Below are 112,695 nucleotides of genomic sequence, written 5' to 3'. Positions count from 1 at the left end.
CACCGGCTCCGGCTCCTCCAGTTGGGAGTGCTGGCCCTCGGGGCCATTGCCCTCATTACCGGAATCATCATGATCATCAGCGGCCTCTCGCGCTGACTTCAGCAATAACCACCAGGTTTTACACCACAACAAGGAGTCCCGTGACTGCATCCGATTCATCCATCACCACAGCCCGACACGCAGCGAGGGCCGCGGCGGACAAGATTGCCCAGGACATCGTTGCCCTGGACGTCAGCGAGCGCCTTGCCCTCGCAGACGTCTTCCTGATCGCTTCCGCGCCCAGCGAACGCCAGGTCAACGCCATTGTCGACGGCATCGAAGAGGAGCTTATCAAGCAGGACCTTCGCCCGGTCCGCCGCGAGGGCCGCTCGGCCGGCCGCTGGGTCCTGCTGGATTACTCCGACGTAGTGATCCACGTCCAGCACGAGGAAGACCGCGTCTTCTATGCCCTCGAGCGACTCTGGAAGGACTGCCCGGTCGTGGACCTGCAGCTCGGCGACGACACCTCCGCCAAGGCCGCCGCGACTTCCGAATCAGAGTAGGGCTGGCCCGAACAGTGGCCAATATGCCCGATTTGGAATTTTCGGAATCGCTGTTCTAAGATATTTGAGTTGCTTCGGAGAGATCCGAACAAAAGGTCGGGCCCTGAGGCGAACGCTGAAGGTGCCGGAGCAGCGAAAATTAGGGGCTGTGGCGCAGCTGGTAGCGCACCTGCATGGCATGCAGGGGGTCAGGGGTTCGAGTCCCCTCAGCTCCACCAAGAAACCGCTGGAACTCAGGGCTGCGGCCCGGTTCCGGCGGTTTTTCTTTGCCGAAATTCAGCACGGCTCTGTGTTTGCCCGTGTTTTGGAGACGCGAACACCAGCGATCGAGGGCTCGGGAAGCAGCGCAGCGTAGATTCCTGCACCAGAGGTCTTTTGTCGCTCCTTTAGCCGGCTCAGAACCGATGGTGTGTGCATCCTGGCTGGGCCTGAGGTGTCAGGGTGACGGGCCTGTGGGCGGGGCAATGCCGTTCCTGTTCCATGAGCAGCTCGGCGTTTTGAAATGAGGGCCCAGCCGCCGTCCACGATCGGCATAATCAGCGTCCGGCCTCTCGACGTGCCGGCTGGATCGGAGGACGATTAAGGGGCACCGCTTTTAGGAGGTCAGTGATGTGCGGTTCATACAGCAAGGATTTCCGTCGCGACGCCAGGAAAGACGCCACACGGGATGCTGACGAGCGCCCGGAGCGCCGGGTGGAGGCAAAGGACTTCAAGTTCTGGGCCTTCCCTTGGCGCCGCAGGGAGTTCACGGTCCAGGAACCCGAGCAGGCTCCTGACAGGACCGGGGAGAAGGTCTAATCCGAGAACGGAAAGAGGGGCAGCCGCAATGGTTGCCCCTCTTTCGTGCCTCTCTGGACTATCGGCCGAAGAGCCGCCCGAACGCCGACTCCTTCACCTGCAAACGTCCGGAACGTTGCTCACCCCCCATCGTGGGGGTCGGCGAGTACCACGTATTTGAGGGGGAGCTCCCGCTTTTTCACAAGGCCCTCGGGCGAGAGTGAACATGTCCTGGAGCGGACCAAACCGCTAGTCCGAAGCTCCGGATGGCCGGGCCCGGCGTCCCCAGCAGCGACGGGCCCGGCAACACACCCTCGGCTGGGTGGCCGTACTCTAGCGGGAAGGCAGGTAGACGGACACCCTTCTCGACCAACGGTTCCCTCAGGAGCCCTAAGCGTCGCCGCCTGCAGACGGTGGAGGCCCAGATCCCGCCCCGCTGTTTCGACCGCGAAGGCAACAGCGGCGGAGGCGAGTCGTTTGCCAGTGAATGCACTGTCGACCCAGTATCCGATGTGGGCGCTGAGAAATGGCCCGCGGACAATGCCGGTCAGTGTGAGACACCCGACGATGCGGTCACCGACTTGGAGGACCCATGGAAGTTCCGAACCTGAGGCGTGCATGTCCATCTTGGCGGAGATAACTTCGCTCTGACCGTCCGGCGTGAAGAAGTGCTCGGACCGCTCCGGTTCCCACGGGGCAAGGTGTTCCCTGTTCCGTTCGTAGGCAGCGGACATGAGTTCAGCATCTGCCTGGCGCAGCAACCTGACCTGCACATCCCCGATCAAAGTTTTAGTCCCCGCCATCACCGGGTTACTTTAGCCGAGAAGTCGTCGCAACGGTTCCTGGCCGCCAGAGTGCTCGGCGGGTTGCGCCCGCCGAGCGTCGCCGCTTGGTCTGTGGCGTCCATCGTGGCGCACTGATGTGCGGCCTCAACGGAGGCATCACCGCCTTCGCAGCAGCTTTTCCAGAAGAAGCCACTGGAACTGGTCATCAGCCCGGTCCAGCGGCTTTGTTTTATCCGGTGCCGATATGATTTCCTTCATCACTAGCGATTTTTATAGGGGAGATATGGAAGGTACCGTGCAGCCGGACCCCATGACTCGGCGAGGATGGATTTGGCTGATTGCCGCGGGGTTCTCCGTATCGATCACGGGAATCATCGTCGGCTTGCAGAAAGCCGGCCCGCTTTGCGGCAGTGCGCTGATGCCGCAAAGCCGCGCCGCTGAAATCTTCGACGCCCTTCGGAGCCGCTCCCGTGCCGCGGCAGAGTGCTATCGGAGTGTCGACTCTTCTGCGGTTCCGACCTGGATCCTTATAGTGCTGGGCATCGCCCTGGTCCTTGCAGGAGTCATCATCCGGGTGCTCAGCATCAACCGATACGCGGCCAGCGCAGCATCCCCGTCTGTGGCGTCGCAGATCCAGGAACTTGTACGCCTGCAGCGGCAGGGTCTGATCTCCGACGAGGAGCTCAACACCAGGCGGGCCGAATTACTCAACCGCCTGTAAGGCCGTTGGCGCCGCAGAGGGGAGTAGGCCTTCCCCGTGCCCAACGGTTCGAGGCATACGGAACCTCGTGGTTAGGCTGCCTGCCAGCTGACCGGAAGCTCCTTGAGCCCGTAAATGATCGTGCTTTCCACCCGCTCGAGGCGCGTTTGGGCGTCCACGACCAGTCCGGGCAGGCGGGACAGAATGGCCGCAAGTGCGATCCTCGCTTCAAGTCTGGCAAGAGGGGCACCGAGACAGAAGTGAATGCCGTGGCCGAAGGCAAGATGCCGGACAGGACCGCGGTCGATATCGAACTGGTCAGGTCGCTGGAAGTGCCGCTCGTCGCGGTTCGCCGATCCGATCCACGCCACCAGCGGGGCTCCGGCGGGGATCTGGAGACCGCCCAGGGTAGTTTCTGTAGCCGTCACCCGGTACATGGACTGGACGGGAGAACGGAATCGCAGCACTTCTTCTACCGCCTGCGGCAACAGCGACGGTTCCGCTTGGAGCCGTTCGATTGTGCCGGGCACTTCCGTGAAACAAAGCACCGCGTTGCCGATCAGGTTGGTGGTCGTTTCATTGCCGGCGACGAGCAGCAAACTGCAGAAGCCCAGCAGCTCGGCGACGCTCAGTTTTTCGCCTTCAATCTCGGCTGCGAGCAGGTTGCTGATCAAATCACTTCCAGGGCGGCGTCTACGCTGTTCGATCATGGCCAGGAAGTACTCAGTCATGTCCCAATTGGTGGTGCGGTGGTCGGCACCCTCCCCTCCCGCCCGCGTTTGGCTGACGATGACATCGGACCACTTCTTGAAGCGATCACGGTCCTCGGCGGGTATGCCCATGAGTTCCGCGATCACGATCACCGGCAGCGGGTACGCCAACTCCTTGACAAGGTCGGCCGTACCGATGGCAGCGATCCCGTCCAGCAGTTCCTCCGTGAGCGTTGAGATGCGGGGAGCAAGCCCCTCCACTGCCTTCGGCGTGAACGCCTGAGTCACCAGGGAGCGCAATTGCCGGTGCCGGGGTGGATCGGTGGTGACCAGACTCGCCGCGAACAACTGGCCCGCCTCCGACGGATCGCCCCCGCCCATCCTTGAGGAGAACGTAGCATGTTCGGAAAGCACACGCTGCACGTCGTCGTACCGGAAGGAATGCCAACTCCCTGATAGCTCGTCGTGGAGGACAGGTGCGCTTTCCCTCATCCTCTTGTAATGAGGGAAGGGGTCCATTCGATGCTCATTATCCGGTCTGAAGTCCATGGCTGGCCTCCCTGCTCAGCCCGCGGTCTTTCGGGCACAGACGAAGTGTCGGGGCCGCGCGTTGCCCGTCTCACCGGTAGACGCGGACCCAATCGACCTGCATCTGGGTTGGTTTGGTGGCCGTTCCGTTCGGGAACCAGTCGAGCTGGAGGGTCTGGTGCATCCCGACCGTCGGCAGATGGGCTGGATTCGTGTCGGTGAACCACAGGATTCCATCGATGTATCCGGTGATCCCCGTTGAGGTCCACTGCACGGCATAGTTGTGCCATTGGGTGACGTCGATCGTCCGTGCCCCCCGAGTCTGATAGCTGTATGGTCCGGCGCAAGCGTAGTGCAGGGCGAATTTGACCATGGTGGTATCGGTGAGCGCCTCGGCGTAGTCAACTTCAGCGCAGTTCGGCGAAGTGTTGCCGTTCGGCCACAGGAGCACGACAGGGTGGTATTTCGGGTCCCGCACGCTGGTCTTCATTCGTGTTTCCCAACGGCCGTACTTTTGTTGGGCGAAAATTGCCGACATCCCGCCCGTCGTGCCGGAAACGTTGCCGCTGACCGTCGCCACTCCGTTGGCCACGTTCCACGCCTTTGGGCTACGGATCCCTTTGCCGGCGTGACCCAGCCCGTCGTAGAGTTTCCATTTTTGCGGGTTGGGCGCCCCGACGTAGGAAAACTCGTCGCCTGCCACCACCCGGCCCCACCCCCGCAGGACTGCAGCCTGGACTCCGTCCGAGGCCGCCGTTGCTACGAATGCCGGGTCCGATGCCGGTACCGACAAGCGCCCATTCAGATTCGCTGCCGCCAGACTCAATGTGGCGGCAGCAATAACCGCTGCTGCCAGCTTTCGCTTCAAACGCATGGCTCTCCTCGGCTCTGCATCATCCACAGCGCCCCAGCAACACGCATGCGGGTCATTCCGCTAGGTTCAGGCTACGGGACAGACCTTGGGAAAGTCTTGGAGTCCGGGGTCCCCACTTGCGCTTAGCCACTCAAAAAGGCCGCGGCGAGAAGTCAACGTGCCGGGCGCGGGGACGGACTGATTGGCTTCCAGCCCAATTGTGCATTAGGCTATTCAGGTTGCTTCCGGGAGACACAAAAGTCCGGCAGGAACAAGGTTTGGGGCTGTGGCGCAGCTGGTAGCGCACCTGCATGGCATGCAGGGGGTCAGGGGTTCGAGTCCCCTCAGCTCCACCAAGAAACCGCTGGAACTCAGGGCTGCGGCCCGGTTCTGGCGGTTTTTCTTTGCCGAAACTCGACACATCTCTGACACGTGGGCACCTTTCGACCACTTTTCACGGAACCTTCATGCATCCTTCTGACGCCTGAGCAAATCCAGGCCAGGTCACAGAAAAGTCGCAACAGGGTAAATTTTGTCCCACGAACCGCCCTTCCGCCAGGTCGCAGCTTTAGGATGAGCTCGTTTCACTCACTCGAAAACATGGGGGTACAACTTGAGTTATCCGCAATACCCGCAGCAGCAGCAAGCGCAACCCTGGCAGGGCGAACCGCCACTCTGGGCTCCGTACTACGGCGCGCCTTTCCCTGCATCAGTCCGCCGGTTCTTCAAGAAGTACGCCACGTTCTCAGGGAGGGCCAGCCGCAGCGAATACTGGTGGTGGACCCTGGTATCCGTTGGCGTAAGCATCATCGTGAACATCATCATAGGAGCGGGAGCTTCCGCCACGCCGGCAAGTTCTAGCCTCGGCAGCACCCCGGCTCCCGGACCTGGTGCCATCGTCGGCTACGTTCTGCTCGTCATTTGGGCGCTGGCCACCATCGTTCCGTCCCTGGCGCTCACCGTACGGCGTCTGCACGACGTGAACTTGAGCGGCTGGCTGGTGCTCCTCGGGCTGGTGCCGTTCCTGGGTGCACTGGCCTTGCTGGTGTTCATGATTCTGCCCTCCAACCCGGCAGGACAGCGCTTCGACCAGCCCGGCGGCGTCTAGTCAGGACCTGGCCGCAAGGACCTCTGTTCGGAGAGCGCGAAAGGGGCTGCACTGAGGTGCGGCCCCTTTTGTGTGCCCAGGGCGGTAGTGGCCCGAAATCCGCCAACAGAGTTCGTTTGCGCCACTTCCGGGATCAGCCCATGCTGCCGGGCGAGCGGAGGAGTCAGGGGAGTGCCCGGCGGGCCGTCCCGCCGGTGAGGAGGTCCTCAACCCTGGCCGGCACGAGGTCGTTCAGGAACTGCAGCCGGTCATCAGGGGACCTGGTCGCCGCTGCAGCCTGCCCGACGGCCTCCATTGCAGATCGCGCGGTGGCCCTGGCATCATCCGCTTCCAGGCCCCAGGCCGCTCCTTCCCGGACGAGGTGTTCCAGTGTGAGGTGATTCAGCCCGATCTGCCCGCCGAGCGCGTGGCCGGCGTTGGAGCTTGGCGGGTAGAGCAACAGCGTGGGCGCCACGTCGTACAGGGGAGCGAGCAGCACTTCGCCGCCGTCCCGGATCAGGACCGAGTAGTTTTTCGAGTGGGCATCGCCGTTGCCGATGACAAGGTTGAATGTGACGGCCCGGAGCAGGTCACGTCGGAAATCGTCAGGGTCGCGGGTGTGCGGTGACGCGGCAGCAACGACTCGGGTGAGCCGGGACGGCGGGACCGTGGTTCCCTCGTACTTGGCCGTGCTCGCGAGGGCGAGAGCCTGGGTGAAGTCTTCCTGGTGCAGCCTGCCTCCGTCCGGGGTGCGGTCAAAGCGCGTCACGACGATGGCGTCCCGTTCCCCGAACGTTTCCAGGTGCGCCTGGGCTGCCGGCAGCCCCGCTGCCGCAGCGACCCGGAGGGCCCAGTCTTCGGAGGTGAGGAGCTGGGGGATCGGCGAATCGAGCGGCTCGGGCTTGATGATGTGCGTGGACACCGCGCCCCGTCCGGGCCAGGCCCACCCGCCGTCGTGCCTGCTCAGGAGGACCTTTGACTGGACGCCGCCCAGGGAGGCCGTGATGGCGAAGTTGGCGGGCAGATCCCAGGTCGGCAGTGACTCAACGACATGGCGGACCTCCTCGTCCGTCATGGCTACCGCCTGCGAGGGCCCGTCCGGTCCGGTTCCCGGCGGCAGCGCCTGCACCGCGCCGGCGCAGTCGGCCCCGAGGACGGACAGCAGGCCGAGGGCATCCGGTGCGGTGATCCGGTTCTCGGCAGCCAGGTGCGAGCGGACCTGGCCTTCGGGCAGCAGTCCGTCGAAGTAGTTAAAGACCGCGGGGCCGTCCAGTTTCTTCCGCGACACCGGGAGCGCCAGGGAGAGCAAGATGGACGATGCACCATATTCGGCGACGATGTCCCGGTCGTACTGGAAGGCCAGCCTCAGGGGCGTGCCGGAGAGAACCCCGATGTGGCGTCCGTGCAGGAAGACCTCAAGGCTGCGGCGGGTCACGGCTTGACCTGCAGCTTGGAGAACCGGGGGATCAGCGCCACATCCCGGCCGAGGGCACGGATTGCGTCCATCGCGACGATCATGGATACCGCTTCGCCGTGTTCGAGGCGGTGGATGGTGCGGCGGGTGGTGCGGATCCGGTCGGCCAGTTCCTGCTGCGTCAGGGATGCTTCCTTGCGGGCATCGCTGATGGCTAGACCGAGAGAGATGGCATCCACTGCGCGATAGAACGGTGTCAAGTCCGGCGAATGTGACATATTTTGATCATATCGGGATTTTCTGCGTTTGGGACATATCTGGCACATCCGAGCTTACTTCGCAGATGCACCATATATGTCCCATTGTTAGTGGCGTGCGGCTCCGACCCGACCCAGCCTGACCTGCGATCTCCTGGGGGGAGGGGCACTGGAATCTTATGATGGGGACGTCAAGATACATGCCAACGGGCAACGCCGTTCCGGGTAGCACGGGCACCGGTGCGCCCAAAGTAATCGACACGCCTTGGCAGGTGCGGGAACCTGCCAGCGCGCGCCGGAAGCATCATTCCAGGATCTTCTGTTTGACGATCGCCAGGTAGTCTCCGGCGGCTTCCTCGAAGCCGAAATCCAGCCAGTACGATTTCAGGGCCGTCGTCGCCGCTTCGTATTCAGGAGATTTCTCGTCTGGAAAAGCTCCGCTGGTCGCCGGAGCTGCATGAAGCACAACCAGGTCAGCGGACCTGCCGATCGTCTCGATAATTGCGTGCAAAGCCGAGTAGCCGATCCTGTCGCCCCGGTATTCAGGAAGGATTTCCAGGGACGAGACGACCATCAGGTCACCGCCGTACTGGAGATACTCGGCCACCAGGTCCGGGCGGTCACTCGTCAGCATCTCTGCGACCAGCTCCATTTCCCGGTCCGTTCCGTCGGCTGCCACGGCGAGGTTGAGCATCCCTGCCTTTGGCACAAGGTAGACGGCCGCGCTTCCGACTTGGACGTCGTCTTCGTTGTGTCCGCCGCTAATAGTGATTTCCCACCGCATCGGAAGGTCAGCCGGATCGTGCTCGGGGCCGGGGGCGCCCCGATACCGGAGCCTGTACTCGAAGGTCAGCAATTCCGGATCGATCGCGGTCATGACGCCATCCTTGAGTTAACTCCAACGATGCTTACAGGGGAAGTTTATGCCCGCAGCGGCCCAGGAATCTCGACTTCGTTCGATTGCAGCGACAGCCGCGGCCCCTGACGCGCGGATTAGGATAGGCAGCGTGAACGAGACGCTTCCTCCCTGCCCAGATTGCTCAAGCGAATACACGTATGAGATGGGTGCCCTCCTGGTCTGCCCTGAATGCGGCCACGAATGGTCAGCGGCGCCGGCTGAAGCGGACGGGCCGGGGGAGCGGGTCATCAGGGACGCCGTGGGAAACGTGCTGGCCGACGGCGACACCGTCACCGTGGTCAAGGACCTCAAGATCAAGGGCAGCTCCAGCGTCATCAAGGTTGGCACCAAGGTGCGCGGCATCCGCCTCCTGGACGGCGTGGGTGACCACGACATTGACTGCAAAGTCGACGGTGTGGGTCCCATGCAGCTGAAGTCCAGCGTGGTGAAAAAGGTTTAGGGACCGACAGCAGTACGAGCCACGGAAACGTCAGCGAGCCCTACCGGCGCCCGTCGTGTGCCGTTCCCAGCTTCCGCCCCCATGTCCTCGTGATAGGGGAAATGCCGGTGAAATGGTGTATGTTGCATTCCCGTCAGATAAGAACGTCAGAGAAGAGAACGAACCAAGTGGCAACCGATTACGACGAAGTACGATCCGACGTCAAAGAATCTCAGGACAGGTCCCTCGAGGCGCTTCAGTCCGCGAACGCCCCGGACGCCCGCAGCGTCGTCCGGGAGCTGGACGAGGCTGACGCCTTGGACGGCGCCGTCACCCCGGGCGGAGAGTTCGTCGCCGAGGAACTGGTCGTCCAGGTCGTACCCCAGGCGGAGGACGAATTCACCTGCTACTCCTGTTTCCTGGTCCGGCACCGGTCCCAAATCGCACGTGAAAAGGACGGTCACGCATACTGCACTGACTGTGAAGGCTAAGGCGGAACTACGCGCCGGGCTGCTCCCGGATCCGGAATGATGCACGGTGCCGCCGCGGCAACAGATCCGCGGCCGCATCACGAAGCTGATTGCGAAGAGAATGTGAACATTGTCTTGAACGGGTTGCAATTGAACATCTCAAGGTATGCGGTTGCGCTGAGCTTCCAGAAGCGTTCGTGCCGCCAAAACGGACGCTCATAAATCGAGCAGAAGAGGGGATGCAGCTTCCGAAAGCCCAGCGAAGCGCGCTCGATGGGCACGAAATACCCCACCGTGAACACGACCATGCCAACCACTACGGCGGAGACATCAAGCGCGTCGCTGCAACAACACGCCAGGCCAGTCCTGAGTCGAAACAGCCCCCAACCGACGCTGTCCGACGAATCAAGCTTAATTCGTTGCCGCAAGCAATCAGGTGGGGTAGCGGCTTCTGGAGGTCCCGATGCTGCATTCCGAAGAAGGGTTCATTCCCGTCCGTCAGCGACGGTGCGGGTTTTGGGCGGGCTGCCCGCACCGGATTCGCGGTAAGTTTGCTCAGTAGCCCGCCCCCTCGAGGGGGCGCGGCATATTCGGCATCGGCAGGCAGTAAAGAACAGGCGGCGGCAACAGGTGACGGAAAACAGCCTTGGGCACCTACTGGGCAGGCTGCGGAGGTACCCGGACGTTGAGGCCGCGAACCTGCAGGCATGGGACGCCACCGACACGCTGCTGCTGGAAACAGCCGCCGACTTCCTGACGCCCGAGAGCAGCGTTGCGGTCATCGGCGACCGCTACGGGGCTCTCGCGCTGGGGCTGCTCGCTGGCCGTGCGTCACCGCCTGCGCGGGTTCGGGTGCACCAGGATCTCATCACGGGGGAGCGTGCACTCCGCAACAATGCTGCTGCACTCGGCGTCGACGCCGGGTTTGTGCAGCTGCCCCTGGGGGCAGCGCTGCTGGACGGCGCGGACATCGTGCTGCTGCAGCTTCCCAAGACGCTCGCCGAGCTCGAGGAAATTTCCGACGCCGTGGCACGGTACTCGTCCGCCGGAACCGTGCTGCTTGCCGGCGGCCGGGTTAAGCACATGTCCCTTGGCATGAACGCGGTGCTGGGGCGGTATTTTGAAACCGTCCAGCCCCAGCTGGCGCGGCAGAAGTCACGGCTCCTCGTGGCATCGGGCGCAATACCCGGGCAGCCGGCGTCGCCGTACCCGGTGATGGAGCACAACGCCGAGCTCGATCTCACCGTCTGCGCGCACGGTGCAGTATTCGCCGGCACCAGGCTGGATATCGGAACGCGCTTCCTGCTGGAGTTCCTTCCGGCGATCCCTGCGGCCGGCAGCGCAGTGGATCTGGGCTGCGGCACCGGGATCCTGGCGTCCATGTATGCGCGCGCCCATCCGGGGTCGGCGGTGACGGCCACGGACCAGTCAGCGGCGGCAGTTGCGTCCGCAGCGGCCACCGCAGTGGCGAATGGCCTGGACAGGCAGATCACTGTTCTTCAGGACGACGCGATGAGCTCTGTTCCGGCCGGCAGCGCCGACCTCATCCTGCTAAATCCCCCCTTCCACCTTGGCGCGAGCGTCCACGCCGGTGCGGGGATCAAGATGTTCGAGGCCGCGGCCCGGGTGCTGGCTCCCGGGGGTGAGCTGTGGACGGTCTTCAACAGTCATCTGCCATACTTGCCGGCTCTCGAAAGGCTCGTTGGACCGACCCGCATCAAAGGCAGGAACCCGAAATTCACGGTGGCTGCCAGCACCAAACTGCACGGCAGCTAAGCGCCGCAGCCGGCACGGGCTGCCCTCCGCCTTGGTCCGCGTGTGGGGACATACCCGTATACCGGTAGGTAACGTACGATTCAGACATCGATAGTGACGCACCGACGATGCTTAGGGGATTCATTGACCGAGATCCGCCAGCCCACACCGCGGCGCGGAACCAACCTTCCCCGCATGGGTGACTTCAACCTGACAGTCATCCTGGACGCGATCCGGCGATCCTCAGGAGGCCTCAGCCGCGTTGAGCTGGCGCAGATCGTAGGCCTGTCGCCGCAGACAATCTCGAACATTTCCCGCCGGCTGCTGGACCAGAACCTCATTGTCGAGGCAGGGAAAGAGGGGAGCGGGCCAGGAAAGCCACGGACCATCCTGCGACTTAATCCGTCGGGTATGTATGCAGTGGGTGTGCACCTGGATCCCGCCGTCGCAACTTCCGTGCTGCTGGACCTCACAGGTGCAGTGGTTCAGCATTCGCAGATCAAGACTCCGGACGACGGCAATCCGGATGCCGTCATCTCCGCCATCGCCGCAGAGATCGAACAACTCGTGGACGCTTCCGGCGTGGACCGGGACAAAATTGCCGGCCTGGGGGTGGCTACTCCGGGTCCGATCAACCATGACCACGGCACCGTGGTGGAGCCGCCGTTGCTGAACGGGTGGGACAGCGTTCCGCTCCGGGACGCGCTGGCCGAAGCCACGGGGATGTCGGTGCTCATGGACAAGGACGTGACCAGCGCCGCCGTGGCGGAAACCTGGGCTGGCGGCCCCAGCGGCACGGGCAGTTTCATCTTCATGTACATGGGCACGGGTATCGGCTGCGGCATTGTCCTCAACGACGAGGTGGTCCGCGGTACGTCGGGTAACGCCGGAGAGATCGGCCACATCATCGTTGATCCGGACGGGCCGCCCTGTGACTGCGGCCTTCGTGGCTGCGTAAAGTCCTCTTGCATTCCCCAGGTTCTCGTGGCGGAAGCGCAGGCCGCCGGCATTCTGGACGACTCAAGTCCGTTGACGAGCGGGCCTGCGGTGCAGGACGGTTTTGCATTGCTCTGCGAGGCTGCGGAGGCGGGAAACGGCGCGGCCGCTGCGATCATCGACAAGTCCGCGGCGCTCGTGGCGCGGGCAGCGGCGGTGGTGGCCAACACGCTCGACGTCGACCGCGTGGTGTTCGGCGGACCGTTCTGGGCTCCGCTGTCACGGCGCTATTTGGACCAGGTTCCCGAACTGATCAATCAGAACAGCGACGCGGGGAACATCCATGGCATTGAAGTGGTGGGCACGGGTGTGGGGGAGGACGTCGGGGCCGTGGGCGCTGCGTGCCTCGTCCTGGAGCACACGCTGGCTCCGCGGGCGCAGCGGCTGCTGCTGGAGGGCTGAGGTTTCGGACCCGGCGACTAGTGCCGGGTGGCAACCCTAATCGATGTCCTCGACAATCGTTCCGTACGGAATGGTGTCGTCAAGGTGCGCCTGGTGCCCCTTCGGAATGAACAGCACACGCACGCCATGGAGCCTGTCGGCGGCGGACTGCATGAGGACCGGGCGGACCATGTCAACGAAGCTTGGGTCCTTGCCGACAAGATATTCCTGGTAGCTGGCTGGTAGCTGGATCATGGCAAAAGAATAGACCCGTTCCCCCTGCATGGGGAGGGTAACGGCTACTTCTGCAGCGCCGGAAGCGGGACTGACGACGCCGGGACCAACGTCGTCGTCGAACCGTCCGGCCTGATGCGCCCCAGTTGAGCGCGGCCAGGCCATCTGGCGCCGGCGGGCGCGTTGAGCGAAGAATATTCTGTGCAGGGCACAACCGGAGGCGTAAGACTGCGTCTTAATTCGATGCCGACTTGAACCGGCCCCCACCCGGCTTCTAAAGTTCTATACAAGTTACCGAGGTAACGTGTCAGCGATCCTCCGCTGTGGTCCTGCCGCCTGTCGGCAGCCAAGGAGGGTGTGGGTGCCCCCATGTGGGCCTGACATTTGCTCACGGACTGCTTTTATTCAGGCGTAACAGTCGCGGCTGCGCCCTGCCGAAGTACGTTCCGTGTTCCCCAAACTCAATTCATTGACCGCACACTGCACGGGCCACCGCCACGGCAGTGCTGCTTTCAATGGCCCATAGCCAAGGACGCAAATGTCACCACCCAGCCTTATTGAGACCCATCCAAATCTTTCCGACACGGCCCCTGTGGCGCTGTCGTATGAGCTCTTCCCTCCCCGGTCGCCCGCGGCTGCGGAAACCTTGTGGACGACCATCCGCGAGCTGGAGACGACGGACCCCGACTACGTGTCCGTCACCTATGGTGCCAGCGGCTCCAACCGGGACACCGCCGTCGAACTCATCAACCGCCTGGTCCTGGAGACCACCCTCCGCCCGCTGGCCCACCTGACCTGCGTCGGCAACACTCCGTCGGAACTTGCCGAAATCATCGGCGAGCTGCTTGACGCCGGGGTGCGCGGCATCCTTGCCCTGCGCGGCGACCAGCCCAAGGACAGCGGCGAGCCGGTCAGCGGTTCCCTCCGCTACGCCCAGGACCTGATCGAACTGATCCGCCGGGTTGAGCAGCGGCGGTCGGCGCTGCTGTGCGCCGGCAAGGTGGCAGTCGGCGTGGCGGCCTATCCTACCCGGCACCCGGAATCCCCGAGCGAGGCGCACGACGTCGAGGTGCTGCTGGCCAAGCAGCGCTCGGGCGCGGACTTCGCCATCACCCAGGTCTTCTTCCACACTGAGCAGTACGCGGACCTCATCACGAGGGCGCGCCGCGCAGGAGTCACGATCCCCATCATCCCCGGTGTCATGCCGCTCACGAGCCTGCGTCGGCTGAAGCGGCTGGGCGAGCTGACGGGCGTCGAACCGGCTCCGGAACTCATCGAGCGGCTGGCGGCGGCGGATTCCGACGCCGAGCGCCTGCGCATCGGTGTGGGCGCCACGGTGGACCTGGCCAACGCGGCACTGGATGCCGGGGCCCCCGGCCTGCACCTGTACACGTTCAATGAACACCAGAGCGCGCTGGAGGTGCTGGACAAGCTCTCGCTCGTCCGTCCGGCACGCTCGGCCAGCCGCCTCAACGCGATCGCCCGCCGCCAGCTCGCCAGCTGACCACGGCCAGCCGACCACTCCCCAAGACTTGCAAGCCTTCCCAACCATTCAAGGAAATTCACATGACTGAGAAGAACACCCCGTTCCCGTCCGCCTCAATCCTCGGCTACCCCCGCATCGGCCGCCGCCGCGAACTCAAGAAGGCCGTCGAAGCCTACTGGGCCGGCAAGATCGACGCCGCCGCCCTCGACGCCGCCGCCAAGGAAATCCAGCTGGGCACTGCCAAGCGCCTGCAGGGCCTGGGCCTGATCGAAGCGGCCGCCGTTCCCGGCACGTTCTCCTTCTACGATCAGGTGCTCGACGCCGCCGCTCACCTCGGCGCCGTGCCGGCCCGTTTCGGCAACCTCCTCAACGCTGAGGGACAGCTGGACATCGATGGCTACTTCACCCTGGCCCGCGGCAACACGGACGAGCAGCCGCTGGAAATGACCAAGTGGTTCGACACCAACTACCACTACCTGGTGCCGGAAATCGGCCCGGAGACCAACTTCGCGGTGACCTCCAACCGCATCGTTGAAGAGTTCGAATACGCCCTGGCCAACGGTGTGGAGACCCGTCCCTACATGGTGGGCCCGGTCACCTTCCTGCTGCTCAGCAAGGCTTCCGACGACGCCCCGGCCGGCTTTAGCCCGCTGTCGCGCCTCGAGGATGTACTCCCCATCTACACCGCACTGCTCGAGAAGCTGGCCGCTGCCGGCGCCAGCTGGGTCCAGCTGGACGAGCCGGCCCTGGTTGTTGACCAGGAAACCTCCGCGCAGGAGATCCAGGCCGCCGTTGCCCGCTCTTACGAAGTCCTCTCCGCGGCCGGCCAGCGCCCGCAGCTGTTCGTCTCCGCCCCGTACGGCGCCCTGAACGGCCAGCTCGGCACCCTCGCGGCCACCAACATCGACGCCCTGCACATCGACGTCTTCAAGGGCGCCGTCCCGTCCGCCGCAGCACTGGCGGCACTGGGCAGCAAGACCCTGGTTGCCGGCGTCGTGGACGGCCACAACATCTGGCGCAACGATCTTGCCGCCTCTGCCGACAAGATCGCCGAACTGAAGAAGTCCGTGGCCAAGCTGGCCATCAGCACGTCCACCTCCACCCAGCACGTCCCGCACGACGTCGAGGAAGAGGCACAGCTGTCCGAGCAGCTCCGCAGCTGGCTGGCCTTCGCTGACCAGAAGGCTGTCGAGGTTGTCGCCCTCGCAGGCCTGCTGACCGACGTCGCGTCCGTGCAGCCGGCCATCGATGAAGCCACCCGCATCATCGCTTCCCGTGCCGCCGCCGAGGGCGTCCAGCGCGTCGACGTCCGGGCACGCACCGCAGCCCTGACCCCGGCCGACTTCAATCGCTCCGAGTACTCGGTCCGCGAAGCCGCCCAGGAAGAGGCACTGCACCTGCCGCCGCTGCCCACCACCACCATCGGCTCCTTCCCGCAGACCTCCGAGATCCGCTCCGCCCGTGCCCGCAACAACAAGGGCGACCTCACCAACGAGCAGTACGAGCAGCTCATGAAGGACGAGATCAAGCGCGTCGTCGACCTGCAGGAAGAGCTCGGCTACGACGTCCTGGTGCATGGCGAGCCCGAGCGCAATGACATGGTCCAGTACTTCGCCGAGAATCTGGAAGGCTTCGACGTCACGGTCCACGGCTGGGTCCAGTCCTACGGCTCACGCTGCACCCGCCCGTCCATCCTCTGGGGCGACGTCACCCGCAGCGCCCCCATCACAGTGGCCTGGGCCGAGTACGCCCAGTCGCTGACCAGCAAGCCGATGAAGGGCATGCTCACCGGTCCGGTCACCATCCTGGCCTGGTCCTTCGTCCGCGACGACCAGCCGCTGGGCGAGACCGCCAACCAGGTTGGCCTGGCGCTGCGCGACGAAATCGCCGACCTCGAAGCCGCCGGCATCAAGGTCATCCAGGTGGACGAGCCCGCCCTGCGCGAACTCCTTCCCCTGCGCAAGGCCGACCAGGCGGCTTACCTGGACTGGTCCGTGAACTCGTTCCGTCTGGCCACCGCCGGTGCTGCCGATGCCACCCAGATCCACACCCACCTGTGCTACTCCGAGTTCGGCGCCATCATTGACGCCATCGACGGCCTGGACGCGGACGTCACCTCCATCGAGGCCGCCCGTTCACGCATGGAGGTTGTCCACGACCTCGAGTCCCACGGCTTCGGCCGCGGCGTGGGCCCGGGCGTCTACGACATCCACTCGCCGCGCGTCCCGGGTGAGCAGGAAGTCACCGAGCTGCTCAGCACCGCCGTGAAGCACGTCCCGTCCCGCCAGCTCTGGGTCAACCCGGACTGCGGCCTGAAGACCCGCGCCGCCCGCCGTCGGCGTTTAATCATCGATTGCTGAGCAAACGCCGTTTTGAGCCCTCAAAAGGGCCGCTATGGAGCAATCGATTCGAATTGGGGGTGGGTTCAGGACTCCCAGACGATTTCGTCGTCCACCACGCCGTCTTCATCCGCAGACGCCACGAGCACTTCGTCGGTGAAGTGGGAACCCAGCGTGAAGTCGAGGACGAAATAGCGTTCGGGCTGGCCCGGGTAGATTCCCACGTGGCCCAGCTTCAGGGCCTTCAGGAACACCGCATTGGTGAGCTGGCTTTTGTCTGAGACGCCGAAGACCTTCTGCAGGTGCTCGTCCTTGATGGCATTGCAGTGGAAGCGGAGATACTCCTGGGGGCTCGTCCCGTCCTGCTCCAGCTCTTCCGCGATCATCTCCCGGACCTCATCCACGAGCTCGGGCAGGTAGCGCAAGCGGTAGTCCACCTTGTGCATGGCCGCCTCATCGAAGTGGTCATGGGCGTTGATGTTGAGGTCCAGCTCAAGGCGTTGGCCAGCCAGCTCATGCTCCGCGGCGACGTTGTGGTCCCGGCCGTGGTTGAGCTCGATCTCTCCGAAGTGCTGGCTCGCTACCTTGGTGGTCATATCTTCAACATAGACCCGAATAGCGGTGCATTCCAGCATCGGGGATTATTTATCTGGAGACCCCAGGCTGCCCAGCGTGTCAGCCAGCAGGTCCACGAAGAGCTGCACCCGGGCAGTCTTCTTGTCGTTGATCAGCAGTGCGAAGACGTTGCGAGCCAGCCTGATCTCCGGGACGTCCAGCACCACCACGCCGGCCGGCCGGTGGCGCAGCGCAAGCTCAGGTACCAGTGCGGCACCCAGCCCGGCGGCCGCCATTTCAAGGCTGGCGTGGAAGTCATCGCTGTAGGCCACCACGCGGGGGTGCAGGTTGCAGCTGGCGAAGAGCCGTTCGATCACCGTGGCGTCGCTCGTGCCCGGGTGATGCATGATCCAGGGCATGTCGGAGAGGTGGTCCGCGGCCACTTTGGCCTCAGTGCGGAAGCCCCATCCGGTGGGTAGGACCACGCGGAAATTGTCGTCGCCGATCCACTGCCGGTTGATGGTGTGCGGCCACGCGAGCCCGGACTGGCCCACCTGGTACACGAGCGCCACGTCCACGTCGCCGCCTGTACGCAGGCCCTGGATCGTCTGGGCGGGTTCGGCCACGGAAACCCGGAGGTCGATGCCGAGACCTTTCCACGCCGGATTCTTCAGGATCCGCGGGAGGACGTAGGTGGCAAGGCTGGGAAAGATTCCGAGCCTCAGCTCCTGGCTGGTGGTGTCGTGGGTCTTGGACGCGGCGGCCATCAGCGCTTCAATGTCGGTGAGGACCTTGGCCGCGTGGCGGGCCATCACCAAGGCGGCATCGGTGGGCACCACGCTCCGTGCCGAACGCTGGAACAGGTGCACTCCCGTGTCCCGTTCCAGGGCCGACATCTGCTGGGATACGGCCGAGGCAGTATACCCGAGCCTGCTCGCCGCGGCCGCGAAGGATCCCAGCCTGGTGACCTCCAGCAAGGTCCTCAAATGTACGGGGTTAACCACCAGCTCACCTTACTCTCGGTGCCGTTTGCAGCGAAAAAATTGCCCGCCCATCCGTATGACTGATGGCTCCGAATAGCCCCTGAGTAGTCAATCAGCGGCAGCTGTTCAGCAAAAGGAGCAAAGATTGTCACCCAGCCCAGCACGGAGTGGAGACGAGAGCCGGCGCATCGCCGTCGTCGGCAGCGGGGTGGCGGGCCTGACGGCCGCGCACATCCTCAGTCGGCGTGACCACGTCACCCTCTTCGAGGCGGAAGCCAGGCCCGGCGGCCACGCCCACACCCACGACGTCCCGCAGACTTCGGGGACGCTCGCCGTGGATACGGGCTTCATCGTGCACAACAACCGCACCTACCCCAACCTCATCCGGCTGTTCGGCGAACTGGGTGTCGAAACGCAGGATTCGGACATGACCATGAGCATCAGGTGCGACGGCTGCGGCCTCGAGTACGCCGGGGCCAAGGGAGCCGCCGGCGTGTTTGCCCGGCCAGCCAACCTGCTGCGTCCCCAGTACCTGCGGATGCTGGCCGAGATCCTGCGCTTCTGGCGAAAGGCGCGCGCACTGCTGTCCTCCGCCGCCGCAGAAGACGGCGAGGAAACGCTGGGCGCCTTTCTCGACCGGGAAAAGTTCAGCGACTACTTCACAGCCCACTTCATGGCGCCGGTGGTGAGCGCCGTGTGGTCCTGCGACCCGACGACCGCGCTCGCGTATCCGGCACGGTATCTCTTCACCTTCCTGGATCACCACGGCATGCTCGGCATCAAGGGTTCGCCGCAGTGGAAGACCGTGAAGGGAGGCTCGCGCAGTTACGTTGACCGCGTGGTCGCGGGTTTACAGGAGGTCCGCCTCGGCAGCCCCGTGCTGGCGGTGCGTCGCACCGGATCCGGCGTGGAAATCACGACGGCGGCCGGCACCGAAGAGTTCGACGCCGCCGTCGTCGCCGCGCACCCGCGCGAGGCACTGGCCATGATGGCGGAGCCGACGCCGGACGAAGTCAGGATCCTGGGCGACATGCCCTATTCTGTGAACCACATCAAGTTCCATCGTGATCCCGCCGTTCTGCCGCGCACCGAAGCGGCCCGCGCGTCCTGGAATTACCGGCTTCCTTCCTGCGGGGCCCGCCCGGACCACGTGCTGGTCAGCTATGACCTCACCCGCCTCCAGCGGCTCAGCCCGGACGACGGCGGCAGCTATATCGTGAGCCTTGGCGAATCCGACCTCATCAAACCGGGAGCCGTACTGCAGGACCTCGTCTATGAACACCCCCAGTACACGCCGGAAACTGTGACCGCGCAGGGCCGCCTTGATGAACTCGGCGACTCCCGGCTCGCGTTCGCCGGCGCCTACCACGGCTGGGGCTTCCATGAGGACGGTGCAGCGTCCGGGGTTCGGGCGGCAGCGCTGCTGGGCCGGGACTGGGAAGCGCCCGCAGACCCGCACGAGGTGCCGGAAGCCGGGCGGCCGGCGGAGCTTGTCCCATGACGGCGGCCATCTACCGCACCAGCATCCGCCACGTGCGGCGGGATCCGCTGGAGAACGCCTTCACCTACCGAAGCTACAGCTGGTTCGTGGACCTTGACGCGTTGCCCCTGCTGCCCTGGTGGCTGCGTCCGCTCGCCGGTTTCCATGCCAAGGACCACCTGGGGGACCCGGCGGCCAGCATCCGGGAGAACGTTGACCGCTTCCTCGCCGTCAACGGTGCGAAGCCCGACGGCGGCAAGGTCACCATGCTGGCCAACGCCAGGGTGCTGGGACAGGTCTTCAACCCCATCAGCCTCTTCTGGTGCCACGGCGCTGACGGCGCGCTGCACGCCGTGATCGCCGAGGTCCACAACACCTATGGCGAACAGCACTGCTACCTGCTGCATCCGGATGAGTCCGGACGTGCCAGGACCGACAAGGACTTCTACGTCTCCCCGTTCAACGAGGTGGACGGCAGCTACCTGATGAACCTGCCTGAACCTGACGGGAACCTCGCCGTCGCGGTGGTGCTGGAACGTGCCGGGCGCAAGCCGTTTACCGCCACCATGACCGGGGTCGGACAGGCCGCCACTCCGCGCAGCATCCTCGCCGCGGCGCTCGCCGTTCCGTTGGCACCTCTCCGCCTTGTGCTGCAGATCCATTGGCAGGGAATCAAACTCTGGGCCCGCGGATTGCCCATCATCAACCGCCCCCACCACCCATCACAGGAGGCAGTCTCATGACACTCACAGACCCGACCTACCAGGGAAACGCATCCGGTCCGTTCCGGATCCCGGCTGCTCCGGCGGCCATCGACGCCGAGGTGTGGCCCGGCGTCGCCCGTCCTCCTGCAGGAGCGAAGGCGGTCCTTGCCGGCAAGGCGGCCGGCGCGCTGTTCAGGGGTGCCGCCCGGCGGCTGCCGCTGCGCGTTGAGTACCCCGACGGGTCCGTGCTGGGGACCGGGGACGCCGGCTCGCCGGTGATGACCATGGTCAGGCCGGAGGATTTCGACGCCCGCATCGGCGACAACGGCCTGATCGGGCTGGGGGAGTCCTTCATGGCCGGGGACTGGGAGGCGTCCGACCTCGCCGGCGTCCTGGAGGTCTTTGCCTCCTCGCTGGACACGCTCATCCCGGTGCCGCTGCAGAAGCTGCGCAGCCTCTACCTGCCGCGGGCGCCCCGCCAGGAACGCAACACGGAGCAGAACACCCGGGGCAACATCTCGCGCCACTACGATCTCTCCAACGAGCTCTTCTCCAACTTCCTGGACACCACCATGAGCTACTCCTCGGGGCTGTTTGCCGCCGGAGCCGGCCCGCTACCGGAAGTCGGCTGGGATGCACTGGCCTCCGCCCAGCAGGCCAAGATCGACAGGCTGCTGGACAAGGCCGGGGTGGGCCAGGGGACCCGGCTGCTGGAGATCGGCACGGGCTGGGGTGAGCTCGCCCTGCGCGCCGCTGCCCGCGGCGCTACCGTGTACACGGTGACGCTGTCCAGCGAGCAGCAGGCCCTGGCACAGCAGCGCATCGAGGAAGCCGGTTACTCAGGCCAGGTCACGGTTGCCCTGCAGGATTACCGCGCGGTGGAAGGCGAGTACGACGCCGTCGTCTCCGTCGAAATGATTGAAGCGGTGGGCTATGAGTACTGGCCGGTCTACTTCCAGACCATCGACCGGGTGCTGGCTCCCGGCGGCAAGGTGGCCATCCAGGCCATCACCATGCCGCACGGCCGCATGCTCGCCACGCGGAATGCCTACACCTGGGTGCACAAGTACATCTTCCCCGGCGGGTTCCTTCCTTCCGTGCGGGCGATCGAGAGCGTCACCGAGCAGCACACCACGCTCCGTGTCCGGGAACGCCGGGGGATGGGTGACCACTACGCGGCCACGCTGCGGCTGTGGGAGGAGCGGTTCCTGGTCCGCTCCCGCGAAGTGCGGGAGCTCGGGTTCGACGAAGTCTTCCAGCGGATGTGGCTGTTCTACCTGTGCTACTCGCGGGCCGGTTTCCAGTCCGGCTACCTGGACGTGCAGCAGATCGTCCTGGACCGCCGGGAGGCACAGCTCTAGATTTGCCGTTTCCTTAATCACAAGGAGGGGCCCGGAAGCATGCTTTCGGGCCTCTTCTGCGTGCCCCGGACCACAATTCCTGGCATGCGCGGGCACGTTCGACACGCCGTCTTCCGCACGACACGCAGGCGTTTAAATGTGTCTAAGTACTCCACAGGGTGTGGATTTCGTCCTCGAAAAAGCCGGAAATCCGGACATTTTGGCGACCCTTGCCTGTGGATTAAAAGTGCATTAAATGACATACTTGTAATACATCATCTAGGGGTTCCGCTGGGGGCCTTGCACTACATGTAGTATCGACATACAGATTGAGCGGGAGACCGGCGCAGCCAGTATCGGACAGGGATTTCAGTTCCAGGCCGATTCCAGTTCCAGGCCAGAGTCCACCGCAACGATGAACAAAGACTTCAAGCAAGACAAGACGTCAAGAGTACAGAAGCAGTGACTTCGACAAAGGGGACAGGGACCATGACCGTTACGGTTTACACGAAGCCGGCCTGTGTTCAGTGCAACGCAACCTACCGCGCGCTGGATAAGAAAGGCATCACCTACCAGAGCGTGGACATCTCCCAGGACGCGGACGCCCTCGAGCGCCTGAAGTCATTGGGATACATGCAGGCTCCGGTTGTCGTGACGGACCAGGACCACTGGTCAGGCTTCCGCCCGGACAAGATCGAAGAGCTGGCGCTGAGCGCCGCCGCTTCGGTGGCCTAGGCTTCATCCGCCGTTTCCGGCAAAGAACTTTACGTAGATGAGGTGACCCCCATGGCAGCGCCGGCACTTGCCGATGCGCCGTTCGCAGCGGATGTTGCGAATACGACGCCCATGAACCGGACATCCAGTCACCTCATCTACTTCTCCTCGTCCTCCGAGAACACCAAGCGCTTCATCGACAAGCTGGGTACGGACGCCGCCAGGATTCCGCTGCATCAGAAGGACCAGCCGCTCACGGCTTCCGAGCCGTTTGTGCTGGTACTCCCGACGTACGGCGGAACCGGCGGCGAAGGCTCCGTACCCAAGCAAGTCATCAGGTTCCTGAACAACCCGCTGAACCGCAGCCTGCTCAGGGGCGTCATCGGGGCGGGAAATACGAATTTCGGGGACAACTACTGCATGGCGGGGGACATCATCGCTGCCAAGTGCCAGGTCCCGCACCTATATCGTTTCGAACTCATGGGGACGCCGGAAGACGTCGACCGTGTACAAAAAGGATTGGAAGAGTTTTGGACACGACTGTCGCAGACACAGAAGTAACCAGGTCCGAAGGAAGGGACACGCCCATGGATTCGGTCGCCGGTGCGGTTGAACAGCAGGAGAAGCCGGCACTGCCCGCCGCCTACAAGGGCCTGGGCTACCACGAGCTCAACGCCATGCTGAACCTGTACGGTCCCAACGGCGAGATCCAGTTCGAGGCGGACCGTGAGGCCGCCCACCAGTACTTCCTGCAGCACGTGAATAACAACACGGTCTTCTTCCATGACCTCGAGGAGAAGCTCGACTACCTGGTGAAGAACCAGTACTACGAGCGCGAGACTCTCGACCAGTACACGATGAACTTCATCCGTGAGCTCTACAACCGCGCGTACAAGAAGAAGTTCCGCTTCGAGACCTTCCTGGGCGCGTTCAAGTTCTACACGTCCTACACGCTGAAGACGTTCGACGGCAAGCGTTTCCTCGAGCGCTACGAGGACCGCGTTTGCATGGTGGCCCTGCACCTGGCCCGCGGCGACGAGCAGCTGGCGCTGCAGATGGTTGACGAGATCATCGAGGGCCGCTTCCAGCCGGCCACCCCCACGTTCCTGAACGCCGGTAAGCGCCAGCGCGGCGAGCTGGTCTCCTGCTTCCTGCTCCGCATCGAAGACAACATGGAGTCGATCGGCCGCTCCATCAACTCGGCCCTGCAGCTGTCCAAGCGCGGCGGCGGCGTGGCGTTCGCGCTGACCAACATCCGCGAGGTTGGCGCGCCCATCAAGCAGATCGAGAACCAGTCCTCCGGCGTCATCCCCGTGATGAAGCTCCTCGAAGACAGCTTCTCCTACGCCAACCAGCTCGGTGCGCGCCAGGGTGCCGGCGCCGTGTACCTGCACGCCCACCACCCGGACATCTACCGGTTCCTGGACACCAAGCGCGAGAACGCGGACGAGAAGATCCGCATCAAGACCCTCTCGCTCGGCGTCGTGATCCCGGACATCACCTTCGAGCTGGCCAAGAAGGACGAGGACATGTACCTGTTCTCGCCGTACGACGTCGAACGGGTCTACGGGATGCCGTTCTCCGACGTCTCGGTCACCGAGAAGTACTACGAGATGGTGGACGATTCCCGGATCAAGAAGACCAAGATCAAGGCCCGAGAGTTCTTCCAGACCCTCGCCGAGATCCAGTTCGAATCCGGCTACCCGTACATCATGTTCGAGGACACCGTGAACCGGGAAAACCCGATCGACGGCAAGATCATCATGTCCAACCTGTGCTCCGAGATCCTCCAGGTTTCGCAGCCCACGACGTACCATGACGACCTGTCCTACGACGAGACCGGCAAGGACATCTCCTGCAACCTGGGGTCGCTGAACATCGCGAAGACCATGGATTCGCCGGACTTCGGCCTGACCATCGAGACGGCCATCCGCTCGCTCTCGGCTGTTTCGGACATGTCCAACATCACGTCGGTTCCGTCCATCGCCCGCGGCAACGACCAGAGCCACGCCATCGGCCTGGGCCAGATGAACCTGCACGGCTACCTGGCCCGCGAGCGGGTTCACTACGGTTCCGAAGAGGGCCTGGACTTCACCAACATCTACTTCTACTCGGTGGTGTACCACGCGGTCCGTGCCTCGAATAAGCTGTCCATCCAGACGGGCCAGACGTTCGGCGGGTTCGAGAAGTCCAAGTACGCCTCCGGCGAGTTCTTCGACAAGTACACGAACCAGGAATGGGTCCCGCAGACCGCCAAGGTCGCGGAACTGTTCAAGAACATCCACATCCCCACCCAGGATGACTGGCGCGAGCTGAAGGCTTCCGTCATGGAGCACGGCATCTACAACCAGAACCTGCAGGCCGTCCCGCCGACGGGCTCGATCTCCTACATCAACAACTCCACCTCCTCGATCCACCCGGTGGCGTCCAAGATCGAGATCCGCAAGGAAGGCAAGCTGGGCCGCGTGTACTACCCGGCGCCGTACCTGACGAACGACAACCTGGAGTACTACCAGGACGCGTACGAGATCGGCTACGAGAAGGTCATCGACACCTACGCCGCTGCCACGCAGCACGTGGACCAGGGCCTGTCCTTGACGCTGTTCTTCAAGGACACCGCCACTACGCGCGACATCAACAAGGCCCAGATCTACGCCTGGAAAAAGGGCATCAAGACCATCTACTACATTCGTCTCCGCCAGCTCGCGCTGGAAGGGACCGAGGTGGATGGCTGCGTCAGCTGCATGCTTTAAGATTCAACTAAATTGTGACAGTACGACGGCGGGCAGCCGCCCGCCGTCGTACGCTTAACTTAACGAAGAACCCAACTTTTAGGGGATGACATGACCGAAAAGGTCAAGCTGCTTAGCCACGTCGAGGCGATCAACTGGAACCGCATCCAGGACGACAAAGACGTGGACGTCTGGAACCGCCTGGTCAACAACTTCTGGCTCCCGGAGAAGATCCCGCTGTCCAACGACGTCCAGTCGTGGGCGACGCTGACCCCAGACGAGCAGCAGCTCACCATGCGCGTGTTTACCGGCCTTACCCTGCTGGACACCATCCAGGGCACCGTCGGGGCCGTCAGCCTGATCCCGGACGCGATCACCCCGCACGAAGAGGCCGTCTACACGAACATCGCCTTCATGGAGTCCGTGCACGCGAAGAGCTACTCCTCCATCTTCTCCACACTGGCCTCTACCAAGGAGATCGACGAGGCGTTCCGTTGGTCCACCGAAAACGTAAACCTTCAGAAGAAGGCCCAGATCGTCATGGACTACTACCAGGGCGACGATCCGCTGAAGCGTAAGGTGGCCTCCACGCTGCTGGAGAGCTTCCTGTTCTACTCGGGCTTCTATCTGCCGATGTACTGGTCCTCACGGGCCAAGCTGACCAACACGGCCGACCTGATCCGCCTGATCATCCGCGATGAGGCCGTGCACGGCTACTACATCGGCTACAAGTTCCAGAAGGGCCTCGAGGGCCTGTCCGAAGAGCGCAAGCAGGAGATCAAGGACTACACCTTCGAGCTGCTCTTCGAGCTGTACGAAAACGAAGTCCAGTACACACACGATCTCTACGACTCCGTCGGCCTGGCCGAGGACGTCAAGAAGTTCCTGCACTACAACGCCAACAAGGCGCTGATGAACCTGGGCTACGAGGCCATGTTCCCGGCTTCCGTCACCGACGTGAACCCGGCCATCCTCTCCGCGCTGTCGCCGAACGCGGACGAGAACCACGACTTCTTCTCGGGTTCGGGTTCGTCTTATGTCATTGGCAAGGCCGTCAACACTGAGGATGACGACTGGGACTTCTAGTCTTCTTCTGCTGTGAGATGTCGACCTAAGCTGTGAGATGTCGACCTAATTGGAAGAATCGCTTCCTATTTGGAAGAAACTCGTCGCCTAGTTGGAAGACTTCCAATTAGGCGTGAGACCGGAAGCTAGTTAGCGATTCACCGGATAACTGGCTCATCGCAATCGGGAGTGTAGTTGGGGTCCGAATTCGTTCGCTTCGAGCAGGCTGCGCGCGGTGGCAGACTGTGGTCAGGCCAAGGGCGTTGAAGGTTGCGTAGGACGCATTGAGTCCTTCGGGCGGCCAGTGTAGCAACTTCCATCATTGGAAACGTCGACTCTACCGGGCACCGACACACCACGCCCCGGCCACACGGCGAAAAGCCACTTTTAGGAGAAAGCGTTGCCGCTCCCCACTGACATATCAGTTCCAGGCGCGTTGACGCCGATTGAGTTTCGAGCAGGTCTATCTACAGTTATCGTTGGCGCCAACAGGTCCGGTAAAACAAAATTGGCGGTTGAGTGCGAACGGCAGCTCGGGGTCACTAGGCACCGTATCTCGGCGCAGCGGATGCTAGCGATTGATCCGTCAATCGAAAAAATCAGCGAGGAGGCTGCCCGAGGTCAGCTCCGTTACGGATACGCTAAACCGAGCGAATATGGCAGCCTAGAAGTAGCGCGTGACAACCAACGATGGGGCCGAGCTCAACCTCGCTTCATACTTAACGATGCAGGCGCCCTACTTCAAGTGCTCTTCGGAGAGCAAGCGAATACGGCTGTTAGCGCCTACAATGCCGCTGCGGATGGCGTTCCGATCGCAAGCGGCGATACTTTGATGCGCAAGTTGAAAGCGATTTTCCATTGGGTGTTGCCAAACCGCGAGTTATACATCAAGGCTGACCACATCACGGTTTCTCCCGTTACAGACGAGACAGTCGGCGAGCCTTACAGCGTCACTGAAATGAGTGACGGCGAATAAGCGGTTTTTATATGCTCGGCCAAACGCTGGTCGCCGACCACAGCTCAGTCTTCATCATGGACGAGCCCGAGATTCACGTTCACCGCTCCATCCTCGGCCGTCTTTGGGACGAATTGGAAGCCGCGCGTCCAGATTGTGCCTTTCTCCTGATCACGCACGATTTAGAGTTCGCAGCATCGCGCGCCGGCAAGAAGCACGTAGTGCGGAGCTATGCACCCACTACCGGTTGGGTCATCGAAAACGTGCCCGAGGCGGCAGGCTTCAGCGAGGATCTCGTGCCATTGATTCTTGGCAGCCGCAAACCGATCCTTTTCGTCGAAGGCGAACAGGGCAGCCTCGACCTTGCCTTCTACCGCGCTTGTTATCCCGCCTGGACGGTCGTGCCTCGCGGCGGTTGCGAAGGCGTGATTCACTCGGTCGTCACCATGCGGCGCAATGCAGCGTTCACCCGAATCCAGTGCGCTGGATGGTTGACGCGGACGGCCACGACGAAAGCGACCGTGCGAATCTCGCTGCCCACGGCATCCAAATACTGCCCGTGGCGGAGATCGAGAACCTTCTCCTGCTCCCTACTGTCTCGCGCGCGATCCTAGAGATGAACGACCTCGAAGGGAATGAGTTAGAAACGAAACTCGCTGAGCTAAAGGCAGCAATCCTCGCCGATGCAACGATCGAGAAAAACGTGAGTGAGGTTGTCCTGAGCTATTGCCGTCGACGCATCGACAGAATGCTCAAGCAGATTGACTTCTCAGCGGACAAGTCGATCGCGGACCTCACTACCAGTTACGCCGCCCGGACGGGCGAGCTGGACGTCTCCGAGCTCGCCTCCGATATAGAAACGAAGATAGCCGCCGCTGTTAGCGCCGGTGACCTCGCCGCTCTGCTGGCGGTTTACGATCGCAAGAAGCCCCTTTTGGCACTGGCATCGTCCCACCTCCGCAACTGGAAGGTCGAGGTGTTCAGTGCTTGGACTACGCGCGCTATTCAGAGTACGCGTGACGACCGACTTCGCCGAGCCATTAGCTGCGTAATTCCGGACGTCACTGCCTTTTGAAAACGCTTGCCCCTCATCCAAGGTGAATTTGGTGAATTCGAGATTTGACTATCGATAAAGGTGACTCGCAGGAAGCTTGATGCGCTCCGAAAACCTGCGTGCCGATGAAAGAACCGGGCACGAGCCCTTTTGACCAGCCGGCCGCCGGCGTAGGCAAGGGCTTGTTCGACGCCCGCCTGTTCCTGCGCGTGGAGCTGGCCTCGTGTCGTCCAACAAAGGCGCCGACCACGCCAGGAATGTGCTGGTCAATGAGATCGAAGAAGCTGAACTTCGATTCCTGCCAAGGGATATGACGCTCGCGCCGAACCGGTCAGGAACTAACCAGCTGGTGGTGCAGCCAGACGCTCTCATCACTTCTCCAGGCTCTTTTGTCCTTGTTGAGGCCAAGCGTGTTCGATCGAGTTCCTTCCAGCCAGAGCAGCTGGCAAAGGAATATGTGGCAACGATGGCGCATGTAGCTACACGCACTCCTCGGGCTTCGAGGAAGCCCATCTCCGGGCAGCCCTCCGTGCTATCGCAGGGAAACACCCCGCCTGGGGCTGGCGGAAGGCCCGCTGGCACCTGCTGGCCCAGTCCGAGTGGGACGGCGTGGTGCTGAACAGGAAGCGCGTGCGCCGGCTCTGGCGCGATGAAGGGCTGGCCTGTAAACCCAGGGCGCGGAAGAAGCGCCGCACCGGGCCCGCCGGGGAGCAGAAACGGCTCATAGCCGAGTATCCGATGCATGTGGTCAGCTTCGACTTCCAGTCCGACGTGACCTCCTGCGGCTGGCACATCCGGTCCTTCAACGTCATCGACGAATACACGCGCACCGCGCTGGCCATCATTCCGTGCCGGCCTTTCAAGGCCTCGGACGTGGTCGCGGTGCTGGAGGACGTCATCGACGAAACCGGCACCGCTCCGACCTACGTCATGTGTGACAACGGGCCGGAATTCACTGCCGCCCGCGCTACTCGAGTGGTGCAATACCGCCGGGGTCGACACCGCATTCATCGACGCGGCACCCTGCCAGAACGGCTTCATCGAGTCCTTCAACGCCCAATTCAGAAGGGAACAACTCTCCGGAGAAATCATGGACACCATGTCCGAAGCGAAGTATTTGGCCGAGGAATGGAAAGCTATCTACAATCATGAACGGCCCCACGGATCCCTGGACGGCATGACACCGAAACGCGACTGGGAAACCTGGACGCAAGAAAACCAATTAGCTATCGCATAGGCGCTGGACTGCTAACGGGGCCAAACCAGTGCCTTGAACTGTCGAACGATTAGGGCCGGGGTGAAGACTTCGACGATGAGCTCCGCTTCGGAATCCTCTGAGCGTCTGACCGCGGTCTCCGCAGGTCGGGGGCCCAGATCAAGCGGATGAAGGTCCTCGGTGGTTTGGCGCGTTCCAAGGGATGGATTGACCAGTTGTTGTCGTATTCTCAGACCAGATAGGCCGAAGAGGGGCGGTCCTGGTGGACCGCCCCTCTTCTTTCTTATTCCCGCGCCCAAGAAAACCTGGATCAACCAACCAAACGAAACCTCAAACTGTCACAGACAGCGTGATCTATTCCCGAATCCCGCGAAGGTCAGTTGGCCGCTTGGTTCCACCGGCAAGCCAACCGAGACGACCTACAATCCCAGCCACCAGACCGCCGTGCTGTGAGGCATTTACGAAATCGAGAGGTTGGCGCTGACGCTCCACTTGGACCAATCCGTCCAGATGTCAAGGTCTCTCGAGCCTTCCTGGATGGCAGCCTTGTGGAAGACTTCCTCGTTTCCGGGCTCCCCGTTGACGAGCGTGCGGACGTTGTTGATGATCAGCGTCTTGCCGGCCCCAACATGGTATTTCCATGACGATGCACCCAAGAAATCGTTGCCGTCGAAGGGGGGCCAATACGTGTAGTCATCTTCCCAACGTTCTTGCTTGATGTTCACGTCCCGGGCCTTCTCGCAGTACACCTTTATCTTGTAGTTGACCTTCGTGACCTTGTAAATGGTGTATCCAGCGAATTCGGGCTTCAGTGCTTTGACCGTGCAGACAGTTTTGGTGGTGGCTGCCTGGGCCGGGGCGGCCAAGGCGAAGGGAACGGTTGTCAGTGCGAGCGAAGCCGCGGCTATGAGAGCAATTTTCCGGCGTGCAGTGCGGGATTCTTTTGTTGGTGTTCCTTTGGAAAACATGATTAACGCTCCTGGGTGATGATCGGGTGGACGTCCTTGGCTCATGTGTCACATAGCGATGGCAGCAGCCGTGTCGGTCCTAATTGGTTGGAATTGGATAAACCTCGAGAGGCCCAAGTTCCGTTTCCGGATTCGTTTAATCCGGTAACTCCATGTTGCGTCGGCGTGGGAATTGGGCACTTCCGTGCCAGCACGGTTTCCGAGAAGCAGGCTCCCCGGAAACGCCCCGCGGCGACGGTGTTCCGAATCCGCCCCTGTCGTGCACAACCCTATTGACGAGCTGGGCAGTGGGACGTGGAGACTGGCCAGCCCCTCGGCCAACCGGCCGACCGATCGGCGAACCGCTGATTGGACATAAGAACAGGGTGGTCAGTGTGGCGTTTAGCCCCGATGGGAACCGGATTGCCTCCGCCAGTGCCGACGGCACCGTCCGGCTGTGGCCAGGGCCCCCAGTCTGGCCAGACGTGCTATGTGCAAAGCTCACCCTGAACATCAGCCACGAACAGTGGCGTGAGTGAGTCTCACCGGGCATCGATTTCATCGAGGTTTGCCCGAGCATGGCCGTTCCTGCTGGCAGCACGACGGCCAGTCATGTCGCGGAAACCGGGCTGCCCCAGCGGTAGGTATCGGCAGGAATATCCTGAGGAATGCAGGAAAGTAAGGGGGCCCAATCACCTCACATGGGGCGCGACGAATGTCCCAATTTTCGTAGCACTGCAGCGCTTCAAAAAGACTGTCTCAGCAACAGGGAACCACACGCGCTGCCCGGCCCCTCCTATCACGGCCGGTACGCCTGCAACCTCCACCGGCAGGGGAAACGAGAGCCTTCCCATGCTGTAAATGGTCCACCTGAGCACCGCACTGCAATGACCAGTTCAAGTCGCCCCGAAACCTCATCGTGATTGCTTGAGGAACACTACCGCCGGGCGCTTGCAGGGACCCTGCTTCTCGGAAAAGCGTGCTGGCACGGTAGTGCCCAATTCCAACGCGGACGCAACATAGAGCTACGGGGTTACACGGATCCGGAACCGGAACTTGGGCCCTCGAGGTTTATCCATTTCCAATCAATCAGGAACCGACCCTTTCTAGTCACGGGAACATCAAAAATGATAAGCATCATGTTTCGCGGCGCCGGCGATGCCCCAGGCCTCCCCGGCGGACCAGCTCTCGCCATCCCCACCAGCCCCGGGTCCGCCACAGTCAACGCGGCGAGGGTTCGACAGCCTAGAACCCCGGCATCAAACACCATGCCGGGCTCCTGCAGCCTGGCCGCGCAGGAGCGGGTCAGGGATGCCGCGTATGACGCGGTCGAGAAGGTCCTGAACAGCCTGTTTCAGCCATTGAGCCCGCAGGCCCTCGCAACACGGTGGAACGATGCTGCAGACGCCATGACGAAACACCTTGAAATAAAGAACATCGGCCGATAGAAATTAGTCGATGGAAACAGAATTGGACTTACGCCATGCAGAACCCGGCGATGCCGAAGAGCTCGGGGACCTTCACCCCCGGTGCCGGCGCGAAGCGTATGCTGGCCTGCTGTCGGCAAACTTCTTCGAGCAGCAGAACCCCGCGGACCGCATTGCGCAGTGGTCCCAAATTCTCACGGGACCACATGCTGCCCGGCATTGGGTCGCCGTGCATGACGGACGCCTGATCGGATTTTCTGGCTCCATACCCCCGGCACAAGCTCAGTCACCGAGCTCTGGGGCATCTATCTACTCTCCGCTTATCACGGTTCTGGGCTCGGACAACGGCTCCTGGAGGCCACCATTGGCACGGAAAATGCGATGCTGTGGGTGGCCCAAGACAACCCGCGAGCCCAAGCGTTTTATCGACGTAACGGCTTTAGCCCCAATGGTACGAGAAAGGTCGTCGAAGACTGGGAAGGAATTCCTCTAATCCAGATGAGCCGCTGATACATATTGTCCGAAGCCAGAGAGACGCAAGTTGCGACTGCAAAGCCTAGTTTTGAGACGACTGTACACATTCCTGCACTCATTTCGGCCCTGGAAGTCGCAAGCGCAACAACCTTCCAGATCCTCGGTCACCGCAGTCGAAGGAGCAGGTGGTCTCAGGTGAACGAACAAGGCACTGGCAAGGCACCCGGATCCAGGTCGCGGGACTTTGGATCACGGCATGCAGCGTCGCCCCGCCGCTGCTCCGAACCGTGTTCGACGTGCTCGAAGTTATGGGACGGTGAGCGGCTGGAGATGCTGGGCGTTCCAAGTGCCAGAGCGTTTGGCAACCCCGTCGGTACCCTGCCGATTCATCGCAATTACAGATTCTGCAAAGTTTTGAACTACTGGAACGCCGGTTATCGGCGTTGAAATATCGCCAGAAACGCGGGGGATAAAACGCTTTCCGACGGGGCCGGGGTGTGTTCTCCGCGGGAGCCGGAAAAGGACGTGCCCGCATCCACGCCGCGGTGCATCAAACAGCCGCGCAAAAGCCCGTGGCGCTCTCTGGCTTGATTAGAGCTTTGCAGGAGCGCAACTGGCCCGCAATTCCGAGCGCTTGGCGGAACAGATTGATTGTAGGCACCAATCCCGATTCGTCGATCTGTCGAAGGATGAACTCAGAGGACTAGACGCCTGCAGCTTTTCCATAGAGGAATCCCAGCAGCCTAACGGAGTTCCTGGGTTTCAGGTGATTTCCCTACGAGGCAGCTCACGCTCACCAGAAACTCCATACATGATTTTAATTCTTGCGGGTCGCCGGCGATAGCCCTCGACGAGACTCACGAATAGTGCTCGCGAAATGGGGTGCGTGCCTCATTTTGGAAATGCTCGCGAAACGGGTCCGGCTCCGGGTGCTGCTGGGACCATGATGGATGGGCCAGGGGTTGTCGTTGTCAGCGCGCAGGGAGATCACCAGGGCGTCCGCGGGGGAGTATGCGCGGGCGACGAAAAAGGCAAGGGGCAGATTCTGGATGATCTCGTCGCTGTCACTGGCTGGTCCCGGGCCAATGCCCGCCGCGCCCTGTCCACGGCGCTGAAGCGTAAGACTCCGGTCCGGAAGGCGCGGCGGAAGCCTCGGCCCCGGACCTATGGATATGACACGCTGACGGCGCTGATCAGGGTTTGGCGGCTGGCCGGCATACCCTCGGGCAAGTATCTCGCGGCGACGATGGGACTGTGGCTGCCGAAGCTGGAGGCCTGCGGTGAGCTGAAGAACGTGCGGTTCAGCCCCGGAGTCCCGGACCAGCTGATGGCCGTCTCCGGGGCAACGATCGCGGACCGTCTGCCGTTCCCGCTCACAGGCCTGGACACCGATAACGGCGGGGAGTTCATCAACCATGCCATCGTCGGCTGGGCAACGGCACGGGACATCTACTTCACCCGGGCCAGGCCCTACAAGTCCAACGACAACGCCCATGTGGAGCAGAAAAAATGGGGGCATCGTGCGCCGGCACGCCTTCCACTACCGGTACGACACCACCCTGGAACTGCAGCTCCTGAACGAGCTCTACGCCCTGGTGCGGATCCGGTTCAACATGTTCACCGCCACGAAGAAGGCCGCCGGCTGGAGGGAGAACCGGAACGGGCACAAGACCCGCAGCTACGATCGGCCCCGAACCCCCTACCAGCGGGTCACTGACTCCGGTGTGCTCACACCAGGGAAAGCCGCCGAACTCGAGGCCCTATTCAACGCAACAAATCCCGCCAATCTCACCCGCGGAATCACGGACATCCAGCTCCAGCTCATCAACCCGCCGCCGACAAGACCCAGGCGATGCGCCCGTCTCCCACGCGAGCAAAAATACGTGAGGCACGCACAACCGTTTCACGAGCATCTTGACGTGAGGCACCACGGATGGAGCCTAGGGCGTCCTCGCCGACTTAACCGGATTAGGCGTCGTGCGGTGTGACATGCAAACAGGAGCGGAGTGCGGGAACTCCAGCCAGGGAACTCCCTATTCGTCGGGTTCGTAGTGTGATTCGAATCTTTCGGCGGTCATCGCGTAGCCATCGGTGCCGTCTTCGTTGTTGAACACGACGACGTCGCCCCTGTTGTAGTGTGTGCGGCCTTCCTTGGTCACCACGCTGCCGGCTTCCGGGGCAGCCTCAGCCCAGACCGGGGTGCATTTCACATAAGCACCCCGATGGAGCTGGAGGTAGGTGGCGGCGAAGACATCAGCGTCGACTGTGTGGATGTCGCCGTCGTCGTCCACCAGCCAGTCCCCGGGTTTGCACTGCTGTTCGCCGCCCCACTTGCGGTAGCTGAATCCTTCGGTGTCCAGGCGCAAAGGAATGGCGACCACGTACTGGTCCGGAAGGCGCCTGTAGCGACGGAGCTCCCTCATAAAAAGTCCCCTTTCCGTTCACGCCTGCGGCAGGTCAAAAACCCCACCAAAATCAGTTTCCCGCATATCCCGTGCCGCGGCCAGCCTGCCCAGCCGGTGGAGGACCTCCATATTTCCGGGGACATCCATGGCGCTCAGCGAGGTGACGATGTCCATTGCGGCAAGGGTTCCGTCCAGGCTGCGGACACTCGCCGGACGCAGGTCCACGTTATAACGCAGGTAACTCATCAACGGGGCACCGTTTAGAAGATCACCCTCCAGCTCCCCCAATTCCCGGTCGATCATCCTCGCGGTAGGGCTGGCGGACATCCACTGCAGCATCGTCTCCTGCAGCACGGCACAGTCCTGCAGCACGGACTTCAGCGCCCGCACGGCGTGACTTGCGGTCAGCTTTGCCTGGCTGACGGCAGGATCCGCCGCGCCTGTGCCGACCGATACCAGCAGCAGCTTCTCGGCACCGGTCTCCCAGCCCACGCGGTAGCCCTCCAAAGAGGCGTACATGAGCGCCTGCAGGGCAGGATTGTTGAAGGGACTGACACCACCGTCGACGAAGCTGCCGGTCACCGGGCTCACATTGCGTCCGCCCGTGATGGTGATGGTTTCCGGTTCGAAAAAGGACGGCGCAGCCGTGGAGGCCCGGACAACCTGCCAGAGAGGATAGTCCCGGTTACCCATCCTGCCGCTGGCCCCGGCAACAAAATACTTGCCGCTGGGATTGTTACTCACCGGCCACGGACTGCCGCTGTCCAAGCGCTTGATGACCACCAGTAATCCGGTCAGCAGCTCGGAGCCGCCCAAGGTGGTGTCCGTACCGAAGACATCCTTCAACTCCGCAACCAGGGCCTGCTCGTCGTACCTGGCGCGGAGAAGAACTTGGCGCAACCGGCTTTTCTCAAACACCCGCCACCCGAGGCTGAAATACTTCTCAGTGAGTTCGCCGACGCTCAAGCCCTGGGCGAGAGCCGCCGCGATGATCGCCCCGGTGGACGTGCCCGCTATCAGGTCAAAGTAATGGCAAAGACGAAAGTCATCACCGCTGCCGTGGCGTTCCCGCAAGAGGTCCTCTATCTTTTCCAGTATTCCGAGGCTCAACACGCCCCGCAACCCGCCACCGTCAAGTGCAAGAATGCGCTTGGGCCTGCCATCACAGCGGAAGTGCTCGTCCCGGTTCAGTATGCGATAAGGCATCTGGACGCCTCTTCTCATGTCGAGCTGCGTAACACCATGCTAGCTGGACACGGTTTGGTAGTCAGGGCCGTGCGCTTGACCATCGGGCGGAAACCGTCCTCAGGGCTGGGGCTGCCGATCCGCGAAGGTGCGTTCGTTACAGGCTAGACTCCACGAAGCCGGCCCCGGTCCTTCCAATTGGAAGCGTACTTTGGCGTCCGGAGATGCTCCATTGTGCGGATCCATGACCCTTGAAGCGCGTGACACGCGGGGAGGACTATTGACTATAGGCAGCCGCCGGATCGTTGATATTCGGACCGACGGGACGGAGGCTGGCCCGAGGGGCCGCGGAGCTGCGGCAGTGAACTTCGGGTGGCTGGGTGATTCGCTTCCACGGGCAGGAGACAGTGTGTACGCAGCACAAGGCGGCCGGCGCCAACCTCGTCGGCGTGTGGTTCTACAGCGGTGCCGGCCGGATCATAGGACGTTTCTGATGCGAAGCCGTTCGTCTTTACAGCAGTGGATTACGGTGCAGGCATGTCACGTGTTTTCTTGAGTCATTCCAGCCGGGACACTTGGCAGGCGGTTGCGTTAAAGCGGTGGTTGGTGCGGCAGGACCCTGGTCTTGCGGACGAGATATTCCTGGACCTTGATCCAGTGACGGGTATTTCGCCCGGTGAGCGGTGGAAGGAGGCCCTGCTCCGGGCCAATGAGCGGTGCGAGGTGGTGATCTGCCTGCTCTCTGCCAGCTGGGAGGCCTCCCGCGAATGCATGGCCGAGTACCGGACCGCGGAGAATCTGGGAAAGCTGATTCTGTGTGCCCGGCTAGAGCCTCTGGAGGAGGAAGGCGTCACCGGCGAATGGCAGCGCTGCGACCTCTTCGGCAACGGACCCACCACCGAAATTCCAATTGACGGTCAATGCAGTCCTGTTGTTTTTCTCACGGACGGCCTCCGGCGGCTGCACCAGGGGCTGCGCCGTGCAGGGATCGGGGCCGAGCACTTCGCCTGGCCGCCGCCGCAGGATGCTGGGCGGTCCCCCTTTCGGGGGTGGGAACCGTTCGAGGAAGCCGACGCGGCGGTATTCTTCGGCCGGGACGGACAGATCGTGCGCGGTTTGGATGCACTGCGCACCATGCGCAGCTCCGGTGTCGAGTCGCTGTTCGTGATCCTGGGTCCGTCGGGTGCGGGCAAGTCCTCGTTCCTGCGGGCGGGGCTGGTGCCGCGGCTGCGGCGTGAGGACCGGCAGTTCCTGGTGCTGAACACCGTGCGCCCCGAGCGCAACCCGCTCACCGGGGACCGCGGCCTCGCCTGCGCGGTCCATGCCAGTCGCATCCGTCTGGGACTGGACACCCCCACCCTGGGAGCTATCAAGGATGCGTGCACTCGCGTCGACACGGCACAACTGAAGGAGTGGCTGGCCGAAGCCCGGCAGGCGGCCGCCGAACGGCTGCTGGAGGTGCCGGTCGGGGCGTCGCCGCCCACCCTGGTCCTACCGCTGGACCAGGCCGAGGAGCTCTTCAGTGCCGATGCCGGCCCCCAGGCGCACCGGTTCCTTGATCTGCTTGCCGGTCTGCTGGACCACGAAGTCGGGACCGTGCCGGCGTTAATTGTTGCCGCAACGGTCCGTTCGGACTTCTACGAACCATTGCAGACCGCACCTGAGCTGGCCGGGCTTAAGAGCGTCGTCTTCGACGAGCTCAAACCTATGCCGGTCGCACGGTTTAGGGAGGTCATCCTTGGCCCGGCAGCCCGTGCCACCGGCGCGGGGAGACCACTGGAAGTAGAGACTGTTTTAGTGGACCGGCTGCTGGAAGAAAGCATTCAGGGCGCGGACACCCTTCCGTTGCTCTCGCTGACCCTGGCACGCCTGTACCAGGACTACGGCGGCGACGGGGATCTCCGTCTTGCCGAATACCATGCGATGGGTGGAATGCAGCAGGTGGTGCAACACGAGATCGACACCCTGCTGTCGCCGGGCCCTGCAGTGCGGCGGGGCCAGCTGGAGCTGCTGAAATCTGCGTTCATTCCCTGGCTGGCGACCATCAACCCAGACAACGACCAGCCGGTTCGCCGGATCGCCCGCCTGTCCGATCTACCGAACGACGCCCGGCCACTCATAGATGCCATGGTGGCCCGGCGTTTGTTGGTCGGGGACGAGCGCCTCGGGGAGACCGTGATCGAAGTAGCTCTGGAGAGCCTGCTGCGCCAATGGCAGGATCTGGCCGGGTGGCTGGCCAGCGAGCAGGAGGACCTCAAGGAGGCCGACAACCTCGAACGCGCCGCAGCCGCTTGGGAACGCAGCGGCCGCAATGAGGCGTGGCTCTTCGAAGGAGAAAGGCTGACTCGTGCCGAGACACTCTTCGGAAGACCAGGATTCCGGGAACGGCTGGACCCTGCCCGCGAGTTCCTCCGCGCCTCCCGAAGCCGGGAAGAGGAACGGCTCGCAACTGAGAAGAAACGGCAGGATGCCGAATTACGGGCGGCCCGCGACAAGCAGGAAGTGGCCGCAACGCACGCCGCGGATTTACGGAAACGATCTCGCATACTCAAGATCGTCCTATCATCAGCGGTCGTTATCACCATGGTCGCCGCGGCTGGCTTCGTGTGGGCCTCCTTTGCAGAGCGCGAGGCCACCGCGCGCGACCGCGAGGCCACTGCTCTTCGGCTTGTATCGGAAGGGCTGTCCATGCTCGAAGGGACCCGCGGCGGCGGCGATGCAAACGGTCTAAAGCGCATCCTCGCCGCGCAAGCGATTGCCTCGACAGCGGGAGGCGAAAGCGCATTACTAAGCGCCGTTAATATGAACCGTGAACTGCAAAAAATCATAGAAACGGCGACCAAAATCAGTAGTACAGCGTTCAGCCCGGACGGCAACCGGATAGTCGCCAGCGGTGCCGACGGCACATTGCGGCTGTGGGATGCTGCGACGGGCCGGGCTCTCGGGGAGCCGATGACCGGACACACGGGGGTGGTGACGAGTGTCGCGTTCGGCCCCGACGGGCGCCGGATCCTTTCGGGGGGTAATGACGGCACATTGCGGCTGTGGGATGCTGCGACGGGCCGGGCTCTCGGGGAGCCGATGACCGGACACACGGGGGTGGTGACGAGTGTCGCGTTCGGCCCCGACGGGGGCCGGATCCTTTCGGGGGGTAATGACGGCACGGTTCGGGAGTGGGATGCTGCGACGGGCCGGGCTCTCGGGGAGCCGATGACCGGACACACGGGGGTGGTGACGAGTGTCGTGTTCGGCCCCGACGGGCGCCGGATCCTTTCGGGGGGTAATGACGGCACGGTTCGGGTGTGGGATGCTGCGACGGGCGGGGCTCTCGGCGAGCCGATGACCGGACACAAGGATGCGGTGACGAGTGTCGCGTTCGGCCCCGACGGGCGCCGGATCCTTTCGGGGGGTAATGACGGCACGGTTAGGGTGTGGGACCCGGAGACCGGCCGGGCCCTCGGCAAGCCGATGACCGGAAACAAGCGTGGTGCGGTGACGAGTGTCGCGTTCAGCCCCGACGGCCGCCGGATCCTTTCGGGGGCTAATGACGGCATATTGCGGCTGTGGGACGCTGCGACGGGCCGGGCCCTCGGCGAGCCGATGACCGGAAACAAGCGTGGTGCGGTGACGAGTGTCGCGTTCAGCCCCGACGGCCACCGGATTCTTTCGGGGGCTAATGACGGCACGGTTCGGGTGTGGGACCCGGAGACGGGCCGGGCCCTCGGCAAACCGTTGACCGGGCACAGGGATGCGGTGACGAGTGTCGCGTTCAGCCCCGACGGGCACCGGATCGTTTCCGGCAGTACCGATGGCACGATAAGGCGTTGGGAGGCGGAGACGGGCCGGGCCCTTGGCAAACCGTTGACCGGACACAGGGATGCGGTGACGAGTGTTGCGTTCAGCCCCGATGGGCACCGGATCGTTTCCGGCAGTACCGATGGCACGATAAGGCGTTGGGAGGCGGAGACGGGCCGGGCCTTCGGCGAGCCGTTGACCGGACACARGGATGCGGTGACGAGTGTTGCGTTCAGCCCCGACGGGCACCGGATCGTTTCCGGCAGTACCGATGGCACAGTGGAGCGTTGGGACGCGGAAACGGGCCAGTCCCTTGGTAAGCCGATGACCGGGCACTTGAATGGGGTGTACAGCGTGGCGTTTAGCCCGGACGGGCTCCGCATCAGCACGGGGGGTAACGACGGCACGGTGCGGCTATGGGACGCGGAAACGGGTCAGCCCCTCGTTGGACCGATGACCGGACACGAGGGCCCGGTGTACAGCGTGGCGTTTAGCCCCGACGGCCGCCGAGTCGCCTCCGGGAGCGACGACAGCACAGTGAGGCTGTGGCCCGCACCCCAGACCCCGTCCGACACATTGTGTACCAAACTTTCCCAGAACATCAGCCACAAACAGTGGCGTGAGTGGGTGTCTCCGGGCATCGACTACATCGAGGTCTGCCCCGGCCTTACCGTTCCTCCGGACACGCCAGGCAACCGTCGGAAAAAGACTACCCCAAGCCAAGATTGAAACCAGGCGGAAGCAAATTCACCCTGGGCAGAACGTGGTCAGAGGGCGAAGGTATAAGCGGAATATCCGCCCATATTGCTCTGGCCGATGCACAGTGCTACAACGGAGGCACGACTCCGAGTATGAAAGATGCTGTGGGTCAAGTTGAGGAGCAGATTGCATTGCAGGCTCCACTTCATCACGAGGATGTGCGTGGTGGCCCGGGCCTTGGTACGGCGAATGGCGACTCCTTCCGCCCTCTGGCCAGCAGAGGGCCTTGCCAAATTGACCCAAGGGCTGGCTTGGGACGGAAGTGCAAATGACTACGCGACAACTCACTTCTGTAATCGGGGTGACGACGGGCTTCGTAATCCTAGTCTTGGTCTGCGTCGATTGGTCACCCACAGCCCTACAGGACCCTGCTCGAACCCTAGGTTTAAATGCCCAAGGGGTACTCCGGTGGGGGGAGAATCCGAACCGGACTCCGTTTACAGTTTTTGAACTGACACTGTTCTTGGGCGTGGGCTTAGCATTCGTTCTGGCTGGTGTGACGGCGTGGCGGAGCCGGCCTTCCCGGAATCCGGGGCTGCTGTTGGTTGTGGCGGGTTGGCTTTGGCTGGCGTCCGGGATTCGCCGTTCCAGCGACCCGGTGGCGTTTACGCTCGGTGTAACGCTTACGCTGATGTATCAGCCTCCCTTGCTGCAGTTGGCGCTCAGCTTTCCGTCAGGAACGCTGCGCAGTCGAGCTGAAAAAACTGCCGTAGCGTTCTTCTACACTTCTTGGCTGTTTGCCCCCGTACCAGGCTGGGCCTTCTTCGATCCTCGCCTCCATGTCACGGCGGGGGAGTCCACGTCCCGCAATCTGTTGCTTCTTTGGGACAGCCCGTCCCTCATGACCGCGCTCGGGAACGCAATCCGCATATTGCAGATCTCGGTGGGAGTCGCGATCGTAACGGTCCTGATCGCCCGTTGGCGCGCGGGGACAAAGGCCTACCGTTCGGCATTCCTGCCGCTATGGCTTGCCGTAATCGTAAAAACAGCGGCCACCGTGTGGGTGTCCCTCGCCGTGATCCAACTGTCTGGATCTCTGTCCTCAGAAGCGTTGCTCTGGCAATATCCCGCGACCTCAATTGTGCCGCTGGCCGTATTATTTGGTCTGTGGCGCTACCGTTTCGCGCGTGGCACATTGGGTGATCTCATGGTGGAAGTCGGCTCAGCCCCGGTTAGCGACAGACTAATCGGCGCGCTTCGGCGATCAGTCCACGACCCCACCCTCACTTTGCTGCGTTGGTGGCCCGATCAGGCGTCCTTTGTTGACAGCAAGGGAGTTCCCCAGACGTTGCCGGATGGTTCAACCGGACGCGCCTCCATGGTCTTGGAACGCCACGGAACACCAGTAGGGGCCCTGGTTTTTGACGAAGCCCTCCAGGACCAGCCGCAATTGTTGGCCGCCGTGCGCGGCGCAACGTCGCTGGCCTTGGAAAACCAGCAGATGGAGCAACAGCTCCGGGACCAACTCATTGAGGTCCGTCGCTCCAGGGAGCGAATCGTAACGGCTGGCGACTCCCGGCGTCGTCAGCTTGAACGGGATCTTCACGACGGAGCTCAGCAACGCCTGGTCGCCGTGTCGATGGAGCTGGCGCGGGCCCAGCGTACGACGGATTCGCTGGAGGTACAAAGCCTAGTCGGGCAGGCAAGGGCCGAGCTTTTGGATGCACTGGACGAGTTGCGCGAATTGGCGAGAGGCGTGTACCCCCCCTCGCTTCGGGAGAGGGGACTGGCTGGCTCCCTGACCGCGTTAGCGGAGCGATCGTCGCTGCCCATGGAACTGGATCTCAGGACGAACAATGGGCTTCCGGCTCACGTGGAGCTGGCTGCCTACTTCATCTGCGCAGAAGCCGTCACCAACGCTACGAAGCACGCCAGGGCGGCCTGGGTGCGAATCTGCATCGACGGAAACGAAAAGGAGTTGCGAATCGAGATCGTAGACAACGGAATTGGTGGTGCCCTGCCGGGACCCGACGGCGGGCTGCTGGGGATTGCGGACCGAGCAGCGGCACTGGGAGGCCTATTGTCCATCGACAGCCCTGAAGGCAGAGGGACGACGATACTTGTCGTCCTTCCCTTCTCCACGGACCCGGAAGGCGACCTGCCATGACGCTGCGTGTTGCCATCGCTGAAGACTCGGCATTACTGCGCCGGGGATTGTCCGCCCTGTTGCAGTCCGAAGGTCTAGAAGTCGTAGCTGAGGCTGCCGATGGCCCGCATCTGCTGGAAGCGATTGACAAACGTGGGGCCGACGTAGCTGTGGTGGACATCCGGATGCCACCCAGTTACACCGTTGAAGGCATCCAGGCCGCCGAAACCATAAAAAGCAGACACCCCGAGATCGGCGTTCTCCTACTGTCCCAGTATGTGGAAACGGAAAACGCGATGTCCCTATTGAAGAATGGGGCCAAAGGCTTGGGCTACCTGCTTAAAGAGCGGGTGTCAGATGTTGACGAATTCATTGACGCCCTGCATCGCGTTGCTGCGGGGGGAACGGCCATCGATCCGGAGCTTGTTACACGACTGGTGGCCCGTCCACATAAAGGTCACGATCGAGGCGACGACCTTACGAGCCGGGAGAAGAGCGTCCTTGAGTTAATGGCCGAAGGGCGCACCAACCAGGCAATAGGGAAGTCGCTCTTCTTAGGTGAGCGGACCGTAGAGGCCCATATTCGGAGCATTTTCCTTAAGCTCGAGTTGAGGCCCGAGCCCGAGGACCACAGACGTGTGCTTGCCGTCCTCACGTACCTTCGAGGAGTCGGATCGGGCCGGATTTCTGGATAGCCGGCCGGGGCCGCGGTTCCTGCCCGATGTGCGGCATGGTTAGGCAGCTATCGCTGCCTCCGCTGACGCGTCGTTGGTTGCCGCACTGGCCATCTCGGCTGCCTCCAGCGGGGCTAGGAGGAGCGCCCGCTGGGTTGCGGACAGCGTCTGTGGAAAGGCGAGCGCAAGATGGGCCAAATGCAGTGCGGCAACGATGTAGTGCGTGCCCGATGTCCCTCCCAGCGACCGCGCTACGCTCGCCCTGATGCGTTCCAGGCTCAACGTATTCCCCTGATTGGCCAGTGCCAGGCGCGCGAGCATGTGCTCCGGATGCCTCTGGACCTTCCTGTCCATTTCTGCTGCAGCCTGAAGCTGTGTTCTGGTCCAGTGACGATCCAAGAGCTGGGCGGGGTCCTCTGCCCCCGTGCGATGTGCTCGGTGGATGGTGCTCACCGATTCAGGCGTGGACAACATTGACGTACTCCTTAGGACTGCTGAGGGGTGGCAACGGAACTTGTAGGTTGATCTGTGCCGCCTGGCTTAAGTCCATACTGCTTCGCGCGTACGGGTCCAGCATCCGTGCCAGCACGCATTCTGGCCGGAGACAGACGACGCATGTCTGTCTCTAGCGTCGCCGCCCCCCTCCCGAACGGGCCCAGGCAGGTGTCACACCCGTGGTAGAAGGCACTCGTGATCCCGCCGCCAGCAGTTTGTCCCTTCAACCTGCGGTGCCGAACCGGCCGAGTGCCTAGCCGGTCGCGGTTTTTGCATCGCGCGCTGCACCGTTGAGAGCATCGGCAGCCCTTATCAGGGTGAGGTGTGAGAACGCCTGCGGATAATTACCTGCCATGCGGTGGCTGCTTGTGTCGTATTCCTCGCTCAATAACCCCAAGTCATTCCCGTAGCCGATGAGCCTGTCCATAAGCGTCTTCGCTTCAGCAATCCGGCCCGTCCGCGCATACTGCTCTACCAGCCAGAAAGAGCACGCCATGAAGGGGTGTTCCCCCGGCTCGAGACCGTCCAGGCAGGCTTCCGTGCGGTAGCGCATCAGCAGGCCGGCCTCGTCAAGCAGGTCACGTTCCAGACGGGACACCGTCCCGAGAATTCTTTCGTCGTCGTAAGCCAGAAAGCCCACCTGTGGCAGAACAAGAAGGGATGCGTCTACCTCTGTGCCCCCATACGTCTGGGTAAACGAGTTAATTGTACTGTTGAAACCTTGCTCCAAGATTTCGGTGCGGAGCCCGTCCCTGATCTCCGCCCATCGCCCGACCGGACCGTCAAGACCGTATTCCTGGACAGCTCGCACTCCGCACTCCATTGCGGCCCACATCATCACACGGGAATGAGTGAAGTCCCGTTTCTCGCCCCGCATCTCCCAGATACCGTGGTCCTTGCGTTCGATGTTGTTCTCTACGAAGAGAAGGATGTTTCGTTGGAGAGGCCAGGAGAAGTGGTCTTCATGCACGCCTTGGTTGCGGAGCTTTGCCAGCGCAACCATGACTTCACCCACAACGTCACCTTGGTATTGGTCGACAGCACCGTTACCAACCCGCACAGGGGCGGAGCCGTTATAGCCCGGCAAGTGACTCAGGACGCGCTCGTGCAGTTCGCGCTCACCGGCTATTCCATACATGATTTGCAGATCATGGGGATCGCCGGCGATAGCCCGAAGAAGCCAGTTCCTCCAGTACAGAGCCTCCTGTTGGAAGCCATGGGTCATCATGGCTTCCAACGTTAGGGCGGCGTCCCGGAGCCAACAATAGCGATAATCCCAGTTACGTTCGCCACCGAACTGTTCCGGCAGCGAGGTGGTGGGTGCGGCCACAATTCCGCCGGTCTTCTCGTGAGTTAGTGCGCGCAAGACGAGCAGTGAGCGTTCTACTTCCGTGTCATAGTTCCCTTGGGGAAGGTAATTGCTCGACCAGCTTGTCCAGTACCTGCTGGTGGCTTTCAGCGCCCGGCCGACGTCGAGTGCCGGCGGCGGCATACTATGGGATGAAAATGAATGAAGTTGCAGGTCGAAAGTCTGGCCGGCTTCCACCTTGAACTCACCTACGTGCGAATAATCAGGCCCGGCCTGGGGGAGACCATCCGCTCGTAGCATCACAGCCTGCGGGCCGGCGACCGCTAGCAACGCCTCTCCGTCGTCGTCTTGAATCCGACGGACCCAGGGCACGATTTTTCCGTAGCCGAACCGCAGCTCCAATTCTTGGCGCATCAGGACCTGCCCAGTGACCCCTTGTATCCTGCGGATCAAAGAATTGCCTCTTCCACCGATCGGCATGAATTCAGTGACTAGGACTTCCCCGCTTCCGGTCCTCCAACGCGTCTCCAATATGAAAGTGGAGGGCCTGTACCGGCGGTCTACTTCGGCAATACGGGAGATTAGCCCGTCCTCATGAGCTGGTGCGAGTAGCCAACGACCATGATCGTTGGTCCCAACCAAGGCTCCGAAAACCGATTCAGAGTCGAACCGTGGCAGACAGAGCCAGTCGATACTGCCTTCGCGTGAGATCAAGGCGCCGGTGCGAAGGTCTGATAAAAAACCGTAGTCCTCGATCCGTGAGGTCATGTTCCTAACTCAACCACATCCAACAGCGCGTCGCAGCACGGTTGCAGACATAAAAGCTCGACTCATTGTAGAGATGCAAGTTGCATGCGGGCCGACCGTTTCGGATTGCGCTTCGGGGCCCGTGAGCAGCGGTGTCCGCCCGCGGTGCCGCCAGGCCGCTCCTCTTCGAACTGGTGAAGGCACCTGCTGCTTACATCATGCTCATAGTCTCGGGTTATCGGCAGAAACCGCTCCAGTAGTAAACATGAAGATCCGCCCCCAGCCTGGAGTCAGTCTGTATGGACAACAAGCGGCAGAGGCGGCGGCTGGGCCGCGCCATCCGAGCGGACGTCCGGGACGAGATCAAGGTAGGGCAGGCGCCCAAGAAGGCGCGAGCGGCAAGGCTGCAGGAGATCCGAGATAAGCGCTACCGCGCCAGGCCCAACACGTTAGTCGACTGGACGCTCTGCGGCGACAGGTTTGAAACAACGAGGGCACCCACGCCGATGCCAGGCGCCCCATCCTGAGGGTCAGAAGCTCGGAATGGCGCCAGCTACTGCCCTTTACGGCAATGGGACCTGTGGAGCCGGAACTGCTCCGTGCTTGACCTACGGCGCGGAAAACAGCCTAGAAAGTTGGAGCACGCGCCCGGCCGGCAAACACGTGGAAGCGGCGCCACAAACTTCCAATTACATGGATCATTATGATTCAGTTCGCTGGCAAAGTGTCGGGCGGCATTCCGCAGATTTGCTCTTGGAAGTTCTTCCAGATAGCTCTGCGCCTCACATCTTCTTCAGGGGTACTCGTGCAGGGGGCGCGGTTGTGAGGTTCTACGGTAGCGTGGCCGTTTTCTAACTTAGGTGGCCCGGGCTGATGTCGGGGTCTCGGGCACCGAAGTACTTTGCCCGTGAATCCGAGGGCCCAGTAGGCGTGCAGAACGTAAGGATCTCCTGATCTAACCCGATCGTTCCGGCTGAAGGAAAGGCTGCCCAGGCTCACGCCCCCGGCGACCAGGGCGGCACTGACCTGAATCCGGCCCAGCGGGTAGGCCTACCCCGTGGGCAGCTTGTCCCGGTCGTAGCGCTGCCACGGTTCTTCTTCTGTCATTCCTGCATCGTAGACGCCGCGGCGGACGCCAGTACCTTGCCTTGGTGGACTGCGTTGGGCGTGTGAGGATGTGCCGATGGGGCATAAGAGGCAGTCACGGAAGAAAATTCTGTCCAGGCTTGAGCAGTCAATGGCTCAGCTGCAGCCGGTCAGTATTGCCCGTTCCTTCAAGAAGGGCACGGAACGGCACGGCGTGGTCCAGGAGATAGGCGATGAGTGGATGCTGATGGCATCGATCCGGGATGGCGGCTACCTCAATGGGTACATGGCCCTCCGGCCTAGGTATGGCCCGGACGCAGCCGGCCGCGGTGCGCAATGTCTAGCCCTAGCGCACCGCCGCCGGCACCTACTCCGGTCTTCCCTGCCGTCAGTCCTTGCGGCGGGGGAGTACGAGAAGGGCATCACCCACGGGTCGCTCACCGGCCGCGTCGGAGGGCGAGTTCACGACCTTCCCGCCGACGACCATGGTGGTCGATCCGCCGCCGTCCATGTTGATGGCATCGACCATTCCCAAGGAACGGGCAACATCGGCCGATTCCTTGATGCTCAGCCCGAGTGCCGTCGTCTGCCGTCCATCGGCGGTGACGATCAGCGTGCGCCCCTGGGCATCGACACCGGCGATCGTGCGGGGGTTGCGTTTGTGGACCCAGCCGTAATAGAAGCTGTTGCTGTCGCCGGCGTGGACCATGCCGTCTCGCTTTGCGGTGATCTTTTCCTGGCCGCCGGACACTAGCACCGGGCCACCATTGACGACGTCGGTCGAGGAACCGGCCTTCAGCGGCTTGCCCTGTTCGTTGATCAGATCCGTGTCGAGCTCGATCCGCGTGCCGACCTTGGCCACGCTCTTCAGGCGTTGCACGTCTGCCCCAATAGCCTGGAGTGTCCGCCCGTGCGCGGGAACTGCCATACCGCGGGAAGTGTTGACGGCGGTGACGGTGCCCCGTTCATCGAGGACAACTTCCAACCCCGGCCCTGAAGGCGTGGAGGCCGCGAACTCGGGCGTGAAGCCGACGATTTCGTCCGGATCAGTGCACGTCGCATCGTGCACGGGGAGCGAGGTTGGGGCGTCGTCGGTCCCGCCGCAGTTGCGGATCAGCCCCGGCACACGGTTCAGGCCGTCCACCGCCAACTTGGCCTTGCCAGGCGCCGTGACGGTGCCGTCCCAGTGCAGCCGCTGCACTGAGGAACGGTTCGTGGTGCCGTCAATCACGAGCGAAGGCCGGTCGCCGACAGGCTCGCTGAGGATTTTCCCGTTGGCGACGGCGGTCCCGGCCGGGTCGCCCGGGGCGCCGGCTTTGGGATCCAGCACGAAGTAACCGCCATTCGTGGCTGCCAGTGCGCCGTCCGCGGCGGCCAGAGCGCTGGTTGTTTCCCGGTCCTGGAGGTTGGGTCCGAAGCTCGAGCTGAGTTCGCCCCGGAACTTCTTGGGGTCGATAGTGAGGACTTCGAGCTTCCACGGGCCGCGGGTTTGTCCGCTGGTTTCGGCGTCGCCGTCCCAGCCGGTGTACAGCACTGAGGATGCGTAGCCGGCGGCCTTGATCTGTGCCACCGTGGCTGTGCCGTCAGCTTTGGATGGGAACTGCCCGGCTCGCACCCGGTATCCGAGGTCGCCGCCCGCATCTGCGAGCTGAGGGGACTGCACATGTTCGACGCGGGCCTGAATGCCTGCTGCCTGAAGCTTTGCTGCGACTGCCTGGGCGTGAACCTGGTCGGAAAGTGCTGATGCAGGGGCGTCCGGGTCGGGGGAGTTCGCGGGGATGGCGACCTCTGCCGTCCAGAAAAGGGAAGCGTCAGGGGCCCCGCGTGTGATGGAGGTCCTGGTCAGTCCGGGGGCCAGCGTGGTGTCAGCGCGCTTCTCGGGCAGATCCGAGGCGCCGAGATCCAGTTTGGCTGCACTGATCGGGGCGGTAGCTGGGCGTGAGGATACTGTCGGGGCTGCATTGACGGGGCCTACGGGGGTGAGGAAGGCTGCCGGGAGTCCCAGGGCCAGGGCAGCGATTGCAGCCCTGCTGACGTTTTGTTTGGGGAGAGTCATGCTGGGAAGTTATCGCGGTCCGCCCCTCCCGACGGCACTCAAACGGCGCTGTTCAGCGAGACTTGGCGAACCGTTCACGCGCCGTTTCACCTTCCAACGCCCCCGGCGACAGGGCATGCACGAGCGGACCTGCCCCCAGTCTTCGGATCTTTCCTGAGTCCCAAAGCTGAAGGCCACCTCCGCAGAGGTGGCCTTCAGCTTTGGTGTGGATGCCGGCGATGGGTGATCGGCGGTCGTCAGCCGGTCAGTGGTGGATTAGCCGTCCTCGTGGCCGGTCGAGCCGGCGGGGATGCCCGGCACGTTGTTCGGGCCATAGATCTTGGCGTCGCCCGGGTACGGGCTCTGCCAGTTGTGGGCCTGGTACCAGGTCCAGCGGTTGAACAGGTACGGGTTCGCGGAGTCTTCCTTCGCGCCTTCCCCGGTCAGGTGCTGCTGCTTGGACCAGGTGTCCCACTGTTCGGCGATGTCCTGCATCGGGGCCGGGACGGACGCTGCTTTGGCTGCACTGGTGTTCACCGCGGTGGCGGCTGCGCCGGTTTTGCCGAGCGTGTCGGTGCCGCAGGCTGGGGCGGTTTTGACGCCTTCGGTCAGCGGGACCTGGTTCGGGACCGCCTTGTACGGTGTCGGGTCGGCTTTGTTGGTGAAGGCGGCGAACATCGGGGTGGCGGCGGCGACCTTCTGGTTCAGCGGCTGGGCACCGAGGATCTGCTGGATGGTCCGCACCATGTTGATCTGTGAGTAGAACGTGCTGACGGTCTTGCCGTGTACCGCGTAGGGGCTGATGACCTGGACCGGGGCGCGGTGGCCGTCGACGTGGTCGGCGCCGTCCTGGCTGTCGTCCTCAGCGATGAAGATCGCGGAGTCCTTCCAGTACTTCGAGTGCGAGATCTCGTCGACGATCTTGCCTACGGCGAGGTCGTTGTCCGCGACCTGGGCCCGCGGGCCGGCGGTGCCACCGGTGTGGTCGCTGGACAGCCATGTCATCTGGAAGTTCTTCGGACCGTTCTTCTTGAAGTCCTGCTTCCAGGTCTCGTAGCGGTAGATGTCCGGCACCGAGGTGTCGAACGGCGCCGCGTTCGGGTCTGTGATCGCGTTGAGCGAGGGGATGTCCGAGCTGGCGTGCATCTGGAGCGAGGGGGTGAAGAGCTGGGACGGGTCGCCGCCGGCCATCGTGCTCGTTGCCGCGCAGTAGTACTGCTGCCAGGTCGCGCCGGCCGGCTTGCCCTCGCCGTACTCGAACTCCCCGTAGTTCCTTGCGGTCTTGCCCGCGGACTCGATTGCCGTCCAGAGGAAGCCGGAGCGCTGGTGGCCCAGGACGTCCTCTTCGGTGTCGTAGGAGCGGGTGTACTCACCTGCGCTGGTCTCGCTGTAGGCCGGGTTGTCGCCCTGCATCATCCAGTTGTGGCCCTCGGCCGAGTTCGTGCCGATGTCGTAGGTGTTGTCGTACAGGCCGAACTGGTTGGCCAGTGCGTGCTGGTTCGGGGTGACTGTCGCGCCGAACTGAGCGAGGGAGGCGTCGCCGTTGCCCTGCTTCATGTCGCCGTAGATCTGGTCGTAGGTGCGGTTCTCTTTGACGATCAGGAACACGTGCTTGATCGTCGACGGGTCTCCGATCCGCTTGGGCACGGCCACGGCCGGGATCTTGGCGGCGGCTGCGGCCGTCGATTCCTTCACGGAGCTGCTGTCCCAGCCGTTTTGCTTGAATACGGTCTCGGTGTGGTGCTGGATCTGTTCGTCGTTCGGCAGGGTGAATTTGGTGAGCGAGGCGGTGGTGGAGTGTGTGCCGTGACCGGTCGCGACCGTGGTGCCGGGGCCCTTGTTGAAGCTCAGCTCCGGGCCGCGCGCGTCGATGCCGCGGGTGTTGGTGACCACGATCTGGCCGTTCACGGCGGTGACGTTCTGCGGGAAGTAGTCGGTCGGCAGCAGGCCGATGTAACTGGCGGGGTCCTTCGGGTCCTTCTTGTTGACCTTGTAGACCGCAATCGCGTTCGCACGGCCCAGGGAGACCAGCAGGTGGTCCCCCTGCATCGTGATGGCGGTTGGCTCATAGCCCACCTGCGAGGAGGCCCACGGCTGGGTCGCGATGGTCTGCAGGACCTTGTTGCTCGCGGTGTCCACGACCGAGACGGTGTCGCTGTTGGTGTTCGCCACGTACAGGGTGGAGCCGTCCAGGTGCATCGCGGTCGGGTGCAGCTGGACGTCGATCGAGGAAACCGGAGCGGAGGTGTTCGCCGTGTCGATGACGCTGAGCGTGCCGGTCGTGGAGGTACCCAGGTACGTGTCCGCGGGAACCTGCGTGCCGTAGGAGCCCATCGTCGCCTCGCCCGCGGCAGCCTGGCGGCCTCCCTCGTTGGAAACGTACAGCCTGGTGCCGGCGAACTTCAGCTGGCGGGGGGCGATGCCGGTGTTGAAGGTTTGCTTGAGCGTTCCCGCGGCCGGGTCGATCGCCACGACGGTGTTCTGGCCGTTGACGGCCGCGTACAGGGTCGAGCCGTCCGGGGAGAACGCCATGCCGGCGGTCAGCGCCTTCTTGCCGTCAGCGGTCGGGACGCCGATCTTCGTGCCGGTGCCGAGCGAACCGTCGGCGTTGAAGGGGTAGCGGACGAGGCCCGTGGCGACCGGGGCGTAGAGGAACTTGCCGTCGGGGGAGAAGACCGGTCCTTCCTGGCCCACCGAACCGTCGGTGAGTTTCTGGTAGGCCGTGTCCGGGTAGCCCGCGTTGCTCGCCGCCGTCGCGAACGAGGCGGCCGCGAGGGTGCCCGCGGCAGCGACCGGCTTGTAGGTCTTGAGGTCAAATACCTGCAGGGCGACCGACCGGTCGGCGCTGGTCCCGACCAGATAGCGGCCATCGGGGCTCACGGTCGAGCCCATGATCTTGCCGAACGGCGTCATCAGACGGTCGCCGATGGGCTTGATCACCTGGTTCGAGGAGATCTGCTCCCCGTTCTCGTCCTGGGCTCCGACCTGCTGCTGGCCGAATGGGATGGTCGACGCGGCGGCGAGGCCGCCGCCCACCAGGGCAAGCATGCAGCTTGCGGCCACGATCGAGAGCGGTTTGCGAGCGAGTACGGCTGCCGACAGCCGACGCAGGCCGAAGTGACCGGGGGGTTGCTCGTTGGGGGATTTTTTGTTTGTTCTTGACTTACTTGTCATGCGGATGAACGTATGGATCTCAGCTTAATTCCCTTTGCTGCTCAGCTTAATTCCATCGCCGACTTTGGTGACGTTAAAGGTTCGCCCCGGCAACTACTGCCTACCGAGAACGCGTCGACACGGGCTTTTGCACGTTTGCTGATCTGGACAGAGACGTGGCCGCCGGTTACGAGCTCTGCCCGTGTCGAGAAACTCTCGAGGAGACGGGCGCAAGCACCGCGAAGCCCGCAAAGAAACGTCGCATCGCAGCAGCGGCAGGGATTAGGCCCTATCTGCAGGGTTTACGCCCGGACTTTCACATCCGAGGGTCCGGTATGGAGTCGCCGAGCCTTCATTCATCTTTGCGTCTTCAGTATGGACTTGCCACGTGATGGCCTGCCTGTCGCTGTGGGAAGACGGTAAGCAGACTTCCCTTCGTTGATTGCCGTTCACAGTTGGTTTACCTAGGCAACTTAGTGTCGCCCCTGCGAGCGAACCCAACAGCGCCGCAATACCCCTGGTCCACGGGCCTCGCTGTCCCCAACCCATCGGTAGGAGACCCGGCGCGGATGGACCCGGTGCCCCTGCCTAAAGGCCGGCAAGCAGAGCCGGCTCCCGATAAGGAACGAGTAGTAGGTCTCATGACTCATCCAGCAAAGCGGTTCCCCAAGAAGCGAATAGCTCTTGCCACCGGCGCCGCGGCCCTCGCGGCCTGCACCCTGACCAGCGGCCTGCTGGGCCTCGGTGCCAGCCCGGCCTCCGCCAAAGGAACACCCCCGTCCGGCACCGCGACGCCGATCAAGCACGTCGTGGTGATCTTTGGAGAAAACGTCTCCTTCGATCATTACTTCGCCACCTACCCCAAGGCGGCGAACACCGCGGGGGAAGCCCAGCAGGGCACCGCCGCTGCCGCGGCCCGGTTCACTCCGGCGGCCGACACCCCGAAGAACATCGCGACCCTCGCCCATGACGGCCTGCTCGCCCCAAACAACCCCAATGCCGTCCAGCCCGCCCGGCTCAGCCCCGCCCAGGCGGTCACCTGCGACCAGGACCACACCTACACCGCCGAACAAAAGGCGTACAACGGCGGCCTGATGGACAAGTTCGTGGAGTTCACCAGCCGCGACGCGTGCGGCGCCAACCAGTACGGCCGTGCCGGCCTCACCATGGACTACTACGACGGCAACACCGTCACCGGGATCTGGAACTACGCGCAGAACTACTCCATGAGCGACAACCACTTCAGCACCGTCTTCGGCCCCTCCACGCCCGGCGCGCTGAACCTGGTCTCCGGCCAGACCCACGGTGCCAAGGAGTTCACGGCCGCGGGACAGCCCCTGACGCCGACGGCCAGTGACAGTGCCGTGCGCGTCCCCGACGCCAACGGCGTGGGCACCGTCATCAACGACCCGGACCCGGTCTATGACGACTGCTCGAACAACAGCCACGCGAAAAGCAGCAACCTCATCGGAATGACCGGCAAGAACATCGGTGACCTGCTCACCGCCAAGGGAGTGAGCTGGGGCTGGTTCCAGGGCGGATTCACGCCCACGGCCGCAGCCTCAGGCACGAGCCCGGCATCCTGCGGGGCCACGCACACAAACGTCGCCGGCGTCTCCAGCACTGACTACAACCCGCACCACCAGCCGTTCCAGTACTACGCCTCCACGGCCAACCCCCACCACCTGGCCCCGGCCAGCGACGCGGAAATCGGCCACAACGGCCAGGCTAACCACCAGTACGACGTGAGCGACTTCGACAAGGTCGTCAACAGCGACAACATGCCCGCAGTGTCCTTCCTCAAAGCGCCGAACTACCAGGACGGCCACGCCTCCTACTCTGATCCGGTCGATGAGCAGAACTTCATCACCAAGCAGGTCAACGCCGTCCAGAAGTCGAAGAACTGGGACAGCACCGCCGTCGTGCTTGCCTACGACGACTCCGACGGCTGGTACGACCACGTCGCGGCCAAGGTGAAGAACTCCTCCAACAGTCCCGACGACGCCGCCTGGTGCCTTAATGCCTATAACAAGGGCGTTCCCATGTCCGGCGGCTACGCCGACCGCTGCGGCCCCGGCCCGCGCCAACCGCTCGTGGTCATCTCCCCCTACGCGAAGAAAAACTTCGTCGACCACACCGAAACGGATCAGGCCTCCATCCTCCGCTTCATCGAGGACAACTGGAGCACGGGTCAGATCGGCGACGCCTCCGCTGATGCGACGGCCGGGTCGATGACCGCCATGTTCAACTTCCACCACCAGCGCAACGACAAGGTGCTGCTGAACGAACAGACCGGCGCAGTCGCCTCCATCACCCGCACGCCAAACCGCAGGTAGCAGGCTGTCAACACCCGGTAAGGCAAAGGAGGGGAGCCCAACGGGCTCTCCTCCTTTGCTGTCTGGTAGGCACGTGCGCCAGCCCGGCCCCGGAAGTGAACTGGAGGAACTCCTGCCGCACTTCGAAGCCACCTTGGCTTTGCTGCCTCACACCTTGTACCGAGGCGACGGGGACGTGGGCCCAGAACGGGGACTGCGAGGAACCGCCGACGCTGACCTCCGCAGGTTAGACCACTTTGTCCGAGGCCTGGATGGCGAGGCCAGGTTCCTACGCTAACGGGTGTGGGGCCGTCCGGACCAGGAGTGCGGGGAGGCTAGTCGGCACGGTCCCTGCGTAAACCTTGGCGATGTACCCCCAAATCTGGGCAACGCCCAGGCCATCACCAGCGTTAGAGGCCGCGCTTATCCCAAGACGCAGGGGAGACTCTGAGTGTTCTGGAGTTGAAGGTGACCAAGAACCCAGAACAGTCGGGGCCGGTGCCCTCCCCCAGTAGCACCGGACCCGGCGTCACAAGGCCCGCGCCAGGCTGGGGTAGCATGGCCGGGAACTTGTGGCGCCTGCGAAGTGGAGAACTGAAGCGGGCGGGGTCGACCCGCTAGACGGAACACGTCAATTGGGGAAGCTACGAAGCGCCCGCTGGCTGCTGGTTGAACTCGCCGAAGCCGACGAACCGAACATCGCAGTGCGTGACCTCATCGATGACTTGGCCTTGATACAGACGCGCCTGAATGTCGCTTTCGTATTCCCGGAGGAGCTGCCGGACGCCTTGGAGAGGGTTTGGATCCGCGTTGTCTGCCGGATGCTGTCCGGTGACAGGCATTGCTGCAGGGCCGGTCCGGTGACCTCCTCGGGCTAAGCGCGGAGGCGGCCGATGCGCGGATTGGGCATTGGCCGCCTCCAGACCTCCTCCGGACAGGGACGGGGCAGTAGCCCGGTTCATGCTCCGAATGGGCACCGTTAGCTGTGCGGCAGCTTCATGCCGGACTCGGCCATGACCTCGCGGAGGCGGTTCGGGTAGTCGGTGATCATTCCGTCGACGCCGGTGGCGATCATGGCGCGCATGGTCGGCTTGTCGTCCACGGTCCAGGGGATGACGCGCATGCCGGCGGCGTGTGCGCGGGTGACCATGTCTTTGGTGACGTAGGGGACGTAGTTGGCGTCCTCGACGGTGCCGTTCTGCGGCGTGCCGTGCACGGGGGAGATGGCGTCGAAGCCCACGGAAGCGGCGGAGGCGACCAGGTCTCCACCGAAGTCGTCGGAGTCGATGCCGCCCAGCCATGGGGACTTTCCGGGCTGGCCGGCCTGCAGGAAGTCCTTGTTGGTCAGGGCCACGGTGGGGATCTGCGGTGCCTGCTGCTGGACCAGGCGCAGCGCACCCCAGTCAAAGCTTTCGATGGACACGCGGTGCTGCATGTTGGCGGCCCTGATTTCGCGCAATGCCACCTTTACGAATTCTTCACGGGGAGCTGTCTGCTCCGGCGCGCCGGCCTCCACTTTCGTTTCAATGTTGAATTTCACCTGGCTGGCGTGGTGGGCGTCCGCGAGGGCGAAGACCTCGGCCAGGGTGGGCATCGTTGCGCCGGGAGAGGCCTGCTGGCCTGGGAACTCGGGCTGCGTGAGGCTGCCGCAGTCAAGGCTGCGGACCTGCGCGAAGGTGAGGTCCTTGATGTACTTGCCGACGTACGGGTACTGCGCGTCTCCGGGCGTGACGGGTCCGGTGTCGGTGCACTTCTTGTCGCTGATCCTGCGGTCGTGGGTGATGACTTCCCGGCCGTCTTTGGTGATCTGGAGGTCGAGCTCGAGGGTCGAGACGCCGGTCTCGATCCCTTTTGCAAAGGACGCCAGTGTTGACTCGGCCGTGAGTCCGATGCCGCCGCGGTGGGCCTGGAGGTCGAAGTGGTTGTCTCCGCCCTTCGGGTTGGTATCAGCAGCCATGGCCTGGGAGGGGATGGCGAGCAGCAGGGCCGCGCTGAGTACGGCAGCGCCGAGCTTCGTAGGGGTGTGCATGTGGTGTTCTCCACTCTGGTGGTGTGCAGGTGCACGTGACACCGTGTCCGCCCTGTGCCAACAGCTGGCCACCTACACCCCACCTTCAGGCCAACCGAAGGTTAACTCCCAGTTCTGGCATTCGCCGTGACCGGGGAATTTGTATGTTGACCGCTGTGGCCCCCTGCGATCTGGCCCTGACCCCGCCCACCAGTCGGGAGCATCCCTGGACCCGACAGGCCCTCCCCTAGAATTCAGCAATGACACAGGAAGCATGGCGGAGGCGCTCCGAATGGCCCCTGACCGTCGCGGCACTCGTATTTTTGGCAGCCTACTCAGTCCAGGTCATCGCCAACACGGACCTGCTGGTCGTTGAGGTCCTGATCTGGGGCACCTGGGCGGCGTTCGTTCTGGACTACGTAATGAATCTTGTTCTGGCGCGGGAGCGCGGACGCTGGTTCATCCGTAACCTGCACGAGCTGGCCATCGTGGCGCTGCCGGCGCTCCGCCCCTTGCGGCTGCTGCGGCTGGTCACCCTCCTTCGGGTCATGCACCGGGTCGGTGGGAACGCGCTGCGGGGCAGGGTCCTGACCTATGTCCTTGGGGCGGCCACGCTCCTGATTTACGCCGGCGCCCTGGGAGTGCTGGACGCCGAAGAAAACGCGCCGGGCTCGAACCTGACCACGTTCGGAGACGCTATCTGGTGGGCGATGACAACGATCACCACGGTCGGGTACGGCGACCACTACCCGGTGACCTTCCTCGGCCGCTGCGTGGCTGCCGGGCTGATGGTCGGCGGCGTCGCTGTCCTGGGCGTGGTCACCGCATCCGTTGCCTCCTGGATGGTGCAGTCCGTCGCCGAGGAAACCCAGGCCGAGCTCGACGCCGCCGAGGCGCCGGTCCACGAGGAGCTGCGGAAGCTCACCGCCCAGGTGGAGCAGCTGAGTGAACTGTTGAAGGACCGTGGCCCGTCCCCGCACCAGGGCCGTAGCGAGGAAAAGCCTTGACGATCGGCTTCGGGTGTCCCGACGCCACTGAGACACTTCCCGTTCATTCTGCGGCGGTAGCGTGGTTTCGTCAGTGACGTCCCTTGAAGGAGCCCTGAGATGCCGGTAATCACGACCTGGAACCTGGAGAACTTCTTCCGCCCCGGCGGCGAGTACGGCCCCCGCACCCAGGACGTCTACGAGAAGAAGCTCGCCTACCTCGCTGACCGGATCAGCGCCCTGGCCCCGGACGTGGTCGCCGTCCAGGAGGTCGGGGACCCCACTGCCCTGGCGGATCTGGCCAGCCGGCTCCCGGGAACGTGGCAGACTGCCTTGTCGACTCATCCGGACCACCGGGGGATCCGGGTCGGGTTCCTGAGCCAAACTCCGCTCATCACGGTGGAGGAGGTGACCGCGCTGCCGGCCCCGTTGCTGCCGGTACAGGTCGGTGATGCCCCCACGGAAACCGACGGGTCAATGGGACGCGGAGCCCTACACGTGAGGACCACGGCCGGCGGCCGCGACCTGGACCTGGTCGCTGCGCACCTGAAGTCGAAGCTGCTCACCTACCCCGGCGGCCGGTTCAGCCCCCGGAACGAGGACGAACGGGCCCGGTACGGCGCCTATGCCCTGTACCGGCGGACCATGGAAGCCGCGACGCTGCGGATTTACGCCAACGGAATCCTGAAAGGCGGCGTGCAAGACCTCGTCGTCCTGGGCGACATGAACGACACGCAGTTGGCGGCCACCACTCAGATCCTCTACGGCCCGGACGGATCCCAGCTGGGCACACCCGGCTTCGACCGGCCCGATGCCGGTGACGCGGCCCGGCTCTGGAACATCGCGCCGCGGATCCCTGACGGGCACCGGTTCTCACGCCTACACGGAGGCGACCGGGAGCTCATCGACCACATCCTGCTCAGCCACACCCTGGTCCAGAACCTCGCAGGCGCTGACGCGTACGTCCAGGACATCACCACGATCGGGAACACTCCGTCCAGCCGCCGGGACGCCACCGTCCCGGACCACGCACCGGTCACCGCCACCATCGGCTAGGGTCGCCCCTATGTTTTTCGTCAACCCCGGGCTGTTTGATTGTGTCAACGTGGTGCGGAGCGGCCGTGGTAGTTGTACTGACCGGGGGCATGGGTGAGAGCCCGCGCCCATGCCTTCTCTCTGCTCGAAGCCTCCACCGCAGTTGCGGGAAGACTTACGAGGCTAACCGCTCACGTGTCTTGTGATCAGCGATGGTCGGTTCAATGCCACGTTCGGGCTGATTGATCTCGGTCCACACCACATCGAGGGAGAGCCCGAGGACATCGGCGATCGCAGCGATGGTCGGGAAGGCAGGGGTCGCTACGCGGCCCGTCTCGATCTTCCGGAGGGTCTCCGGTGAGACACGCGCATTGAGCGCGATGTCGAGCATCGAGCGCTGGCCCCTGGCGCGGCGCAACAGGGCACCGAGGCGCTGTCCGCGCTCGACCTCGTCGAATGTGAGCGGCAATCTGACCATGGCTCCGATTATACCGGGATAATATGACCGGTATAGTTATTGGATGATTGAGATCCTGAACCCCACCGAAGTGGCCCGAGCAAAAGAGACAGGCGCCCTGGTCGCTGACATCCTGCAGACGCTGAAGAGCCGGGCCACGGTCGGCACGAACCTGCTGGACATCGACCGGTGGGCCAAGGCCATGATCGCCGAGGCGGGTGCGTTGTCCTGTTACGTCGACTACGCGCCATCCTTCGGTCGCGGACCGTTCGGACACTACATCTGCACGGGCGTCAACGACGCCGTGCTCCACGGACTGCCACACAACTACTCGCTTGCCGACGGCGACCTGTTGACGCTCGACCTTGCCGTCTCCAAGAGCGGAGTCGCTGCAGACTCTGCCATCAGTTTCATCGTGGGCGACTCCCAGCCCCCGGCGAGCGTCGCGATCATCAGCGCGACCGAGCGCGCGTTGAGCGCAGGGATAGCTGCTGCCGTACCGGGGGCTCGCATCGGCGACATCTCCTATGCCATCGGCTCCGTCCTCAGCGAGGCGGGGTACCCGATAAACACCGAGTTCGGGGGTCATGGCATCGGATCGACGATGCATCAGGACCCGCACATTGCGAACGCCGGACGGCCCGGCCGCGGATACGAACTGCGTCCCGGGCTGCTGCTGGCACTGGAGCCGTGGGTCATGGCGGACACCGCTGAACTCATTAAGGACGCCGACGGGTGGACGCTCCGAAGTGCGACTGGCTGCCGGACAGCACACAGTGAGCACACGATCGCTATCACCAACGACGGAGCCGAAATCCTCACCTTGACGACGCAGGCGCACTCGTGAGACCGGAGCCAGCCTGAATTCGCTGTTTTTCGTCAAACCACGGCGGCCTTTGGGGCATACAGGGTTCCGTCCCGGCCGCGGCATCGTCCAGCCAGTAGACGCAACCAACAGGTAGGCTTCTGCGAGTGATGGGGACACAGAAATGATGACAAAGGCTGCAGATTCAGCCGCCCGCTTCCCTTCCGCAAAATTTTCTCCACTAAGGAGCCCGTACGTGGCCGAACCCCGCGCGTCTGTCAGTTTCGATTTCGACCACAATCAGGTTCAGCGAATCGTGTTCGCTGGCTGAACCTGGTCTCCGGCCAGACCCACGGTGCCGAGGAGTTCACGGCCGCGGGACAGCCCCTGACGCCGACGGCCAGTGACAGTGCCGTGCGCGTGCCCGACGCCAACGGCGTGGGCACCGTTATCAACGACCCGGACCCGGTGTATGACGACTGCTCGAACAACAGCAACCTCATCGGAATGACCGGCCAGACGAACGGGATCGGTTCCCGCTCCGCCCGGCTCCGCGCCGTCCTCCGGAACGAGGACTGATCCGGGGAGCGACGCCGGGTGCCACCGGCGGACTGTAGCTGGTTGTTCTCACAGCTTCAGACGGATGCCCCACACCTTGTACCAAGGTGACGGGGACGGGGGCCCAAACGGGGCCCCTCGCTGCGGCCGTCGCCCAATGCTTCTGCAAGGTGCCCCTGTCCGGGGTAGCCGCTGGCGAACCCCACTGGGGGCGGACGCAGGAAAAGCCCCGCGGCCTTGGAGGGAATACGGGGCATTTCCTGACGTCAAGCCCGCCAAGTCTGCGACTCGGTGGGCCTTGTGTCCAAGGTAAAAGTCCTTCCTGAGAATTGCCTCCGAAACTCCGAGGAATTCGCCGTGTCCGTGACGCTACTCGGGCGGTGCCAGGGGTTTTCGTCAAGGGTTTCCGCAGGGTCGCTTCCCGATACTGGCATCCACGCCGGCCATGGACCGGAGTGCATCATCGGCCCGGACTCGGCCCGGTGAAGTCTGGGGCTTCTGAGGGGAGTTTTCCATGAAATCTGAAAGAAACCATCAACGGGTGGCGGCCGGTCTCGCGGCCGGTGCGCTTGCCATCCTGGCGGTGCAGAGCGCAGCAGTGCCGGCTTCGGCGGCCATCAACGCGGTCCCGGTCGCGCCGCATTCCATTCTTGTTTTCCCGGTCCGGGACTTCGTCTCGGCATCCGGGTATGCCAGGACCGATGTGGCCACTGTTCAGGTACTTCGCGGCGGGGCCGTCATCGGTACCGCGTCCAACCTCATCCCGCAGGACGATCCCGGGACGCCGGGCTTTGACGGTCTCGTGGAAGTCAACCACCCCGGTGGAGGTTGCTGGGACGGTGTCACACCGGACATCCGCACCGGGGATGTCGTCCGCGTTCTCACCGCCCCCACCGTCGGGGACGAGACCTTCACCGCGAACGTCACCGTCACCCAGCAGGCCACGAAGACCGGACCCGGCACCGTGGTGATGAAGGGAACGGCTGTCGCGCCTGGCGGCGGACAGATTCCCATCGACCAGATTGAGGCCCGAATCGTGGCCAAGAACCAGTCCTTCGTCCTCAACGGCAAGCGCACCCTCCGGGCCAGCGCCGCCGCCGGCGATGACGGCGCCCTGGCCTACGACGGCCCGGGCCTGACCACCTGGACGGCCACGTGGACAGGGCTCACAGGCGTCAGTGGATTCGATGGTATCTCCGATGCGGACAGGGCATCGAACCCCGTCAACTCCGAAAGCCGCGGGATGTGGCTCGGCCGCAACCCCGCCCTCCTGACAGAAAACACGATCTTCGAGTTCGGTCAGATCGGAGGCCCCACCGCCCCGTGCACAGCGCCGCTGGCGAAGGGTCCGTCGATTCCCGACATGACTGCCGCTTCGGACACCGGCAGCTCCACCACGGACAACATCACCCGCAACGTCAGTCCCACCTTCACCGGTGCTGTGGCACTCCCTGATTCCACGAGCGCCACGCTGTACGTAGACGGGGTGGCCAAAGGCACGGCCGCGGTCGCCGCAAATGGCAGCTTCTCGCTGACCCCGACCACGGCTCTGACCAACGGCCGGCACACCATCACGGCCAGCGAAACCACGGCCGGGGGAACCGAAACCATGTCGGCCGGTTCCCTTGCCGTGACGGTCGATACCGTGGCGCCCCTCGTGACGGCGAAGGCCCCGGCAGTTAACTCCATGGCGGTAAGCCAAACGGGCAATGTCACGGCAACCTTCAATGAGCCCATTTCGGGTCTCAGCGCTGCGCGCTTCACGCTGAAGAACGCCGCCGGAGCCATCGTTGCCGCACCCGTGACCTGGACCGCTGCGACCCGCGTTGCCACCTTGAACCCGACGGCGACCCTCGCCGCGGACAAGCGGCACACGGCAAGCCTGACGGCAGGCCTCACGGACCTCGCGGGCAACCCGCTGGCCCCGTCCTCCTGGGTCTTCACGACCGGGCCCAGGCCAGTCATGGCGACTAGGACACCAGCGGTCAACGCCACCGGTGTCAGCCGGACCGCCAACGTCACGGTCACCATCAGTGAGGCCGTCACCGGTGTCGCAAACGGAACCTTCGCGCTGAGGAACGCCACCACAGGGGCGCTCGTCAGCTACGCGGTCAGCTACAACGTCTCCACCCGGGTGGCAACACTGAACCCGAATGTGACCCTGGCCGCCACCACGAGATACACGGCATCGATGTCCTCAAGCATCAAGGACGCCGTCGGAAACACGCTCGCCGGAGGCTCCTGGAGCTTCACCACCGGCCGGTAGTGCACCCAGGTAGCAGGAGGTCCGCCCGGCACCCCCCGACAAGGGGGTGCCGGGCCGACCTCATGGGGCCGCGTGTGGAAACTGAGAGCCTGAGCAGCTCACGGACAGACCTCGACGGTGGCCCAGCGGACCCGAACGTTGACTGCCGAGGACAGTCGACGCTGACTCCTCCGGTTCGACCACTTTGTCCGAAGCCTGGATGGCGAGGGCAGGTTCCTACCGCTAAAGGGTGCGGGGCCGTCCGGACCAGGAGACTCCACGGAGGCTACTCGGCACGGTCCCTACGCAAATCTACAAGGACGTCCAGGACCTGGGCCCGATCATCCCGGTCCATCCCACCCGGCTGCGCCTGGACCGCTCCCGGCGGCTGGCTCCCGGCCAGGTCTACGTGACGCGGACCGGCACGCTGTACCACCCGCCTGGTGTGCGGTCGTCGCCCGCAAATGGGACAACGACGCCGGCGGGCTGATCCTCATCTCCTAAGGCACGGTCGGCCGGGGCAAGGAATGCATCGCTCACCGACTGAGCCGCAGCTCTTCCGGCCGCCCTGCCCAACAGATAGTGTTGGGCTATGGAAAAGCAGCGGAAGACCGTGGAGCAGACCGTCATCCTGAAAGGCGGCGGCCGCGAGACCCCGGTCAAAATGCGGAACGGCGTCATCCTTCTTCCCAAAGGATTCAGCGTGGCACCCAGACGCGCCCCGGCCCGGCACAGGACACTGAAGGCGGTCACGGTCAACCTGGCAGGTCTGAGGGACGCGCCGGACTACCGTCCGCAGGCCATCACGCAGCGGCTGGTGAACGCGCTCGGCAACAACGCGGTGGCGGCCCTCCTCGGAGTTAATAAGGACAGGCCCGGCCGGTGGGTCTCCGGTCAGGACGCGCCGAACGAAGAGAACCGCGCCCAGCTCGCGGACCTCGATGCCCTCGTGGGCCATCTGCACAGCGCGTTCACCCCGGCCCAGGCCAGGCTCTGGCTGGAAGGCCAGGACGCCCACCTGCGCGCCCGCCCCATCGACGTGTACCGGCTCGAGGGTGCAGCGCCGGTGATCGAGGCGATCCGCGCCTTCGAACAGGGAGCGTTCGCCTAGGTGGAGTTCTGGCGCGTACTCAACTGGCACCCCGATGCTTCCTCCCCATCCGAGAACGGGCACCCGCTCTACATTTGGCCGCGGCAGGGCGCCGGCCGGGTGGACGACCCGGACCACCAATACATGGTGCTCTACGTCGGCGACTCGGCTGAGGGTGCCGTGGCTGAAGCCCTCGGGCGGTACCCCGTTTGGACTTCTGACATCCTGGCCCCGCCACCGGGAACACCTGACGGCACGAGGAAAGCGCTGGTGAAGTACGAGGGAGATCCGTCGATCCTGGATCTGGATGACCCGGAGGTGCTGCAGGACTGGTCCCTGCGGCCCAGCAACGTTGCCTCCCGGGACCGGGCCTCCACCCAGCAGTGGGCGCGGTCCATGTATGAAACCGGCGACTACGCCGGCCTCTCCTGGTGGTCCTTCTACGAGCCCCGCTGGGCAAGCTTCGGTCTGTGGGACGTTACCGGGGTGACGCTGGCCGGCGACCCGGAACCACTGACCATGGCCCATGATGCCGTTCAGGAGGCAGCTGCACTTATCAGGCGAGTCATCAGCTAGGCCGGTCCAAGGAATGCACGACGGTGAGCCACTGAAGCACCGCCAGGCCCGCCGTCTGCGCTTGTTCCTGATGAGGACCAACCGAGGGGACACGTGGAGCAGCTCGCATTGACGGCATCACTCGAGTCCTCCGCGAAGACCGGAAAGTTCTCTTGGTCCCAACACCCGCCGGGAGCGCCAACCGGCTCCACGAATGGGTAACCAACTATCTTGAAGACAAGATCCGGGACTGAAATCCCTTTGAGCTGGCTAAAAAGGAACACTATGGCTGGGAACAAAACCCGGAATGAGATCTGGTACTACTCCATCTTTGGCGCGGTAGTCCTGATCGGGACTGTTGCACTCATGCTGTTCGGCAAAAACCCACAGGTGTCAGATGACATCGGGCCCCTGCTTGCCGGATTGGCGGTGAGCATCTACCTGTTCCGCTTCGGCGTACCTTGGGTATGGCTCAACTTCCTGCTCCTTGCATCGTTCCTCGTCGTCGGCCTCCTGCTGGGGCAGCCCGGACTCATGTGGATGGGCGGATACGTTGCAGGGTCGCAATTTGGTGTTGCTTGGCGGCTTGCGGTCGTCCAGCCAAAGGTGCGGTCCGAGTGGACCGTCAACGGTCGGGGTATCGGCACGTTGACCGAGGCGCGTAAGGTGGCCCAGGAAGCGCTGCACTCCCTGGACGGGGACAAGCGTGCGCGAGTCGTCGTTGAGCACGGCTCAGCACGCTTCGAGGTCGCCGGGACCTTGCCATCGAAGCTGGTATGCCACCGGAATCCTGATGCCGACGATGAGAACTCCTGGGCGATCCTGTCCCGGACCGGACATGCCTCAGATGAGTCGGTGGAAGTGCCGATGGGCCGGATGAAGGGTTTCATCCCGTCGCAATTCGTACACGACATTGGACCTGTCGAGGCGGCGCTGGAGGACTTCCTCAAGAATCCGAAGCCTCAGCCGCTGAGGCGGGAGTGGAACACCGACCCGATTGCATTCGACCTGCGCCTTAGCGTCCAGAGCAAGCACCCCGGAATGGAGACAGAGATGACTACCGATGTAAACGCCCTGACGCTCGACATGCTTAAGTTCGCGGGCCTGCTCAGACTCATCAGCCAGCCGCAATTGGCCCAGAATTATGAATCCCTCGCGGTGGAACTTCGATCTGATCCCTCAGATCAGGGCGTGGAAGATGCTCGGGAGTGGGTCCGTACAACACTCAGGGGAGGCAGCGGCGGCCTCGGTGACGTGTACGTGCAGAAGAAGGACGGATCCCTTGATGAGGTACTGGACCAGGAATATCAGGAGCTGCTTCAGAGGCTGACCGATTTTGCCAATGGTGGTGAAGCACCCCTATCGCCCTTGCTCAAGCAAATCGGGAACTCCATGTTCGCCAATGGATACGCATACTTCCGCCAAGTTGAAGCTCCGGTCCGCAAGGGGCTGCTCGTGCGTGGTCACACCATGTACGAAGTGATGACAGAACCGGGCGCGACGCGCCGTGTCGGGTGGAAGCAGTTGGGTGAAGCTCTAGGGCATGGACCTCAGTCTTCCCGGAGGGACATGCAGGAATGCCAAGCCGCAGCCGACCGCCTCTTCCGGGAGGGCCGGAGCGACGACTGGGTTCACTACTCAAGCGCCCAAGTGGTGCCGGGAGAGTCGCTGCAGGGCCTCACATGACGTCTCGGCTTCAAGGCTCTGTTCGAGGCATCTAGCCCTCACCGCCCCATCACGTCCAGGACGTCGAATATGGTGCGGAGCAGCACCAGGGCCAGACTGCACGCCGCGATCCACAGGCCGGTGACCTGGACGCCGGTCAATTTGGCACTCCCTTGCTCTTCCATCTGAGACCACTCTTCACTTGTTGGGGAATCATCGTAGGGGCCAGGAACTGACACTCAGGCGGGGGCGAAAATGGTCCCGATCGCGGCGACGCACAGCATGTCCATGACGGCTGTGTATACATTGGACCTGGGTTTCTCGCCTGACGGTGGGGCCGCACCCTGCCGACCGGGTGGGACCCCTGCAGAGCCTTGACGCTGCCAAAGCGGCCGCGGAACAAGATGCAGGGAAGCCGCTGCGGTGGCGCTGGATGGAGAACCGGCAAGTGTGGCGGGCCGAAGTCGGCTACCAGCGCGCCGCGGAGATTAGCAAGGGCCATCCTGGAACGCACTGACGTGGGGGTCGGCCTGATGACCTGATCATCCGGGCTGGCCGCCGGCCGCTGGCCCCTTTCCGGTAGCTCCGCTTCAGAGAAACGGGTAAAGGGGGAAGATGTCGGGAAGATTCAGCGCCGCGCGTGGGGGAACAGACTCTTCATCAGGCCCGACTGTCGGTGGGGCAGCGTCGTGCTGAGGCAGGTCGAAGAGCTGGAACTGAGTCTTCGGCTTGTCTTCGAAGAGGCTGTTTGTGATGGTCGTTGGCCGGACTGGCATTGCTGACCCCCTTTGCTACCGCCGGAATTCATTCCGGCTTTGGTGAAGGAAAAACGCTCCTGCTGCCTGCCGCTCACCGCCCGGACAAACGCGGGCACCAAACCGGCTAAGCCTTAGCCCAGTCTTCCTCCCGCCCATCAAGTGTCGATCCGCCTTTCGTCAAGGTTTGCTCAAGAACCGTTTACATCTGCCATGAGTCATGCGACCTCGCCTGCTGCCGGGACCTGGACTGGCGCAAAGCCGAGTGTGGCTATGAGGAACCAGCGGCGGTGATCCTGCCCGAAGCGACCACGTTCTGCACCATGTGTGTGGAAAAGATTCAGGGCCTCAGGGACTGCCCGGCTCCGGCCGATGCCCGTTCGATGACCGGCCCTGCCCTGACGATGAGACCGTCAACCGGATGATCGAAGAGCGGACTTCGCGGATTGCCAATCACACCCGGGGCCTTTTGCCGTGGAGGTATAGCGAGGTGGACACCACACCGCTGAACGAGCGTCGACCGGAGCATGCGACGGCCGTGCCTCTCGTGCCTGCTGGCGCTGTGTGTTGCCACTTCCAACTTATCGCGTACATAGGGGCTTGCGGCAAGGCCCCCGTCATGCCTCAGACTGGCTCGGACGGGCCCTGAGAAGGTGTACGGAAAAGGCTTGGAGAAGCGGGGGTTGAGATGGTTGATGTGATTGTTGCCGGAGGCGGTCCGACTGGGATGATGCTGGCCGGTGAGCTGACGCTGGCGGGGGTGGATGCGGCGATTGTGGAGCGCCGCCCGACGCCCGAACTGGTCGGCTCGCGTGCAGGCGGGTTCCACTCGCGGACGATCGAAATCCTCGATCAGCGCGGGATTGCCGACCGGTTCCTCGCCGAGGGCAAGCCCGTCCAGGCGGCGTTCTTCGGGAAAACGATGCTGGACGTGAGTGACTTTCCTACACGGCACCCTTACACGCTCGGCCTTTGGCAGAACCATATAGAGCGGATCCTGGCAGGATGGATCGAGGAGCTGGGTGTGCCGGTCCACCGGGGGCTCGAGGTGGCCGGCTTCGCCCAGGACGACAGCGGGGTCGACGTGCATCTCGCCGACGTCGGGCCGATGCGCGCGCTGTACCTGGTCGGCGCCGACGGCGGGCGAAGTGCTGTCCGCAAGGCAGCCGGCATCGAGTTCCCCGGCTGGGATGCGACGAGGAGCAGCCTGATCGCCGAAGTGGAGGTGACCGAGGAGACGCCGGCGGGCATCCGCATCGACGAGGTGGGGATCCACGGGCTGCACCTGATGGAGGACGGGCGGACCACGCGGGTGATCGTGACCGAGAAGCAACTTGGACCGGCGACCGAGCCCACCCTGGCTGACCTCGGCAAGGCGCTGACCGAGGTCTATAACACCGACTTCGGTGTCCACACTCCGACATGGATCTCGCGGTTCACCGACGCCACGCGCCAAGCCGCGGCCTACCGCAGCGGCCGTGTGCTGCTGGCCGGGGACGCCGCGCACATCCATGCTCCTTCGGGCGGGCAGGGGATCGGGCTTGGTATCCAGGACGCCGTGAACCTCGGCTGGAAGCTCGCCCAGGTGGTCAAGCGCATTGCGCCGGACAGCCTGCTGGACACTTATCACGCCGAGCGGCACCCCGCTGGGGCCCGCGCGCTGAAGCACACGATGGCGCAGTCGATCATGCAGCGGGCCGACCCGCGCATCGGCGCGTTGGCCGACACGGTGGCCGGCCTGCTGACGATCGATGAGGCACGGAAGCGGCTGGGCGGACTCATTTCCGGCCTGGACCTCCGCTACGACCTCGGTGAGGGGCACCCGCTGCTCGGGCGCCGCATGCCCGATCTCGACGTCGTCACCGCCAATGGCACCCTGCGCGTGTTCACCCTCCTGCACGATGCCCGTGCGGTGCTGCTCAACCTCGGCGCGCCGGGCAGCATCGACCCGGGGCCGTGGGCGGATCGGGTGCAGTTGGTGGACGCCGCGTACGACGGCGGGTGGGAGCTTCCGGTGATCGGTGCAGTCAGCGCTCCTGCGGCCGTGTTGATCCGGCCCGACGGGCATGTGGCGTGGACAGGAGACGGGACTCAGCCAGGGCTGGAGGATGCGATGGCCGGCTGGTTCGGACCTGCGCGGCATTAACGCCCCGCGAAGTACCGGTGTTTCCGCTTTGTTGCACCTGATGCGGGAGTGCTTGACTGGAAGGTACGACGACGGCCACGCCGCCTTTTTCGCCGCCACCGGAGGTGCTCGAATGCGCAAAACACGTATGAGCTGATGGCCGGTATCTGGCCCACTGCCGACCGGAATCCTGACCTCTCGGCGCACCTGGTCGAGTTCGCCGGGTGTCCTGATTTGCTGCTCTGGACGGCTATCGGTCTCACGACCATCTGGCAGCTCAAGCGCCGCAGCGCAGTCAACGGCCCGGTGAAGCTGGCCGAAGCCGAAGCGTGGAACCCAGCCGTCGTGACCCGCTACGCAGTCGCCGCCGGCCGCCGTCGGCTTGACATGCACCGGGCGGAGCGCCGGGAGGCCGAACGTGCCCAGGCGAATGGTGCCGCTCCGACGGAACCGGAACAGCCGGAGTTCCGAGGCAGGGCTGGCGGCTCAACTACTTTGCGCCCGAACCTCGTCAGCACAGGTGCCTTCGACGCGAGGGTGGGCGGCCGAAATCGACCCTGCCTACCAGGCATAAGGGCAGCCGTCGGGGCCACGAGGAGTGCCCAAGCATCCTCAGCCCGAGGGGCCAGCGACGACTGGGGTACCAAAGCCCCGGTCTCAGAGGGCTTCAGTTCGTCGCCGGCCCCGGTCAAAGCCCGAACGCTCCGTGCTCGGGAAGTGGTGAAGCAGCCGCTGAGCCCCCGCGGCGGGGCATGAAGGGCTGCTTCACCTTCAATTCAACACTGGCCGCCCGGGCACCGCACCAGTGGCCAATACCTGACTTTGTGCGTGCCTGGCTACTCGCCTGCGCAGGTGTGACCGACGCGCGGATTTACGTCACCGGCATTCTGCAGGGCGGGTCCCGCCCCTATCGCCTAGCAGTCCGACCCAGACCCCTTAACCCGGCCACGGAAGCGATACTTCCCCATATGAGTCAGGACGCCCCCGTAAAGTAAGCAGGGTGAGCAGAATCAGCCCGTACGATGCATGGCAGCGCCTACTTGAAGGCAACGCGCGTTTTATCTCGGGAGATTCACTGCACCCGAACCAGAACGCCTCCCGGCGCAGCGAACTGGTGAACACCCAAAACCCGTTCGCGGTCATCTTTGGCTGCGCGGACTCCCGTCTCGCCGCAGAGATCATCTTCGACGTCGGTCTCGGAGACGTCTTCGTGGTGCGCACTGCCGGGCACGTAATCGACGACGCCGTTCTCGGCTCGATCGAGTACGGTGTCTCGGTGCTCCACGTCCCGCTGATCGTCGTCCTCGGCCATGACAACTGCGGCGCCGTCACGGCCGCGAAAGACGCCGTGGAAACGGGGGAGGTGCCCCAGGGCCACATACGCGACTTGGTTGAACGGATCACACCGTCGGTGCTGAGATCGCTGCGCGAGGACAAGACGGACATCAACGACATGGTCGTCGAACATGCCAAGCAGACCGTGCGCCGGCTGCTGGACAGTTCACGGGTGATCTTCGACGCCGTGGACGATTACTCCACCGCGGTCATCGGCGTCGCGTACCGGCTCGAAGAAGGCCGGGCGCAGCTCGTCTCTACATCTGGCGTCCTCTAAAGCTGGCGGACCCTGCGCATCCAGTGGCCGGATACGGCTAGCTCTCTCTCAACGCAGACCGTCTACTTGACTTCCTGCTGCCGTGGGCACGGTGACTGCGGCCGCTGGTCACGGTCGGTGACCGTGCAGCCAGCGCATGGCTTCGCACTCGTCCGTGAAGTACTCGGTGGGGCATGGAGGCTTGGGGAGGCCGAGCATGCCGTGGGCAATGACCCTGTCCACGGGCGTGGCGCCGAGAATGGCGAAGGCCCTGACGGTGGCGGCTTCGCTGTAGACGCTGATCGCCTCTCTGCTGACGGAACCGACGCCGGTGATTTGGAGCAGTACGACCGAGGGTTCCCCGCCCATGAGCGCCAGAAGCCCTTCGCTGGCAGCGGCTCCATCCTCCGCTGTCATTCGTGCCCCAGGTTTCAGGGTGATCCGAACGATTCCTTCGCTGATCAGATCCACGCCAACATTGGCGGCAGCGGTGTCCTGGAGTGATTGCATTCGTGTTTGGGTCCCATCACGTGGCGAGTTAGTTTGGCCGCACAGGGACGCTCGTCAGGTGCGGCATAACGCATACGCGTCTTCCGCTCACCCCCGTGGCCTGACCTGCTCAGCCTACTTGCTATTTTGCGTCAGACAAGTCGCAGTGCGGAGCGATTCCTCTGGGTGGTTGCGCCGCCATCACGACCCCAGCAGGAAGTCTGCCAGGGCGGTAGTGGTCCGAAACCCGCCAAGAGATTTCGTCTAAGGTCAGTCCGGTCATGATGTGCGGGACGGGTCGAATGATCCGGCGGGCGGGGAGTAAGCCAGCCCTTCAATGAGAGGGGCTCCGTCAGACTCGGAAACCAGGCGATTTGGTCGACCTCGTCGGCATCCTCAGCCAGGCGGACATCGCCGGGAACTACACGGAAGACTGGGCGGGTGGCGACCGTCACTTCGTCTGGTCCAACCGCGGCGGGGTCACTTTCCCAACCCACTCTCCGGGCGTACGCTGGGCGCCATCCAGTCGCCTGTATGGCGCTTGCAGCCCGGCCCAGGAAGGCAACATCAATGTCGATAGGCACCACGGGTAACTGGGACATGCCCAGCCGCTCGGCGCTGAAATGGCTCACCGATAACACCGGATCCCTGCTGCGCACCATAGCCGCCATCATCTGCAAGAGACCGGCGGACCAGCGGAGCTCTTCGGCCCTGCATCGACGCCGTGAACCTAGGACATTTGGATCATGACCGCAGCAGAGGTTCCGCACGGCATGTCGCTTCCGGGCCAGCCCTCCGTGGCCACTGTCGGCACTGTGGATCGTATCCTCGGCACCGCTTACGATCTGTTCTCCCGGCGGGGCATCCGGGATGTCGGCGTCAACGAACTGATCGAGTCGTCCGGGGTTGCGAAGTCGACCTTCTACCGGCATTTTCCGTCAAAGGACGATTTGGTCCTGGCAGTTCTGGCCCTCCGGGACCAGATCTGGTTCGCGGAGGTCGTTGCCGAGGCACAGCGCCGCAGCGGGACTCCGGAGGAAGAGTTGCTGGTCATCTTCGACGTCTTTGCTGACTGGCTCGGCAGCGGCGGCTACGAATCCAACGTGTTTATCAAAGTCCTCATGGAAATGGGCCCGGACCATCCCTTGGGCCGTGCCAGCGTCGAATACCTGGCCAGGATCCGAGGACACGTCCAGACCTTGGCCGAGGACGCCGGGCTGGAGCACTCCGATTTGTTCGCTCGGGCATGGCACCTCCTGCTGAAAGGCTCTGTTATCTCCGCCATGGAAGGCGATGAGGGGGCCGCCGAACTCGCCCGGCAGATGGCCAAGTGTCTCATCCAGCGCCACCGCCGCTGCATGCTCTGACGGAAGAGCAGGGGGTCGGGGAGTGCCCGCGTACTTGATGGGGAGTTCCCGTCTTTCCTAAAGGCCCCCTCCTGGTGACTGACTGCCCGGCCACCCTCATTGGTGGCTGCCCGAACCCGGACTTATCATGGCCGAGAGCGGACAGCCGACCCCGCCCGTCCTCTCCAAACAGCAGAAACGGAGGCGCAACATGTCCGGGTACTTTGAAATTATTGATGCCCCTGACGGAGGATTCCGCACTCGGCTCCGAGGGCCGTCGGGGGAAATCCTGGCCGTATCAGAGACCTTTCCGACGAAGCGACGGGCGGCGGCCGGCATTGGTCTCATTAGGGAGGTTGCCGGGACCGGCCTCATCCGGGACATGTCCTCAGGGCATCGCGGGGAGCCGTTCCGGCGCAGGCTTCGGCTCCTTCGGGCACAATCCGGTCGCACCGTGGTTGGCCAGCTCCGGGCGCATCCAGATCCTTCGTTTGACAGCGCGGTCACCGCCAGGGCGACTCTGCAACGAGCCGGTTCACGCCGCTGGCATTCCGTCACCTGACCTCAGGTGGTGGAGCAGGGCGCAATGAGGCAGCGGGTGGACCTCCCCGCCGGCAAGGCGAAGGAGCTGAAAGGCCGCCGGATGATCGCCGCGGCAATGGTAAAGGGTCAAATGGGCAGGCCTAGCGGCCGAGAAGTGGGGCCTCTCATGTCGGCGGCGCCCTTGTCGATCCCTTCGGTACGGAGCTGACGCGTTTCCTGCATTGCCGCACGGATGAGGGGCACGAAGACGGAGGCCAGGACCGCGATGATCAAGCGGAGCTCTAGGGCCGCGGAATGCCGGCTGTCTGCAGCCCCAAGCCCAGAAGCCACCCCACAGGCAACAACCTCAGAGACGCGTAGACGACCAGGCGCCTCCGCTTGGGCGGCATGCCCTCGAGTGAATCCGGCGGCCATGATGGCCAGTCGTACTTGCTGCCATCATGGCCGCCGTGGCCATGAGCCCGTGGCCGTGCCCACAGACTACGCGCACCCCGGCGCTATGACCGGGCCTGCAACGCGCATCCATGGCGGCAACGGGTCGCTCCGGCGGCCCGTGCCGTTCGCCTGCGGTGGCGGTACATTTTCTGCGTGCCTCTCGCGACCGTGTCCTCTCACGAGTAGCCTTTCAGCATCACCAGAGGGGTCACCATGCGCATACTCCAGACAGCCACCGATGCCATCAACGTGGCCAGGATTGACCGGATTGCCTATCTCAACCGCGAAGAGCGGATCTTTCTGACGAGGACGACCGGCAGGCCGGACTATGCCACCCCGGACCAGGGCGAAGTCATTGCTGACATAGGGCGGGCAGTCCCCGTCACCCTGGTCTACGTTGAGGACCAGCTCGAAGGGAGCCTCATCGTCGCGCGCCTCACAGACCTGATCGCCAATTCTGACTCCTCGGTCATCAAATTCGCCGAGGTTCGAAAGGATGCCCGGGACAGGGTTGCTGAAATGCGGTACAGAGATTCCGACGGCGGCGAAGATGCTCGCGATGTGGACTCCACTGACTAGGGGCACTCCACACGGTGAGGACCCCGTCCTTTACAAGCGCGAAGGCATGGCTGCTGTGCCCCGCCGCGGTGAAGGTGAGAAGGAAACTTCCGAACCGGAGTAGTGACGTCGGACTCGTTGGCTGCCCCGGGGGAATAGCAGAACCTGCGAATGCCTTGTTCTATGTGGGGCACCGAAGACTGGCTGCCCTCATGAAAGGATTCCCTTGCCCACCGCCTTTATCCCGTTCACCATGCACGCCACCGTCCAAGAGGGCCACAAACGGTCCTTCCGGACCGACATCGAGCGGCTCACCGCAGGCCACCGAGGCTGGGCGCCTCTGGATGTCGTGAAGTCCACAAACACCAAGGCGTTTTTTCGCGGTGCCATCCCGCAAAGTGAGCACACCGTGACCGATGCGAGCCTGGCCCGCTACCTCGAGGACCGCCTCGTGGCCGACAACGACATCCACCTGGATCTCAGCGTCACCATCGAGCGCTAGCAGACGCCAACGCAAGCCCCGGACCAGACAGGTCCGGGGTTCTTTGTTTGTGGCCGGAAAGCCCCGAAACGCGGCCGTGACATGACCCCACCCGCGGGCACCGGATAGTATCGCTGGGGCGGCGCCGTGTGGCGGACGCAGTACTTGAGGAGTGAAGTGATGGATCTGGGGGCCACACGCGTCGAGGTATTCGTCGATGGCAGGGTAACAGTTGGCGGGGAGCCCATCGCTCCTCCTGACGGAATGGACCCATACTCAGCGGCTATTGCAGTCCTCGCCGAGTACGCCCGCAGTTCGGGTTCGCCGGCGCTTGCACATGCCGTTGACCACACCAATGGCCAAGAGGGCCGGTTCCGGGTGCTGGCCGATGGCACCGCAGAACCAGTCGCGGAGGCCGTTTTGCCTGCTGCGCGGGAGGATTTCCCGCGCACCGAGCAGCCGGCTCCTCGGCCGGACATGGACACAGCGCCCGGCGCCGCGGGAGAACCGTCGCCGTACGGAGCGCGCCACATTGAGACCCAGTTCGTCCGGCCGGACCGTCCGCGGCCAACCAGCGGAGTCCGGGGCGTTCTGTACTCTGCCACCGGCGGGTTTGTGAACCTGGGCCCCAGTGCCAAGGACCAGGATGAGGCGGAACTGGAACGCCGGATCGCCCGGCCACTGTCCGGCAGCTTCAACACCGCCGTCCTGAGCCTCAAGGGAGGCATCGGCAAGACGTCCACCACGGTGGGTGTCGGGATGATCCTGGCCGAGTACAGGGGCGACCACCCCTGCGCCATCGACGCCAACCCGGACAGCGGGGACCTCGCCGAGCGCGCCCTGGGCGAGATGCTTTACCAGAAGGTCAAGCCCAGAACCGTGACGGACATCGTTCGTGACATCGATGCCATCAGCTCACTGACCGCCCTGACCGACTACATGCACCACGCGAACCGGTTGCACCTCGTGGCCGGTGAGCAGGATCCTGCGTTGTCGGACGCACTGACCGCCGACGAATACCTCAAGATCAAGAAGCTCGTGTCACAGTACTATTCGGTCACCCTGACGGACTGCGGCACCGGCGTCTCCCATCCCGCGATGGCGGGGGTGCTGCCGGAGGCCACCAACCTGGTGATCGCGTCCGGCTATGCCGTGAGCGGAGCAAAGCGCGCCAGGAATACGCTGCAGTGGCTGGCCGAACACGGCTATGAAAATCTTGCGCGGAACGCGATCGTTGTGGTCACGGACAAGGACCAGGTGTCGAACCGCGTAAACAAACGCGCCATTGAAGAGCACTTGGCCGGCTACTGCCGGCGGCTCATCACCGTGCCGCACGACCGTGGCGTGGCCGACGGGGACCGCATTTCGCTGGACAAGATCTCAGCAGGGACGCGCCGGTCATACAAGGAAATTGCCGCCGCTATCGTGGACGGCTACGTCTAGGCCCGGATCCTGCACACACAAAAATCCTAGGCATCTGCTGCCAGGCCGAGCAGCAGACGCTCCCGAAGTACCAGGGCACGGCCCGCGTCCCAGCCGCCTGCGTCCTGGCCGGCCGCCTCAGGGAACCGGACCGCCAGGTGCCGCAGCGGCGGTGATCCCCGGAACTCGGCGCTGACGCCGTCGAGGGTGGAAAGATCTGGCCGTAGCTGGCGAACCAGGCCAGGCCCCATCAGTGCCAGTTGCGGCACGCGGAAACCGTCGTGGCCGGCCGGAACTGCGAGCCCGTCGGCACCGAAATGCAGCTCCACTCCGAACTCATGCGCGCCGCACGCCACCGCCACCTTCTCGGCACTCCGCCAGTCAGGATCTGCACGCGAAGGATCAGCACGCACCTCAGCGGAAACCATGGCATCAAAGGATTCCACGACGCCGGATCCGGTGCGGGCAACGGTCAGCGCGCCCGCAAAGCCCCGGCCGGAGAACAGCATCGTTGCCGACGGCATGTGCTTCCGGAACCATGTGGTCATGGGTGCCGTCTCCCAGGGCTGACCCAGCGGCTCGGCGGGCCCGGCGTACTCCGGCCTGCCGCCGGTGACGGCCTGCAGCATCCCTGCCGTGAAATCTCCGATGACGAGTTCATGGCTCGCCGCATGCAGGACGCTGCCATGAAGGACGACGGCGGGATGCGGCGCCGGTGCGTCGCCCGGCCCGCGCGCCGAGAAGGCGCCGCAGAGCCCGGTTCCGCTTGGGACTTCAGTCACCCAAGTGACGCCGGAGGCCTTGAGGAACGCCAGCAGCGGATAACTGGGTGCTGCCAGCGGCTGGGTCTGCAGGGCGACGACGCTGCCGGGGGCGGCTGCCCGGGCGGCGTCGCCGAGCTGGGCGCGCAGCGAACGGCTTAGCCAGGGGTGCGGCGCCGGCGCGGCCACAAGCAGCAGTGGCAGCGCCGCGTTCATGGTCCCCAGCCCGCGTTCAGGACCTGGTTGGCCTGCGGATCAACGACTAGCCCTTTGGTGCCAATCACAGTGATCATGAGGAAGGCGCGGACCGACTCGGCGGTTTCCTTGTCCGCGTCTTCCGACTCCGCATCTTCCTTGTCCACAGCGCAGCTGACTTCCGAGACCCAAGCGTCGCCCTTGAGCTGGCCGGCCACGTCGGCGCCGAAGATGCGCTGAAGTTCCTCGTTGGCGGTGCGTTGGGGTGCGCTGAGCAGCGCGAGGTCTTCACCGTTGAAAGCGATGATCAGGTCCGCAGAATTCTCTGCGGACACCAGCGTGAACTTGTTTTCAAACTGTGCCGAAGCCCGGTCGAAGAGCCCCAGCCGTGGATCCTGGTCTGAAATCAGGTGGAAGTCGTAACTCACGGCAGGGCGGCCTCGCTGTCGTGGTGGAAAGTCTGCAGTACCGTGGCGTGCCGTCCGGGGCGGAGTATCCTGGCGCGCCCGGTGACCAGCGGCATGGGCCGCTCTCCGTTGGCGATCACGCCTTCGGACCGGTCGCCGGAGAACATGACCACCGGGGCGCCGGCAGCGCGCAGTCCTGCGACGAACGGATCGTGCACAGTCAACGCCGCACCGCTGATCCTTCCAGTGACCAATGCAAACAGCCCGACGTCGGAACCCGAGGGCAGGTAACCGGCCAGTGGCCGCAGCGGCTGGCTGCCTGTTGCGGCAAGGATGTCGTAGTCGTCCACAAGCAGCACAATGCGGGGTGATTTCACAGGCGCGCCGGTGCCGTCGCCGAGCCGTTCCCTGACCTGGCCAGCGACAAAGTCGGCCAGCTGCGCGGCGCGCAGGCCGTTGGAGGCGTACTCTCCCAGATACTCATCCGGGATGAAATTCTGCAGCTGCTGCCGCGGATCGAACACGGCAAAAGCGAGTTGGCCGGGTTCATGCGTGGCGATGAGCTGGGTGGCGACGGTCTTCAGCAGGTTGGTCCGGCCCGTTTCCGGGTCGCCGAAGATCACGGCTCCGCGGTCTGATCCGAACAGGTCCAGATGCTCTGTTTCGGCGTCATGCTCACGGATGCCCAGTGCGACCGTGCCGGATACCGGGGCGCCTGCGGGCAGCCGGACGAGCGGCGGCAGAACCCGTACGGGGGGTGCCGTCCGGTCACTGAACTGCCGGAGGGCGTGGGTGAGTTCGCCCAGCTCGGCGGCGGAGTTGCCGGCGTCAGGGGCTTCGGCCAGGGACGGCAAGGCAAACTGGCCGATGGTTCTGTCCATGGTCAGTGCCCTTCCGGGCCGGTTCGGCCCCAGCGTGCTGGCGAGCCTGCGGTCAAGCGAGTCCGCGGGATCGGCGATGTGCAGTTCGATCCTGTTGCCGAGGAGCGATTGCCTGGTCATGCGGACCTCCGACCAGTTCCGGACACTCACTACCACGTGGATCCCCAGGGAGCTGCCGCGGGTCATGATGTCGTGGACTGCATCCTCGATTTCCGGGAACTCCGAACTCAGGCTGCCGAATCCATCGATCAGCAGGAACACGTCGGTGCAGCTGAGTTCTTCGAGCCGGCCTTTGCCGCGTGCCGACCGCATCGCCTGAACCGTGTCGAGCCTGTTCGCGTCAAACGCCGTCTGGCGGATGTTGAGGAGGCCCTGGACCTCCTCAATGGTGCGTCGGAGCAGTTCGCGGTTGCCGCGGCCGGCCACGCCGGCGCAATGCGGCAGGTCCGCCAGCCCGGCGAGGGCGTTGCCGAGCAGATCCACGGCATAGAGGTTGACGTCGGACACGCTGTGGCTCAGGGCCAGCGCAGCAGCGACGGTCCGCAGTGCCGTGGACCGGCCGCTTTGCGGCGCGCCGATCACTGCGAGATTGCCGCCGCGCGCTGTGAAGTCCAGATGCCAAGGGCCCTGCCACTGCCGCGCGGGGTCATCCAGTATCCCGACGGCGGGGGCCAGGTAACGGGGCTGGGCCAGCCGCGGCCCTGTGGAGGTCAGGTTCAGGGCGGCGCCGGTACCGTGCAGGGACACGGCAGCCGGAAGGGGCGGCAGCCACACCGGCGGTGTCATGCGCGGCTGCGCGGATGCGAAGCCGACGACGGCGGACAGGATGGTGGGGCGGTCCCCGGAACCGTCGGACGAGTGGGTTTCGGGCTGGATCGCGACGCTGGAGCCGTCGGGGGAGACGGCTCCGCCGGCTGGGCCGGCTCCCTGCAGTACGGGGAGCGGCGGCTGGGCCCCTAGCTTGAACAGCGTGACCGGGACGGCCTCCTCGGCGGGGGCGCCGCCGTCGTCGTCCTTCGACGGAAGGGCGCCGGACACGTACGCTGCCCGGAATCTCTTGAACACCGTGGTGTCCACCTTCAGGATTCCGTGCCCCGGTGTGCTGGGCAGGTGGTAGGCGTCCGGGACATCGATGATGGTGCGGCTTTCGCTTTCCGAGTTCGTGTGCAGCGCGATCCGGTAGGCAAGGTACGTGTCCAGGCCGCGGAGCATCCCTGATTCGACCTTCTGGGAGGCGAGCAGCAGATGGATGCCGATGGAACGGCCGATCCTGCCGATGGAGAGCAGCAGGTCGATGAAGTCTGAGCGGGCGGTGAGCAGCTCGCCGAATTCGTCGATGCAGACGAACAGATAAGGCAGCGGCTCCTGCAGTGCCGGGTTGCCCGGCGTCCGTTCCCGCGCCAGCCGGTAGTCGTTGATGTGGGCGAAATCGCCGCCGTGCTTGAGCAGTTCCTGACGCCGTTTGACCTCACCCGAGAGGCTGGAATGGATCCGGTCCACCAGGCTGGCGTCGCTCACCAGGTTGGTGACGAGGCCTGAGACATGGGGTGCGTCCTCAAAGGGGGCAAAGGTGGCGCCGCCCTTGTAGTCCACCAGGACCATGTTCAGGTCCTGCGGGGAATGCGTGGCGATCAGCGAAAGGACGATGGTGCGGAGCAGTTCTGACTTGCCGGACCCCGTCGCCCCCACGCATAACCCGTGCGGGCCCATGCCCTGCTGGGCCGGTTCCTTCAGGTCCAGGTGGACGGGGGCGCCGTCATCGTCTTCGCCGATGGCCACGCGGAGGAAATCGGGACCCCGGTCCGTGTGCCACAGGCGGAGCATTGCCTCGGCCGTGTACTCAGTGAGCCCCAGGGCTTCCGCGTAGCTGCGGGATGACTTGTGCTCGCCGAATTCGTGGGACATCTCGGACAGGCGCAGGGGCGCGAGGGCACGCGCCAAGCCATCGGCAACCTCGGGCGGCACCTCGTCGGCAATGCCTGTGACCATTTCACCGGTGGCCGTGGCCTCCACTGTCAGTGCATCAGATGAGACGGTCAGGCGAAGGTCAACGCGTTCGGGCTCGTGCTGCTGTTCCGTCAGCAGGTGGATCCTCGTGATCGCGAGCCGGTTCAGGTCAAGGCCGGCCGGCACGCCGGGAAGAGGCGTTGCGTTGTGTCCCGGCAGGTCCGAGATGACCACAAGGCGGGGCAGGGCGTCTGCCGGGAGCAGCTGGAAGTTACGGGCGGCACTGGTGAGGGCCGCCGCTCGTGCGTCCAGTGAGCTTCGCAGCAGTGGGGCCAGCTCCTGGAAGGACGCAGCCTGCCGGACGTTGCCACCCGTCTCCTGCAGGTGCGGCAGCCATTTGGCCCAGTCCCAATCGTCCAGCTGCCGTTCTCCGGCGACGATGGCCAGCTCCACATCCTCGGGGGAGTGGGCGGCTGCGAGCTGGCCCAGCAGGCTGCGGCATACCATCAGTGCCGCGGCGCGGTCACCGACGATTGAAACGTCGGAGACGGATCCCAGCGGCAGGGTCAGGGGAATATCCGGGGTGGACATGAACCGCTGCCGCAGCTGCTCGGCTTCGGAGAGCATGAAAGTGTCGGGCCGCTCCACCGCGTCGCCGCTGTCCTGGACCGTGATACTCCGCCGGGGGACGGCACCCGTGCCGAAACGCGTCATCAGGAAGTCCGGACTGGTCCGCCGCCGCTCCCACAGCCGGTGCGGATCATTGACCACATTTTCGACCAGCCGGGAGGCGGGCGGGTGTGCGGCGTTGGCCGAAGCCCGGGCACGGTGCTCCTCCGCTTCAAAGTCCTGCCGCCGCCGTCGCAGGTAGTCCAGGTAGAGGCGGCGTTTGGCCGCCCGCTGCCGCGTTGACTTGCCGCGCTGGGAAAACAGCAGCACCACGGAGGCCAGGACGGTGGCCACCATCATGATGGCACCGATGCCGGCCAGGGATGAACCGCGGAACAGCATCATGACGGTCACGGAGGTCGCGGCGCCCAGCATGGGTACAAGTGCCAGCAGGTTTGTGCCGCCACCGGTCGCCAGCTGCGGGGGCGCATCCAGCTGGGCGGCCTCCGAGGCCTGTTCGGGGAGGGTGGTCCGGGCCGGCCTGTGGACGATTCGGATAGTCATATCAGCTCCTGTTGGCTGCCAGCAGAGCCCGACCTGCCAGTTCCGTGGCGGCGATCCTGGTCCGTGAACCGAGCCTGCTGAGCTGGAGGGCGCCGCCTGAGGCCAGGTGGCGGTCGTAGGGCAGGCCGTCCGCGGCTGCCGCCCCGGCCTGCCGCGAGCGCACGGTGACGCTCAGCTGCTGGGCAGCCGGGAACGAATCCGCCAGGTCAGCGCGTATCTTGCCTAGGAGGGCCGCATCGGCGTCTCCCGGCGGAGTGACCAGCACGACGGCGTGCGCCGTCGACAGCAGCGCGGCCGAGTGGCGCGACAGCGGGGAGTGCCCGGCGTCGACCACCGTGACGGCCATGAACCGCGACAGGGTAGAGGACACATCAGTCCATTCCGCGACGCCGATTGGCGAGTCGGCCAGCGTCAGCACGTCCCGGCGGTCCGCGGCAAAGATCTGGTTTCCGCACAGGACCGCACAGGCCGTGGCGTCCGGCAGGGTCCGGACAGGTTGGGTACGCAGCTGATGCATCAGCGCGGACAGGGGCGCCGGTCCTGGCGCGCCCAGGTAGCGCAGAAGCCTCCCCGACTGGTCCGTGCTGTCCAGAGCCATGACGGTTTCCTGCCGGAGGCTGCCGAAGAGTTTCGCCAGGACCGCGGTCACCGTTGACGTACCGGCGCCGCCGGCAGTTCCGACGACGACGATCCGCCGTCCCGTGGTGATGGGCGCCTCGACAGCGGCGCTGGCCCGGATCAGGCGCTCCGACAGCGACCCGGATGTCACAGCGTCGGTGACTTCGAAGCGGATCCGTTCCCACAACGTGTCGCCGTTCTTTCGGTGGCCTGTTGAAGGGCTCGGCGCGGGATCGGGACGCGGCGTCGGAACGGGACGCGTTTCCACGACCGGTGCCTGCGCTCGCGGTGCCCGGGCTTGGGGTGGCGCAGGAACAGCGAGCGGTGCCGAAGGTCCAAATGGCGCGGCCGCAGCGGCGACCATGCCTGGAAAGCCAGCTGCCGCCGTCGTTGTTTCCGGCGGAGCAGCATCCTCTGGGGAGGCCAGCCGTCGCTCGGATGTCATGCCGAGAGGGAATCCGTTGCGGCGTTGGTCAGCCAAAGGTCTGTCCTAGCTGTGTGTAGGCTCCGGACAGACCGAGAACCAGTGGGATGGTGGAGAGCACGCAACAGAGTTCGATCCGTGCGGCGACCACGCGGAGGCGGGCTGCGGTCTGGTCCCGGACCCGGGCTGCGGAGGCTGCCAGCACGAGCACGCCCATTCCTGCAGCCCCGGCCAGCAGGAACGGCTGCTCCGCCGCACGGGCCAGCACAATGACGGAAGCAAGGAATCCGGCGGCGGCGGCGACATAGACGCCGGCGCGCTGTGCCAGCAGCGGCAGTGACAGTCCGCGGAACGTCAGCGCGCCCAGCAACGCGAGGGGCAGCAAGGCCGCCCAGACGGGCCGGTCCGCGGCAGTCGCGGTGACGGCTGCGGCGGTCGCCGTCACCGCGGACGAAATCAGGGTCCACCCCGTGAGCGCCCCGTGGGCCGAATGGATGGCGTCCAAGGTGCTGCGTCGGGTGATGCGCCTGCCTTGGCGTTGGTCGTCGTCGAGGCCGCTGAGACCCGCAATCGCCGTGGCCATCCGCGGGGCGACACCCAGCGTGAAGATGCCGGCAATACCCGCCAGCCCTGCGGCCAGAGGTGCATCGGACGTGCTCCAGTTGAGCAGCGCCCAGGTCCCGCCCAGCGCCGAGAGCAGTCCGGCGCTGGAAAGCCAGGGAACATACTTGCCCGTCCCCGCGGCCATGGCGGCCATGGCCAGAGTTATGGCGCCGACCGCCAACAGGGCTCCCGTGCCAGGATCCGCCGTGGCCCAGGCAGCCGTCGTCACAGACACGGCGGCGCCTGCAGCCGTCAACGCCACCCCGGCCGGCAGGGCACGCAGCCGCATGACGGGGACGCCGAGCAGGATAAGGGCCGCCGCGAAGAGGATCCCGGTCAGTGGGGCGGAGCCGCCGCCTGGTCCGGTGCCTTGCAGCAAGACGGCGGCGGTGCTGCTGCCGGCCAGTAGCAGTCCTGCGACTGCGGCCAGTCCGACCGTCCGCAGGGTGCCTGACCAGAGCGCGGGCATCCGCTCGGTGGCTGCCGCTGCAAACGACGGGACGTCGTAGACCTCCGGGGCAGGCGGCACATCGCGCTCATCACGCAAGTACAGCAGTGCGCCGTCGACGATCCCGGACTGCCGCAGTGTATGCGACACATCCAGGGTCGATCCCAGGCTGGTGGTCAGGACCGACGACGTGATGAGAGCGGGGGCCGTTCCACGCGAGGGCTGTGGCGGCGCGTCCGGGGGCCCATCGTGCAGGAGCGTGAGGATTTGGGGTATGAGCGAGGCCAGTGGCTCGTCTGATGGAAGCCGCAGGTCCAGATGCCGGTGAGCGGAAATGACCGTGACGCGGCTGAGGGCTGTGCTCAAGGGGTGATCCCATTCATCATGGCGGAGTGGATGGTGGCTGCGGAGCCGGCCTGCTTGCGGTTCTGGTCCTCCAACAGGCTGTGGACAAAGCTGTAGCCAACGCAGATCGCGGCGACGAGGGCAGCGATCAGCAACGATTGCAGGAGGCGGCCCGTTGCCGAGCTATAGCTCCGCTCCTGGGTGTTGCCGCCAAAGAGCAGTGAGTCGTCAAGCCTGTGCTTCCTGACGCGTGCTGATTCAAGTAGCCGGGCGTCATAGTCGTCTGCCACGAACGGGCCCCCTTCCATATCCGTTACCAGGGCACCCACAAACCTACCGCGGCACTATTCGGACTCCGCAAGTCACGCGTTGTAGGAGCCTGTTTAGTGCATCGACTGGACTTATGCGCCGGGATTCTCCATGCTGGTTAACGTGCCTTGGCGCCGTCCGGCGCCGGCGCGGTCTCATATTCCGGTGGGGGAGCTATGGCCATTTTTGATATGGGTGCCGACACGATCGGTAACCTGAACAAGCAGACTGACGTGTCGCATCAGGACCTCGGTGCCTTGGTCCGGCGTTTTGTGGATGCGGTGACGCCACTCGAGGGCCGTTTCAGCGGAGCAGGCAAGGCGTCGTTTGATGCCTTCAAGAACCGCTCCGATCTCGTGGCGTCCGAACTCAACGCGGCACTCGCCGCAATCGTGCACGGCCAGTCCGGGATGAACACAGCCTTCCAGCAGGGCGACCTGGCGGCCAGTGATAACGCCCGCCGTACGGAAGGGTCCGCGAACTTCGACGGCGCACGCTTCCAGGGCCGTGCCAACTGAGGCAGTTCCTGCCACCTGTCCGCAACAAATTTCCTTTGAATCCGGAACGGAGCAGGAGCCGCCGCAGGCTCCGACATACCCATGACTGCTAACCGCATCGCATACGACACCAACGTTTCCGCCCAGGTACAGGGCGACATTCAGGCGCTCGCCGCCCAACTCGAAGGCCTCATCGCCCAGCGCCAGTCCGACGTCAACCAAGCGATGGCCGACTTTCGCGCAGACGGCGTCGACGCCGAATACCAGGCGGTTGAGGCGCGGTGGGGCAACGCGGCGAACGAGGTCAAGGCAATCGTCGCGCTGGTCCGCAGCACGCTCGGCCTTAACGACGAATCCGCCTCCACGGCTGCCACCTCTGCCCGCAATGCGGTGCAGGGCATCGGCTAACGCGGTCGGATGTCCGGCTGATGACAGGCTCGTGGAACATCGACGTCGCTGCGACAGCGGCGACCATTAAGGCGACGGCCGCCCAGGTTGAATCCGTCCAGCCCGCACTCGTCGGCATGGGCAGGTCATTGGAGCAGGCAGCGGCAGCGATCCCGGGCGAAGCAGCCGTGGTGCTGGCCGCCCTGAATGATGTGCTGAACCTGGGAATAGGGCCCGCAGCCAATGAAGTGGTGGGACGGTCCGGGACCATCATCACGTCCACCGTGCAGGCAGTGAATTTCTACCAGCAGGGCGACCTTGCGATGGCCTCCTCGGCGCAGCGGAGTGCCGGTGCCGCGGCAGTGCTTGCGGGCGACGAGTCGGCAGGTTTCAAGAACGCCGGCTCGGCGACAGTTCAATGATGAGAATTTTAGTGAGGGGTTGAACGGCGAAATGGCTTTGGCTCCCGATGTCTGTGTTCAGACCGGATCGTCCGGACTGGATCCGAGCGGCGGCTTCCGCCTGCCCGACGTCGATGCCCTGGACGCTGCGGCGCATGGGCTGCAGCGGCACGCGGACGACTTCATGGCGGGCATCTCCTCCTCGGCCAGCCAATGGCAGGGGCTGGGGTCGTCGTACTCCACCGACGATGCTCCAACTGTTTTGGCCGCCTTCGGGAAGGTCACACCCGCCGCAGAACGGGTGCAGCGCGGCGGAACGGAGACGGCGACTGCCCTCACCGCGTTTTCTTCAACCTGCCGGGAGTTGAAGCAACGCTTGGAAGCCTACGGGCGGCGGGTTCATTCGCTGGATGCGGACATCGATTCGTTTCCCACCTCGGTGGAAGAGACCACGATGGTTAAGGGTGAGCAGGTCACCACGAACGTCACCCAGCACTGGAGCGGCGACGCCGACCTGACAGGCCGGCGCAACGCCCTTGCAGCTGACGTCGCGGCCATTCGCAGTGACTATAATGCGGCCCAAAACACCTGTGCGGCTACCTTGGCGGTGCTCTCCGGAGGAGACGTGCACACCGTGGCGCAGGCACCCATGACGGATCACCGGTCCGGAAACTGGGTGGATGACTGGCTGTGGGACGCCGGCACGTTCGTGGGTATCGACCACCACGACGAAGAGCAGCCCTGGGGCATGCAGACCGTCCCGTACCGCCCGAACGGGGTTTTGGGGTTCCTGCAGGGTGTGGGCGCAGGGGCGGTGGAACTTGTGGACGGTGTCTGGTCCCTGACTGGCACTGGAAACCAGGCAAAGCGCGATCAGGCCTGGGGTGGCATCAACACCCTGGTCACCAATCCAGGTTCTGTGGACTGGGGGTCAGTTCTTTCATCGTTTGCGCATTTGGACGAAGCGGGCACAAACCAGAATTGGGCCATGGGCGCTGCGATATTCAACACCGCTTCCTTGTTCGTTGGCGGCGGGGCCGGCGCCGCAGTGAAGTCCGGGACGGTCGCCAGTAAGGCCGGGCTGGCGGCGGAGAAACTCAGCATCGCGACGATGGACAGTGCCCGGCTTGGAAAGGTCTCCGCCCTGCTCGGGACCACGGCCCAAGGGCTCTATTCCACCGGAACGGTCCTGTCAAAGCCCGGTTCGCTGGCACTGAAAGTTTCCGACCTCGTCATGCCACAAACAACCGCCAACGTTCTGGACGCTCTCACCAAAGTCAAGGTAGGTGCGTGGATGGCAGCTGAGAAAGCGCCGGTGGCCGTCTGGGACCATGCGGTGGTCCGTCCCTTGGAAGGTGCGTCGACGCTCCTGCGAGCGACCGATCAGGCGATCCCGAAAGTTGCCGTTTCACCCGGCGGTGCAGCCAGCCTTGGACACGGATCAATGGGTCGAATGGCCGACAGCCTGGACTCGGCCGCGGCACATGTCCGCGCGGCCAAGGTTCCCGAGACGCCCATGGCGCAGGTTGTCAGCCCCGTTGAACACTTTCCAAAACCCGAGACTGTCACGCAGACCATCGTGGTCCGGCATGGGGAGGCGAATTTCCCGGTCAGCAAGAGGGATAGCTTCGCCGACCGCGTGGGACTCAAGCCCAACGCGGAGTACGTGGTTGAACACCGCACAACGATGAACCACGTGACCCATGAACCCGTGGACTCGATTGAGAAGTACTACACGGATGCCACCGGCAAGGTAGTCAGGGTAGACACCTACGCTGGAGTCCGCGGTGCGTGGTCCCCGGAGCTCAATAAGCCGGTGCCGAATGTGACCTACAACGTGGTGGCGAAGGTCGACGGAGACCTCGAAAATACATTCACCTACGCAACTGACGCCACGGGACATGCCCAGAGTGTTTCGGGCCGCATCACGTCGACCTTTGCCGGGAACATGAACCGAAACGCCTGGCAGCAGCTGCTGGCAGGAAAGCGAGTCGGCGGACCGGCCTACGAGGGTGGGCATTCAGTACCCTCGTTCCTAGGGGGTGCAGGGGAACGAATCGGCCTGTTCGCCCAGCACCAGTTCCAGAATCGCGGCGCCGGTGTGCCTAACGCCGGCGGCCCCGCGTTCCACGAGTTGGAGCGTACGATGAGGGACGACGTCAAGCAACGACTGGCGGCCGGCCAGGCGGTAGATGTGAGCTGGTCCATGGAGAACGTGCCCGGGCCTAAGCCCGGAATGCCGCACTCCATTGCTGTTGGGTACGAGTTCGCGGGCGAACGCGAAGTCTTCGACGTCTTCGATAACCTCGTTCAGGGAGTGAAGTAGGTGCCAGATTTTAGCCAGTCGGCCGGGACAGCTGAGGTGCAGACGGCCCTCCAAGCTCTCCAGAGAACGTGCATGGGGCCGGATGGCGCCTTTGCCGACGTCGACGAGTTGGTCATCACGCAATCCACTTTTGCGGGATTCTCACACCGATACGGGGACATGAGGACCGGGGACACGTGGGCCTTTACTACGGGCCGCCACCGCATTCCGGTCTCTGAGCTGGCCTGGCTCGGCGAGTTCAAGAAGAGCGCGTTTCGTCCCGGTTTCGGTAGCTGGATCACGGTACGCGTCCATGTATTTCCCGATGCACCTGGATTCGTTGAGGTTTTCGACGAGGAAATTCCGGCTTCCGGAGGTGCCGGCGGAGTCGCATCCCGGCGAGTCGGAACGGCGGGCGTACTGACTTCGGAGTTATTGGCATTTCCCCGTACTGTCGACCACATTCCTCAGTGGATGTGGGATGTTTTTCGCGCCGACGGCGTTTCCCCTCCGGTGTACAACGCCGATATGAAAACTGTCGACTGGGATAACAAACGTCTGCCCGTGTCCGATACCGGCACGGATTTCTCTGTGGATCCCGTGGTCATTGATCCGGCAAAGGAGCCCGGCGTCTTTTCAAAGATCAGCAAGAAGATTTTCGGGAAATGGGCTGATCGGTAGTTGCCGGCGGACGACCACCGGGACCGGTCGCACCGCGCCCCTTGAAGTACGACGGGCTTCGGAGGAGGATTTGCGGCAAAACTCCAGGAGGCCCTCATGACCCAGCTTGGCAAGTTTGAGAAGTACCTGATCGAGGAATTCTTCGACGATTACCGCGCTGGCGCCATGACCCAGCACACATTCACTCGCAGGGTCGCATTCGTCACCGGCAGCATGGCAGCAGCATCGGCCGCGATGCTGCTGGTCGGTTGCTCGCCGAATGAAGTTCCGCGCAGCACCGATCCCATGCCCACCCCGGCGCCTTCGTCGTCGCTTCCCGGGAGCGCGGCTTCCGCCGGCGCAGTACCGGGGGCGAAAAGCCCCCTTTCCGTTCCTGAGGGTGCGGCAGGCCTGGTGACGGCCACGGTGCGATTCCCTGCCGGCGGAGCAGACGTCAGCGGCTACCTTGCCCGCCCCGAGGCCAGTAAGGCAGGGCCCGCTGTACTGGTCTGCCATGAGAACCGCGGGCTGACCCCGCATATCCAGGACGTGGCACGCCGGTTCGCCAAGGCCGGATATACAGCGTTGGCGCTGGACCTGCTGAGCAGGGAGGGAGGCACGGCGAGTTTGGACCGGGATGCCGTCCCTGGGGCACTGACCAAGGCCGGAGCACAACGCCACGTGGCGGACTTTTCCGCCGGTTTCGACTACCTGCAGTCCCAGGACTTCGTAGATCCGGACCGGATCGCCATGACCGGCTACTGCTTCGGCGGCGGCATCACCTGGCAGGCGGCGACGGAGCTGACTGGTCTGAAGGCAACCTCGGCGTTTTACGGACCCGCTCCCGATCTGGACAAGGTCCCGTCCATCAAGCCGGCGGTCTTTGGCGTGTATGCGGAACTTGACGACCGGATTACCGGCGCGATGCCGGCGTTCCGGGATGCGCTGGCCGCCACAGACGTCCGCCACGAGCTCAAGGTATATCCCGGCGTCGACCACGCGTTCCACAACGACACCGGAGATCGCTACAACGAAACGCAGGCGACCGCCGCCTGGAACGACACACTGGCCTGGTTCGGCAAGTACGTCTGACGGTGCGCGCGTTGGCGCAGAGGCGTCCATGTGGCCCGTATGCTCATGACGACTAGGTTGCGTCCCGCACGTTACAGCGTCCGCTGCCGGCTGGGGAATGTGATCCTGTCAAGGTCCTTCGCGGCCACGACTGTTGCCCCGCCGGCGCATGCCCGGGCCTGCCCGGCAAGCAGGTTAACATCCCCATAGCGGGACGAGAAGTGGGTGAGGACGAGCGTGCCGACTCCGGCTGCGGCAGCCAGTTCGCCTGCCTGCCCGGCGGTGAGGTGGGCAAACTGGGCGGCCAGGTCGGCGTCGTCGTCACTGAACGTGGATTCCGCCACCAGCAGGTCAGCTCCTTCCGCGAGTTCCTCTGCGCCCCAGCACGGCGCCGTATCCATGACGAAGGCGAAACGCTGACCGCGCCGACGGACGCTTACCTCGTTGAGGTGCACTCCGCGCAAGCTGCCGTCTCTCTGCAGGCGGCCGATGTCCGGCCCTGCAATGCCGGCCGCTGCGAGCCGGTCCGGGAGGAGTGTGTGGCCGTCCGGCTCGGTGAGCCGGTAGCCGTAGGTCTCGACGCGATGCTTAAGTGGCCGCATTTCCAGCCCCGGCGCGATCTGTCCGGGACCCGAGTGCGGGTGCAGTCGCAGGTCAAGGCGTGGAGGCGTGACGGACACGAGCGCCCGGACCACGTCCTCGCCGGAGGCTGGATAGTGCAGGTGCACCGGATGCGCCACGCCGTCCAGAACCATACGCGAAAGCACTCCGGGCAGCCCAAAGCAGTGGTCGCCGTGGACATGAGTGAGGCAGATGCGCGTGATTTGGCTGGCCGAGACTCCGGCGTGGATCATCTGCCGCTGAGTGCCTTCCCCCGGGTCGAAGAGCAGGCCCTCGCCGTCCCACCGCAGCAGGTAGCCGTTGTGGTTGCGGGTCCGCGTCGGAACCTGGGAGGACGTGCCAGGGACGACCAATTCACGCATGAAAGTGAGTGTCTCACCGGCTCGCGGCGCAGGGCCATCGTGCGCGGCAACTTCATGGGGCGCTGGGGCACAATACTTCATATCTCTAATGGGCTGCGCGCGGGTTGGCGAAAACAAATCGGCGGCAACAACGTGGCTCATGGCGGGATTATGAAAAGATCAACCATGCGTCCGATGCAGCTCTCCAGCAAACTCCAGAACGTCCGGTATGAACTCCGAGGACCCCTGCTCCAGACGGCCAAGCAAATGGAGGCCGAGGGACACAGGATTCTCAAAATGAATCTGGGGGACACCGCGCAATTCGGACTTGAAGCGCCCGAATCCGTAGTGGTGGACATGATCCACCACTTGCGCGGCGCCCAGGGCTACAGCGATTCCAAGGGCATCTTCTCGGCCCGCACCGCCATCTCACAGTATTACCAGACCAGGGGTCTCCTGCAGATTGGCGTCGAGGATATATTCATTGGCAACGGTGTCAGCGAACTCATTTCCATGAGTCTTCAGGCATTCATGGAAAACGGTGACGAAGTTCTCATCCCTGCTCCCGATTACCCCTTGTGGACCGCAGCCGTTTCGCTCACCGGCGGCAAACCCGTGCATTATCTGTGCGACGAGGACGAAAACTGGTGGCCGGACATGGCCGACGTCGAGGCGAAGATCACCCAGCGCACTAAAGCGATCGTTATTATCAATCCGAACAACCCCACCGGGGCCGTCTATCCGCGGCAGGTTCTGGAGCAGTTCGCCGCCCTGGCACGCAAGCACAACCTCGTCCTTTTCTCCGACGAGATTTACGAGAAAATCCGCTATGAGGACGCCGAGCACATCCACACTGCCGCAGTGGCGGACGATGTCTGCTGCCTAACGTTCAGCGGTCTGTCCAAGGCGTACCGCATGCCCGGCTACCGCGCTGGCTGGGTGGCCGTCACCGGTCCGCACGCGGCGACGCTGGCTTACCGCGAAGGGCTGGAACTGCTGGCTTCCCTCCGCCTGTGTCCCAACGTCCCTGCCCAGCACGCGATTCAAACCTGTCTCGGCGGCTACCAGAGCATCGATGCGCTGATCCGGCCCGGGGGAAGACTGCGGGAACAGCGTGACCGAGCGCTGAAACTGCTCACCGCCATACCCGGCGTGACGTGCGTCCCCGCTGCGGGAGCAATGTATTTGTTTCCACGCCTTGATCCAGAGCTCTATCCGGTAAAGAACGACGAGCAGTTTGTCCTGGATCTGCTGCGGGACCAGAAGATCCTGGTTTCGCACGGAACGGCGTTCAATTGGCCCGAGCCTGACCATTTCCGCTTCGTCATCCTTCCATCCGTGGAAGACATCGAGGAAGCAGTGCGCAGAATCTCCGCGTTCCTTGCGGCCTACCGGAGCAGTTAGCAACTGAAGGGGAGCGAACTGTTGAGTGAAATTGTTGATCGACTGGCGGCGGCAATGAACGCCCATGACCTCGAAGCGGCAGCCGCGCTGTTCCACGAGGACTACCGAAGCGAGCAGCCGGCGCATCCTGGCAGGGCCTTCGTTGGCCGGGCCCAAATGCACGCAAACTGGCGGGCGATGTTTGCCGGCATTCCTGATTTCCGCGCGGAAGTGGTCCGTTCAGTCGACGACGGCAACACCACATGGAGCGAATGGTTGTGGTCCGGAAACCGCACTGACGGGCAGCGGTTCCAGGTCCGTGGGGTGACCCTTTTCGAAGTGGCTGGAGACTTCATCACCGCAGGCCGCCTCTACCTTGAAAATGTCGAGCGCGAAGATGTGGGCATCCAGCAAGCGGTGCAGGACCTGTCCGGACGCCGACCCGGCCGCTCAGGGGACTGAGCAGGCAGGCCCTGGGCGGTGCGGAAGCTGCCCCGATGCTCCTCCCGCTCCCGGTTTGAGGGAGGGGAGGAAACAGGGACCCGCCAGGCCTGCGTTGGTGCCCGTCTTACTTGTAGACGCGGACCCAGTCGACCTGCATCTGAGAAGGCGTGGTGCGTGCCCCGTTCGGGAACCAGTCGAGCTGCAGTGTCTGGTGCATGGCAACCGACGGCAGGTGCGCCCGGTTGGTGTCGGTGAAGGTCTTCACGCCGTCGATGTATCCGGTGATGCCGGAAGGAGTCCATTCCACCGCGTAGTTGTGCCACTGCGTCGTATCAACGGCCTTCGCCATCGTGGTCTGGGAACTGGAGCCGCCGCAGGCGTAGTGCAGGAAGAACTTCATCTTGGTGGTATCAGAGGTGCCCTCGGCATAGTCGATCTCGGAGCATTTCGGTCCCGTGCTGCTGTTGGGCCAGAGGATCAGGACCGGATGGTACTGCGGTGCCCGGGCGCTGGTCCTCATGCGGGTTTCCCATCGGCCGTACTTTTGGCGCCCGAACTTTGCAGACATACCGCCGGTGGTGCCGGCCGAGTCACCCTTTACCGTGGCCACGCCGTTGGCGACGGACCAGGCCTTCGCGCTGCGGACACCCTTGCCCGCGTGCCCTGAACCCTTGTAGACGCTCCATTTTGTGGCGTCCGGTGCACCGGCGCGGGAGAACTCGTCGCCCGCAAGGACCCGGCCCCAGCGCAGGCTTGTGGCGGCCTGCTTGTCTGTGCTCGCTGTGGTGAGGTAGGAGGCGGGCACAACCGTCGTTGCCGCAGCGCCGCGTGCGTAGGACGCGGGGGCTGCAGCACCCGCGGCTGGATCGGCGGCAACCGACGGGCTGGTGGTGCCGGTTGCAGATGGCGCGACGCTGCACCCGGTCAGGGACAGGGCGCCGATGGCAATGGCTATGGCGAGCTTGTTCTTGGACAAAAGAGGACCCCTCCGGGCATAGGAATGGCGCACACGAACCACAGCCGGGGTGTGATGACGCATGCGGAAGTTCTTCGGCCCCCTTTACGGGAGCCGGGGCGGCAACGGTGCCGCCCGACGGGTCCAGAGCCCTGCGTTCAGGCATCCGGGGCCCGGTTTTCGGGCCAGCCCTCCGGGCCAGTCGCCAACGTTACCTGTTCGTGACCATTGACTGCAAACCGAAATCGGTTGACAGGATGGAATCGAGTGCTTGGCAATGTCCGGTCGCATGGGAATGGTCACCATGCAGGAGCAGGCGTCGGCTGGCGATTTTGACGTTTCGGGCGCAACGGCCCCGTGGGACCGACGCTGCCGTTCAGCGCGGGCTCTGCCCGCTACCGATCAGCGCTATTGGCGCATCTAACGGCGCCTGCATGCAGCGGGCTCCCGGTGTTCAAGCGTCCGAGGGATCGGTGGCCAGGTTCCCTGGTCACCGATCCGGGAAGCCGGCCCACCGATCCGGGAAGCCGGCCCACCGATCCGGGAAGCCGGCCCACCGATCCGGGAAGCCGGCCCACCGATCCGGGAAGCCGGCCCACCGATCCGGGAAGCCGGCGCGGACCCAAAGACTGCAGGCAAAAACCGCGTCGGGAGCCGGCAAGGCGGCGCAGTAAGGCTAGTCCGCCGCCTTGGCGAAGGTGGCAGCGCTCAGGAACTCGATGCCCGTAAACGAGTCGTCTCCTTCGACCCAGGCGTCGTGGCCTGGCGGGATGGTGTACGAATCGCCCTGAGTGATGTTGATACGTTTCCCATCAGTCGTTTCGACGACCAGTTTCCCGGCGACGCAGAAGCCGACGTGGCTGTTCTGGCACGAGTCGGTATTGACCACGGGCTTGATTGACTCGGACCAACGCCATCCGGGCTCAAATGTGAGCCGGCCAATGGTGTAGTCGCCAACCGTGACGACGTCGACCGCGGCCTTATCCGGGCGGCGCTTTTCGTCAGGGGTGTTGTGTGACTTCACATCCAGCTGAGTGACAACGTTAGTGGGCATTGCACTCCTTCTTTCAACGTGGGGTGGATATGGGCCGTCAGGTCAGATACTGAAACCCGACAGCAGAATGAGCACGCGCGCGCAGATTTCGCGGCAAACCATTCACCAGATTGCGTACGGTGACAGCCTCCTCCGTTCGGTCGCAGTTGTCGATACTCCACGATCGAGGCCGGGACTCAATGGCCGGGGGTGCCCTTGCGCTGATGATCAACCGACGGGATGCCCGTGGTCGCAGGTGGTTTCACCGGGCCTGACCTCATGCCCCTGGATGCAGGTCACGCCGGGAGGCGACGGCGTGTCATGCGCGATGAAGAACAGGCTGCTGTTGCCGTGGCTGAACTGGCTTTCTTCGCGCTGCAGCCATGAGGTGGTTTTGTGCCTGTGCTTCTTCGAAGCCTCAGAGTCATCGTGCTGTAGGTGCCGAAACGGGTTCGTGACCACGGCGACCTCGACCTTTCAATATTCCGTCGCTGCCTCTGCGCAGTGAAAGAGCCGGTGCAACGAGTATAGGCGCGGCCGTCGGCTCGGATAAGCCCTCACAATTGACCAAGACACGTGCATCAGGGGGATTAGACGTCGCGGCGCGGGACCGGAAAGAATAGTCAGGTGAGTGAGGCTGGCGAGTTCATCGACATCGCCCTTCAACGTGAAGGTGCGTGGCATCGGGCCGAAGATATGCGTCTCAAGCTTGGCGACGATCTTCAGTTCTACGGCTCCTCGGTTGGGGCGGTGCGGGGCGCCATCCGCGATGCCCTCCGCCGCCACTCCGACCTGACGCACGACGAGGTCACCGCATTGAGTTCAGAGCTCTGGGCTGTGCCGGTTTTTGAACGCCGCCTCGCCGCCGTCGTACTGCTTCAATCCAAAGTGCGGCTACTGATGAACTCAGACCTGACCCGTATCGAAGGCTTTGTCAGGACAGCACGATTGCGCGACTTGGTCGATCCTTTGGCGGTGGACGTCGTTGGTCCCCTGATGGAGGGTCTCGACGCTCAGGGTAGGGGACGGGCTGACGCTGTGCTGGACCGGTGGGCGGAGGAGTCTGACGTCTGGTTGCGCCGTGCTGCCCTCTTGGCGCCGCTGCGGGCACTTCGGCGCGGCAGGGGTGACTGGGACAGGTTCTCGAGCCAGGCGAGGACCATTCTCGAGGAACCCGCGGGCGATGGCCCCGAGTGCAGGGCAGCCCGTGAGGCAATCTCCTTCGTACTGGATGAAGTGGCGAAAAGCCGGCCGGAGCTGCGGCTTTCGACCGGCTTATAGGTCCGCGGCTGTACCCGAAGCCGCTTAGGCGCTGACCGTTTCCGGCTCGGGCTGGACGCTCTGCTGCGCCGACGGCATGGTGTGGATGTGCTGGCGGAGCGGGTGGAACTGGCTTGGGCCAAGTCCGCCGAACTCGTACGCGGTCTCGGCGTGCTCGGTCAGGTCTACGCCCGTGACCTCGTCCTCATGGCTGACACGGAAGCCGATGGTCTTGTGGAGGGCGATGCCGATGACGGCCGTCATGAACGCGGACAGTGCAAGGGTGATGAGGACGGCAACAGTCTGGGCAACGAGCTGCTGGATGCCGCCGCCGTAGAAGAGGCCGCCGCCTTCGCCGTTGCCGGGCAGGGCGATGAAGCCCAGGGCCAGTGTGCCGACAAGCCCGGCACCGAGGTGGACACCGACGACGTCGAGCGAATCGTCAAATCCAAACTTGTACTTCAGCTCCACGAACATGGCCGAAGCAAACCCGGCAACCAAACCGAGGGCCACCGCGGCGACAGGACTGACGTTGGCGCAGGCGGGAGTGATGGCGACCAGGCCGGCGACGGCGCCGGACGCAGCACCCAGCGAAGTCGGGTGGCCATGGCGGACTTTTTCGGTGACGAGCCAGCTGAGCATCGCCGCTGCCGGAGCCGCAAGCGTGTTGATCCAGATCAGTCCGGCCTGCTCGGCGGTGGTGGCTGCGCCGGCGTTGAAACCGAACCAGCCGAACCAGAGGATCCCCGCGCCGAGCATGATGAACGGGACGTTGTGCGGCCGGTGGCTGGCGTCCTTGCCGAAGCCGTGGCGCTTGCCGATGATGAGGGCAAGAACCAGGGCAGCGATGCCGGAGCTGATTTCGACGACGGTGCCGCCGGCGAAGTCGATGACCTGTCCGAAGACTGCGCTGACCGCTCCGCCGTGGCTCATGAGGCCGCCGCCCCAGACCATGAAAGCGAGGGGGCAGTAGACGGCTGTGATCCAGAGCGGGACGAAAATGACCCAGGCGGTGAACTTCGCCCGGTCTGCGATGGCGCCGCTGATCAGGGCCACGGTGACCATGGCGAACGTTCCGCTGAAGCCGGCCTTGATCAGGTCAGAACCAACGATGTTGGAGAGGCCGAAACTGGCGAACGGATTGCCGAACACGCCCAGGAAGCCTTCGCCGCCGCTCATCGAATAACCCCAGAGGACCCAGACGACTCCGACAATCCCCGCCGAGACGAAGCTCATCATGATCATGTTGAGGGCAGCCTTCGCACGGGTCATGCCGCCGTAGAAGAGGCCCAGACCTGGGGTCATGAGTAGAACGAGTGCCGCCGACACCATTACCCAGACGTTTCCCGCAGTGAGTTCCACCCGTGTGTCCCTTCGCATCAAGTTTGCCAACCGGGCTCCGATGATGCCGGCCGATTTCCCCCGTATCGATACTCGTGGACGTTTGTTTCAGGCCATGGCAAGCCGAGTTACGTCAACGTTTCAGAAATCGTCCTAAAGTAAAGCCCGCATGACAGCTCTGTTTCCGGAATGTTAACGGGGCCGCTTGAGGCGCGGCCTTATTGGGCATTTGCAAGGTCTCTGCCGCGGAAACATGGGCCTTGGCCGGAATGGCTCGGTGAAAACACGTCCAGCAGCGGTTCATTGCGGCTGCGTGAACGGCTCCTAACCGGGCATCCGGAGTGGCCGTGCGGCGGCGGGGATGTTGACCGCCACCTCGCGGCGCGCCCACGATGGCGTATGTGCAGTGCGGGAAACCCGTCTGTACAGTGCGGGAACCCCGTCGACGACCGAGGAGCAGCTGTGGATGATCCCTATAACCTTGATCGCTTTCTGACCGCCCAGAACGACGGCGGCACCTACGATCACGCACTGGCCGAGCTGCGGGGCGGCAGCAAGAGAGGTCACTGGATGTGGTTCGTGTTCCCCCAGATTGCCGGGCTGGGCCAGAGCGCCACGTCCAGGCTGTACGCCATCTCCTCGCTGGATGAGGCGCGGGCTTACCTCCGGCATCCGGTGCTCGGCCCGAGGCTGACCGAGTGTGCGGACGCAGTGGCCGGGCTCAAGAACCGGACGGCGGGACAGATTTTCGGCGGCATCGACGCGCAGAAGCTGCATTCTTCCGTGACCTTGTTCTTGCGCGCAGCAGCACCAGCGGAACCGGCCTTCCAGAAAATTCTTGATCAGTACTTCCAGGGAACGCCTGACTCCGCAACGGACGAATTGCTGGCGGAACAGCGACCTCGCCGCTGACCCCTTCTTGGGGGTGAGCGGATGGGCTGAGCGGCCAGGCAGGCGTTGTAGCCGGGTCCGGCGCTTCGGGGGGAGTGCGCCCGGACCCGGCAGTCCCTCATCGACGGTTCGCGGCTTCCTTCAACTTCAGGACACAGCTACTCTCACTGCTGTCTCTTGGGAAAAGCCCGGGCTTCAGACCCGATCTGGTGGTCCGTCCCGCACCCCCCAAATGGGGGGGCAGCCCATATTCTGCAGCCATCCGCCCGACTCCTTCTCCGGTCGGGTCGCCGGTCCTACACTGGAAACACGAGCCGGTCCGCAGCCAGCGGGGGCACGACGGAAGGACAGTCATGGGTCTGGGCGACAAGATTGATAACGCAGCAGAAAAGCTTGGCGGCAAGGCCAAAGAAGGCGCTGGCAAGGCCAGAGACGATGAAGGCCTCGAAGCGGAAGGCAAGGCCGACCAGGCCAAAGCCGACATCAAGCAGGCTGGCGAAAAGGTCAAGGACGCCTTCAAGCACGACTGACCTCGACCAGTTCCACGTCCAGCAGGCGGCCGTCGCCGACGGCGGCCGTCATGTACGTGCACACGGGCTGGCGCCGGCGGTCGGTGGGTGAGCCGGGGTTGAGCAGGCGCAGGCCACAGCCCGACGTCGTGTCCCAGGGAATGTGCGAGTGGCCGAAGACCACGACGTCTGCGTCCGGGAAGAGCGCTTCGCAGCGATCTTCCCGCCCTTTCGCCGGCCCGGTCTCGTGGATCATGCTGAAGCGCACGCCGTCCAACGTGACGCTGGCCGTCTCGGGCAGCCGCTGCCGCACGTCGCCGCCGTCGTTGTTGCCCCATACACCGATCAGCCTGCGGCTGCGCCGCTCGAACTCGTCCAGTAGTTCCGCCGTCACCCAGTCCCCGGCGTGGAACACCACGTCCGCTTCGGCGACGGCGGCCCACACCTGTTCAGGCAGCGTCCTGGCCCGCTTGGGGACGTGGGTGTCGGAAACGAGAAGCAGCCGCAGGCTCATCAAAGCATCTTCCCATGGGGCACACTGGAACGATGGAGAATATGGTTTCGCCGCCGCCCGGAGATCCCCGCCGCCCGTTCGGCCCGCGTGATCCCGGCGACGCCTGGGTGGAAGGGGAGCGCGGGCGATTCTGGGGCCGGTTCGGTTCAGCAGGGCTCCTGGCCCATGATGCGGAGAAGGGCATCCTGCTGCAGCACCGCGCCACGTGGAGCGACCACGGCGGTACGTGGGGCCTTCCCGGCGGCGCGCTCCATCAGGGAGAGGACCCTGTCACCGGTGCACTCCGGGAAGCCTTCGAAGAGGCCGCTGTCCCGGAGGAGAACGTCAGGGTCCTGTTCACCTCTGTGTTCGACGTCGGCTACTGGTCCTACACGACTGTCGCGGTCGTCGTCCTGGAGCCGTTCGAAGCCGCCATCACCGACCCCGAAAGCATTGAACTGAAGTGGATCCCCGTCGACGATGTGGCCGGGCTCAACCTTCACCCCGCCTTCGCTGCGTCTTGGCCAGCACTCAGCGAGAAACTGCTCGAGCACGAACGGCCGGTGCTTCATGACTGACCCGCTGCTGCATGATTGATGTCGAGCGGTTCCGGATGCTTCTTGAAGCGGAACGAGCCCGCAAACTCGCCCTGCTGCCCGCGCTCCGCGCCGACATTGCCTCGGCCAACGCCGCCCGCCAGAACTCCAATGTCGACGACGAGCACGATCCTGAAGGCGCCACTATCGCCTTCGAACTGTCCCAGGCCTCGGCACTGCTGGACCAAAGCAGGTCCGGCCTGACACAGGTCGAGGCCGCCCTGGAGCGGATCTCCGCAGGCACTTACGGTTCATGCTCCATCTGCGGGGAGCAAATCGGGGAGGGGCGGCTTGAGGCGCGGCCGTGGACGCCATTTTGCATCCGTCACGCGCGGGGCAAAGCCTGACGAAACACGGCCCGTCATCCTGTCCTGACGGCCTGTTCCGAAGATGGGGCCAGCACCGTACGCTAGGGCTGGGAGGTGATTGCCATGGAGGCAACCCAGGGAGACCGCATCATCATACACGGTAGGACGGTTGAATCGTCGGACCGGCATGGTGAGATTCTGGAAGTCCGCGGGCCCAACGGAACCCCGCCGTACCACGTCCGCTTTGACGACGGCCACGAGACGATTATGTATCCCGGCGGCGACTTCACTGTCGAGCACCGCCCCACATAGTCCCCTCCAGTGAGCGCATCCACGAGGCGGCCCGACAGGATCCTGATTGTCATTCTTTTCATCATCGCCGGCCTCGAACGGGTCGGGCCCTTTCGGGAACCCGGAGTACGAGACCGAGGATGTGTTTGATCTCGTCAAGGTCAACGGAAGATGGCTCGTGCAAACCGCCCCGTGGCGACTCGCCATCTGTCTGGTCTGGGCCGCTGTGTGGGGGTGGCAACGGTGGATGTGGCTGCATCCTGCCAAAGGGCCCGGCCGGCTCGCAGAGGTGCCCACCGTGGCGGGCTCGGTGTTCGGACTGCTGATCGGCGCCGGCGGGGCGGTCAGCGCTTTGGGGGCGCTGCTCGATTCCGGCCTTCAGGGATTCACTGGCACTCATTCGATCGGGGCGCCATGGTGGGCCGAGGGCGAGTATGTGCTGGTGGTCGTTGGCCGGAATGCCCTGATCGACGTCATTCCGCTGGCGGGCGATTCCCTGAAGGGAATGCCCCTGAAAGGAATGCCCCTGCCAGGAACTGCCGGGTCAGGAAACGGGCTGCTGTTTGATCGGTGAGCGGTCCTGACCGTATTCCGCGGTGACCAGGATAGGCAGGTGGTCGGACTTGCCGCGGGGCAGCGTCTCAACGCTTTCAATGTCCAGCCCCAGGGACGTCGCGAAGTCGAAGTGGCCTTTGAAGACCTTGTAGCGCGTATAGGTCCTGCGGTTACTGAGCGACAGGGCGTAACCCGAGTCCTTCATGTTGGCGTGCAGACTCTTGGTGAAGAAGGGGTAGTTGAAGTCCCCGACCATCAGCGTCATGAGCCCGCTGCCCATGCTCAGCAGCTCCGCGTGCGCGGCATGGATCTGCTTGCGGCGGAGCGAATTCGAGGCGGTCAGCGGCGCCGCGTGGAAGGAGCCGATGACCAATTCGTGGTCCGTCTCGTTGTCCACCATTCGGGTGCCGATCAGACGCTCGTGGGCGGGCGCCATCACACGGTCGTGCATGGACTTCTTCAGGGCAAAGGTCTTGGTTTCCAGCGCCGTGAACCGTTCGGTGCGGTAGTAGATTGCCAAGCCGAGCCGGTTGCCCTTGGTGAAGTCGGCCAAGTGCAGGGGGCCGAGGGTGTCGGGCAGGTCGGCTGAATCGCACTCCTGCAGGCAAAGGGCATCGACCCCGAAGTTGCGGGCCAGATTGACCAGCTCGCCGCTCGCCTTGTGCTTGCGGAGGTTGTAGCTAATTACTCGCATCAGTGGAACACCTCTTCTGAGGGCTGCTAGAAGGACCAGTCTCCGAGTCTACCCAGAACATCATATGGAGAACGGGAGCTTTAAGCGCGCGCGTCCGGCGGCGCCGCGACCAGGCGGGACCAGCACCCAGCCGCGGCCGTCGTCGGTGTCGTTGTCCGATGTGGAGCCGTCCCCGCCCCCGAGTGTCCGGAGGATCCAGTGCCCCCGAAGCAGGGGGCCTGGGACATCTGCCCGGGGCGCGAAGCGATAGGGTGATTCGGGATGATCAATCAGAGCTTCGAAGGGGTCGACGTTGACTGCTGCACTGCCGGAACTCGCCGAGGGCGACTTCTATTACAAGGACTTGGGTGGGGGACGCTTCTGCTCAACCATCCATGCCCAGGGGGCCTGGAACGTGCACGAACAGCACATGGCGCCGGCCTCGGGATTGCTCGCCGACCGGCTGGAACGGCACGAGCCGCGCGCTGACATGCGCATGGCGCGCATCAGCTACGAGATCCTGGGCCTGATTCCCGGCGGCGGCTTCGACATCGTCACCACAACGCTCCGCCCCGGCCGGACCATCGAACTCCTGCAGGCAGAATTGGTGTCGGCCGGACGGGTGGCCATCCGGGCCACCGCGTGGCGGATGGTCACTTCCGATACCGCCGCCGTCGCCGCCTTCGAGGACACGGCTATCCCGTCCCCTGGCGACTGCAAGCCATACGACGGCGCCAGCGTCTGGCCCGGCGGGTACATCCGGTCGCTCGAGATGAGGGTAGCGGACGGTCACCGGCCAGGCTCGGGCAAGGTCTGGTTGCGCACCGACCACTCGCTGACGAACGCGGCGGACAGCACTGACATGGCACGGCTGATGGGCCTCGTGGACACGGCTAACGGCATTGCCGCCAGGGTGCCCCCTGGTAAGGACAGCTATGCGTTCCCCAACCTGGACCTGCAGATCCACATGTACCGCCGGCCGGAGGGCGAATGGCTGGGTCTGGACAACGCCGTGTCTTTTGGCACCGACGGGATCGGGCTCACGTCCACGGTGCTGCATGACCTGGCCGGGCCGTTCGGCCGCGCAGAGCAGATCCTGACGCTGCGGAAGAGCTAGGAGCCGCCGCCGGATCCGGTGAACCGGCCTAGTGGAACACCAGCCAGCCGGCCAGCGTGGCGAGCGCGGTCAGCACGGCGCCCCAGGCCAGGTCAACGAGAATCAGCTGGATAGGCCACTTTTTGAGCGTCGCGGCGTTCGTCAGGTCATACGTCGCGTATGCGAACGCACCCAGCGCCGCCCCATAGCCGACGGCGGCCAGCCAGCCGCCGCCGTCGAGCGCTGGCCGCAGCGCGAAAAAGACGATCCCGGCGATGTAAATCAGGTAGAAAGCGACGGCGTACCCTAGATTGGGCCGATCGGCCAGCAGGTCGCCGATGTGGCTGCGGTAGAACGGGTTCATGAGCTTGAGCCATACGGCGTCGATTACGGCGAACGCACTTGCTACGACCAGAAATTGCACTATGACCATAAGGGAGCTTAGCAATATGCAGCAGGCTGGGGCCGGACCGCGGGCGCTGACCGTCGTTCGCCAGCACCACTCGCTGGGGGCAGCCAGGGACCTTGACTTCGGGATCGAGCTGCTGGGCCTGGCCAAGGCGGGCCGGATCGGGCCCACGCTCAGGCTCTACCGCCCCGCGCCGACGGTGGCCTTCGGGCAGCGCGACACCCATCTCGCCGGCTTCGGAGCCGCCGCGCAGGCGTGCCGCGAGCAGGGCTTCGAGCCGCTGATCCGCAAAGCCGGCGGACGGGCCGCCGCGTACCACGAGGGCACCCTGATCGTTGACCATGTGGAACCCCACACTGATGCGATCGCCGGAGCCAAGGGCAGGTTCGCGTTCTTCGGCGAGATGCTGGCGCAGGCGCTCCGCAGCACCGGTGTGGATGCTGCCGTAGGCGAGATTCCGGGGGAGTACTGCCCGGGCGAATTCAGCGTCCACGGCACCGATCCGGAGGTTCCCTCGCATCAGGTCAAGCTCGTAGGAACCGCGCAGCGCGTCGTGTCCGGCGGGTGGCTGTTCAGCTCGGTCATCGTGGTGGAGAATTCGGCGCCGATCCGCAGCGTCCTTACAGCGAGCTATGCCGCCCTTGGTCTGGACTGGGATCCGGCGACGGCAGGCGCGGCGGACGACCTCGTGCCGCACCTGGACGTTCAGGCCATCGAGGACGCCGTGATCAGCACTTATGGCGGCTACGCAGCCCTCGCGCACGCGGACTTCAGCAGCCTGCAGGGTTAACGGCAGCCAGCCGGTGTATCGCCTATGCTCGATGGCGTGCTTTACGCGGGTTTCCCGCGTTGCCGGATTGGGGGGACTGAAATGGTTGAAACAGGGAAAAGAAGCTCAGATGTACCGGCCAAAAGGCTGGCGCTCGCCGTCGTGCTTGCCGTCGTGCTTGCCGGCGGACTGACGGGGTGCGGCGCTCAGGCGGTGCGGGCGACGGACCCGGCGACGCCTGAGACGCAGGCGTCCGCGGCTGTCGTGAAGTCGGGTGCTCCCACTCCGAGGTCACTGAAGGGGCCCAAAGTGGCCGATTCGTTCGGAAACGTCGATTTCTACACGACGGCGGCGGGTGACACCCACGCGGCCCTGGCTGCCGCGTTTGGGATCTCGGAGGCCAAGATCGCCGCTTTTAACGGGCTCACTCCCGGGGCGCCGCTGGTACCCGGAACGAAACTGCGGCTGATTCCTCCTGCCGGCCCGATGGCCGCAGCCACCGGTACCGCGAGTGTCGATGCCGCTGGCATCCCCAGGACGTACATCGTGTCGGCCGACGACACGCTGGACGGCATCACGTACCGCTTCGGCATCACTGAGGAACAGCTGGCGGAGGCAAACAAGGTCCCGTTCGTCCACGAGCAGGGGAACGTATACTTCCTTCACCCGGGTCAGCAGATCGAGCTGCAGAAGAAGCCGGTGGACAGCCGATCCGGCACCGGAAAGACCGTCAACAACTCATTCGGCCGGGCCGACTTCTACACCACTGTGGACGGGGACTCCCTTGACAGCCTCGGCTACCGGTTCCGCTCCACCACCCGGCAGCTGCTGCTGTACAACCCCGGATTGAAGGCAGACCGGCCGATCCCCGCCGGAACCCGGGTGAGGCTAATGCCGGGAGACTTGAAGATCGAGGGCGCGCAGGGCACCGCTACTGCCAGCGCCGACGGCGTGCCTGTCACCTACACGATGGCGGCCGGGGACGTCGAGCGCCAGGTCGCGTTCCGCTTCAATCTGCGCCTCGATGAACTCGAATCCGCCAATCGGCCGCTGACGCCGGGAACGCGGACCTGGATTGAATTCACTGACCTGCCGTCCGGCGAGCTTAAACCCGGCCAGACGATCAGCCTCACCCTGGACCAGCCCATCACTAAGTGAGCGGGCAACCCTACGGAACGGCCAGGAACGCGGCCAGGATCACCATCAGGACGGCGATGGCGCCGTCGAGAACCCGCCAGGCTCCGGGGCGGGCAAAAACCGGGGCCAGGAACTTCGCACTGAAGCCCAGGAGGCTGAACCAGAGCGTGCTTCCCGCGATCGCTCCCCAGGCAAACGGCCAGCGGCCATCGGGGCCCCGGTCGGAAGCCAGGGAGCCCAGGAGCACCACGGTGTCCAGATACACGTGCGGGTTCAACCATGTCAGGGCGACGGCGGTACTCACCGTTGCTGCCAGCGTGCTGCGTGCGGATGGGGCGGCGGCCGTCATGGCGCCAGGCTTCAGGGCGCGCCTGGCCGCGAAAAAAGCATAGGCGAGAAGAAAGGCGGCTCCGGCCCAGCGGACAACGGCCAGTGCCAGCGGTGCGGCCTGGATCAGCGCGCCCACGCCGGCCACGCCCGCAGCAATCAGGACCGCGTCGCTTGCGATGCAGACAGCCACGATGGGGACCATGTGCTCGCGGCGCAGTCCCTGGCGCAGGACGAAGGCGTTTTGCGCGCCAATGGCGACGATGAGGGACAGGCCGGCTCCAAAGCCGGTGGCAAGGGCAGCGAGAGTGTCAGGGATTTCCACCTGCCTGACTCTAGGTGCCACGGAATCATGAGTACAGCTAAACTTTCTTAACTCTATTAAGGAAAATTCAGGATGGATGCGACAACCGAACAGCTCAGAACGCTCGCGGCGGTGATCGACCACGGCACCTTCGACCGTGCCGCCGCGGCGCTGCATGTGACGTCGTCTGCCGTCAGCCAGAGGATCAAGGCACTGGAGCAGCAGACCGGACGCGTCCTGCTGCTCCGCACCAAGCCGGTCCGGCCCACGAAGTCCGGAAGCGTTGTGGTTCGGCTGGCCCGCCAGGTGGCTCTCCTCGAAAGTGAGGCCATGGATGAACTGGGGCTGGAGGGTGCCGGGGCGCGCCCGCGCATTCCGCTGGTCATCAACGCCGATTCGCTGGCTACGTGGGTTCTCCCGGCCCTGGCGCGAGTTGAACGGGCAAGTTTTGAGATCACCATCGACGATCAGGACCACTCCATCGACCGCCTCCGCGAAGGAACCTCGATGGCGGCCATCACTTCCAATCCGGAGCCGGTGCAGGGATGCACTGCCCGCCCGCTGGGCGTCATGCGCTACCGCCCTGTGGCCAGCGTCCCGTTTGCGGAACAGTGGCTGCCCGAGGGGTTTACCGACGAGGCCCTGTCCTCGGCGCCGGTGGTGGTTTTCGACCGCAAGGATGCCCTCCAGGACCGCTACCTTGAGCGCAGGCTGGGCTCAGGTGCCAAGTTCCCGCCCCGCCACTTCGTCCCCGCGTCCTCGGACTTCGTGCACGCGATTGAACTCGGGCTCGGCTGGGGCATGCTGCCCGACCTTCAGGCCATGCCACTTCTTGACGCCGGCACCCTCACCGTGTTGGATGCAAACGGGTATCTGGACGTACCGCTCTACTGGCAGCAGTGGTCCATCGAATCAACCACGCTCACCCGGATCGCCACGTCACTCGCAAAAGAGGCGGCCGCGCAACTGCGCTGACCGCCTCCCTCCCGTGCGCCAGGTTGAACCTGTGCGGCTGTTGACCTTATGCCGCGAGACGGCTCTTGACCTCGGCGGCCGACGGGTTCGTGGCGGCGGTGCCGTCCGGGAAAAGGACGGTGGGAACCGTGCGGTTGCCGCCGTTGATCTGCTCGACGAGTTCGGCCGTGCCGTCGACTTCTTCGATGTTGATCTCGGTATAGCCGATTCCCTGGGCATCGAGCTGCTTCTTGAGCCTGTTGCAGTAGCCGCACCAGGTGGTGGAAAACATGGTGATGGTGCCGTCTTCGGGAGTGAAGTCCACGGAGCTCTCCTCGTGTTTAGGTTTTATGCCGGTCAGTTTCGTTCCCGTCAACCGTAACCCGTGCGTCGGTATTCCCCCGCTTGTATTGCGATGGCATGCTGGTGCCATGTGTGGACGCTACGTGATGGCCAGGGCCGTCGGGGACCTGCTGGCAGAATTCGACGCCGAACTCGAAAATGAAATAGCCATCCCGCCATCCTGGAACGTTGCCCCCACGGACGATGCCCCCATCGTCCTGGAACGCCTGATCGATGGCGGCACCACCCGCCAGCTGCACATCGCCCGCTGGGGCCTCGTGCCGTCCTGGGCGAAGGACCCGCGCATCGGGCCGAAGATGATCAACGCCCGGAGTGAAACCGTGCTGGAAAAGCCGGCGTTCCGCAAGGCCGTGCAGTCGCGGCGCTGCGCTGTGCCGGCGGACGGCTACTACGAATGGAAGCAGGGCGAGGGCCGCAGCAAGCAGCCCTACTACGTCCACCCCACCGAGGGCACCGGCATTGTCTTTGCCGGGCTGTACGAGTGGTGGAAGGATCCGTCCACGCCGCCGGGCGACCCGGCACGGTGGATGCTTTCGATGTCCATCATGACGGCGGATTCCCCGCCGGAGGGCGCTGAAGCCACGGTGTTCGGTGAACTCACGGCGCTCCACGACCGTGTCCCGCTGCCCATGAGCAGGGAAACGATGGCCGCCTGGCTCGACCCGCAGGTTGATGATGCCGCCGGGCTGGTGGACCTGGTCCGCTCCGGGGTGAAGGATGTCGCGTCCGGCTGGCGCGTGGATTCGGTGGGGAAAGCCGTGGGCAACGTCCGCAATAATTCGCCGGAACTCATCGAGCCAGTGGAGGCCCTCTTCTGACGCCGCATACTCCGCCGGCAGCCATCAGACGGTGACACGTCCGCCGTCGTCAACTGTCCAGGTGGGGTTGAAAGCAATCTCCCACCGGAAGCCGTCCGGATCGGCGACGTACCCCGTGTAGCCGCCCCACGGCTGGGTCTTGGGGCTGGCCACCACAGTGGCTCCGGCGGCTTGCGCCTGTGCCACCACCTGGTCGACTTCGTCTGCGCTTGCCACGTTGTGGCTGAGCGTAATGCAGGGGACGGCGGCCGGGACGGCGGCCGGGGCGTCGACGGCCGCCTCGGCCTGCATCTGCCCGGCGTCCCAGAGCGAGAGAATGAGGCCGTGGTTGACCTGGATGAACACCACCTCTGGAAACTCGCGGTGGACGGGCCAGCCAAGGCCGTTCACATAGAAGCGGCGGGAGGCGGCGACGCTTCGCACTCCCAGTGAAATAAAATCGACTCGGGGCTGCATGGTTCGATACTGTCATGGACATGCTCACAAATCACGGAGACGATAAGAACGCCAAGGCTGACAGGGAACAGCTCGCAGCTGTCCGGATCGCCGTGGACGAGGTTGATGACCAGATCGTCACGCTGATTGCGCGCCGCGAACGACTGATCAGGATCGCGGGAACGCTCAAGGGCGACGACGCGGAAGTCCGGGCCCCCGGACGGGTGGAGCGCGTGATCGAACATGTCCGTGCCGCGGCCGAGAAAAAGGAAATTGACCCGGATATCGTGGAAAGCACCTACCGGGCCATGATCTCGAAGTTCATCGAGCTTGAGCTGCAAATCCACAAGGACAACAGCTAGAACTTTGCGAAGCGCCTAGAGCGCTTCGTCCACCGGCACTCCTGACTGGAATTCCCGGCCGTCGGCCTCGCTGAAGGCCGACATGAGGTGGCCTTTGCCCAGCCCGAGCACAGTGCTCATGGGGAAACTGCCGGTAATGGTGCTGCCGGAATGTTCGACGCTGTTGACGTCGAAGTTCTCCTCCGTGCCGTCATGGCTGAACGAGTAAATCGACACCGCCTCGCCGTTCATGAACTCAATTCCAAGCCTCCGTTGATGTGAGTAATCCGGAGTTGCAGCCACGAGCCCCACTACGAAGGCGCCCGATCCTGGAATGTTGCCGTCAATATCGAATTTGGCCACCAGGGTGGTGTCTTTGGCGGCGATGCTTACGTGCTTCAGGAGTGCGTCATTGGAACTCATGGCTCCATCCTGCCCCCTGAGCCGCCGTCCGTCCACACCTCATCTAGGTTTTGTCGGAGCCCCGGCGTAGACTGGTGTTATTCGAATACATATTCTAATAACCCTTATTTACCGCACATTCAGTTTAGCTTCCGGAGGCACCTATGGGCATGTTCAGCGAGTCCGTAGACGTCGTTTGTGGGGCGGAAGGCCAGCCGGTGGAGCTTCAATGGGGCGGCAGGACGTACACGGTAGGCGCTGAACCGGTGCGTTGGTATGAACGCCGCCAATGGTGGGCTGAGGAGCAGCGGGCCCCGCTGGGCAGCGGCCCGGGGCTCGTGGATCACGAGATCTGGCGCGTCCAGGTGGTCTCTGCGAAAACGCCTGCCAAAGCCACTCAGACACCGCCGGCTGATGAGCACCTGACACTTGATCTGGTAAGGCATACCGGCAGCGGACGGTGGAGGCTTCTCCGGATCCACGATGCACTCCGGCATAAAACAGCATGAGCTTCACCCACCTGCACGTTTCCACCGCCTTCAGCGCCCATTACGGGGTTTCGTGGCCTGATGACCTTGCCCAGTCGGCAGCAGCCGAAGGGGCAACAGCCCTTGCCTGCACTGACAGGGACGGACTGTACGGCACCATCAAGCACCTCAAGGCGTGCATGGGTGCCGGACTCGACCCAGTCGTCGGGGTGGACCTCGCCGTTTTCGACGACGACGGCGACCTCCGCACCCAGCTTGCCGGCCGCGTCGTGGTGCTTGCGCACGGCAATAACAACGGAGCAGGATACAAGGCGCTCTGCCGGCTGATTTCGGATGCGCACGCCCGCACCACTGGTAAAGCGGGGGGAGTCGTCCCAGTTGCCGTAACCCGGGCGGAACTGGCATCAAGGATCCTTGACCCGGAAACCCTGAAGCCGGTCCTCACCGTGCTGATTGGTCCGGATTCCGACGTCGGACGTGCCATGGGAGGACGGCGGTACCTCCGGCCGCGCACCCTGTTCAAGGGCTGGCTGGACACGATGCCAGCCGGAAGCCTCGCTGCCGAAGTTGTTTCCCATCTCAGCACCCCCGGCGAGCCGCTGAGTACTGCCCACGCAGTACGGATGCTCAGACTTGCCGAGGAGCACAGTGTTCCGGCTGTACTCACCAATGCTGTCCGCTATTGTGCCGAGGACGGGGCAGCTACGGCCGACGTTCTTGACTCCGCCCGGACTTTGAAGTCGCTGCCGGAACTTTCCGCCGCCCCTCTCCTGCAGCCAAACGGACAGGGCTGGCTGAAATCGCCGGCGCAGATGCTGCAGCTGGGTCGGGAAATTATTCACGCCGCCGGGTATGGGGCAGCGGATCTTCAAGTGCTGCTCGCTCAAACGGAGGCGCTCGCCGACCGCTGCAGGATAGATCCCGTTTCAGACATGGGCTGGAAGCAGCCGGTGGTTCCGGAAGCGTCAGTGATCGGCATAGAGGGTGATCCCCTCGCGGAGCTGGCGCTGAGGTGTGAGGCAGGTGTGGCACGCAGGTTCCCCGGGATTTCCGGCAAAGCGGAGGCTGCGATGCGCGCCCGCCTGGGTCATGAGCTGAAGATCATCTCCAATTTGGGCTTTGCCTCATATTTTCTGACCGTGGCTGAAGTGTCGCGGATGATCATTGATATGGGGGTGAGGGCCGCTGCCAGGGGGTCGGGAGCGTCCAGTCTGGTCAATTACCTGATCGATGTCAGCCAGGTGGATCCGCTGCAGCATGACCTCATCTTCGAACGCTTTCTGTCAGGAGACAGGTCCACCCTGCCGGACATCGACATCGACGTCGAAAGCGCCGAGAGGCACAATGTTTACCGGAAGATCTTTGACCGCTTCGGCGCTCAACGCGTCACCCTTATGAGCATGCAGAACGGGTACCGTGCGCGGGGTGCCGTCCGCGATGCCGGGATGGCCTTGGGAATGGATGATGGCGATGTCGGGGAGATCGCCAAGCAGCTGTGGCGCTTCTCTGCCCGGAAGTTCAGGGAAGCGCTTGAGGAAAAACCTGAGCTTCGTGAATTTGCTGGCCGGGTGGAGCAGCGGGACTTTTCCGGAAACCAGCAGCTGGACCTGCTCGTGGACCTGACCGAACGTCTGGACAGGCTTCCCCGTCACATCTCCATGCACCCCTGCGGGGTAATCCTTGGCGATGCGGGCCTGATGGACCGGACCCCTGTGCAGCCCAGCGGACTGGGGCTTCCAATGAGCCAGTTCGATAAGCACGACATGGACCCCATGGGCATGCTCAAACTTGATGTGCTGGGAGTCCGGATGCAAAGCGCCATGGCTTTCGCCGTCCGGGAGATCATCCGGATCCATCCTTCAAAGGGTGAAGTGGTGGCTGCCGGCGCCCATCCCGTGGGACCTGACGGCAACGGGCCCGATTACATCAGTGAGGACGGCCGCATTGAGCTCAACGCTGTGCCGCTGGATGATGAGCCTACATACGAACTAATCCGGAGCACCCATACTCTTGGCTGTTTCCAGATCGAATCGCCGGGCCAACGCGAACTCGTGGGTAAATTGGCCCCCCGGGAATTCAACGATCTCATCATCGATATCTCGCTGTTCCGTCCCGGGCCAATGAAATCGGACATGGTGCGGCCTTTTTTGGAACACCGGCATGGGTTCGCGCCGGAGGTCTACCCGCATCCGGACCTGAAACCTGTGCTGCAGGAAACCCACGGGGTGACCGTATTCCACGAGCAGATCCTCAAGACATTTGACGTCATGACGGGCTGCGGGCTTGCCAGGGCCGACGAATTCCGCCGCGCCCTCGGCAACGGGGAGCTTGAGCCGAAGGTTGAGGAGTTCTTCCGCCGGAAAGCGCGGGAAAACCATTACACCCCGGAAGTGGTGGACAAGGTTTGGGGAACCCTCAAGGCCTTCGGCAGCTTCGGGTTCTGCAAGGCCCACGGTGCGGCCTTTGCCGTGCCCACCTACCAGTCAGCCTGGCTGAAAGCCCATCATCCTGAGGCGTTCCTTGCCGGTCTCTGGGAGCACGACCCCGGCATGTACCCCAAGCGCCTGCTTGTCGCCGAGGCCCGCCGTCTGGGGATTCCAATTCTTCCGCTGGACATCAACCGCAGCCTGGCTGAGTACCGTGTGGAGCGGATCGAAGAGGGGCCGGACCGCGGGAAACTTGGCATCCGGCTGAGCCTGAACGGTATCTTCGGCCTCTCAGGAGCGGAGCTGAAACGAATCGTTGCCGGGCAGCCCTATGACTCCCTGGCTGATCTCAGGGCACGGTCAAGGCTGAGTAAACCGAGTATCAAGAGACTGGCACAGCTGGGTGCCTTCGATTCGCTGCACCGTGAATCCGGCGGTGCCGCCAACCGGGCTGACCTTGTCCAGCATCTTCAGAACCTGCAGAACCGGCAGCCCAGGAAAGGAATCGACGTTATTGATGGCCAACTGGCCCTGCCCCTTGGAGACGTTGAACTGAGGAATATCAAGGCTGAACTCCCACCTCCCACCATGATCGAAAACGTCAGGGCTGAGTTGGACCTGATGGCTGTTGATGTCAGCGAGCACCTGATGTCGAGCCACCGGCCTCTTCTGGACAGGCTGGGCGTCACCACCGCGGACAAACTCCTCGGGTTGAGGAACGGCACGGAGGTTCTGGTGGCCGGGGTAAGGATCGCCACCCAGACCCCGCCGATGCGCGGGGGCCGGCGGGTGGTGTTCATCAGTATCGATGACGGCACAGGGTGTGTGGACTCTGTGTTCTTCCACGAGGCCCAGGAGCAGGCGGGATCTCTGCTTTTCGGAACCCGGCTTCTGCTGGTCCGCGGAACAACACGCAGAACCGGCCCGCGGGGGATCAGCCTCAGTGCCAGCATGGCTTGGGATCTCAGCCGGATTGACACCCTGCCCTTCCCTGAGAATGCGCCCTTTCCTGGGGAGAAATCCCACCACCTGCATAAGCCGGACAGCGGGGAGCCTCATCCCGGCACCGTCATTCCGGACGAATTCCGGCTCCCCGGGCCACTCAGCGGAATCAGCAGGAACCTTGCCATCACCGGGCTGGGCAGCTGACCTGCCCGGTCCCGCCCCTTCCGTGCGCCGCTTTGGCTGGCCTCTGTCCTTGCAGATACCATGGACGAGGCTGGCTGTGGTCCCCGTATGCCACAAGCTACGAAGCCTTAACTTTGAATAGGAGACACCCGTGTCAGATGCCCAGCAGATCACCCTCATCGTCGATGGCGAAGAGATGAAGGTGACTACCGGGACCACCGGCGCGGAACTCTTCTTTGAGCGCCGTGACGTCGTTGTAGCCCGCGTTGATGGCGAGCTGAGGGACCTGGACCAGCCGCTTCCCGAAGGTGCCGAGATTGAAGGCGTCACCATCGATTCCCCGGACGGCCTCAACGTGCTGCGCCACTCCACCGCCCACGTCATGGCCCAGGCCGTGCAGCAGCTGCGTCCCGACGCCAAGCTCGGAATCGGCCCTTACATCACCGACGGTTTCTACTTCGACTTCGACGTCGCCGAGCCGTTCACCCCGGAAGACCTGAAGACTCTGGAAAAGATGATGCTCAAGATCGTCAACCAAAACCAGAAGTTCGTCCGGCGCGTCGTGTCCGAAGATGAAGCACGCGAAGCCATGAAGGATGAGCCCTACAAGCTCGAGCTGCTGGGCAAGAAAAACAACGCCGCCGAAGCCGGAGAGGGCGTCAATGTTGAGGTCGGCGCCGGC

The 112,695-nt window shown here is 63.9% G+C and carries 107 protein-coding genes, 2 tRNA genes and 1 pseudogene (2 of these 110 only partly in view); 73 read left to right on the top strand and 37 right to left on the bottom strand.

Annotated elements, in window-relative coordinates; translation table 11 throughout:
• The 4 genes from AC1DD3_RS08500 to AC1DD3_RS08485 form a co-directional block, all read left to right on the top strand.
• Positions 1-96, top strand: the 3' portion of a protein-coding gene (locus tag AC1DD3_RS08500; protein WP_476881415.1) for a hypothetical protein. Its footprint begins 975 nt before the window's first position; only the last 96 of its 1,071 coding nucleotides appear in the window; its start codon lies beyond the left edge, outside the window; the stop codon is at positions 94-96.
• A gap of 44 nt (positions 97-140) precedes the next feature.
• Positions 141-542 (top strand): ribosome silencing factor, encoded by a 402-nt coding sequence (rsfS, locus tag AC1DD3_RS08495; protein ID WP_230119633.1) that lies wholly within the window; start codon positions 141-143, stop codon positions 540-542.
• 142 nt (positions 543-684) lie between these two features.
• A tRNA-Ala gene (locus AC1DD3_RS08490) sits at positions 685-760 on the top strand.
• A gap of 391 nt (positions 761-1,151) precedes the next feature.
• Positions 1,152-1,340: a hypothetical protein gene (locus AC1DD3_RS08485; RefSeq protein WP_230119632.1), complete on the top strand. Its 189-nt coding sequence runs from the start codon at positions 1,152-1,154 to the stop codon at positions 1,338-1,340.
• Between the two features lie 119 nt (positions 1,341-1,459).
• On the opposite strand, the gene AC1DD3_RS08480 is transcribed toward AC1DD3_RS08485, so the two are convergent.
• Positions 1,460-2,122, bottom strand: coding sequence for a GNAT family N-acetyltransferase (locus AC1DD3_RS08480; protein WP_476881422.1), 663 nt, complete (start codon positions 2,120-2,122; stop codon positions 1,460-1,462).
• A 292-nt stretch (positions 2,123-2,414) separates the two neighbouring features.
• On the opposite strand from AC1DD3_RS08480, the gene AC1DD3_RS08475 reads away from it, so the two are divergent.
• Positions 2,415-2,825, top strand: coding sequence for a hypothetical protein (locus AC1DD3_RS08475; RefSeq protein ID WP_476881414.1), 411 nt, complete (start codon positions 2,415-2,417; stop codon positions 2,823-2,825).
• Positions 2,826-2,896: 71 nt separating this feature from the next.
• Here AC1DD3_RS08475 and AC1DD3_RS08470 read toward each other — a convergent pair whose 3' ends face one another.
• Both AC1DD3_RS08470 and AC1DD3_RS08465 read right to left on the bottom strand, forming a co-directional pair.
• On the bottom strand, positions 2,897-4,033 hold the full coding sequence (locus AC1DD3_RS08470) for a cytochrome P450 (protein ID WP_476881413.1): 1,137 nt from the start codon (positions 4,031-4,033) through the stop codon (positions 2,897-2,899).
• 100 nt (positions 4,034-4,133) lie between these two features.
• The gene (locus AC1DD3_RS08465) at positions 4,134-4,916 is read right to left on the bottom strand and encodes a glycoside hydrolase family 16 protein (RefSeq protein WP_476881421.1); all 783 of its coding nucleotides are present in this window, start codon (positions 4,914-4,916) and stop codon (positions 4,134-4,136) included.
• 259 nt (positions 4,917-5,175) lie between these two features.
• Here AC1DD3_RS08465 and AC1DD3_RS08460 point away from each other — a divergent pair.
• Positions 5,176-5,251 (top strand) — tRNA-Ala (locus tag AC1DD3_RS08460).
• Positions 5,252-5,508: 257 nt separating this feature from the next.
• Positions 5,509-6,003, top strand: a complete 495-nt coding sequence (locus AC1DD3_RS08455) for a DUF805 domain-containing protein (RefSeq protein WP_476881412.1) — start codon at positions 5,509-5,511, stop codon at positions 6,001-6,003.
• Between the two features lie 163 nt (positions 6,004-6,166).
• Here AC1DD3_RS08455 and AC1DD3_RS08450 read toward each other — a convergent pair whose 3' ends face one another.
• From AC1DD3_RS08450 to AC1DD3_RS08440, 3 genes are all read right to left on the bottom strand, one after another.
• A complete protein-coding gene (locus AC1DD3_RS08450) occupies positions 6,167-7,417 on the bottom strand; it encodes a type II toxin-antitoxin system HipA family toxin (RefSeq protein WP_476881411.1) in 1,251 nt (416 codons plus the stop codon).
• Complete coding sequence (locus tag AC1DD3_RS08445) at positions 7,414-7,674, bottom strand: helix-turn-helix transcriptional regulator (RefSeq protein ID WP_476881410.1); 261 nt, start codon at positions 7,672-7,674, stop codon at positions 7,414-7,416. Before AC1DD3_RS08445 ends, AC1DD3_RS08450 begins: the two co-directional genes overlap by 4 nt.
• 283 nt (positions 7,675-7,957) lie before the next feature.
• Entirely contained in the window at positions 7,958-8,530 is a 573-nt protein-coding gene (locus AC1DD3_RS08440; RefSeq protein ID WP_476881409.1) for a hypothetical protein, read from the bottom strand.
• Positions 8,531-8,660: 130 nt separating this feature from the next.
• On the opposite strand from AC1DD3_RS08440, the gene AC1DD3_RS08435 reads away from it, so the two are divergent.
• The 4 genes from AC1DD3_RS08435 to AC1DD3_RS08420 all read left to right on the top strand — a co-directional run bounded on the left by AC1DD3_RS08435 (position 8,661) and on the right by AC1DD3_RS08420 (position 12,613).
• Positions 8,661-9,011 carry a zinc ribbon domain-containing protein YjdM gene (locus tag AC1DD3_RS08435; protein ID WP_476881408.1) on the top strand — a complete coding sequence of 117 codons (351 nt, stop codon included), beginning with the start codon at positions 8,661-8,663 and terminating at the stop codon, positions 9,009-9,011.
• Between the two features lie 167 nt (positions 9,012-9,178).
• Complete coding sequence (locus AC1DD3_RS08430; protein ID WP_476875607.1) at positions 9,179-9,481, top strand: DUF4193 domain-containing protein; 303 nt, start codon at positions 9,179-9,181, stop codon at positions 9,479-9,481.
• 609 nt (positions 9,482-10,090) lie between these two features.
• Complete coding sequence (locus AC1DD3_RS08425) at positions 10,091-11,236, top strand: class I SAM-dependent methyltransferase (protein WP_476881407.1); 1,146 nt, start codon at positions 10,091-10,093, stop codon at positions 11,234-11,236.
• A gap of 123 nt (positions 11,237-11,359) precedes the next feature.
• Complete coding sequence (locus AC1DD3_RS08420; protein ID WP_476881406.1) at positions 11,360-12,613, top strand: ROK family transcriptional regulator; 1,254 nt, start codon at positions 11,360-11,362, stop codon at positions 12,611-12,613.
• A 36-nt stretch (positions 12,614-12,649) separates the two neighbouring features.
• Here AC1DD3_RS08420 and AC1DD3_RS08415 read toward each other — a convergent pair whose 3' ends face one another.
• Positions 12,650-12,847 (bottom strand): hypothetical protein, encoded by a 198-nt coding sequence (locus AC1DD3_RS08415; protein ID WP_476881405.1) that lies wholly within the window; start codon positions 12,845-12,847, stop codon positions 12,650-12,652.
• Between the two features lie 517 nt (positions 12,848-13,364).
• Between AC1DD3_RS08415 and AC1DD3_RS08410 the strand changes: the two genes are divergently transcribed.
• Complete coding sequence (locus AC1DD3_RS08410) at positions 13,365-14,330, top strand: methylenetetrahydrofolate reductase (protein ID WP_476881404.1); 966 nt, start codon at positions 13,365-13,367, stop codon at positions 14,328-14,330.
• A 62-nt stretch (positions 14,331-14,392) separates the two neighbouring features.
• Positions 14,393-16,672, top strand: a complete 2,280-nt coding sequence (gene metE, locus AC1DD3_RS08405; protein WP_476881403.1) for a 5-methyltetrahydropteroyltriglutamate--homocysteine S-methyltransferase — start codon at positions 14,393-14,395, stop codon at positions 16,670-16,672.
• Between the two features lie 65 nt (positions 16,673-16,737).
• On the opposite strand, the gene AC1DD3_RS08400 is transcribed toward metE, so the two are convergent.
• Positions 16,738-17,247, bottom strand: coding sequence for a DUF2004 domain-containing protein (locus AC1DD3_RS08400; RefSeq protein WP_476881402.1), 510 nt, complete (start codon positions 17,245-17,247; stop codon positions 16,738-16,740).
• Positions 17,248-17,292: 45 nt separating this feature from the next.
• Complete coding sequence (locus AC1DD3_RS08395) at positions 17,293-18,210, bottom strand: LysR family transcriptional regulator (RefSeq protein ID WP_476875602.1); 918 nt, start codon at positions 18,208-18,210, stop codon at positions 17,293-17,295.
• Between the two features lie 124 nt (positions 18,211-18,334).
• Between AC1DD3_RS08395 and AC1DD3_RS08390 the strand changes: the two genes are divergently transcribed.
• From AC1DD3_RS08390 to AC1DD3_RS08345, 10 genes and pseudogenes are all read left to right on the top strand, one after another.
• Positions 18,335-19,690 carry an NAD(P)/FAD-dependent oxidoreductase gene (locus AC1DD3_RS08390; protein ID WP_476881401.1) on the top strand — a complete coding sequence of 452 codons (1,356 nt, stop codon included), beginning with the start codon at positions 18,335-18,337 and terminating at the stop codon, positions 19,688-19,690.
• On the top strand, positions 19,687-20,412 hold the full coding sequence (locus tag AC1DD3_RS08385) for a DUF1365 domain-containing protein (protein WP_476875600.1): 726 nt from the start codon (positions 19,687-19,689) through the stop codon (positions 20,410-20,412). Before AC1DD3_RS08390 ends, AC1DD3_RS08385 begins: the two co-directional genes overlap by 4 nt.
• Complete coding sequence (locus AC1DD3_RS08380; protein ID WP_476881400.1) at positions 20,409-21,734, top strand: class I SAM-dependent methyltransferase; 1,326 nt, start codon at positions 20,409-20,411, stop codon at positions 21,732-21,734. Before AC1DD3_RS08385 ends, AC1DD3_RS08380 begins: the two co-directional genes overlap by 4 nt.
• Before the next feature lie 468 nt (positions 21,735-22,202).
• Complete coding sequence (gene nrdH / locus AC1DD3_RS08375) at positions 22,203-22,448, top strand: glutaredoxin-like protein NrdH (RefSeq protein ID WP_056625338.1); 246 nt, start codon at positions 22,203-22,205, stop codon at positions 22,446-22,448.
• Positions 22,449-22,559: 111 nt separating this feature from the next.
• A complete protein-coding gene (nrdI, locus tag AC1DD3_RS08370) occupies positions 22,560-22,988 on the top strand; it encodes a class Ib ribonucleoside-diphosphate reductase assembly flavoprotein NrdI (RefSeq protein WP_230119642.1) in 429 nt (142 codons plus the stop codon).
• Positions 22,989-23,014: 26 nt separating this feature from the next.
• Entirely contained in the window at positions 23,015-25,180 is a 2,166-nt protein-coding gene (nrdE, locus tag AC1DD3_RS08365) for a class 1b ribonucleoside-diphosphate reductase subunit alpha (protein WP_476881399.1), read from the top strand.
• Between the two features lie 90 nt (positions 25,181-25,270).
• Positions 25,271-26,245: a class 1b ribonucleoside-diphosphate reductase subunit beta gene (gene nrdF / locus AC1DD3_RS08360; RefSeq protein ID WP_024368367.1), complete on the top strand. Its 975-nt coding sequence runs from the start codon at positions 25,271-25,273 to the stop codon at positions 26,243-26,245.
• Positions 26,246-26,792: 547 nt separating this feature from the next.
• A complete protein-coding gene (locus AC1DD3_RS08355; protein ID WP_230119611.1) occupies positions 26,793-27,200 on the top strand; it encodes a hypothetical protein in 408 nt (135 codons plus the stop codon).
• 466 nt (positions 27,201-27,666) lie between these two features.
• A complete protein-coding gene (locus tag AC1DD3_RS08350) occupies positions 27,667-28,254 on the top strand; it encodes a hypothetical protein (RefSeq protein ID WP_230119610.1) in 588 nt (195 codons plus the stop codon).
• A gap of 477 nt (positions 28,255-28,731) precedes the next feature.
• Positions 28,732-29,470 (top strand): annotated as a pseudogene (locus AC1DD3_RS08345) (IS3 family transposase); the annotation flags it as partial.
• A gap of 437 nt (positions 29,471-29,907) precedes the next feature.
• Here AC1DD3_RS08345 and AC1DD3_RS08340 read toward each other — a convergent pair.
• Positions 29,908-30,417: a hypothetical protein gene (locus AC1DD3_RS08340; RefSeq protein WP_230119609.1), complete on the bottom strand. Its 510-nt coding sequence runs from the start codon at positions 30,415-30,417 to the stop codon at positions 29,908-29,910.
• A 152-nt stretch (positions 30,418-30,569) separates the two neighbouring features.
• Between AC1DD3_RS08340 and AC1DD3_RS08335 the strand changes: the two genes are divergently transcribed.
• From AC1DD3_RS08335 to AC1DD3_RS08320, 4 genes are all read left to right on the top strand, one after another.
• Positions 30,570-30,935, top strand: a complete 366-nt coding sequence (locus AC1DD3_RS08335; RefSeq protein WP_354962162.1) for a WD40 repeat domain-containing protein — start codon at positions 30,570-30,572, stop codon at positions 30,933-30,935.
• Between the two features lie 600 nt (positions 30,936-31,535).
• Positions 31,536-31,844, top strand: coding sequence for a hypothetical protein (locus tag AC1DD3_RS08330; protein ID WP_230119608.1), 309 nt, complete (start codon positions 31,536-31,538; stop codon positions 31,842-31,844).
• A 231-nt stretch (positions 31,845-32,075) separates the two neighbouring features.
• Positions 32,076-32,333 carry a GNAT family N-acetyltransferase gene (locus AC1DD3_RS08325; RefSeq protein WP_354962164.1) on the top strand — a complete coding sequence of 86 codons (258 nt, stop codon included), beginning with the start codon at positions 32,076-32,078 and terminating at the stop codon, positions 32,331-32,333.
• Between the two features lie 907 nt (positions 32,334-33,240).
• On the top strand, positions 33,241-34,014 hold the full coding sequence (locus AC1DD3_RS08320; protein ID WP_230119606.1) for a hypothetical protein: 774 nt from the start codon (positions 33,241-33,243) through the stop codon (positions 34,012-34,014).
• Positions 34,015-34,330: 316 nt separating this feature from the next.
• Here the strand turns inward: AC1DD3_RS08320 and AC1DD3_RS08315 are convergent, their stop codons facing one another.
• A complete protein-coding gene (locus tag AC1DD3_RS08315; RefSeq protein WP_230119605.1) occupies positions 34,331-34,720 on the bottom strand; it encodes a hypothetical protein in 390 nt (129 codons plus the stop codon).
• Between the two features lie 18 nt (positions 34,721-34,738).
• Positions 34,739-35,908 carry a patatin-like phospholipase family protein gene (locus AC1DD3_RS08310; protein ID WP_230119604.1) on the bottom strand — a complete coding sequence of 390 codons (1,170 nt, stop codon included), beginning with the start codon at positions 35,906-35,908 and terminating at the stop codon, positions 34,739-34,741.
• A gap of 516 nt (positions 35,909-36,424) precedes the next feature.
• Here AC1DD3_RS08310 and AC1DD3_RS08305 point away from each other — a divergent pair.
• The 3 genes from AC1DD3_RS08305 (at position 36,425) to AC1DD3_RS08295 (ending at position 43,222) form a co-directional block, all read left to right on the top strand.
• Positions 36,425-40,411, top strand: a complete 3,987-nt coding sequence (locus AC1DD3_RS08305) for an nSTAND1 domain-containing NTPase (RefSeq protein ID WP_476881398.1) — start codon at positions 36,425-36,427, stop codon at positions 40,409-40,411.
• Positions 40,412-41,039: 628 nt separating this feature from the next.
• Positions 41,040-42,548 (top strand): sensor histidine kinase, encoded by a 1,509-nt coding sequence (locus tag AC1DD3_RS08300; protein WP_230120457.1) that lies wholly within the window; start codon positions 41,040-41,042, stop codon positions 42,546-42,548.
• Positions 42,545-43,222: a response regulator transcription factor gene (locus tag AC1DD3_RS08295; RefSeq protein WP_230120455.1), complete on the top strand. Its 678-nt coding sequence runs from the start codon at positions 42,545-42,547 to the stop codon at positions 43,220-43,222. Before AC1DD3_RS08300 ends, AC1DD3_RS08295 begins: the two co-directional genes overlap by 4 nt.
• A 39-nt stretch (positions 43,223-43,261) precedes the next feature.
• Here AC1DD3_RS08295 and AC1DD3_RS08290 read toward each other — a convergent pair whose 3' ends face one another.
• The 4 genes from AC1DD3_RS08290 to AC1DD3_RS08275 all read right to left on the bottom strand — a co-directional run bounded on the left by AC1DD3_RS08290 (position 43,262) and on the right by AC1DD3_RS08275 (position 51,936).
• Positions 43,262-43,675, bottom strand: a complete 414-nt coding sequence (locus AC1DD3_RS08290) for a hypothetical protein (RefSeq protein WP_230120454.1) — start codon at positions 43,673-43,675, stop codon at positions 43,262-43,264.
• 274 nt (positions 43,676-43,949) lie between these two features.
• Entirely contained in the window at positions 43,950-45,773 is a 1,824-nt protein-coding gene (locus AC1DD3_RS08285; protein WP_476881397.1) for a glycoside hydrolase family 15 protein, read from the bottom strand.
• A gap of 1,453 nt (positions 45,774-47,226) precedes the next feature.
• Positions 47,227-48,894 (bottom strand): phosphodiester glycosidase family protein, encoded by a 1,668-nt coding sequence (locus AC1DD3_RS08280; RefSeq protein WP_230120444.1) that lies wholly within the window; start codon positions 48,892-48,894, stop codon positions 47,227-47,229.
• 255 nt (positions 48,895-49,149) lie between these two features.
• Positions 49,150-51,936 carry an alkaline phosphatase family protein gene (locus tag AC1DD3_RS08275; RefSeq protein WP_476881396.1) on the bottom strand — a complete coding sequence of 929 codons (2,787 nt, stop codon included), beginning with the start codon at positions 51,934-51,936 and terminating at the stop codon, positions 49,150-49,152.
• A 731-nt stretch (positions 51,937-52,667) separates the two neighbouring features.
• Between AC1DD3_RS08275 and AC1DD3_RS08270 the strand changes: the two genes are divergently transcribed.
• Positions 52,668-54,362: a phospholipase C gene (locus AC1DD3_RS08270; RefSeq protein ID WP_476881395.1), complete on the top strand. Its 1,695-nt coding sequence runs from the start codon at positions 52,668-52,670 to the stop codon at positions 54,360-54,362.
• A gap of 614 nt (positions 54,363-54,976) precedes the next feature.
• Positions 54,977-55,219, top strand: coding sequence for a hypothetical protein (locus AC1DD3_RS08265; RefSeq protein ID WP_230120438.1), 243 nt, complete (start codon positions 54,977-54,979; stop codon positions 55,217-55,219).
• Between the two features lie 101 nt (positions 55,220-55,320).
• Here the strand turns inward: AC1DD3_RS08265 and AC1DD3_RS08260 are convergent, their stop codons facing one another.
• The gene (locus AC1DD3_RS08260; protein WP_230120436.1) at positions 55,321-56,370 is read right to left on the bottom strand and encodes a glycerophosphodiester phosphodiesterase; all 1,050 of its coding nucleotides are present in this window, start codon (positions 56,368-56,370) and stop codon (positions 55,321-55,323) included.
• A gap of 239 nt (positions 56,371-56,609) precedes the next feature.
• On the opposite strand from AC1DD3_RS08260, the gene AC1DD3_RS08255 reads away from it, so the two are divergent.
• Together AC1DD3_RS08255 and AC1DD3_RS08250 are read left to right on the top strand one after the other, a co-directional pair.
• A complete protein-coding gene (locus tag AC1DD3_RS08255) occupies positions 56,610-57,356 on the top strand; it encodes a potassium channel family protein (protein WP_230120435.1) in 747 nt (248 codons plus the stop codon).
• A gap of 99 nt (positions 57,357-57,455) precedes the next feature.
• Entirely contained in the window at positions 57,456-58,391 is a 936-nt protein-coding gene (locus AC1DD3_RS08250; RefSeq protein ID WP_476881394.1) for an endonuclease/exonuclease/phosphatase family protein, read from the top strand.
• 154 nt (positions 58,392-58,545) lie between these two features.
• Here AC1DD3_RS08250 and AC1DD3_RS08245 read toward each other — a convergent pair whose 3' ends face one another.
• Positions 58,546-58,848 carry a helix-turn-helix domain-containing protein gene (locus AC1DD3_RS08245; protein WP_230120424.1) on the bottom strand — a complete coding sequence of 101 codons (303 nt, stop codon included), beginning with the start codon at positions 58,846-58,848 and terminating at the stop codon, positions 58,546-58,548.
• Between the two features lie 43 nt (positions 58,849-58,891).
• Between AC1DD3_RS08245 and map the strand changes: the two genes are divergently transcribed.
• The 10 genes from map (at position 58,892) to AC1DD3_RS08195 (ending at position 70,237) form a co-directional block, all read left to right on the top strand.
• Complete coding sequence (map, locus tag AC1DD3_RS08240) at positions 58,892-59,674, top strand: type I methionyl aminopeptidase (RefSeq protein WP_230120417.1); 783 nt, start codon at positions 58,892-58,894, stop codon at positions 59,672-59,674.
• A 372-nt stretch (positions 59,675-60,046) separates the two neighbouring features.
• On the top strand, positions 60,047-60,211 hold the full coding sequence (locus AC1DD3_RS08235; RefSeq protein WP_476881393.1) for a hypothetical protein: 165 nt from the start codon (positions 60,047-60,049) through the stop codon (positions 60,209-60,211).
• Between the two features lie 493 nt (positions 60,212-60,704).
• Positions 60,705-62,456: an Ig-like domain-containing protein gene (locus AC1DD3_RS08230; RefSeq protein WP_476881392.1), complete on the top strand. Its 1,752-nt coding sequence runs from the start codon at positions 60,705-60,707 to the stop codon at positions 62,454-62,456.
• Positions 62,457-62,685: 229 nt separating this feature from the next.
• Positions 62,686-62,925: a hypothetical protein gene (locus AC1DD3_RS08225; protein ID WP_230120414.1), complete on the top strand. Its 240-nt coding sequence runs from the start codon at positions 62,686-62,688 to the stop codon at positions 62,923-62,925.
• Positions 62,926-63,027: 102 nt separating this feature from the next.
• Positions 63,028-63,546 (top strand): hypothetical protein, encoded by a 519-nt coding sequence (locus AC1DD3_RS08220; RefSeq protein ID WP_230120413.1) that lies wholly within the window; start codon positions 63,028-63,030, stop codon positions 63,544-63,546.
• The gene (locus AC1DD3_RS08215) at positions 63,547-64,101 is read left to right on the top strand and encodes an RES family NAD+ phosphorylase (RefSeq protein ID WP_230120412.1); all 555 of its coding nucleotides are present in this window, start codon (positions 63,547-63,549) and stop codon (positions 64,099-64,101) included.
• Positions 64,102-64,365: 264 nt separating this feature from the next.
• On the top strand, positions 64,366-65,766 hold the full coding sequence (locus AC1DD3_RS08210) for a hypothetical protein (RefSeq protein ID WP_476881391.1): 1,401 nt from the start codon (positions 64,366-64,368) through the stop codon (positions 65,764-65,766).
• Positions 65,767-67,188: 1,422 nt separating this feature from the next.
• Complete coding sequence (locus AC1DD3_RS08205) at positions 67,189-68,646, top strand: FAD-dependent monooxygenase (protein WP_476881390.1); 1,458 nt, start codon at positions 67,189-67,191, stop codon at positions 68,644-68,646.
• Positions 68,647-68,781: 135 nt separating this feature from the next.
• Entirely contained in the window at positions 68,782-69,381 is a 600-nt protein-coding gene (locus AC1DD3_RS08200; RefSeq protein ID WP_230118079.1) for a hypothetical protein, read from the top strand.
• A gap of 244 nt (positions 69,382-69,625) precedes the next feature.
• A complete protein-coding gene (locus AC1DD3_RS08195) occupies positions 69,626-70,237 on the top strand; it encodes a carbonic anhydrase (RefSeq protein WP_230118078.1) in 612 nt (203 codons plus the stop codon).
• Between the two features lie 108 nt (positions 70,238-70,345).
• Here AC1DD3_RS08195 and AC1DD3_RS08190 read toward each other — a convergent pair whose 3' ends face one another.
• Positions 70,346-70,726: a DUF7793 family protein gene (locus tag AC1DD3_RS08190; RefSeq protein WP_230118077.1), complete on the bottom strand. Its 381-nt coding sequence runs from the start codon at positions 70,724-70,726 to the stop codon at positions 70,346-70,348.
• A gap of 725 nt (positions 70,727-71,451) precedes the next feature.
• Here AC1DD3_RS08190 and AC1DD3_RS08185 point away from each other — a divergent pair.
• The 5 genes from AC1DD3_RS08185 to AC1DD3_RS08165 all read left to right on the top strand — a co-directional run bounded on the left by AC1DD3_RS08185 (position 71,452) and on the right by AC1DD3_RS08165 (position 75,511).
• Positions 71,452-72,072 (top strand): TetR/AcrR family transcriptional regulator, encoded by a 621-nt coding sequence (locus tag AC1DD3_RS08185; RefSeq protein ID WP_476881389.1) that lies wholly within the window; start codon positions 71,452-71,454, stop codon positions 72,070-72,072.
• A gap of 127 nt (positions 72,073-72,199) precedes the next feature.
• Positions 72,200-72,613, top strand: coding sequence for a YegP family protein (locus AC1DD3_RS08180; RefSeq protein WP_354962134.1), 414 nt, complete (start codon positions 72,200-72,202; stop codon positions 72,611-72,613).
• 629 nt (positions 72,614-73,242) lie between these two features.
• Positions 73,243-73,608, top strand: a complete 366-nt coding sequence (locus tag AC1DD3_RS08175) for a hypothetical protein (protein WP_230118076.1) — start codon at positions 73,243-73,245, stop codon at positions 73,606-73,608.
• Positions 73,609-73,813: 205 nt separating this feature from the next.
• The gene (locus AC1DD3_RS08170) at positions 73,814-74,089 is read left to right on the top strand and encodes a hypothetical protein (RefSeq protein WP_230118075.1); all 276 of its coding nucleotides are present in this window, start codon (positions 73,814-73,816) and stop codon (positions 74,087-74,089) included.
• 159 nt (positions 74,090-74,248) lie between these two features.
• Positions 74,249-75,511, top strand: a complete 1,263-nt coding sequence (locus AC1DD3_RS08165) for a MinD/ParA family ATP-binding protein (protein WP_230118074.1) — start codon at positions 74,249-74,251, stop codon at positions 75,509-75,511.
• 26 nt (positions 75,512-75,537) lie between these two features.
• Here the strand turns inward: AC1DD3_RS08165 and AC1DD3_RS08160 are convergent, their stop codons facing one another.
• The 6 genes from AC1DD3_RS08160 to AC1DD3_RS08135 all read right to left on the bottom strand — a co-directional run bounded on the left by AC1DD3_RS08160 (position 75,538) and on the right by AC1DD3_RS08135 (position 83,582).
• Positions 75,538-76,467, bottom strand: coding sequence for a DUF6177 family protein (locus tag AC1DD3_RS08160; protein WP_476881388.1), 930 nt, complete (start codon positions 76,465-76,467; stop codon positions 75,538-75,540).
• Entirely contained in the window at positions 76,464-76,874 is a 411-nt protein-coding gene (locus tag AC1DD3_RS08155; RefSeq protein ID WP_230118072.1) for a hypothetical protein, read from the bottom strand. Before AC1DD3_RS08155 ends, AC1DD3_RS08160 begins: the two co-directional genes overlap by 4 nt.
• Positions 76,871-80,854 carry a type VII secretion protein EccCa gene (gene eccCa, locus AC1DD3_RS08150; RefSeq protein WP_476881387.1) on the bottom strand — a complete coding sequence of 1,328 codons (3,984 nt, stop codon included), beginning with the start codon at positions 80,852-80,854 and terminating at the stop codon, positions 76,871-76,873. Before eccCa ends, AC1DD3_RS08155 begins: the two co-directional genes overlap by 4 nt.
• Position 80,855: 1 nt before the next feature.
• Positions 80,856-81,740, bottom strand: a complete 885-nt coding sequence (locus AC1DD3_RS08145) for a CpaE/TadZ family protein (RefSeq protein ID WP_230118070.1) — start codon at positions 81,738-81,740, stop codon at positions 80,856-80,858.
• Positions 81,741-81,945: 205 nt separating this feature from the next.
• The gene (locus tag AC1DD3_RS08140) at positions 81,946-83,313 is read right to left on the bottom strand and encodes an EsaB/YukD family protein (protein ID WP_476881386.1); all 1,368 of its coding nucleotides are present in this window, start codon (positions 83,311-83,313) and stop codon (positions 81,946-81,948) included.
• A complete protein-coding gene (locus AC1DD3_RS08135) occupies positions 83,310-83,582 on the bottom strand; it encodes a hypothetical protein (protein WP_230118068.1) in 273 nt (90 codons plus the stop codon). Before AC1DD3_RS08135 ends, AC1DD3_RS08140 begins: the two co-directional genes overlap by 4 nt.
• 195 nt (positions 83,583-83,777) lie before the next feature.
• Here AC1DD3_RS08135 and AC1DD3_RS08130 point away from each other — a divergent pair, with 195 nt between their 5' ends.
• The 6 genes from AC1DD3_RS08130 (at position 83,778) to AC1DD3_RS08105 (ending at position 88,943) form a co-directional block, all read left to right on the top strand.
• Positions 83,778-84,119, top strand: coding sequence for a hypothetical protein (locus tag AC1DD3_RS08130; RefSeq protein WP_230118067.1), 342 nt, complete (start codon positions 83,778-83,780; stop codon positions 84,117-84,119).
• A gap of 81 nt (positions 84,120-84,200) precedes the next feature.
• Positions 84,201-84,506 carry a pore-forming ESAT-6 family protein gene (locus AC1DD3_RS08125; RefSeq protein WP_230118066.1) on the top strand — a complete coding sequence of 102 codons (306 nt, stop codon included), beginning with the start codon at positions 84,201-84,203 and terminating at the stop codon, positions 84,504-84,506.
• Between the two features lie 20 nt (positions 84,507-84,526).
• Positions 84,527-84,907: a DUF6507 family protein gene (locus AC1DD3_RS08120; RefSeq protein ID WP_230118065.1), complete on the top strand. Its 381-nt coding sequence runs from the start codon at positions 84,527-84,529 to the stop codon at positions 84,905-84,907.
• Between the two features lie 31 nt (positions 84,908-84,938).
• A complete protein-coding gene (locus tag AC1DD3_RS08115; protein WP_476881385.1) occupies positions 84,939-87,212 on the top strand; it encodes a DNA/RNA non-specific endonuclease in 2,274 nt (757 codons plus the stop codon).
• A 72-nt stretch (positions 87,213-87,284) separates the two neighbouring features.
• Complete coding sequence (locus AC1DD3_RS08110; RefSeq protein WP_476881384.1) at positions 87,285-87,872, top strand: hypothetical protein; 588 nt, start codon at positions 87,285-87,287, stop codon at positions 87,870-87,872.
• Between the two features lie 96 nt (positions 87,873-87,968).
• Entirely contained in the window at positions 87,969-88,943 is a 975-nt protein-coding gene (locus AC1DD3_RS08105) for a dienelactone hydrolase family protein (protein ID WP_476881383.1), read from the top strand.
• Positions 88,944-89,014: 71 nt separating this feature from the next.
• On the opposite strand, the gene AC1DD3_RS08100 is transcribed toward AC1DD3_RS08105, so the two are convergent.
• Positions 89,015-89,905, bottom strand: coding sequence for a ribonuclease Z (locus AC1DD3_RS08100; protein WP_476881382.1), 891 nt, complete (start codon positions 89,903-89,905; stop codon positions 89,015-89,017).
• Positions 89,906-90,070: 165 nt separating this feature from the next.
• Here AC1DD3_RS08100 and AC1DD3_RS08095 point away from each other — a divergent pair, with 165 nt between their 5' ends.
• Together AC1DD3_RS08095 and AC1DD3_RS08090 are read left to right on the top strand one after the other, a co-directional pair.
• Positions 90,071-91,288, top strand: a complete 1,218-nt coding sequence (locus AC1DD3_RS08095) for a pyridoxal phosphate-dependent aminotransferase (protein ID WP_230118084.1) — start codon at positions 90,071-90,073, stop codon at positions 91,286-91,288.
• 21 nt (positions 91,289-91,309) lie between these two features.
• Positions 91,310-91,729: a nuclear transport factor 2 family protein gene (locus AC1DD3_RS08090; protein ID WP_230118060.1), complete on the top strand. Its 420-nt coding sequence runs from the start codon at positions 91,310-91,312 to the stop codon at positions 91,727-91,729.
• Between the two features lie 106 nt (positions 91,730-91,835).
• On the opposite strand, the gene AC1DD3_RS08085 is transcribed toward AC1DD3_RS08090, so the two are convergent.
• From AC1DD3_RS08085 to AC1DD3_RS08075, 3 genes are all read right to left on the bottom strand, one after another.
• Positions 91,836-92,687, bottom strand: a complete 852-nt coding sequence (locus AC1DD3_RS08085) for a glycoside hydrolase family 16 protein (RefSeq protein WP_230118059.1) — start codon at positions 92,685-92,687, stop codon at positions 91,836-91,838.
• Between the two features lie 655 nt (positions 92,688-93,342).
• The gene (locus AC1DD3_RS08080) at positions 93,343-93,720 is read right to left on the bottom strand and encodes a cupin domain-containing protein (protein WP_230118058.1); all 378 of its coding nucleotides are present in this window, start codon (positions 93,718-93,720) and stop codon (positions 93,343-93,345) included.
• 207 nt (positions 93,721-93,927) lie between these two features.
• Positions 93,928-94,161 carry a hypothetical protein gene (locus tag AC1DD3_RS08075; RefSeq protein WP_230118057.1) on the bottom strand — a complete coding sequence of 78 codons (234 nt, stop codon included), beginning with the start codon at positions 94,159-94,161 and terminating at the stop codon, positions 93,928-93,930.
• 165 nt (positions 94,162-94,326) lie between these two features.
• On the opposite strand from AC1DD3_RS08075, the gene AC1DD3_RS08070 reads away from it, so the two are divergent.
• Complete coding sequence (locus AC1DD3_RS08070) at positions 94,327-94,980, top strand: DNA alkylation repair protein (RefSeq protein ID WP_230118056.1); 654 nt, start codon at positions 94,327-94,329, stop codon at positions 94,978-94,980.
• A 24-nt stretch (positions 94,981-95,004) separates the two neighbouring features.
• Here AC1DD3_RS08070 and AC1DD3_RS08065 read toward each other — a convergent pair whose 3' ends face one another.
• Positions 95,005-96,339 carry an ammonium transporter gene (locus tag AC1DD3_RS08065; protein ID WP_476881381.1) on the bottom strand — a complete coding sequence of 445 codons (1,335 nt, stop codon included), beginning with the start codon at positions 96,337-96,339 and terminating at the stop codon, positions 95,005-95,007.
• 423 nt (positions 96,340-96,762) lie between these two features.
• Here AC1DD3_RS08065 and AC1DD3_RS08060 point away from each other — a divergent pair, with 423 nt between their 5' ends.
• Together AC1DD3_RS08060 and AC1DD3_RS08055 are read left to right on the top strand one after the other, a co-directional pair.
• Positions 96,763-97,212, top strand: a complete 450-nt coding sequence (locus AC1DD3_RS08060; protein ID WP_476881380.1) for a DUF1810 domain-containing protein — start codon at positions 96,763-96,765, stop codon at positions 97,210-97,212.
• A gap of 332 nt (positions 97,213-97,544) precedes the next feature.
• Complete coding sequence (locus tag AC1DD3_RS08055) at positions 97,545-97,721, top strand: CsbD family protein (protein WP_230118053.1); 177 nt, start codon at positions 97,545-97,547, stop codon at positions 97,719-97,721.
• On the opposite strand, the gene AC1DD3_RS08050 is transcribed toward AC1DD3_RS08055, so the two are convergent.
• Positions 97,708-98,214 (bottom strand): metallophosphoesterase family protein, encoded by a 507-nt coding sequence (locus AC1DD3_RS08050; protein ID WP_230118052.1) that lies wholly within the window; start codon positions 98,212-98,214, stop codon positions 97,708-97,710. The genes AC1DD3_RS08055 and AC1DD3_RS08050 overlap by 14 nt on opposite strands.
• A 32-nt stretch (positions 98,215-98,246) precedes the next feature.
• Between AC1DD3_RS08050 and AC1DD3_RS08045 the strand changes: the two genes are divergently transcribed.
• The 4 genes from AC1DD3_RS08045 to AC1DD3_RS08030 all read left to right on the top strand — a co-directional run bounded on the left by AC1DD3_RS08045 (position 98,247) and on the right by AC1DD3_RS08030 (position 99,962).
• Positions 98,247-98,771: an NUDIX domain-containing protein gene (locus tag AC1DD3_RS08045; RefSeq protein ID WP_230118051.1), complete on the top strand. Its 525-nt coding sequence runs from the start codon at positions 98,247-98,249 to the stop codon at positions 98,769-98,771.
• Positions 98,772-98,782: 11 nt separating this feature from the next.
• On the top strand, positions 98,783-99,136 hold the full coding sequence (locus AC1DD3_RS08040; protein ID WP_230118050.1) for a TraR/DksA family transcriptional regulator: 354 nt from the start codon (positions 98,783-98,785) through the stop codon (positions 99,134-99,136).
• An 84-nt stretch (positions 99,137-99,220) separates the two neighbouring features.
• Complete coding sequence (locus AC1DD3_RS08035) at positions 99,221-99,409, top strand: DUF1918 domain-containing protein (protein ID WP_230118049.1); 189 nt, start codon at positions 99,221-99,223, stop codon at positions 99,407-99,409.
• A 46-nt stretch (positions 99,410-99,455) separates the two neighbouring features.
• Complete coding sequence (locus AC1DD3_RS08030) at positions 99,456-99,962, top strand: hypothetical protein (protein WP_230118048.1); 507 nt, start codon at positions 99,456-99,458, stop codon at positions 99,960-99,962.
• Here AC1DD3_RS08030 and AC1DD3_RS08025 read toward each other — a convergent pair.
• Positions 99,933-100,637 (bottom strand): endonuclease/exonuclease/phosphatase family protein, encoded by a 705-nt coding sequence (locus AC1DD3_RS08025; protein WP_230118047.1) that lies wholly within the window; start codon positions 100,635-100,637, stop codon positions 99,933-99,935. The genes AC1DD3_RS08030 and AC1DD3_RS08025 overlap by 30 nt on opposite strands.
• A gap of 292 nt (positions 100,638-100,929) precedes the next feature.
• Here AC1DD3_RS08025 and AC1DD3_RS08020 point away from each other — a divergent pair, with 292 nt between their 5' ends.
• The gene (locus AC1DD3_RS08020) at positions 100,930-101,733 is read left to right on the top strand and encodes a thioesterase family protein (protein ID WP_230118046.1); all 804 of its coding nucleotides are present in this window, start codon (positions 100,930-100,932) and stop codon (positions 101,731-101,733) included.
• A gap of 28 nt (positions 101,734-101,761) precedes the next feature.
• On the opposite strand, the gene AC1DD3_RS08015 is transcribed toward AC1DD3_RS08020, so the two are convergent.
• Positions 101,762-102,145 carry a DUF2177 family protein gene (locus tag AC1DD3_RS08015; RefSeq protein ID WP_476881379.1) on the bottom strand — a complete coding sequence of 128 codons (384 nt, stop codon included), beginning with the start codon at positions 102,143-102,145 and terminating at the stop codon, positions 101,762-101,764.
• A 16-nt stretch (positions 102,146-102,161) separates the two neighbouring features.
• On the opposite strand from AC1DD3_RS08015, the gene AC1DD3_RS08010 reads away from it, so the two are divergent.
• Both AC1DD3_RS08010 and AC1DD3_RS08005 read left to right on the top strand, forming a co-directional pair.
• Positions 102,162-102,911, top strand: a complete 750-nt coding sequence (locus AC1DD3_RS08010) for a lipoate--protein ligase family protein (RefSeq protein WP_476881378.1) — start codon at positions 102,162-102,164, stop codon at positions 102,909-102,911.
• An 81-nt stretch (positions 102,912-102,992) separates the two neighbouring features.
• A complete protein-coding gene (locus tag AC1DD3_RS08005) occupies positions 102,993-104,048 on the top strand; it encodes a LysM peptidoglycan-binding domain-containing protein (protein ID WP_476881377.1) in 1,056 nt (351 codons plus the stop codon).
• 10 nt (positions 104,049-104,058) lie between these two features.
• Here the strand turns inward: AC1DD3_RS08005 and AC1DD3_RS08000 are convergent, their stop codons facing one another.
• Positions 104,059-104,679: a LysE/ArgO family amino acid transporter gene (locus AC1DD3_RS08000; protein ID WP_476881376.1), complete on the bottom strand. Its 621-nt coding sequence runs from the start codon at positions 104,677-104,679 to the stop codon at positions 104,059-104,061.
• A 72-nt stretch (positions 104,680-104,751) separates the two neighbouring features.
• Between AC1DD3_RS08000 and AC1DD3_RS07995 the strand changes: the two genes are divergently transcribed.
• Positions 104,752-105,633 carry a LysR family transcriptional regulator ArgP gene (locus tag AC1DD3_RS07995; protein WP_230118041.1) on the top strand — a complete coding sequence of 294 codons (882 nt, stop codon included), beginning with the start codon at positions 104,752-104,754 and terminating at the stop codon, positions 105,631-105,633.
• A gap of 46 nt (positions 105,634-105,679) precedes the next feature.
• On the opposite strand, the gene AC1DD3_RS07990 is transcribed toward AC1DD3_RS07995, so the two are convergent.
• The gene (locus AC1DD3_RS07990; RefSeq protein WP_078028863.1) at positions 105,680-105,937 is read right to left on the bottom strand and encodes a mycoredoxin; all 258 of its coding nucleotides are present in this window, start codon (positions 105,935-105,937) and stop codon (positions 105,680-105,682) included.
• Positions 105,938-106,043: 106 nt separating this feature from the next.
• Here AC1DD3_RS07990 and AC1DD3_RS07985 point away from each other — a divergent pair, with 106 nt between their 5' ends.
• Positions 106,044-106,793 carry an SOS response-associated peptidase gene (locus AC1DD3_RS07985; RefSeq protein ID WP_290369730.1) on the top strand — a complete coding sequence of 250 codons (750 nt, stop codon included), beginning with the start codon at positions 106,044-106,046 and terminating at the stop codon, positions 106,791-106,793.
• Between the two features lie 24 nt (positions 106,794-106,817).
• Here AC1DD3_RS07985 and AC1DD3_RS07980 read toward each other — a convergent pair whose 3' ends face one another.
• Positions 106,818-107,249 carry a VOC family protein gene (locus AC1DD3_RS07980; RefSeq protein WP_476881375.1) on the bottom strand — a complete coding sequence of 144 codons (432 nt, stop codon included), beginning with the start codon at positions 107,247-107,249 and terminating at the stop codon, positions 106,818-106,820.
• A gap of 14 nt (positions 107,250-107,263) precedes the next feature.
• Between AC1DD3_RS07980 and AC1DD3_RS07975 the strand changes: the two genes are divergently transcribed.
• Positions 107,264-107,590 (top strand): chorismate mutase, encoded by a 327-nt coding sequence (locus tag AC1DD3_RS07975; RefSeq protein WP_476881374.1) that lies wholly within the window; start codon positions 107,264-107,266, stop codon positions 107,588-107,590.
• Positions 107,591-107,605: 15 nt separating this feature from the next.
• Here the strand turns inward: AC1DD3_RS07975 and AC1DD3_RS07970 are convergent, their stop codons facing one another.
• On the bottom strand, positions 107,606-107,992 hold the full coding sequence (locus AC1DD3_RS07970; RefSeq protein WP_230118038.1) for a hypothetical protein: 387 nt from the start codon (positions 107,990-107,992) through the stop codon (positions 107,606-107,608).
• Positions 107,993-108,135: 143 nt separating this feature from the next.
• On the opposite strand from AC1DD3_RS07970, the gene AC1DD3_RS07965 reads away from it, so the two are divergent.
• The 3 genes from AC1DD3_RS07965 to thrS all read left to right on the top strand — a co-directional run.
• Positions 108,136-108,480 (top strand): DUF6504 family protein, encoded by a 345-nt coding sequence (locus tag AC1DD3_RS07965; protein ID WP_230118037.1) that lies wholly within the window; start codon positions 108,136-108,138, stop codon positions 108,478-108,480.
• Positions 108,477-112,034: a DNA polymerase III subunit alpha gene (locus AC1DD3_RS07960; RefSeq protein ID WP_476881373.1), complete on the top strand. Its 3,558-nt coding sequence runs from the start codon at positions 108,477-108,479 to the stop codon at positions 112,032-112,034. Before AC1DD3_RS07965 ends, AC1DD3_RS07960 begins: the two co-directional genes overlap by 4 nt.
• A 175-nt stretch (positions 112,035-112,209) precedes the next feature.
• Positions 112,210-112,695, top strand: partial view of a threonine--tRNA ligase gene (gene thrS / locus AC1DD3_RS07955; RefSeq protein WP_476881420.1) — the beginning only. Its footprint extends 1,479 nt past the window's final position; the window shows 486 of its 1,965 coding nt (coding positions 1-486); its start codon is at positions 112,210-112,212; the stop codon falls past the right edge of the window.

It is taken from the genome of Arthrobacter sp. 05T444, from assembly GCF_056395905.1.
Note: the sequence above shows the minus strand (reverse complement) of the source record. Positions and strands in the feature narration are given on the sequence as shown.

What these genes read in the sequence shown, in the direction of transcription:
- AC1DD3_RS08485 (WP_230119632.1), top strand. Translation starts at nt 1,152, where the DNA reads ATGTGCGGTTCATACAGCAAGGATTTCCGTCGCGACGCCAGGAAAGAC.
- AC1DD3_RS08480 (WP_476881422.1), bottom strand. Translation starts at nt 2,122, where the DNA reads ATGGCGGGGACTAAAACTTTGATCGGGGATGTGCAGGTCAGGTTGCTG.
- AC1DD3_RS08475 (WP_476881414.1), top strand. Translation starts at nt 2,415, where the DNA reads ATGACTCGGCGAGGATGGATTTGGCTGATTGCCGCGGGGTTCTCCGTA.
- AC1DD3_RS08470 (WP_476881413.1), bottom strand. Translation starts at nt 4,033, where the DNA reads ATGGACCCCTTCCCTCATTACAAGAGGATGAGGGAAAGCGCACCTGTC.
- AC1DD3_RS08465 (WP_476881421.1), bottom strand. Translation starts at nt 4,916, where the DNA reads ATGCGTTTGAAGCGAAAGCTGGCAGCAGCGGTTATTGCTGCCGCCACA.
- AC1DD3_RS08445 (WP_476881410.1), bottom strand. Translation starts at nt 7,674, where the DNA reads ATGTCACATTCGCCGGACTTGACACCGTTCTATCGCGCAGTGGATGCC.
- AC1DD3_RS08440 (WP_476881409.1), bottom strand. Translation starts at nt 8,530, where the DNA reads ATGACCGCGATCGATCCGGAATTGCTGACCTTCGAGTACAGGCTCCGG.
- AC1DD3_RS08415 (WP_476881405.1), bottom strand. Translation starts at nt 12,847, where the DNA reads ATGATCCAGCTACCAGCCAGCTACCAGGAATATCTTGTCGGCAAGGAC.
- AC1DD3_RS08410 (WP_476881404.1), top strand. Translation starts at nt 13,365, where the DNA reads ATGTCACCACCCAGCCTTATTGAGACCCATCCAAATCTTTCCGACACG.
- metE (WP_476881403.1), top strand. Translation starts at nt 14,393, where the DNA reads ATGACTGAGAAGAACACCCCGTTCCCGTCCGCCTCAATCCTCGGCTAC.
- AC1DD3_RS08400 (WP_476881402.1), bottom strand. Translation starts at nt 17,247, where the DNA reads ATGACCACCAAGGTAGCGAGCCAGCACTTCGGAGAGATCGAGCTCAAC.
- AC1DD3_RS08385 (WP_476875600.1), top strand. Translation starts at nt 19,687, where the DNA reads ATGACGGCGGCCATCTACCGCACCAGCATCCGCCACGTGCGGCGGGAT.
- AC1DD3_RS08380 (WP_476881400.1), top strand. Translation starts at nt 20,409, where the DNA reads ATGACACTCACAGACCCGACCTACCAGGGAAACGCATCCGGTCCGTTC.
- nrdH (WP_056625338.1), top strand. Translation starts at nt 22,203, where the DNA reads ATGACCGTTACGGTTTACACGAAGCCGGCCTGTGTTCAGTGCAACGCA.
- nrdI (WP_230119642.1), top strand. Translation starts at nt 22,560, where the DNA reads ATGAACCGGACATCCAGTCACCTCATCTACTTCTCCTCGTCCTCCGAG.
- nrdE (WP_476881399.1), top strand. Translation starts at nt 23,015, where the DNA reads ATGGATTCGGTCGCCGGTGCGGTTGAACAGCAGGAGAAGCCGGCACTG.
- nrdF (WP_024368367.1), top strand. Translation starts at nt 25,271, where the DNA reads ATGACCGAAAAGGTCAAGCTGCTTAGCCACGTCGAGGCGATCAACTGG.
- AC1DD3_RS08355 (WP_230119611.1), top strand. Translation starts at nt 26,793, where the DNA reads ATGCTAGCGATTGATCCGTCAATCGAAAAAATCAGCGAGGAGGCTGCC.
- AC1DD3_RS08350 (WP_230119610.1), top strand. Translation starts at nt 27,667, where the DNA reads ATGGTTGACGCGGACGGCCACGACGAAAGCGACCGTGCGAATCTCGCT.
- AC1DD3_RS08340 (WP_230119609.1), bottom strand. Translation starts at nt 30,417, where the DNA reads ATGTTTTCCAAAGGAACACCAACAAAAGAATCCCGCACTGCACGCCGG.
- AC1DD3_RS08335 (WP_354962162.1), top strand. Translation starts at nt 30,570, where the DNA reads ATGTTGCGTCGGCGTGGGAATTGGGCACTTCCGTGCCAGCACGGTTTC.
- AC1DD3_RS08330 (WP_230119608.1), top strand. Translation starts at nt 31,536, where the DNA reads ATGTTTCGCGGCGCCGGCGATGCCCCAGGCCTCCCCGGCGGACCAGCT.
- AC1DD3_RS08320 (WP_230119606.1), top strand. Translation starts at nt 33,241, where the DNA reads ATGATGGATGGGCCAGGGGTTGTCGTTGTCAGCGCGCAGGGAGATCAC.
- AC1DD3_RS08315 (WP_230119605.1), bottom strand. Translation starts at nt 34,720, where the DNA reads ATGAGGGAGCTCCGTCGCTACAGGCGCCTTCCGGACCAGTACGTGGTC.
- AC1DD3_RS08310 (WP_230119604.1), bottom strand. Translation starts at nt 35,908, where the DNA reads ATGCCTTATCGCATACTGAACCGGGACGAGCACTTCCGCTGTGATGGC.
- AC1DD3_RS08295 (WP_230120455.1), top strand. Translation starts at nt 42,545, where the DNA reads ATGACGCTGCGTGTTGCCATCGCTGAAGACTCGGCATTACTGCGCCGG.
- AC1DD3_RS08290 (WP_230120454.1), bottom strand. Translation starts at nt 43,675, where the DNA reads ATGTTGTCCACGCCTGAATCGGTGAGCACCATCCACCGAGCACATCGC.
- AC1DD3_RS08285 (WP_476881397.1), bottom strand. Translation starts at nt 45,773, where the DNA reads ATGACCTCACGGATCGAGGACTACGGTTTTTTATCAGACCTTCGCACC.
- AC1DD3_RS08280 (WP_230120444.1), bottom strand. Translation starts at nt 48,894, where the DNA reads ATGACTCTCCCCAAACAAAACGTCAGCAGGGCTGCAATCGCTGCCCTG.
- AC1DD3_RS08270 (WP_476881395.1), top strand. Translation starts at nt 52,668, where the DNA reads ATGACTCATCCAGCAAAGCGGTTCCCCAAGAAGCGAATAGCTCTTGCC.
- AC1DD3_RS08260 (WP_230120436.1), bottom strand. Translation starts at nt 56,370, where the DNA reads ATGCACACCCCTACGAAGCTCGGCGCTGCCGTACTCAGCGCGGCCCTG.
- AC1DD3_RS08255 (WP_230120435.1), top strand. Translation starts at nt 56,610, where the DNA reads ATGACACAGGAAGCATGGCGGAGGCGCTCCGAATGGCCCCTGACCGTC.
- AC1DD3_RS08250 (WP_476881394.1), top strand. Translation starts at nt 57,456, where the DNA reads ATGCCGGTAATCACGACCTGGAACCTGGAGAACTTCTTCCGCCCCGGC.
- AC1DD3_RS08245 (WP_230120424.1), bottom strand. Translation starts at nt 58,848, where the DNA reads ATGGTCAGATTGCCGCTCACATTCGACGAGGTCGAGCGCGGACAGCGC.
- map (WP_230120417.1), top strand. Translation starts at nt 58,892, where the DNA reads ATGATTGAGATCCTGAACCCCACCGAAGTGGCCCGAGCAAAAGAGACA.
- AC1DD3_RS08230 (WP_476881392.1), top strand. Translation starts at nt 60,705, where the DNA reads ATGAAATCTGAAAGAAACCATCAACGGGTGGCGGCCGGTCTCGCGGCC.
- AC1DD3_RS08220 (WP_230120413.1), top strand. Translation starts at nt 63,028, where the DNA reads ATGGAAAAGCAGCGGAAGACCGTGGAGCAGACCGTCATCCTGAAAGGC.
- AC1DD3_RS08210 (WP_476881391.1), top strand. Translation starts at nt 64,366, where the DNA reads ATGGCTGGGAACAAAACCCGGAATGAGATCTGGTACTACTCCATCTTT.
- AC1DD3_RS08205 (WP_476881390.1), top strand. Translation starts at nt 67,189, where the DNA reads ATGGTTGATGTGATTGTTGCCGGAGGCGGTCCGACTGGGATGATGCTG.
- AC1DD3_RS08200 (WP_230118079.1), top strand. Translation starts at nt 68,782, where the DNA reads ATGGCCGGTATCTGGCCCACTGCCGACCGGAATCCTGACCTCTCGGCG.
- AC1DD3_RS08190 (WP_230118077.1), bottom strand. Translation starts at nt 70,726, where the DNA reads ATGCAATCACTCCAGGACACCGCTGCCGCCAATGTTGGCGTGGATCTG.
- AC1DD3_RS08185 (WP_476881389.1), top strand. Translation starts at nt 71,452, where the DNA reads ATGACCGCAGCAGAGGTTCCGCACGGCATGTCGCTTCCGGGCCAGCCC.
- AC1DD3_RS08180 (WP_354962134.1), top strand. Translation starts at nt 72,200, where the DNA reads ATGGCCGAGAGCGGACAGCCGACCCCGCCCGTCCTCTCCAAACAGCAG.
- AC1DD3_RS08175 (WP_230118076.1), top strand. Translation starts at nt 73,243, where the DNA reads ATGCGCATACTCCAGACAGCCACCGATGCCATCAACGTGGCCAGGATT.
- AC1DD3_RS08165 (WP_230118074.1), top strand. Translation starts at nt 74,249, where the DNA reads ATGGATCTGGGGGCCACACGCGTCGAGGTATTCGTCGATGGCAGGGTA.
- AC1DD3_RS08160 (WP_476881388.1), bottom strand. Translation starts at nt 76,467, where the DNA reads ATGAACGCGGCGCTGCCACTGCTGCTTGTGGCCGCGCCGGCGCCGCAC.
- eccCa (WP_476881387.1), bottom strand. Translation starts at nt 80,854, where the DNA reads ATGACTATCCGAATCGTCCACAGGCCGGCCCGGACCACCCTCCCCGAA.
- AC1DD3_RS08130 (WP_230118067.1), top strand. Translation starts at nt 83,778, where the DNA reads ATGGCCATTTTTGATATGGGTGCCGACACGATCGGTAACCTGAACAAG.
- AC1DD3_RS08125 (WP_230118066.1), top strand. Translation starts at nt 84,201, where the DNA reads ATGACTGCTAACCGCATCGCATACGACACCAACGTTTCCGCCCAGGTA.
- AC1DD3_RS08120 (WP_230118065.1), top strand. Translation starts at nt 84,527, where the DNA reads ATGACAGGCTCGTGGAACATCGACGTCGCTGCGACAGCGGCGACCATT.
- AC1DD3_RS08115 (WP_476881385.1), top strand. Translation starts at nt 84,939, where the DNA reads ATGGCTTTGGCTCCCGATGTCTGTGTTCAGACCGGATCGTCCGGACTG.
- AC1DD3_RS08110 (WP_476881384.1), top strand. Translation starts at nt 87,285, where the DNA reads ATGGGGCCGGATGGCGCCTTTGCCGACGTCGACGAGTTGGTCATCACG.
- AC1DD3_RS08105 (WP_476881383.1), top strand. Translation starts at nt 87,969, where the DNA reads ATGACCCAGCTTGGCAAGTTTGAGAAGTACCTGATCGAGGAATTCTTC.
- AC1DD3_RS08100 (WP_476881382.1), bottom strand. Translation starts at nt 89,905, where the DNA reads ATGCGTGAATTGGTCGTCCCTGGCACGTCCTCCCAGGTTCCGACGCGG.
- AC1DD3_RS08095 (WP_230118084.1), top strand. Translation starts at nt 90,071, where the DNA reads ATGCGTCCGATGCAGCTCTCCAGCAAACTCCAGAACGTCCGGTATGAA.
- AC1DD3_RS08080 (WP_230118058.1), bottom strand. Translation starts at nt 93,720, where the DNA reads ATGCCCACTAACGTTGTCACTCAGCTGGATGTGAAGTCACACAACACC.
- AC1DD3_RS08065 (WP_476881381.1), bottom strand. Translation starts at nt 96,339, where the DNA reads ATGCGAAGGGACACACGGGTGGAACTCACTGCGGGAAACGTCTGGGTA.
- AC1DD3_RS08055 (WP_230118053.1), top strand. Translation starts at nt 97,545, where the DNA reads ATGGGTCTGGGCGACAAGATTGATAACGCAGCAGAAAAGCTTGGCGGC.
- AC1DD3_RS08050 (WP_230118052.1), bottom strand. Translation starts at nt 98,214, where the DNA reads ATGAGCCTGCGGCTGCTTCTCGTTTCCGACACCCACGTCCCCAAGCGG.
- AC1DD3_RS08045 (WP_230118051.1), top strand. Translation starts at nt 98,247, where the DNA reads ATGGAGAATATGGTTTCGCCGCCGCCCGGAGATCCCCGCCGCCCGTTC.
- AC1DD3_RS08040 (WP_230118050.1), top strand. Translation starts at nt 98,783, where the DNA reads ATGATTGATGTCGAGCGGTTCCGGATGCTTCTTGAAGCGGAACGAGCC.
- AC1DD3_RS08035 (WP_230118049.1), top strand. Translation starts at nt 99,221, where the DNA reads ATGGAGGCAACCCAGGGAGACCGCATCATCATACACGGTAGGACGGTT.
- AC1DD3_RS08025 (WP_230118047.1), bottom strand. Translation starts at nt 100,637, where the DNA reads ATGCGAGTAATTAGCTACAACCTCCGCAAGCACAAGGCGAGCGGCGAG.
- AC1DD3_RS08015 (WP_476881379.1), bottom strand. Translation starts at nt 102,145, where the DNA reads ATGGTCATAGTGCAATTTCTGGTCGTAGCAAGTGCGTTCGCCGTAATC.
- AC1DD3_RS08010 (WP_476881378.1), top strand. Translation starts at nt 102,162, where the DNA reads ATGCAGCAGGCTGGGGCCGGACCGCGGGCGCTGACCGTCGTTCGCCAG.
- AC1DD3_RS08005 (WP_476881377.1), top strand. Translation starts at nt 102,993, where the DNA reads ATGGTTGAAACAGGGAAAAGAAGCTCAGATGTACCGGCCAAAAGGCTG.
- AC1DD3_RS07995 (WP_230118041.1), top strand. Translation starts at nt 104,752, where the DNA reads ATGGATGCGACAACCGAACAGCTCAGAACGCTCGCGGCGGTGATCGAC.
- AC1DD3_RS07985 (WP_290369730.1), top strand. Translation starts at nt 106,044, where the DNA reads ATGTGTGGACGCTACGTGATGGCCAGGGCCGTCGGGGACCTGCTGGCA.
- AC1DD3_RS07980 (WP_476881375.1), bottom strand. Translation starts at nt 107,249, where the DNA reads ATGCAGCCCCGAGTCGATTTTATTTCACTGGGAGTGCGAAGCGTCGCC.
- AC1DD3_RS07975 (WP_476881374.1), top strand. Translation starts at nt 107,264, where the DNA reads ATGGACATGCTCACAAATCACGGAGACGATAAGAACGCCAAGGCTGAC.
- AC1DD3_RS07970 (WP_230118038.1), bottom strand. Translation starts at nt 107,992, where the DNA reads ATGAGTTCCAATGACGCACTCCTGAAGCACGTAAGCATCGCCGCCAAA.
- AC1DD3_RS07965 (WP_230118037.1), top strand. Translation starts at nt 108,136, where the DNA reads ATGGGCATGTTCAGCGAGTCCGTAGACGTCGTTTGTGGGGCGGAAGGC.
- AC1DD3_RS07960 (WP_476881373.1), top strand. Translation starts at nt 108,477, where the DNA reads ATGAGCTTCACCCACCTGCACGTTTCCACCGCCTTCAGCGCCCATTAC.